A 115,343-nucleotide genomic window follows, 5' to 3' on the forward strand; every position below is an offset into this window, starting at 1 on the left:
GTTGGTCAGGTGCCACACGGAACTGGGATTTGAAGGACGAGGTCTGGCTTAATCCGGAACGGGTTCAGCCGGAAATACTAAAGCAAGCTGCTTGAAGTGACGCGACATCTTTATTGACAACTACCGAACGTGTTGCCAAGGTGGTCAACGACGCGGCTGCGGCCGCCACGGCGCAAACCACGCGTTACTTGTACCAGAATCGCCAGTTGCAGGCGGAGCTTGACGGCCAAGGGCGGGTCACGCGCCAGTATGTCTATCTGGCGCAACAGTCGATAGCGGTTATCGACACGCCTGACGGCAGCCTGCCCGATGCAGAAGAACGCTCGCCAATGGCCCAGGTTGCGGCGGATATCGGCACGGCGCTCAAGTCATGGTTCGGCAGCGACGCTGCCATCACCTATCTGCACAACAATCATCTGGGGGCGCCGGAGGTGGCAACGGACCAGTCCGGCAAGCCGGTCTGGCACGCCGGCTATAGTGCATTCGGCAAAATTGTCAACGTCAGCCAGGCGGGAAAGACAGCGCGCCGCTTTACGCTCAACCTGCGCTTGCCAGGGCAATACGAAGATCAAGAGAGCGGGCTGTATTACAACGATCACCGCTATTACGATGCGGACAACGGCCGCTACCTGACACCTGATCCGTTGGGGTTGAGGGCGGGGATCAATACTTATGCTTATGTCAGCAGCAATCCGCTCAGGTATGTCGATCCGACCGGATTGATTTTGTTTGCGTTTGATGGAACCGACAATTCCAATCCGCCGCCGATCAACTCGAACGGAAATCAGGATGATTTTTCTAATGTATATAAGTTCTATCAAGCTTACGACGATGGTCAAAAATGGTACATGAACGGAGTTGGCCGAGATGATCCGGATAGCGGCATCAAGGCTACATGGCTTGATGATAAAAATGCCAATACTGCACGATCACGCGTTGACTATATGTTGAAGAAAGCCGATGACTATTTGAATAACACGACATTTCAACCAAATGAGCTGGTCAGTATCGATATCGTCGGTTTTAGCCGAGGAGCGGCCATGGCGCGTGATTTTTCGAATAAATTGGCACAGCACATGCGGGATAAGCTCTACGCAAAATCCGGTGCATGCCTAGAAATTCGATTCATGGGGCTGTGGGACACGGTGGCACAGTTTGGCTTGAACGGTGCGGATAACGGAGCGTGGCAAATGGCCATTCCGTCCGAGGCAAAGAATGTGTTTCAGGCGGTGGCGCTGAATGAACAGCGCTATCTGTTCCCCGGTGAATCCATCGGAACGGGAACGCAAAGAGGGTTCATCGGCAGCCATGCCGACATCGGTGGCAGCTACGGTACTGGCGACTTGTCGGATGTGGCGTTGAACTGGATAGTCAATCAGGCAAAAAATAGCGGTGTCAAGATGTTCGATTGGAATGATCCGAGTGTCGCACATCCGGAATGGGGCATCGTGACCAATCCTGTACTGCACGACAAGAGCAGCGGCGGCAGTAGCGACCGCGATTTCTGTCTGCGCAAGAACAACGAAGCATGGGTCACGAATTGCCAAAAGCAACGTGACGCTACGCCGGGCGGGATGACCTGGAGTCAAACGCAAACGGGAAATTTTATTAATATGTACGCCCAATCCACAATGGATGCCGACGGCTCCTCAAAAATCGTCGGCGCCATCAACATGAAGGAGTATGCCGCATGGCTCAAGCAAAACTATGGACTCGACATTCAATAATCCGCGTCTTGATGATGGGACTGCTGGCAACATTTCTTGCCTCCTGCCGAGCCGATGACAAACCGATCGGGATGACGCTACTGTTTCAAAGCGCGGGTCGGCCGGTGGGAGTGCGGCGATTCGATCCGGACGGCTTGCAGGGGCCGACACCCGGGGGAGTGCGTGGGATGGCACCGCGTGGCGGAGCTGAGATGGCTTTCATGCCGGGCGATGGCAAGCACGGGGTGCCGAAATTTGTGGACGTAGTGTGGGCGGTGCCAACTCCCGAATCACAGCAAGCGGTTTCAAAAATAGAAAAGCCGACTGGTGGAGTATCGAAGGAGCAGTGGGACGGCTACATGGCAAAACTTAATGAGGCCTATCGTCTTACGCCGATATACTCGCGTCGCATCGACCTCACCTCCGTTGTCACACCGGAACTGATTACGCAGGTGCGCGCCGATCGCCAGAATACGCAATTGAAATTGATCATCACCTTCAACAACGAGGACGTGGACATCAAGGCAGTCGCTTACAAATGGCGTTGATTTGCAGCGCTTTAGGTTTGATTACCCGACCCAAAGCGAACGTTATGCCTACAACCAACGCGGACTGATGCTGAGCAAGACGGTGACGCTGAAACAGATCAACGGCAGTGCATCGTCCTCCGCCATCAGTGCCGTTACGCGCTATCGCTACGACGCACACGAACAATTGCAAAGTCAGCCTGTCGGACGGCAGTGCAATTCAGTATCAGCGTAATGGCCAGGATCAGATCGTTGCACTGACGCGCAGCCGGATTCAAACACCCTGGCTCCAATGGTTGTTGCCCGCCAAGGTGCTGCTGCAAAACATCGAACGCGACATCGTCGGGCTCAAGAGCTATGCCTGCGGCAATGGCATCGAGGCCCAATTCCAGCGCAGCAGGGAAGGCAGTACTGCACGACAAGAGCAACGGCAGTAGCGACCGCGAATATTAACCTGTATCCGAATACCGACCATGGATGCCGACGGCAGTTCCAAAATCATCGGAGAAGTCAACATGAAGGAGTATGCCGCATGGCTCAAGCAAAACTATGGACTCGACATTCAATAATCCGCGTCTTGATGATGGGACTGCTGGCAACATTTCTTGCCTCTTGCCGAGCCGACGACAAACCGATCGGGATGACGCTACTGTTTCAAAGCGCGGGCCGACCGGTGGGAGTGCGGCGATTCGATCCGGACGGAGTGCGCGGGCCGGTGCCCGGTAGTGTCGGCGGCATGTTTCCACGCGGAGGCGCTCAAATGTCCTTCATGCCGGGCGACAGCAAGCGCGGGATGCCGCAGTTTGTGGATGTGGCGTGGGTGGTGTCAACTCCTGAATATGAGCAGTGGATAAAAAATCGTGACTCGCTACCTAATTCAGTTAGATACTCGCCGCAAGGCATAGCTGAAAGCAAACTGGAAGGGGATAAGCAGCCGCAATACACCAAACGCATCGACCTGACGCCGATCATCACACCGGAGCTAATTGCCCAAGTACGCGCAAACGTGCAGACCACGCAATTGAAGCTGATAATCACCTTCAACAACGACGATGTGAATATCGAGGCACTGGCATACAAATGGCGTTGAATATCAGGCTACACGTTACATCCATAGCCGATTTCGCCCTTCCTTAAGTTGATGCCATGTTAGAAAAAAGCCACAGAACTAATTTAGTGCTTCATTCCCTATGGCACATTCCGACATTGGCGGCAGCTATCTTCATTCTTTTGAGGACACGTTTGCACATCGAGATTCGAACAATCATCCTTTTGCATTAGATATTGGTTTGGGGCACGGTGTATATGGTAGCAATCCCGATTACACCTATAACCATTGGTCTGCTCTCCCTTTTCCTGGCGCACTTGACTGGAACCACAACGAAGATCGTACATTGGAGATGGAAAAGGAAGTGTTCAATAAGCTGTTGACTATGACCGGTAGTACTGATGCAAAAAAATTCAGCGATATTGAAGATACTTTAAAAAATTTCAATAAGACTCCTGAAAACGAAGGTGACGGATATGATCGCGACAAGCCGACCGACAGCAAGAAGATTCAGTTGTTACAGGGAAAATTGAAGGAGTTGAAGATTGATGGTGTGAACTGGACTGATCAGTCAATGCCTCTAGAAGGTGTTTATGCTGTTAGCGACGGGGCTGACAATCGCACCAAATTTTTGTGCGATAAAGATGGCAATGCGTTGAATCAAAAACTGTACCCGGGAACGATTCTGCCGAAATGTGAAAAGACTGGAGGTAGCGGTGGGTAAAAATTATTTGTTATTTTTTTTCTGTTTCCTGGGATCCATATGCGGGAATGCAATTGCGCAAGAATGTCAGTCAATTCGTTTGTTCGAGAGCTATCATGTTCAAAGTGGCTCAATAAAAGCACCGGGAAAATATTGTTTAACTTCCGATATTGCGCAACCTAAACTGTTCGATATTCACTCTGGGAGATTTAAGGATTTCTCTGGTGAGTCACTGATTTCGATCGCTTGTAGCCATGATAAAAAATGTTCTTCGTTGAAAAATCAGGAGACGTATCAATTGGATCTGCAAGGTCGCTCTCTAAAAGCGGACGCGGAAAATATGGTGGGAATTCAAAATTGGTCTGGTGGATTGCGCGTTTCCATAAAAAATGGATACCTGAGTGTTCCTGGAAATCGCAGCCCGAATCAAGGAATTTCCTTGCGTGGAGAGGAGATGGCCACCGCAGCGAATAATCAAGATGGTGGCAGTCAAGACCTATCCAGGAAATGTTGGCCATCAGAATTGGCTTGCGAAAATATCCTTGCATCTCAAATGTCCGGAAATAAACGCCTGGCTTACAAGGTGAGCAACTATCTAATAGATAAGATGACGGTTCGTGCTGGCTGGCGCGGAATCACAATGGGTGGCGGCAATAACGTGTTGCGTGACAATACAATTGAGGTTGACGGTAATACCGCAATCTACATGTATGGACCTGGCAGTGTCATTGAGAACAACACCATCATAATTCACGGTAATGCCGATGCCACACCTTTTGATGCCGCAATCAAATTACGTGATGCACAAGGGGCGGTTGTACGGAACAACCGCATAGTCTATAAGGGCGGGTGGCTTGGCAGCCCCCGTGCAGCGATTAACCTGCTCGATTCCGCCGATGTTCTCATTGAAGGTAACACCGTCGAAAAATTCGACAAACTAATACAGGTGAACGGTGACAGCAGATATTCGGAAAGAGGAAATTCTCTGAATCGATAGTGGATAAATTTTCTTCAATTCTTTATTTCTTTTAAATTTATGACATATTTTAAATTGAAAATAAGGAAATTTCTTCAACGCAGCACGACCGTCAGTTAAACATCATTCAAAGCGCGCCGATACTGGATTGCTTCCGCCACATGGGCTGAGGCAACCTGATCGGCGCCGCCCAGATCTGCGATCGTGCGGGCAACCTTGAGTACGCGATGATAACCGCGCGCCGACCAGTTCAGGCGAGTCATTGCTCCTTGCAGCATCTTTTCTCCGGCACCGTCGGGTTTGCAGTATTGATCGATTTCCTTGGCCGACAAACCATTGTTCTGTTTGCCTTGGCGTGCCAGTTGCAGCATGCATACCTGCTCCACCCTGGCAGCTATAGCCGCCGACAGTTCGCCGTCGGCTGCTTTCAATAATTGATCCTGAGGTAGTGCAGCCACCTGAATTTGCATGTCGATCCGATCCAGCAATGGGCCGGAGATTTTGTTTTGGTAGCGGAAAATGCTGTCGGGTGTGCAGCGGCATTGTTTTACGGCATGTCCAAAATAGCCGCAGGGGCAGGGATTCATAGCCGTGATCAGCTGGAATTGCGCCGGGAAATCGGCTTGCCGGGCCGCCCGCGAAATCGTGATGTGGCCGGATTCCAGCGGTTCGCGCAATACTTCCAGCACGCGCCGGTCGAATTGCGGCAACTCGTCGAGAAACAATACGCCGCGATGCGCTAGTGAAATTTCACCAGGACGGGGCGGGCTGCCGCCGCCCACCAGTGCTACGGCCGATGCCGTGTGATGGGGGGAGCGATAAGGCCTTACTTTCCAGGCTGCGCTGGAAAAGCCGCTGGCAAGCGACTGCACTGCCGCCGATTCCAGCGCGTCACGATCGCTCATTGGCGCCAAAATTCCAGGGAAGCGCGCCGCCAGCATCGACTTTCCGGTGCCGGGCGGCCCCATCAGCAGTACGCTATGACCACCGGCTGCGGCAACCTCCAGTGCGCGCTTGGCTTGCAACTGGCCTTTTACATCGCTGAAATCCAGATAGTGAGGCAGTTTTCGCTGCGGCTCTGCAACATGGCGCGACAACCTTGTTTCTGCTTGTCGAGAACTGAAGTGGGCACACACTTGTAATAAGCTGTCCGCCGGTAAAATGCGGGCATCGGTAACCAGCGCCGCTTCATCGGCACTGGCGCGCGGCAGGATGAAGGCGCGGCTCTTGACGGCAAGCGGATTGGCGCTCTGGGCATTCATGGCAAACGTCATCGCCAGCGCGCCGCGTATCGGCCTCAGCTCGCCGGATAGCGACAGTTCGCCGGCAAATTCGTAGTCATCCAGTTCATCCGCCGGTATTTGTCCGGAGGCGGCCAGGATGCCGAGCGCGATCGGCAAATCGAAGCGGCCCGACTCTTTCGGCAAATCGGCTGGCGCCAGATTAACCGTGATACGACGCGAAGGAAATTCAAAACGGGAATTTTGCAGCGCCGCACGGACCCGGTCTTTGGATTCCTTGACCTCGGTTTCGGGCAGGCCGACGATAGTAAATGATGGGAGGCCATTGGCCAGGTGGACTTCTACTGTGACGGCGGGCGCTTGCATACCTGCCAGCGCCCGGCTTTTGAGGACTGCCAGCGTCACCGGCGCGGCATCATGGGCGCTTCAGTTGTGCTTCAAGCTCGGTCACGCGGGCTTCCAGTGCTTCAAGTTTTTCACGCGTGTTGGCCAATACCTGCGCTTGCACGTCAAATTCGTCGCGTGTGACCAGATCCAGCTTGGAGAAACCCTGGCCTAACATTGCCTTGACGTTTTTTTCGATATCTTTGGCAGGTGAGTTTTCGATGGCTTGATTGATTTTGGCTTGGAGGTCGTCAAAAAAGTTGGGTTTGTTCATGATCGGTCGCCCTTTGGCAGTAAATAAAAAAAATGATAACCGATACGCGCAAACCCGGCATTGAAATCGCGATTCGGCGCGGCAATTTAAGTCATTACTGCTTTGCAGGAATCATCCACTTGTCCAAGAAGATTCAAACCATTTTTAATCGAGTTGTTTGCGATATTGCACGAAACCTGAACGCACCGCGATACGGTCGTACAGTTGCATGGCGGTCTTGTTGGTCTCATGCGTCAGCCAGTGTACGCGGGTGCTGCCAGCGGCTTTGGCTTCCTTGTACACATGCTCGATCAGTTGCCGGCCGGCGCCGGTGCCGCGCTGTTGCGGCGAGACGTACAAGTCTTGCAGGTAGCAGGAGTTTTCCTCCGTCCAGCAAGAGCGGTGGAAAATCCAGTGGACCAGGCCGACTGCCTCGCCATCCACTATCGCCAGTGCGCCGAATAGCGGTTCCTTGGGATCCAGCAAGCGTTGCCAGGTTACCAGTCGCGTGGCCTGCGGAATGTCAACTTCATAAAAGTCCTGGTAACCCTGCCATTGCTGTTGCCAAATGGCAAAGTCTTGCTCGCTGAGGGGTTTGATATGCGTTTGATGGGTTTGTATACGTGATGTCGATTCTGAAGCCAAGATAACCTCCTGTGAAATGCGGTGACGATAGGGTGGGGACAGACGAAAGCAGCACTTAGCGTAGCGATCGTGCGCCAAAAGTTGGCATCATCAAAGATCCAATATTAATTATATTCATGGGTCCAGTGTGAAGCCTGTGCTGCCATCGCTGCCGGGTCGACGAAGCGTCGATCAGGCGCACGTTGTTGTCTTTGCAACAAATCTGGCGTTGGGCTGTAGTCGACTACAACTTGTCATGTAGTTCTTCCTGAGATTTTTTGCACCAAATTGAAGCCGATTTAAATATCCGCTTTATTGTGGTGCATTCTTTTGCCCGAATTTCCTATGGAAAACGTCTCTTCGTTATCGTTTAGATAGCAATCGGTGAAAGGCAGGGGATAAATGCCCCGGCAAGAGGCTGCAACGGGTTAAAAAAGGCGACCAGACCAGTTGGCATGGGTTCTGCTATGGAAAGTTTGAAGAGTACCGATTTAGCAGTTTTTCATTCAACATACCAACAGGGATAACCATGAAGAAGCTGATTTTAGCCGTAGCAATAGCCTCATGTTTTACAGCAAGCCTGGTCTATGCCGAAGATGCCAAGCCGGATAACGAACTCAGTTACAACATCGGCGCCGTCAACGACTATCGCTTCCGTGGTATTTCGCAAACGCGTTTCGACCCGGCTGTGCAAGGTGGTGCGGACTACACCAATAATCCGACCGGCCTGTATGCAGGAACCTGGTTGTCCAACATCAAATGGATCAAGGACGCGGTCGACAGCGCCCACACCGGCACCGGCGGCAAGGGGCCGGTGGAGTGGGATATCTACGGCGGCAAACGCGGCGACCTGCCTGGCGGTTTTACGTATGACGTGGGCGGCCTGTACTACTACTACCCGACCAACAACTACTCCCAGGTCGGCAGAAACGCCAATACCTTTGAACTTTATGGCCAGATCGGTTACGGCCCGGCTTATTTCAAATATTCGCATGCGATGACCAACCTGTTCGGCACTGTCAACAGCAAGAACAGCGCTTACTACGATGCCGGCGCCAATATTGATGTCGGCGCGGGTGTCACGCTGGGGCTGCACCTCGGCCATCAAACGGTGGAGCACAGCAGTTTTGCCAGCTACACCGACTGGAAAGTCGGCGCCACCAAGACCTTTGATCAGCTCGCCGGCATCACTTTGGGGCTGGCCTATGTCGGCACCGATGCCAAGGATGGTGCGTACGTTAGCCCGAGCGGCAAGAACCTGGGCCGCAACGGCGTAGTGTTTTCTGTAGCGAAGACCTTCTAATCGACACAAAACAGCAGTATCCACGGCGGCAAGCTTGGGTAATCCATGCAAGCCGCCTCACAAAATAAACGAGGCCGACATGAAACTGATTACAGCGATCATCAAACCATTTAAGCTCGACGAAGTGCGTGAAGCACTTTCGGCGATTGGCGTACAAGGCATAACCGTGACCGAGGTCAAGGGTTTCGGCCGCCAAAAAGGCCATACCGAGCTGTACCGCGGCGCCGAGTACGTGGTCGATTTTTTGCCGAAAACAAAAATCGAAGCAGCGGTGGATGACAGCATTCTGGAACAAGCCGTAGAGGCGATTGAAAATGCAGCCCGTACCGGCAAGATCGGCGACGGCAAGATCTTTGTGTTTGATCTACAGGAAGTTATTCGTATTCGTACCGGTGAAACCGGCAAAGATGCAATCTAAGGGGATAAAAAAAATGAACAGAATGCTTACTACGATTTTAGCGGCTTGTGCGCTGATCGCGGCAACTTCCATGTTGCCGGCATCGGCCGCCGATGAGGCGTCTGCAAGCGCCAGCGCCAGCGTAGCAACCTCGGCCAGCGCAGATGCTTCAGCTGCTGCGCCTGCAGCGGCAGCGGCGGCGCCGGCCACACCTGTTGTTGCTGCACCTGCAGCCGCCGCGGCTGCTGCCAGCGCTCCAGCCGCAGCGGTGCCTGCCGCGCCGGTACCGAACAAAGGCGACACCGCCTGGTTGCTGGTGTGTACCGCGTTTGTGATCTTGATGACTTTGCCTGGCCTGGGTTTGTTCTACGGCGGCCTGGTGCGCAGCAAAAACATGCTGTCGGTGCTGATGCAGTGTTTCACTGTGTTCTCGCTGATCATCGTGCTGTGGATACTGTACGGTTACAGCATCGCGTTCACGGAGGGTAATGCGTTCTTCGGTGGCTTCAGCCGTCTGTTCTTGCATGGCATGACACCGGATTCGGTCGCTGCCACTTTCAGCAAGGGCGTGGTAGTGCCTGAGTTAGCTTACGTGGTATTCCAAGGTGCATTTGCTGCGATTACCTGCGCCCTGATCATCGGTGCTTTCGCCGAGCGCGCCAAGTTCTCCGCGATCCTGGTATTCACCGTGTTGTGGTTCACTTTCGCCTATCTGCCAATGGCGCACATGGTCTGGTTCTGGCCTGGTCCGGACGGCTTTACCGATGCTGCCGCAGCTGAAAAAATGACTGCTGCCGGTGGCTGGCTGTTCCAAAAAGGCGCGCTGGATTTCGCCGGCGGCACCGTGGTGCATATCAACGCCGCTATCGCTGGGCTGGTTGGTTCGTATGTCATCGGCAAGCGCGTCGGCTTCGGCAAGGAAGCGTTCAAGCCGCATAGCCTGACGCTGACCATGGTCGGTGCATCGCTGCTGTGGTTCGGCTGGTTCGGCTTCAACGCCGGTTCCGCACTGGAAGCCAACGGCAGCGCCGCACTGGCCTTTATCAACACCTTGCTGGCGACAGCTGCTGCAGTGCTGAGCTGGAGTGCAGGTGAATGGATCGGCAAGGGTAAGCCATCGATGCTGGGTGGTGCTTCCGGCGCCGTTGCCGGCCTGGTCGCGATTACGCCTGCCGCCGGTTTTGTCGGCCCGATGGGCGCATTGATCATGGGCTTGCTGGCTGGCTTCGTCTGCCTCTGGGGTGTTACCGGCCTGAAGAAATTGCTGGGTGCGGACGATGCGCTGGACGTGTTCGGCGTGCATGGCGTCGGCGGTATCATGGGTGCATTGCTGACTGGCGTGTTTGCTGCGCCTAGCCTCGGCGGCACCGGCATCTATGACTACGTCGCCAACGCTGTTGCTCCTGACTACTCGATCCCTGGCCAACTGTGGATCCAGTTTGAAGGCGTGCTGACGACTCTGATCTGGTCCGGCGTGGTTTCGCTGATCGCATTCAAGCTGGTCGACATCGTCATGGGCTTGCGTGTAACGGAAGAAGAAGAGCGCGAAGGCCTGGACATCTCCAGCCATGGCGAATCTGCTTATCACGATTAAGTTTTAACGTAAGGCGCCGGATAGCTGCGGCAAGGCTATCCGGCGCGATGTTCCACGTAATCCCGGGTCGTTATCGATGGCCCGGGATTTTCGTTTTCTGCCATATCTGTTTCTGGAGATTTCAGTGTGGACCCAACCATTACTCCGCTCGACGGCAGGTAAATTGACCGATACCAGTGTCATGTACAAGCGGATTTGATTTTTGCGGATTATTGCGGATTATTGCTAATTATTACGTCAAATTCGATATCAATATGGCATTCTTGAAAAGGCGCGTGATAGCGCCTTTTTGTTTTTCCGGGGCTTTAAAAATTCCTAACTGACCCGATGTAAACTTGGCTCGTATACCAGGTCGTTAGACCATCATGTTAAGCGGCATCGCACCGGGTAACCGGCGAAACAATGCATTTCCCGTTAGAATCTGCGTCTCTTGCCTGTCGTGGAAGTCCTCAAAGAACATTTCCATAGCAGGCAGTTGCGCAAGTTGCAGACGCTACATAGTTCCCAAAAAGAAAGCTTTATATGGTTCCCCACCTTGTAACCGCCCTGAACGGCCCTTTGCTCGAACTGGAAAAGAAAATCCTCGCGGCCACGCCTGCTATCGAGCGCTGGTTCCGGATGGAATGGCAAGAGCATACGCCGCCGTTCTATTGCTCGGTCGATTTGCGCAATTCAGGTTTCAAGCTGGCGCCGGTTGATACCAACCTGTTTCCAGGCGGGTTTAGTAACCTGTCGCCGGAAATGTTGCCGCTGGCGATACAGGCGGCGATGGCAGCCATCGAAAAATATTGTCCGGATGCCAAAAATCTGTTGCTGTTGCCGGAACTGAACACGCGTAACACCTTCTATTTGCAAAATGTAGCCCGGCTAATGCAGATTTTCCGCCAGACCGGCTTGCATGTCCGGCTTGGTTCGCTCTCCGAAGATTTGAAGGAACCGCAAACCATCGAACTGCCCGACGGCAGCACGATCACGCTGGAACCGTTGGAGCGTTCCGCAAACGGGCGTCGCCTGGGGCTGAAGAATTTCGATCCCTGCACCATTTTGCTGAATAACGATTTGTCTTCCGGCACGCCATCGATCCTGGAAAATCTGAACGAGCAAAACCTGTTGCCGCCGCTGCACGCCGGCTGGACCGTGCGCCGCAAGAGCAACCATTTCGCTGCCTACGATGAAGTGGTGAAGAAATTTTCCAAGCTGGTCGATGTCGATCCGTGGATGTTGAATCCGTTTTTCGCCAAAGTCGACCAGGTCGATTTCGAAGCCGTCGACGGCGATGACAAGCTAGCCGCCAGCGTCAGTTCGCTGCTGGCAAAGATACGCAAGAAATACAAGGAATACGGCATCACGGAAAAGCCGTTCGTGATCGTCAAGGCCGATGCTGGCACCGACGGCATGGGCGTGATGAGCGTGACCGATGTCAGCCAGATCAAGGAACTGAGCCGCAAGCAGCGCGAGAAACTGTCGCTGGGCAAAGCCGGCGGCGAAATCCACGACCTGATCATCCAGGAAGGCGTGCATACTTTCGAGCATATCAACGATGCGGTGGCGGAGCCGGTGGTGTACATGATCGACCGCTACGTGGTCGGCGGTTTTTACCGCGTGCATGCCGAACGCGGCATCAATGAGAACCTGAACGCGCCAGGCGCTCATTTCGTGCCACTGGCTTTTGCCCAGCAGCATGCGTTGCCGGATATGCTGGCTAAACCTGGCACAACTGCACCGAACCGGTTTTACATGTACGGTGTCGTCGCGCGACTGGGTTTGCTGGCGGCTTCATTGGAAATGGAAAAGACCGATCCGAATCCGGAAGAATATTAATACTGTTGATTAGCACTCTGTCCTGACAACCATTGGGCCCAAAAAAATGAAAATCGCTTTCCTCGCCGATCCGCTCGACACCTTCAAGACGTATAAGGATTCAACTTACGCAATGATGGTCGAAGCCGTCAAACGCGGCCATACCATCTATGCGTTCGAGCAAAAAGACATGGCGCTGGAAAGCGGGATTGTCACCGCCAATGTGATTCGCGTCAGCCTGACGGGAGACGACAAGGATTGGTACCGCGCCAGCGCACCGGCATCCATGTTCTTGTCGGAGTTCGATGCGATCCTGCTGCGCAAAGACCCGCCTTTCGACATGGAATACATCTACACCACGTATCTGCTGGAACTGGCTGAAACGCAGGGTGCCCGGGTATTCAACAAGCCGCAGGCGATCCGCGACCACAATGAAAAGCTGGCAATTGCACAATTTTCGAAATACACCTCGCCCACTCTGGTGACACGTGATGCGGCGCGTTTGCGCGCCTTCCACGAAGAGCATCAGGACGTAATCCTGAAGCCGCTCGACGGCATGGGCGGCATCGGTATTTTCCGGGTCCGGCAAGACGGCCTGAATCTTGGATCCATCATTGAAACCCTGACCGACAACGGTCATCGCACCATCATGATCCAGCGTTTCATTCCTGAGATCGTCGCCGGCGACAAGCGGGTGCTGGTGATTGGCGGCAAAGTCGTGCCTTTTTCGCTGGCGCGGATTCCGCAAGGCAGCGAAGTGCGCGGCAACCTGGCAGCTGGCGGCATCGGTGTAGCGCAGCCGCTGACGGCACGCGATCGCGAAATCGGCGAAGCACTCGGGCCGGTGTTGCTACAGCGCGGCCTGTTGCTGGTAGGATTAGATGTAATTGGTGATTATCTGACTGAAGTGAATGTTACTAGCCCGACTTGCTTTCAGGAAATTAAACAGCAAACCGGTTTTGACGTTGCCGAGATGTTCATCAATGCGCTGGAAGCAGCGCTGCAGTAATCGATTTAGTTGTCCTGATCGTTAAGTAAAAGCCGCGAAACAGGATGGTTGTTGTTGTAAAACCGCTATAAACCCGGACAAATCCGCAAGCAGGATTTGAGATTGAAACTATGATTGGCATTCTTCTTTTAACCCACGCCCCACTGGGCCAGGCATTCATCGCAGCTGCCTCTCACGTGTTTCGCCAGACGCCGGAGCGACTCGAAGCGATCGACGTGATCGCCGACCAGAATCCGATTGAAGTGCAAAAACTGGCAAAACAAGCTGCGGCGAGGCTGGACGATGGTTCCGGGGTGTTGGTGATCACTGACGTCATGGGCGGCACGCCGTCCAATTGCACACTGCCGTTTTGCACCGGCAGCCAGACTCAGGTGATTGCCGGTATCAGTTTGCCGATGCTGCTGCGCGCCTTGACCTATCGTAACGATACCCTTGATGTGGTGACCGAAATGGCGTTGGCCGGCGGTCAGGGCGGGGCGGTGCGAGTCGATAATCGGGTGCGGGTGGCGCACTGATTCATTAGCGCCGGAGCCGAGTCTTTCAATAAATCAAATATTAAACAAAAGACAAATGATTCAACAAGAAATCGAAATCGTCAACAAACTCGGCTTGCACGCTCGCGCGTCAGCCAAATTTACGCAACTGGCTAGCAAATTCAAATGTGAAGTCTGGATGACCCGCAACAAGCGTCGCGTCAACGCCAAGTCGATCATGGGTGTGATGATGCTGGCAGCCGGCAAAGGCAGCACGATATTGCTGGAAGCCGACGGCGAGGATGAGAAAAACTGCTTTGATGCCTTATATCAGCTAATTCAAGATAAATTTGGCGAAGGTGAGTAAAACGGCCGACAGTGAAACGGCCTATAGTGAAACGGCCTGAAATCAAGCACCCTTCGACAGTTCTAAGCCCGGTTGCCTTGGAGATGGAGTATTGCCGCTAGCCTCCTTGTATGGCGTGGCGGCGTTTAGACTCTGTCTCGCAATTGATAAAATCTTATTCTTTTCAGCGGGCTGACCAGATGGCATCCTTTACCTTACATGGCATTCCGGTTTCGCGCGGCATCGCGATCGGCCGCGCCCATTTGCTGGCGCCGGCGGCAATGGACGTCAAACACTACCTGATTGGCGAAACCGAGGTCGAAGCGGAAGTCCAGCGTTTGCAAAACGCGGTGACCAGGGTGCGCACCGAACTGCAGACCATCCGCAGCGATTTACCCAAAGAATCCCCGCCCGAGCTAGGTGCCTTTGTCGATGTCCACCTGCTGATCCTGTCGGATCCGATGCTGGCCGAGATGTCGCTCGATATCATCCGTAACCGCCAATACAACGCCGAATGGGCGCTGGTGACCCAGATCGACGAGTTGTCGGCGCAGTTCGACGAAATCGAAGATACCTATCTGCGCGAACGCAAAATGGACGTGCTGCAAGTCGGCGAGCGTCTGCTGAAAGTGCTGACCGGTACTTCCACCCGATTACCGGAAGTGGATAGCAATGGCGCGTCCTACGGAAATATCGTGGTGGTCGCGTATGACATTTCACCGGCCGACATGTTGCAATTCCGTGACCGCGCCTTTGCCGGGTTCGTCACCGATCTTGGCGGCCAGAACTCACATACTGCAATTGTGGCGCGCAGCCTGGACATTCCAGCCGCGGTCGGCATGAATAACGCTTCCCGGCTGATCAAGCAGGATGACTGGATCATCATTGACGGCGATGCCGGTGTAGTAATTGTCGATCCAGCAATGGTGATACTTAAGCAATATCGGGAACGGCAAGCGCGTCTGCTGCGTGCACGCAGGAAGCTAGGCAAGATCAAGAAGACCCGTGCGGTTACCCTGGACGGTACCGAGATCACCTTGCTGGCCAACATCGAGCTGCCTAGCGACTGTGCGGCAGCGATGGAATCGGGTGCCAGCGGCGTCGGCCTGTTCCGCTCGGAATTCCTGTTCATGGGCCGGATCGGCCCGCAACATGAGCTACCGACCGAGGAGGAGCAGTTCGAATCGTACCGGCAGGCGGTGACGGCAATGAAGGGCCGGCCGGTGACTATCCGCACACTGGATGTCGGCGCCGACAAACCGATCAATACCGAGGAGCAAACCGCGTTGAACCCGGCGCTGGGTTTGCGCGCGATTCGTTATTGCCTGGCAGAGCCGCAACTGTTCCTGACGCAATTGCGGGCAATTTTGCGTGCCTCCGCCTTGGGCAAGGTGAAACTGCTGATTCCGATGCTGGCGCATGCCTTTGAAATCGATCAAACCCTGGCAATCATCGCGCAGGCCAAGCAACAATTGCGCGATGAAGGTATTGCTTTCGACGAAACCATCCAGATCGGCGCCATGATTGAAATCCCGGCGGCGGCCTTGGCTTTGCCGATGTTTATCAAACGCATGGATTTCCTGTCGATCGGGACCAACGACCTGATCCAGTACACGCTGGCGATCGACCGCGTCGACCACGAAGTGGCACATTTGTATAACCCGCTGCACCCGGCGGTCTTGTTTTTGTTGTCAACTGTGATTGCATTAGGCCGCAAAGCCGGGATCCCGGTGTCGGTATGCGGCGAAATGGCGGGCGATGTCAAATTTACGCGTTTGTTGCTGGGCATGGGTTTGCTGGAGTTTTCCATGCATCCGGCGCAGTTGCTGGCGGTGAAACAGGAAGTGCTGAACAGCGATCTGGACGACTTGATGCCGCAAACCAAAAAAATCCTGCGTAATACAGAGCCGAGCGCGATTGCAGCGGCTGTCAGCCAGATGCGCATGCCGGCCTGATATCGCGTAGGGTGGGCATGCATGCCCACCCTACAACACCCACCCTACAACCATCCACCCCACATTGACGCCAAGCCCCGACTTGGTTATTCTTGAGTTATCGCGCCGATTTGAATGGTTTCACACCTCAGCTTGCGGGCGCGCGGCATCACCCGATCCCCGGATCAGGCGATGCTAAATAAATACGGCTAAAGCGAGCTTGAAGTACAAGCCCAGAATTTAGCCCGATTAGCGAAAGCTCTCGGGCTTTTTTTATTGTTATCAGGATCAGGTCCCTACCATGTCCCTCGGAATAGTTTCCCCGCAATCCATGCATTTCGCGACGCCGCTACAGTTGCAAAGCGGCGCGCTGCTGGCGGATTACACGCTGGTGTACGAAACCTATGGCAGTCTTAACGCCGACAAATCGAATGCGGTGCTGGTCTGCCATGCCTTGAACGCTTCGCATCACGTCGCCGGCGTCTATCAGGACGACGAAAAAAATGTCGGCTGGTGGGACAATATGGTGGGGCCTGGCAAGGCGCTCGACACCAATAAATTCTTCGTCATCGGCGTCAACAACCTGGGTTCCTGTTTCGGTTCCACCGGCCCGATGCATATCAATACCGCCACCGGCAAGCCGTATGGCGCGGAATTCCCGGTAGTGACCGTGGAGGACTGGGTGCAAGCGCAGGCGCGCCTGGCCGATGCGCTGGGCATCACGCAATTTGCCGCCGTCATGGGCGGTTCGCTGGGCGGCATGCAGGCGCTGGCCTGGAGTCTGATGTATCCGACCCGTCTGCGCCACTGCGTGGTAATCGCCTCGACGCCTAAACTGTCGGCGCAAAATATCGCTTTCAACGACGTCGCGCGCCAGGCCATCCTGACTGATCCAGGCTTTCATGGCGGCGATTATTACGCCCATGGCGTGGTGCCCAAGAACGGCTTGCGCGTGGCGCGCATGGTGGGGCACATCACCTATCTGTCGGATGACGACATGGCGGAAAAATTCGGGCGCGACCTGCGTTCCGGCGTCTACCAGTTCGGCTTTGGCATCGATTTTGAAATTGAATCGTATCTACGCTATCAGGGCGATAAATTTTCTGAATATTTCGACGCCAATACCTATCTGCTGATCACCAAGGCCCTCGATTATTTCGACCCGGCCAAGGAGTTCGGCGGCGATCTGACGCTCGCCTTGAGCAAGACTCAGGCGCAATTCCTGCTCGTATCGTTCATGACCGACTGGCGCTTTTCGCCGGAACGCAGCCGCGAAATCGTGCAGGCGCTGGTCAACAATAAACGTCGCGTCAGTTATGCCGAGATCGACGCACCGCACGGCCACGACGCTTTTTTGCTGGATGACCCGCGTTACATGGCGGTGGTGGGCGAATACTACAACCGCATCTGGCAGGAGCTGGCGCAGCCGGCCGTATCGAATGCAGTCACTGAAGTGGCAGGAGCAGTAAATGAATTTTGATCAACTAAGCAGTTTGCGTCCGGATCTGGCCTTTATCGCACATTGGGTACGCGGCGAATCGCAAGTACTCGACCTGGGCTGCGGCGACGGCGTCATGCTCGATTATCTGCAATCCGACAAACAATGCGCCGGCTACGGCGTCGAAATCGATGACAGCAAGATCCCGGCGTGCGTGGCGCGCGGCGTTTCGGTGATCCAGCAGGATATGGAAGCCGGGCTGAACCTGTTTGCCGACGATGCCTTCGATACCGTGCTGTGCCTGTCGGCTTTGCAAATGATGAAAAATGTCGAAGGCGTATTGCGCGATATCGCCAGGGTCGGGCGCGAAGCGATCGTGTCCTTCCCTAATTTCGCCTACTGGCCGCACCGGGTAGCGTTAATGCGCGGCCGCATGCCGGTGTCCAAGAGTTTGCCGTACGAATGGTATGACACGCCTAACCTGCGTTGCGCCACCATCAAGGATTTTGAGGAACTGGCGAACGAAGTCGGTTTGGAAGTGCTCGAATGCGTAGCCCTGCATGATGGCCAGCCGATAACGCTGCTGCCGAACTGGCGTGGTAGTCTTGCGGTATTCCGCTTTCGCAAGAAATAAATATGGCCGCATAACTATTTTGGTAAAACGCTAGCCACGTCATCCCCGCGAACGCGGGGATCCATTTTACAGTCAACATGGATTCCCGCGTTCGCGGGAATGACGGGGTCGCCTAGACGGCGATTTTAGGCCCCAGTCTGCAACTGTAGGCCGGTCGCATACCCTAAACTCCCCGCCGCCGCGGGCGCATCCATGACATCAGATTCAAATTCCTGGCATCACTATCTCAACCGGCGCATGCTGATTTGCGCCTTCCTCGGCTTCAGTTCCGGCCTGCCGCTGTTTATCCTCCTCAGTTTGCTGCAAGCCTGGTTAAGTAAATCCGGCCTGGATGTGAAGGCGCTCGGCCTGTTCGCGCTGGTAATGTTTCCTTACACCTGGAAATTCGTGTGGTCGCCGCTGATGGACCGCTTCCATTTCGGCAAACTCGGGCGCCGGCGCAGCTGGATGATGCTGACCCAGGCCAGCTTGTTCGTCGCTATCGGCGGCATGGGCATGCTCGATCCGCACACGCAGATAGCGACGATTGCTTTCATGGCTTCTGTGGTGGCGTTCTTGTCGGCCAGCCAGGATATCGTGATCGATGCCTATCGGCGCGAGATCCTGCCGGATAGCGAACAAGGTCTTGGCGCGGCGATCAACGTCAATGCCTATAAAGTGGCGGGCATGGTGCCGGGCGCCTTGTCGCTGTTCCTGGCCGATCACATGAGCTGGCAGGCGGTATTCTGGATCACCGCAGGATTCATGCTGCCGGGCTTGATCTGCACCTTGATGATCAAGGAACCGAGCGTGTACGGCGCACCGCCAAAGAACCTGCGGGAAGCCGTCTTGTTACCGTTTCAAGAGTTTATTGCGCGCGATGGCTGGCGTAGCGCGCTGTGGATATTGGCCTTCATTTTTCTGTATAAGCTCGGCGACAGCATGGCAACCGCACTTGCTACCAGGTTTTATATCGATATCGGTTTCTCGCTGACGCAGATCGGCCTGATTTCCAAGACCACCAGCTTGTGGGCCAGCCTGGTCGGCGGCCTGGTTGGCGGCATCTGGATGGTGCAGATCGGGATTAATCGCGCCTTGTGGATTTTCGGCGTGGTGCAGGCGGTGACCATCCTCGGCTTTGCCTGGCTGGCGCAAGCCGGTCCCGACCCATTGGTGCTGGCTATCGTGATCGGCGGCGAAGCGTTTGGGGTCGGCCTCGGCACCGCGGCTTTCGTTGCCTATATCGCGCGCACCACCGATCCACGCTACACCGCAACCCAATACGCCTTGTTCACCAGCCTTGCTGCGGTGCCACGTACCTTTATCAATTCTTCGGTCGGTTACATTGTTGCGGAAACCGGCTGGTTCCATTTTTTCATTTTGTGTTTCGTACTGGCGTTGCCGGGGATGTTGATTTTATTCAAGGTCGCACCTTGGAATGAAAAGTAAAAGGTAAAAAGTAAGAAGCAAGGTGGTGTAAAACGGAAAAACCCTGTTGCAACTTAGAAAAAGGTTTAGAATCAAATCGTGTAATCCTCTTCTGGGCCACATCGAAAGTGTGGTCAGCCGGTCAAGGAACTGCAAGTATCTGAAGAGGTCAAACTCGGTAGAAGTAATCTTCAATTTGTTTTCGCAACATCGTTGATGCGGGGGTGATATGGATATCTACAGCAGCTTTGCGAGTCGGTTCGACAAAACCAGAGAAGAAGAGTTTTCCTTAGAAGAATATCTTGCGCTTTGTAAGACTGATCCCAGCTGTTACGCAACAGCCGGGGAACGCATGCTGATGGCGATAGGCGAGCCGCATCAGGTTGATACGCGCCACGATCCTTCCTTGTCACGCATCTTTGCCAACAAGGTGCTCAAGGTTTATCCGGCGTTCAAGGAATTCTACGGCGCCGAAGAAGTGATCGAACAAGTGGTCGCTTATTTCCGGCACGCGGCGCAAGGCCTGGAAGAACGTAAACAAATTCTGTATCTGCTTGGTCCGGTTGGCGGCGGTAAATCGTCGATCGCCGAACGTCTCAAACAGTTGATGGAACATGTGCCGTTTTATTCTCTCAAGGGATCGCCGGTCAACGAGTCGCCGCTGGGTCTGTTCGATTACGAAGAGGATGGCGCGATCCTGGAAGAACAATACGGCATCCCGCGCCGTTACCTGAGATCGATACTGAGTCCGTGGGCCGTCAAGCGCCTGCATGAATTCAACGGCGATATCCGCAAATTCCGCGTAGTCAAACGCTATCCGTCGATCTTGCGGCAGGTTGCCATTTCCAAAACCGAACCGGGCGACGAAAACAACCAGGACATTTCAAGCCTGGTCGGCAAGGTCGATATCCGCAAGCTGGAACAATATTCGCAGGACGATGCCGATGCTTACAGTTATTCAGGTGGCCTGTGCTTGTCCAATCAGGGTTTGCTGGAATTCGTCGAAATGTTCAAGGCGCCGATCAAGGTGCTGCATCCGCTGCTGACTGCAACGCAGGAAGGCAACTTCAAGGGCACGGAAGGTTTTGGCGCGATTCCGTTCGACGGCATTATCCTGGCGCACTCGAATGAATCGGAATGGAAGGCGTTCCGCAACAACAAGAACAATGAAGCTCTGCTGGATCGTATCTACATCGTCAAGGTGCCGTACTGCCTGCGGGTGTCGGAAGAAATCAAGATTTACGAAAAACTGATACGCACGTCTTCGCTGGGAAAAGCGATTTGCGCGCCGGGCACGTTGAAAATGATGGCGCAATTTTCTATCCTGACTCGCCTCGGCGAGCCGGAAAATTCCAGCATTTTCTCGAAAATGCAGGTGTATGACGGCGACAATCTGAAAGACAGCGACCCGAAAGCCAAGTCGTACCAGGAATATCGCGACTATGCCGGCGTGGATGAAGGCATGAACGGGGTCTCGACCCGCTTCGCTTTCAAGATACTGTCACGCGTATTCAACTTCGATTCGACTGAAGTCGCCGCCAATCCGGTGCATCTGATGTATGTGCTGGAGCAGCAGATCGAACGCGAGCAATTTCCGCAGGAGCTGGAACAAAAATACCTGTCCTACGTCAAGGATACGCTGGCAACGCGCTATGCTGAATTTATCGGCAAGGAAATCCAGACCGCTTATCTGGAGTCGTATTCCGAATACGGCCAGAACGTCTTCGATCGTTACGTCACCTATGCCGACTTCTGGATCCAGGATCAGGAATTCCGCGACCATGACACCGGTGAAAGTTTTGACCGCGCTGCGTTGAACGGCGAACTGGAAAAAATCGAAAAGCCGGCAGGGATCAGCAATCCCAAGGATTTTCGTAACGAAATCGTCAATTTCGTGTTGCGCGCACGGGTCTCGAACGCCGGCAAGAATCCGCTCTGGACCAGCTATGAAAAACTGCGCGTGGTGATCGAGAAAAAAATGTTCTCGAATACCGAGGATTTGTTGCCGGTTATTTCATTCAACGCCAAAGGTTCGAACGAAGAGTTGCGCAAGCATGAAGATTTCGTCAATCGCATGGTCAGCAAGGGTTACACGCCGAAACAGGTACGCTTGCTGTGCGAATGGTATCTGCGCGTGCGCAAATCGTCGTAAGGTGCGCATTCGGTACGCATTGGATAAAAGTACCAGCGACTCACCCTAGGAGAGCCGACCGTGTTGCATCAGATAATCGACCGTAGACTGTCTGGCAAGAACAAAAGCATTGCCAACCGAGAGCGCTTTTTACGGCGCTTCCGGGCGGCTATTCATCGCTCCGTGACCGAGGCCGTGCGCGATCGCGGCATCAAGGAAATCGAAAACGCCAAAAGCATCAGCATTCCGCGCAAAGGGATCAACGAGCCGATATTCGGTCACGGTCCGGGCGGCAAGCGCGAGATGGTCCATCCCGGCAATCAGGATTATCTGCAAGGCGACCGCATTGCGCGCCCGGATGGCGGCGCCGGCGGTGGCGGCAGTTCGGCCAGCAATCAGGGGGAAGGCGAAGATGAATTCGTGTTCCAGTTGTCGCGCGAGGAATTCATGCAGTATTTCTTCGAAGACCTGGAATTGCCGCGCCTGATCAAGACTAATCTGCTGGCGGTGCCGAGCTGGAAAAACATGCGCGCCGGTTATTCGACCGCCGGCACGCCTAATAATATCGATATCGTCCGTTCGCTGCGCAGTTCGCTGGGGCGCAGGATTGCGCTTGGTTCGCCGCTGGTGGTCAAGCTGCGCGAGCTGGAGCTGTTGATGGAAGTGCTCAAAGCGGATCCAGAGGACCGGCGCGATGAAATCAAACGCCTGGAAGACGATATTCATCATCTGAAAGGCCGCATCTGGCGCATCCCGTTCATCGATCCTTTCGACCTGCGCTATGTGAACCGGGTCAAGGTGCCGCAACCATCCAGCCAGGCAGTGATGTTTTGCGTGATGGACGTGTCGGGTTCGATGGACGAGCAACGGAAAGACTTGTCGAAGCGCTTCTTTATTCTGCTCTATCTGTTCCTGACCCGTAACTACGAACATATCGAAGTCGTCTTCATCCGTCATCACACGCGCGCCGACGAGGTCGATGAAGATACATTCTTTCATTCGCAGGAAAGCGGCGGCACGGTGGTGTCGAGCGCGCTGGAATTGATGAAGAAGATCATTGACGAGCGTTATCCGCCGGGGGACTGGAATATCTACGGCGCCCAGGCCTCAGATGGCGACAACTGGAACGACGATTCGCCGAAATGCCGGGAGCTGCTGGAGCTGGAGATACTGCCGCGCTCACGCTATTTCGCCTATATCCAGGTAACGGTGGAAGAGCAGAATTTGTGGACCGAGTACCAGCAGATCGCCGCGGTCAATCCACAGTTTGCGATGAAAAAAGTACAGTCCGCCAGCGAGATCTATCCGGTGTTCCGTGAGCTGTTTGAGAAACAGGTGCAGTCATGAACGACCGTCTGAAAAATCAAGTGTTGCCTTGCCCATCCGACTGGACTTTCGATCTGATCGAGTTGTACAACGAAGAGATTGCCCGCGTTGCCGCGAATTACAAGCTGGATATCTATCCGATCCAGCTGGAAATCATTACCGCTGAACAGATGATGGATGCCTACGCCTCGGCTGGCATGCCGGTTAATTACCGGCACTGGTCGTTCGGCAAGCATTTCCTGATGACGGAGCGCGACTACAAGCGCGGGCAGATGGGGCTGGCCTACGAAATCGTCATCAATTCGAATCCGTGTATCGCCTATCTGATGGAAGAAAACACCATGACGATGCAGGCGCTGGTGGTGGCGCATGCGGCATACGGGCACAATTCTTTTTTCAAGGGTAACTACCTGTTCCAGCTGTGGACCGATGCCCACGCGATCATCGATTACCTGGTCTATGCCAAGAGCTACATCGCTGAATGCGAAGAGCGCCACGGTTATTCCAAGGTCGAGGAATTGCTCGATTCCTGTCATGCGCTGATGCATTACGGCGTCGACCGTTATAAGCGGCCGCAGAAATTGTCGCTGGAAAAAGAACGGGCGCAGCGGCGCGAACGCGCGGATTACATGCAGTCGCAGGTCAATGAATTGTGGCGTACCTTACCTGAAAAAAAGGTGGGAGCAGCCGAGCAGATTGACGGACGTTTTCCGTCTGAGACGCAAGAAAACCTCTTGTACTTCGCCGAAAAAAATTCGCCGCTGCTGGAATCCTGGGAGCGCGAAGTGATTCGCATCGTGCGCAAGATCGCACAGTATTTTTATCCGCAGCGCCAGACTCAGGTCATGAATGAAGGCTGGGCCACGTTCTGGCATTACACCATTCTCAACACGCTGTACGACGAAGGCAAGCTGACCGACGGTTTCATGATGGAATTCCTGCACTCGCATAGCAACGTGGTGTATCAGCCACCGGTCACCAAATCGTATTACAGCGGCATGAATCCCTATGCACTCGGTTTTGGCATGATGACCGATATCCGCCGTATCTGCGAACACCCAACCGACGAGGATCGCGAATGGTTTCCCGAGCTGGCAGGAACGCCTTGGCTGGATACCTTGCATTACGCGATGCGCAATTTCAAGGATGAGAGTTTTGTCGCTCAATATCTGTCGCCGAAGCTGATACGCGACATGCGTCTGTTTGCCGTGCTGGACGATGAACGTCGCAGTGAGCTGGAGGTTTCTGCCATCCATAATGAGGCCGGCTATCAATACGTGCGGCAAGCCTTGTCGCGCCAATACGACATCAACCACCGGGAACCGAACATCCAGGTCTGGTCGGTTAACACGCGCGGCGACCGTAGTCTGACATTGCGCCATTTCCGTAGCGACGACCGGCCGTTGGCAGACGGCACCGATGAAATATTACGGCACATGGCGCGCCTGTGGCAGTTCGATGTGTATCTGGAGAGTGTCGACGACAGTGGTAATGTTTTGCAGCGCTATGAATGCGTCAGTGAAAACAAATACATGCTGCAGCCTTGATATCGGATTAGGCGTAGGGTGGGCATACGTGCCCACTCTACGTCCTAGGTGCTCGCTGCAGCCCGGCTATGCACCAATTGTCCGGCGGCATAGGTAGCAGCAATAGTCCGGTCATCCCCCAGCAACGCCAGCGCAAACAACAACTCTTCCAGGCTCTCTGTACGCTCACTGCGGCGCGCCAACAGTGGCGTAGCCTGCGGATCGAGTACAATGAAGTCGGCTTCGGCGCCGGCGACGAAATTGCCGATAGTTCCTTCCAGTTGCATGCTGCGCGCACCGCCCAGCGTAGCCAGGTAAAACATGCGTAGCGCCGGCAGATAGGTGGTTGCCATACGCGCCACCTTATAGGCTTCGTTCATGGTCTGCAGCATGGAGAAACTGGTGCCGCCGCCGACATCGGTAGCCAGCGACAGTGGCATTCCTGCTGCATCGGCGCCTTTGAAATCGAACAAGCCGCTGCCTAGAAACAGATTCGAAGTCGGGCAAATCGCGATGGCCGATTGTGTCTCCGCCATGCGTTGACGATCATGGTTGTCGAGCCAGACGCAATGGCCATACATGGAACGCGGCCGCAACATGCCGTATTTGTCGTACACATCCATGTAGCTGCGCGAATCGGGGAACAGAGATTTGACCCATGCAATCTCATCGATATTTTCCGCGGCGTGAGTTTGCAGGTACACATCCGGATAAGCCTGTGCCAGCTCGCCTGCCAGTTGCAGCTGAGCGTTGCTGGAGGTAGGCGCGAAACGGGGTGTGATTGCGTACAACTGACGGCCGCGCTTGTGCCATTTCTTCAGCAATTCTTCCGTGTCGCGGATGCCGCCTTCAGCGGTATCTTGCAAGAAATCCGGGCAGTTCCGGTCCATCAGAACCTTGCCGGTCACCATCCGCAGATTGCGCGCTTCGCTGGCATTGAAGAAGGCGTCGACTGAAGTCGGATTGACTGTGCAGTACACCATCGCAGTGGTGGTGCCGCAGCGAAGCAATTCGTCGATAAAGAATTTGGCGACATCGCTGGCGTGGGCCGGATCGTCAAACTTGCGCTCGGTCGGGAACGTATATTTTTCCAGCCAAGGCAGCAAGCCCGGCGCCGGCGAGGCGATCATGTCGGTTTGCGGATAGTGCAAATGGGTGTCGATAAAACCCGGCATGATGATCTTGCCGCGGTAATCCTGGATCTTCAGTTCGGTTTTCAGCTCGGCGCGCAATTGCGCCGACAACTGCTGATAGTCGCCAGCTGCCACCACCTTGCCGTCGGCAATCAGCAGCAGGCCATCTTCATGCCATTGATGAGCATCTGCATGATGGGCCGGATCGGCGGTGAAATGGAGAACACTAGCGCGGTATGCCTGCAATGCTGACTGATCGATATTGCTGAAGCTGATGGCTGCCATGAAACTATCCTTGAATGAAAACGTAAACAAATGCCAATATTGGAAATATCTCTAAACCATCGTCATCCTCGCGAACGCGGGGATCCAAATTACTGCATCACAGAGTGACTAATATGGATTCCCGTGTTCGCGGGAATGACGGGGTCGCCGAGACGTCGGAGAGTTATTAGATTTGCATATAAATAATTAAATTTCGCTGACAAGCTGCGGCCCCAATTGCGGCGCTGCTGTCAATTCTTGTTTGGCAATCTGCTCCCAGACCTGCAGCAATTGCGCGGTGACCGAGGCAGCGATGACTGCCGGCTCCTTGCCGACAATGCCGGGAATGCCGATAGGGCAGACCATGTCGGCCAGACGCTCAAGAGGAATACCGCGCTCATGCAAACGATGCTCGAACTGCATGCGCTTGCTCTTCGAGCCGATCAGGCCGAACCAGGCAACGCCATCGCGCTGCAGAATCTGTGCCGACAAGCGTTGGTCGAGCGCGTGATTGTGGGTCATGACCAGGAAGCTGGAGCCGGCCGGAGCGCTATCCACCAAGGCTTCCGGCGTATCGGTAGCTTCCACGCAGACGTTGGCCGGCAACTCATCCGGAAACATTTCTTCCCGCTCGTCGATCCAGACCACCCGGCATGGCAAATCGCCGAGCGCCTTGACGATTGCCGCGCCGACGTGGCCGGCGCCAAACAGAAATAATTGCGGCCGTGTCGCCAGGCAGGCATCGAGCAGCCAGCGCTTGCCATTATCGTCGCGCAAGACCAGGCAGGCGCCGAGGGCGTTGACTGACGGCGTCGATAAAGACGGCAGGGTCGGCAGCCGCCCCGGTCCATGCAGGCGTTCGCCTTCGCCATCGCATAGCGCCGGCGGTGTGGCATCATCCAAGGCGACCAGGCGCCAGCTGTCTTCGGCTTCGCGCAAGCGACGTTGCAGGAAACTGAAATAATCGGCTGCGGCGGGCGTTACGCGTTCAAACGCCAGATGCACGACGCCGCCGCAACACTGGCCCAGCGATGGCCCAAGTGAAAACCGTTGCAGGCGACGTTCACGGGTAAGCGACAAGCCCTCATCCAGCATTTCGCGGGCGATCCGGATTGCTTGCAATTCGAGATGGCCGCCACCGATGGTGTCGAACTGGCCGACTGCGGTCACCACCATTTTGGCGCCCGGCTCACGCGGACCGGAACCTTCGACCTGCGCCACGGTGACCAGGATCGCCGTGGTGGATTGCGAAGGTTGCGTGATCAGCGTGGTTAGCGCATCCAGCCAGTTGCTCATGATGAGTCTCCCGATGATGGGTAAAAGCGCTGAATCAGGCCGCACGCGCCATGGCGCGCACAGCATCGACCGCCTTGAGAATCGCTTCGCTGGTCGCCGGTGCATTCAGCGGCGGATTGAAGCGCTTACCGCCGACACTGGCGATCGCATCGCGGATCGCGAAAAATACCGAGAACGGCAGCAGCAAAGGCGGTTCGCCAACAGCTTTGGAGCGGTGGATGCTGTCTTCGACGTTGCGATTCTTGAACAGGTTGACGCGGAAATCCTGAGGGCAATCTGAAATACCAGGGATCTTGTAAGTCGACGGCGCGTGGGTCATCAGCTTGCCGTCCTTGTTCCACCACAGTTCTTCCGTGGTGAGCCAACCCATGCCTTGAATGAACGCACCTTCAACCTGGCCGATATCTATAGCCGGATTGAGCGACTGGCCGGCATCGTACAAAGCGTCGGCGCGCAGCAATTTCCATTCGCCGGTGAACGTATCGACTACCACTTCCGATACCGAGGCACCGTAGGCAAAGTAGGAGAAAGGCCGGCCGGTCATGGTTTTCGGATCCCAATGCAAACCCGGGGTGGCGTAAAAACCGTCAGACCATAATTGAACCCGCGACAGATACGCCTTTTGCGCCAGCTCGCCAAACGCCATGCTGTGCTCGCCGAGATGGATCGCGCCGGCAGCGAAAGTCACCGCCTTGGCGTCGCCGCCGTGCAATTTGGCGAAGAATTCTGCCAAACGTTGGCGAATGGTGTGCGCGGCGTCCTGTGCTGCCTTGCCGTTCAGGTCGGCCCCGGTGGATGCTGCGGTAGCCGAAGTGTTGGCGACCTTGCTGGTATCGGTCGCGCTGACGCGTACCAGTTCCAACGGAATCCCGAGCTCATGCGCCACTACCTGCGCCACCTTGGTGTTGATGCCCTGGCCCATTTCGGTGCCGCCGTGATTCACCAGTACCGAGCCGTCGGTGTAGACGTGCACCAGCGCGCCCGCCTGGTTGAAGTGGGTGACGTTGAAGGCGATGCCGAATTTGACCGGTGTCAGCGCCAGGCCCTTTTTCAGTACCGGACTGGTGGCGTTGAACGCTTCGACGGCAGCGCGGCGTTGCCGGTATTCGCTGCTGGCTTCCAATTCAGCCACCAGCTCATGAATCACGTTATCGACGATCTTCTGACCGTATTGCGTGACGTTGCGGCCCTCCTCATCGTTGCGGCCGTAGAAATTCAGCTTGCGGATATCCAGCGCATCGCGGCCCAGGTTGCGGGCGATTTCGTCGACGATGTATTCGATTGCAATCGCACCCTGCGGTCCGCCGAAACCACGGAAGGCTGTGTTCGATTGGGTATTGGTCTTGCCGCAACTTGCCTTGATGTCGACATCGGACAGGTAGTAGGTATTGTCGAAATGGCAGACTGCACGGGTTGCTACCGGCGCCGACAAGTCGGCCGAGAAACCGGCGCGGCTCACCATGTCGACTTTTGCGGCGACGATCCGGCCGGCATCGTCGTAACCGACTTCGTAATCGTAATAGAAACAATGGCGCTTGCCGGTGACCATCATGTCGTCGTCGCGGTCGGCGCGCAGCTTGACCGGGCGTTTCAGTTTGGCCGCGGCAATCGCCGCCACCGCCGCCCACAAGGCCGATTGCGATTCCTTGCCGCCGAAGCCGCCGCCCATGCGGCGGCATTCCACCACGATGTTATGCGAATGCACGTCCAGCGCATGCGCCACTACGTGCTGCATTTCGGTTGGATGCTGGGTCGAACACAGCACCAGCATGCCGTTCTGTTCTTTCGGGATGGCGTAGGAAATCTGGCCTTCCAGGTAAAACTGTTCCTGGCCGCCGACATACAACTGGCCGCTGGCACGATGCGGCGCGCTCTCGAAAGCTTTCTGCGCATCGCCGCGCGCCAGGTGCATCGGCGGCAATACATAGGATTTGGCCGCATGCGCTGCTTGTGGCGTCAGGATGGCTGGCAATTCTTCATAATCGATGACGACTTTGCGCACGGCACGGCGCGCATTGTCGTGCGTGTCAGCGACTACCGCGAAGATCGGCTGTCCCACGTATTCGACCAGGCCCTTGGCTAGAATCGGATCGTCGTGAAGGATGGGGCCGCAATCGTTGGCGCCGGGGATGTCGGCTTCAGTGAATACTGCCACCACACCAGGTGCGCTGCGCACGGCGTCGAGGTTGATCGAGCGAATCCGGGCGTGGGCTTTTTGCGACATGCCGAGCGCGGCGTGCAGCGTGCCTTGCGCTTCCGGAATGTCGTCGGTGTAGGTGGCTTCGCCCAACACGTGCAAGATCGCCGATTCGTGCGGATGCGATTGACCGACTTCCGCCCAGGCAATGCTGCTGTCTTGCGGCGCGGTTTTCATAAAAACTTCAGTTTGCTTGTTCATGGTCTCTACTCTTTGTCTTCGCTGGCTGTGAACTTACTGTCTACTCAAGCACACACAAAAGGATTCACCTGATCGGTGCGCAACGGCGCATCGACACGGGTTTCCAGCCAGAACCGGCGTAGCAGATTCTGCGACGTCTTCATCCGATATTCGGCGGAAGCGCGCATGTCCGATAGCGGTTTGTAATCGTCGGTCATCAGCGCTACCGCGGCTTCCATCACGCTTTCACTCCAGACCTGGCCGCGCAATGCAGCTTCAGTCAGTGCAGCGCGCTTCGGCGTTGCCGCCATGCCGCCGAAGGCGATGCGGATATCACTGATCTTGTCGCCGTCGAGGGTGACAGAAAACGCCGCACAGACGGCTGAAATGTCCTGGTCGAAACGCTTGGCCAGTTTGTAAGTACGGAAGCGTTGTCCCGCATGCGGCAATGGAATGCGTACGCCTTCGACAAATTCATCGGCTTGCATGTCTTTTTTCATGTAGTCCAGATACAACGCTTCCAGCGGCATCACACGCTGCCCGGCCGGACCGCGCAGTACGACTTGCGCACCGAGTGCAATCAGCCATGGCGGCGAGTCGCCGATAGGCGAGCCGTTGGCGACGTTGCCGCCCAAGGTGCCGGCATTGCGGATCGGCAGCGAGGCAAAGCGTTGCCACATTTCCGATAATTCAGGATAGATCTTGCAGATCTCGGCGTAGGCGTCGTTCAGCGTTACGCCGGCGCCTATTTCAAGTTGTCCGTCGCGTGTGACCATCGCGTTCAGTTCGGTCACCTGGCCGAGGTAGATGATGTCGCCCAGATCGCGCATCTGCTTGGTGACCCACAGGCCGACATCGGTCGAGCCGGCCAGGATGCGTGCGTTCGGTTTGGCGGCGCGTACTTCTACCAGTTGCGCCAGCGTGCGTGGTGCGTAGAAAGTCTGGCCATCGTGCTTGTAGACGAATATATCGTCACGTTGCAACGGTTGCAGCGCGTGTTGCAAGGCTTCACGGTCGAAGCCGACTGCCGGCAATTCGCCCATCCGGTGCGCGGCGTCGATGATCGGGCGGTAGCCGGTGCAGCGGCACAGGTTGCCGGATAGCGCGATGTCGATATCTTTGCGTTGTAACGGCTGGCAAGCGCCAGCGCTTGCCGTAGTTCCAGCCGACTTGCACGCAGGAGCCTGGCTGCCATCGTTTTTCAGATACAGGTCCCACAGCGACATCACAAAGCCCGGTGTGCAGAAACCGCATTGCGAGCCGTGGCATTCGACCATGGCTTGCTGGACTGGATGCAAGGCGCCGTTGTCTTGTTTCAGGTCTTCCACTGTATACAAGGCTTTGCCATCCAGCGTCGGCAGAAACTGGATACAGGAATTGACCGATTTGAGCGTGACGCCATCGGCAGTCTGTTCGCCGATGACGACGGTGCAGGCGCCGCAATCACCTTCGGCGCAGCCTTCCTTGCTGCCGGTGCAGTGCAGGTCTTCCCGCAAATGTTGCAAGATGGTGCGGGTAGGCGCGGCCTGATCTACAGTGTGGATTTCACCACGGTAGTAGAAACGGATGACATTCTCGGCCGTGGAATGAGGTGCGGGCGTAGACAAGACGATCTCCAATCGAGTGGCGACTGTTGCAAAAACTGAGTCTTCGGGGCCGTATCGCCGGTATTGCCTGTGGGCGCTACCGCTCGTTACATATGGCCAGACTGACTTTGCAACGGTCTATTAATTATGGCCCCAGATTAGCATTTGCGCCGAGGCTCCATATAGCGATACGGCTAATGTCAGGTATCTTTAAAATGGAATAGGGAACGCATAAGTAATTCCATTTAGCAAATATAGGTATTGCCAGAGCGATATTATTGATCAATCATCGATTGGTGATGTATTTGATAATTTTTGATGTATTTCTAATGCATTTCGGACGCAGAAAATCTTCGGCGACGGTAAATGCGGGGCTATCAATGCGGTGGCGGGAGCGGGTATCATCACGCCTGAATAATTGATATTTCCCACGGAGCATAATTGTGACCCCATCCCGCAGCACAGTACTTTGCCGGAACTCCGCACCAAGTGGCGCAGCGCGGCAGCCAGAAAACCAAAAACAACAATAATCAAGGAGACACCCACAATGCAGCTGCTCGAGAATTTTTTCAAGCTTAAAGAAAACGGCACGGACGTCCGCACCGAACTGATCGCCGGACTCACCACTTTCCTGACGATGGCTTACATCATCTTCGTCAACCCGGCCATCCTGGGCGATGCCGGCATGCCGAAGGGCGCCGTCTTCGTTGCTACCTGCTTGGCAGCCGCCATCGGTACCCTGATCATGGCCATGTACGCCAATTATCCGATTGCCCTGGCACCCGGCATGGGCCTCAACGCCTATTTTGCCTACGCGGTGGTGAAGGGCATGGGGGTTTCGTGGGAAGTGGCGCTGGGCGCCGTCTTCATTTCCGGTTGCCTGTTTATCATCGTCAGCCTGGTCGGCATCCGCGGCATGATCGTCAACGGCATTCCGCCTACGATACGGATTGCCATTACTTCAGGTATCGGCCTGTTCCTCGGTTTCATCGCGCTCAAGAGTTCGGGCCTGGTGGTCGCCAATCCGGCTACTTTCGTGCAAATCGGCGATCTCCACCAAATCCCGGTGATCCTGTCGATTATCGGCTTCCTGCTGATCGTGGTGCTGGATCACCTCAAGGTCAAAGGTGCGATCCTGATCGGCATCCTGACCGTTACCGTGCTCAGCTTTCTGGTCGGTGGCAATACCTTCACCGGCGTGGTGGCGATGCCGCCATCGATCGAGCCGACCCTGTTCAAGCTCGACATCATGGGCGCCTTGTCCATGGGTATCATGAACATCGTGCTGGTGTTTTTCCTGGTCGAAATGTTCGATGCGACCGGCACCATGATGGGCGTGGCGAACCGTGCCGGCTTGCTGGTCAATGGCAAGATGGCGCGTCTTAACAAGGCTTTGCTGGCGGACAGCACGGCAATTGTCGCCGGCACCCTGCTGGGCACATCCAGCACCACGGCCTATGTCGAAAGCGCCGCCGGGGTCCAGGCTGGCGGCCGTACCGGCTTGACTTCGCTGGCGGTTGGCATCCTGTTTCTGGCTTGCCTGTTCATCTCGCCGCTGGCCGGCGCCGTGCCTGCCTACGCTACTGCGCCGGCATTGTTCTATGTTGCCGGCCTGATGCTGCGCGAGCTGGTGCATCTGAACTGGGAAGACAGCACCGAAAGCGTGCCGGCAGTGATCACCGTGCTGATGATCCCGTTCACCTATTCGATTGCCAACGGGATTGCCTTCGGCTTCATCTCGTACGCAGCGTTGAAACTGTTCACCGGCCGCGCGAAGCAAGTGCCGGTGATGGTCTGGGTTATTGCTGCGATCTTCCTGTTCAAGTTCATCCACTTGGGTGGCGACTGACGACCGGATTGCTTATTGGCTGAAATAATGGCTGAAAAAAAGGGAGCGTTTTTGAAACGCTCCCTTTTTTATCAGGTTCAATTTACAAATTCGGCGCCAGCCAGCGCTCGACATCGTCCTTGCTGACACCACGCCGGGCCGCCATATCGCTGACCTGGTCGTCGCCAACCTTGCCGACCACGAAGTACTTCGATTCAGGATGGGCAAAATAAAAGCCGGATACCGCAGCGCCCGGGAACATGGCGAATGAATCGGTGAGCAGCATGCCGATTTCATCGCACTGCAAGAGCTTGAACATGTCAGCCTTGACCGTGTGTTCCGGACAGGCCGGATAACCTGGGGCAGGGCGGATGCCGCTGTAGCTTTCCTTGATCAAGGCTTCGTTGGACAGATTTTCGTCCGGTACATAGCCCCACAAGTCCTTACGCACCCGCTCGTGCAGGTATTCAGCGAAGGCTTCCGCCAAGCGATCCGCCAGCGACTTCAGCATGATCGACGAATAATCGTCATGCGCATCTTCGAAGCGCTTTTCGTATTTCTCGATGCCGAGGCCACTGGTGACGGCGAACAAGCCGATATAGTCGGCAATCCCGGAAGATTTCGGTGCAATGAAATCGGACAGGCATTGATTGGGACGCGCAACGCCGTCGATCACCGGCTTCACGGTTTGCTGACGCATGCCGTAGTAGGTAAACGCGACTTTGCTACGGGTTTCATCGGTGTAGATTTCGATGTCGTCATCATTCACCGTATTGGCCGGCATCAGCGCGATGACGCCATTGGCAGTCAGCCAGCGGCCGTCGATCAGTTTCTTCAGCAGCGCCTGGCCTTCTTCGAATACCTTGCTGGCGGCTTCACCCACCACTTCATCTTTGAGAATGGCGGGATACGGACCGGCCAGATCCCAGGTCTGGAAGAACGGACCCCAGTCGATGTAGCGCGCCAGTGTGCCCAGGTCGACGTTCTTGAACACGCGGCGACCGATGAATTTGGGTTTGACCGGCGCAAACTGCAGCCGCGTGCGATTCTCGCGGGCGGCCGCCAACGTCAACAGCGGTACCGTTTTCTTTTTAGCGTGCTGTTCGCGAATCCGTTCGTAATCGAGTGCGATGTCGTTGATGTACTGATCGCGTTGTTCCGGCGTCAGCAATGACTGCGCTACCGATACCGAGCGTGAAGCGTCTGGTACGTAGACCACCGGGCCTTCGTAATTCGGCGCAATTTTGACTGCGGTGTGGGCGCGGCTGGTAGTGGCGCCACCAATCAGCAAAGGCATCTTGACGCTGCGGAAATACGGATCGCGCTGCATTTCCTTGGCGACGTGCGCCATTTCTTCCAGCGACGGTGTAATCAAGCCGCTCAGGCCGATGATGTCGGCATTCTCCGCTTTCGCCATCGCCAGGATTTCCGAGCACGGCACCATCACGCCCATGTTGACCACTTCGAAATTATTGCACTGCAAGACCACCGATACGATGTTCTTGCCGATGTCATGCACGTCGCCCTTGACCGTGGCGATCACGATCTTGCCCTTGGGTTTGGCGGCAATGCCGGTCAGCTCTTCGTGCAGGCGCTTTTCTTCTTCGATGTAGGGAATCAGGTGGGCCACCGCCTGCTTCATCACGCGCGCCGATTTGACCACCTGCGGCAAGAACATCTTGCCCTGGCCGAACAGGTCGCCGACGATGTTCATGCCATCCATCAGCGGGCCTTCGATCACATGGATCGGACGGCCGCCGTTGCCTAGCAATTCCTGGCGGGCTTCCTCAGTATCTTCCACTATCCATTGCGTGATACCTTGCACCAGCGCGTGTGCCAGCCGTTGCTGCACGGTGCCGCTACGCCATTCCAGCGTTGCTTCTTCTTTCTTGTCGCCAGCCTTCAAGGTCGAGGCGATTTCGATCATGCGTTCGGTGGCATCTTCGCGGCGGTTCAGCACCACGTCCTCGACTCGCTCGCGCAGTTCGGCAGACAGATTGTCGTACACGCCCATCATGCCGGCGTTGACGATGCCCATTGTCATGCCGGCTTTGATCGCGTGATACAGGAACACGGTATGGATTGCCTCACGCGCCGGATCATTGCCGCGGAAGCTGAAACTGACGTTGGAGACGCCGCCGCTGATCTTGGCGTAAGGCAGGTTCTCGCGAATCCAGCGGGTGGCATTGATGAAATCGACTGCGTAATTGTTGTGCTCTTCGATACCAGTCGCAATCGCGAAAATGTTCGGATCGAAAATGATGTCTTCCGGCGGGAAGCCGATCTGATCGACCAGCAACCGGTAGGCGCGCTCGCAAATTTCGATCTTGCGTTCGTAGGTATCGGCCTGGCCTTTTTCATCGAAGGCCATGACGATCACGGCCGCGCCGTAGCGGCGGCATAATTTGGCCTGGCGCAGGAATTCCGGTTCGCCTTCTTTCATCGAAATCGAGTTGACGACGGCTTTGCCTTGCACGCACTTCAAGCCCGCTTCGATCACCGACCATTTGGACGAGTCGATCATGATCGGCACCCGCGCGATATCGGGTTCGGAAGCGATCAGGTTGAGGAAGCGCTGCATCGCCGCCACCGAATCCAGCATCGCTTCATCCATGTTGATATCGATGACTTGCGCGCCGTTTTCAACCTGCTGGCGCGCTACCGCCAACGCTTCGTCGTATTGCTCGTTGAGGATCAGCCGCGCGAAAGCCTTGGAGCCGGTGACGTTGGTACGCTCGCCGACGTTGACGAACAGCGAGTCGTCATCGATGGTGAACGGCTCCAACCCCGACAGCCGCATCTCGTGCGTGGTCTCGGGAACGGTGCGTGGCGCAATGTTGGCGACGGTGTCGGCAATCGCCTTGATATGCGGCGGCGTGGTGCCGCAGCAACCGCCGGCGATGTTGACGAAACCACTCTCGGCGAAATCCTTGAGCAGCGACGATGTGACGTCCGGGGTTTCATCGAAACCGGTGTCGCTCATTGGATTGGGCAGCCCGGCGTTAGGATAAATACAGACGAAGGTATCGGCGATTTTCGACAATTCTTCGGCGTAGGGCCGCATCAATGCCGCACCCAATGCGCAGTTGAGGCCAACCGTCAGCGGTTTGGCGTGGCGGATCGAGTTCCAGAATGCCGGTACGGTTTGTCCCGACAGGATACGTCCCGAGGCGTCGGTCACGGTGCCGGAAATCATGATCGGCAGGCGCGCTTTTCCGTTACCCTTGGACTCTTCAAAGAAGGTATCGATGGCGAACAGCGCCGCCTTGCAATTCAAGGTATCGAAAATGGTTTCGACCAGCAGCACGTCGGCGCCGCCTTCTACCAGGCCGCGGGTCTGTTCCAGATACGACGCGACCAGCTGGTCGAAGGTGACATTGCGTGCCGCCGGATCATTCACATCCGGTGAGATCGACGCCGTTTTAGGTGTCGGTCCGAGTGCGCCGGCGACGAAGCGTGGCTTGTCCGGTGTTGAATATTTGTCGCAGGCGGCACGCGCCAGCCGCGCCGAGGCGACGTTCATTTCATAGGCCAGATGCGCCATATGGTAATCGTCCTGGGCCACAGTGGTGGCGCCGAAGGTATTGCTTTCGATCAGATCGGCGCCGGCCGCCAGATATTCTTCGTGGATGGCACTGATGATATGCGGCTGGGTCAGCGACAGCAGCTCGTTATTACCTTTGACGAACAACTCCCGGCCGGGGCCGGTGAAGTCGATGAAACGACCGTTGGGTCCGCCGCGATAATCTTCTTCCGTCAGCTTGTATTGCTGGATCATGGTGCCCATCGCGCCATCCAGGATCAGGATGCGTTGCGCCAGCAGCTGGCGCAGGCGGGCTTCGGTTGTCAAAGCAGTAGTCGAAGCGGCGGTCGAGGTTGGTGCGGATGCGGAAGGCGTCATTAGCGTACTCTGGTCAGTAAGAACGCAAAAAACCCGGTCGCCGATAGCGCCGGGTTGTTTGCAAAGGCAATGCCAGAAATTATACGTTAAATCAATGGCTTGCGTATGCCCCTAAGCTGATTACGCAGCTTCCTGGCGGGCTACCCGCGTAGCGCCCTGATGTGGTTCATTCAGCTTCAGGGTCAGGCATTTTGCTGCGCCGCCAGCCTTGAGGAATTCGGTCAGTGCTGTCTGATGTACAACAAATCCGTGCGTCTGCAACTGCGCGACCAGGGCATCGGATGCCTGGTTCAGGAAGATATGACGACCGGAGTTGACGGTATTGCAAGCAAAATGCAGGGCATCTTCGCTGCTGACGATGATCCGTTTGTCAGCCGGAACACGGGCCGTGATCTCGGCCTGCGAAGCCGCATCGAACGCTTCCGGGAAATACATCACGTAGCCGCCGGCCAGAGGGCAGAAGCAGGTATCCAGATGATAGAAGCGCGCATCGACCAGTTTCAGCGGCTGCACTTCGATGTCCAGCAATTCCGACAGGCGCGTGGCGCAGGCGATATCCGAACGATGGCCGTGGCCGAACCACAGCAGGTTTTCGCTGCGATCCATCAAGGCATCGCCGGCGCCTTCGAAAGGCAATTCCGGCGGCAAGGTCAGCACCTCGAAACCATGGGCGGTAAACGCGGCGTCGAAATAGACTTCCTCGGCCTGCCTTTCGACATGGCGGAAACGCGAGAGCACCACCTTGTTACCCAACACCACGCCGGCATTGGCAGTAAACACCAGATCAGGGACGCCCGGCATGGCCGGCATCATCTTGATGTTTGCTACTTGTCCGATCGCCTCCACCAGCGCCAGCCACTGTTGCATGGCGACGTTACGGTTGCCATGCGCAATATTGCCTGCCATCCACGGATTAATGACGTAAGAAACTTCAAAATGGTCTGGAGCGCACATCAGGAATGTGTCCTCCGCGGTATGGTCCAGCAGGTGGTTGGTCATGCGTAGCTCCTTTCGGTCAGGTGGGCGGGTGGTGAAGATAACGATGAAAATGTATGCCTGATAGCTTCCAGTGCGGCGTCGATATCATTGGCAGTAATGATCAGAGGCGGCGCAAAGCGCACTACCGTGTCATGTGTATCTTTCGACAAAATTCCTTGCAGCATCAGGCGCTCGCAAAATTCGCGTGCAGAAATAAAGCTCGGATCGAGGTCCATGCCGATCAGCAAGCCTTTGCCGCGAATCTGACGGATTGCCGGGTGTTGTATTGCGCGCAAACCCGTCAGTAAGCGCTCACCCATGCGTTGCGCGTTATCTGCCAGCTTTTCGTCACGCAACAGGCGCAATGCAGCGTGGCCGACTGCGGCCGACAACGGGTTGCCGCCGAAGGTGCTGCCGTGATCGCCAGGCGTAAATACCGCCATCAGATCTTCCCGGGCCAAAAACGCCGATACCGGCAGCAAGCCGCCGCCGAGTGCTTTGCCCAGAATCAAACCGTCCGGCTTGATGCCGTCGTGATCGCTGGCCAGCAAGCGGCCGGTGCGGCCGAGGCCGGTTTGCACTTCGTCGCAAATCAGCAACACGTTATGGCGGTCGCAGATTTCGCGGCACTTTGCCAGATAGCCTTCGGGCGGCACGATGATGCCGGCTTCGCCCTGGATCGGTTCCACCAGGAAAGCTGTGGTGCGCGGGGTAATGGCCGCTTCCAGTGCGGCGGCGTCGCCAAACGGTACACTGACGAAGCCGCCGGAAAACGGTCCGAAGCCGTCGCGATACTGCGCTTCCGACGAGAAGCCGACGATGGTGGTGGTGCGGCCGGCGAAATTACCGCGGCAAACGATGATTTCGGCGGTCTGGTCGGCAATGCCTTTTACTTTGTGGCCCCATTTGCGGGCCGCCTTGATGGCCGTTTCCACCGCTTCCGCGCCGCTGTTCATCGGCAGCGCCTTCGGCATACCGGTCATTTCGCAGAGCAGTTGCAGGAAAGGTCCCAGCTGGTCGCTATAAAACGCCCTGGAAACGACTGCCAACTGGCCGGCCTGCTTGCTCAGTGCCGCCACAAGAGCAGGGTGGCCATGGCCGAAACTGACCGCGGAATAGGCCGACATCATATCCATGTAACGTTTGCCGTCCTGATCCCACAACCAGATTCCTTTGCCGCTGCTGAGCACTACTGGCAGTGGTGAATAGTTGTGCGCGCAATAGCGGTCTTCGAGAGTTATTGCATGGTTCTTCATGGTTTGCTCCAGGTGAGGCCACTTCTAAGAACCTGGCCGAGGCTACGATCGATGTGCCGATGGCATTTTGTCCGTTGCCGGAAGCTGGCTGAGACGCTTAGAGGTGGCTGCAAATTTCTGTAGTTATAGGTTTAACGCAAGGTTTAATGCGATGTTGCTGCATCTGGCTACATGATAATCACAAGCACTGGAAATATTTGTGCATAATTGATCATCAATTAGATGTAATCTGCACGAATCGTGCATAGAAGGGGAATGCGATGGAAAAATTGGATCGTTACGACCGTATTTTGCTGCGGACCTTGCAAGCTAACGGGCGTGCTTCGAATGTGGAGCTGTCCGAGCAAGTCAATTTGTCGCCGCCGCAGTGCTATCGGCGGGTGCAGCGGCTGGAGAAAGACGGCATCATCCGCGGCTATGCGGCGCAAGTGGAACCGGCTGCCATTGGGCTTGGCGTGGTTGCCTTCGTTAACCTGAACATTGCGCGTGAGCAGTTCAAACAGGTGCGCAAGCTGGAAAAAGCGATCCGCCTGTTTCCGGAAATCCTGGAGTGCTATACGATTTCCGGGGATTTCGATTATTTGCTGAAGGTGGCGGCTAGCGACCTGAAGTCGCTATCGGCGTTCCTGACCGATCGTTTGATGCAGGTGCCGGGAGTGGCCGGTGTGCGGTCGATGGTGTGCCTGGAAGAGATCAAGCCATCCAGCCCGTTGCCATTGGCGGACTAATCGCCTAAACCGTTATTTGTGCTAATCCAGCACAAATAATGTGCCGCCAGCCTGCTGTTCTCCACTTGGCTGCGGGCTTAACCTGTGTACTCCACCAGATCACAACAAGGAGCCTCACATGACCACCTCGGCTAGCAAACTGAACGGCAATCCAACCATTCGCACCATCGTCGGCGCTACCGCCAGCACCAGTCTCGATCCAAAGTCGACTGCCTTGTTGGTGATTGATATCCAAAACGAATATTTTGACGGCCAATTGCCGATTCCCGATGGCATGCTAGTGCTGCGTAACGCCAATCGCCTGATTTCGCTGGCCGATCGGCAAGGCATGCCGGTGTTTCATATTCAGCAATGGAGTCCGGCTGCGCGGCCGCTGTTCACGCAAGACACCGTGATGGCTGAAATCCATCCGGAAGTGCAGCGCGCTCCGCACCATTCGACCATCCGCAAGCTTTTCGCGAGCTCTTTTGCCGGCACCGATTTGCAACAGCAATTGCTGGCCAAAGACATCAAGACACTGATCATCAGCGGTTTGATGACCAACAATTGCGTCGCGGCTTCGGCCTTCGACGGTGCCGCCAACGGCTATAAAGTCGTCGTCGCCAGCGATGCCAGCGCCACCCGCGATATTGAAACCTGGGATGGCAGCGTGATCAATCACAAAGATCTGCATCGGGCGGTATTGACTGGATTATCCGATGCAGTCGCAGAAATCCGTACTACCAGCGCGATTCTCGAACTGGTGAATTGAGGTTTGTGTTCCTGATTAATCAACTTAACATGGAGTTCGCATCATGCCTATCCTTACCGTACTGCTGTCCACCACACCCGACACTACCGTTTCCGCCAAGGTCGCCAGCACTTTGTCGCGCCTGACCGCGGCGATCCTGCACAAGAAACCGGAACTGACGTCGATTGCGATTTCGCATGTCGATCCGGCGCACTGGTTTGTCGGCGGCCCGTCCCTGTCGGAGCAGAAAAAAACCAGTTTCTTCCTCGATATCCGGATCACCGATGAGACCAATACCGCTGACGAAAAGGCGGCTTATATCGATGCCGTGTACAAGGAAATCGGCGCATTGCTGGGTGATTTGCATCATGAAAGTTATGTCCATGTCCACGATGTGCGTGGCGCAGCTTATGGTTACGGCGGACTGACGCAAACGCATCGGGCGGTGGCGGCGCGCCTGCAAGCCACGCGTTAATCTGCGGCGGGGATTAGGCTGGCCCGAGGTTCTTCGATCACCAGGTCGGATTGCGGATAGGCGATGCAGGGCAGTATGTAGCCGTCCTTCTTTTCATCGCTGCTCAGGCCTGGCCACTCAATCTGATAGCGTATTTGCCCACTCAGCAGACGGCACATGCAGGTGCGGCATGTGCCGTTTCTGCACGAATTCGGCAAATTGACGGCTGCGTGCCGCGCAGCCTCAAGCAAAGGGACGGCGCCGGACGTAACAAACGTCGATCCCTTTGGTTCAATGCGAACGGTGAATTCGTCCGGCACAAGTGACATTCTGTAACCCTCTAAATTGCGGCTGATAAATCATCGTATGATGGCTGCGATCTTGTAAAATCCTCGACCTGAGCGCGGCAGCAACTGCCAGCGTGAAGCAGGCCGCGTGTGCCATTCTCCACCATAAAAAAATTTGCCTATGAATCTTCATCTTTCGCTTGTACCGGTGGTTTCCCTGCTTGCCGGCGTTTTGATCCTGGTCATGCCCAAACTCTTGAACTATATCGTCGCTTTCTATCTGATCGCGATCGGTTTGATTGGTTTGTTCGGCGGCGGCCATTTCCACCTGCACTTATAAAGCGAGTGCGAGTCGTCAATCCCAGCGCGGCGTGCTGTACCAGGCAGTCGCAAAGTCGACAAACGCCCTGACTTTCGGCGACAGGTGCCGGTTTTGCGGATAAATCGCATATAGATCACGCGGTTTCATCGTGTAACCGGGCAAGATTTGCAGCAGATCGCCGCGCCGCAAATCCTCATGCACGATGAAAGAGCTGGTAGCGGCGATGCCCAGGCCAGCCAATGCCGCCGAGCGTAAAGCGATGCCGGTGTTGGCTTGCAGATTGCCGCGCACGTTCACCGTGTGCTCGCTGCCATCGGCGGCGTAGAACTGGAATTCATTGGATTTTTGCGCCAGCGTATAAGTCAGGCAATTGTGCTGCGTCAGATCGCTCGGCTGCTGCGGTGCGTCGTGCCGTTGCAGATATGCCGGTGATGCCGCCAACAGTATCTCGCAGCGCGCCAGTCGTTTGGCAACCAGGGTCGAGTCGGGCAGAGCGCGGGTCAGGCGTAGTGCGACGTCGAAGCCTTCCTCGATCACATCGACCAGGCGGTCGTTGCAGACCAGGTCCACACTGAGTTGCGGATTGGCCAGGATGAATTGCGGCAGCCATTGCGCCAGCTCCAGCGTGCCGAACGCCATCGGCGCGTTAATCCGCAACATGCCGGAAGGGCGCGCCTGATGCGCCGACACGGCCTGGGCGGCGTCATCTATCTGATCGATTATCTGACGGCTGCGTTCGTAATATTCCTGGCCCGCTTCGGTCAGCGCAAAGCGGCGTGTGGTGCGATTCAGCAGTTGCGCACCCAGTTCCAGTTCCAGCTGGCGCACCTGGCGCGAGACGATGGTGTGCGACTGGTTGAGTTCTGCGGCGGCAGCGGTGAAGCTGCCGGTCTCGACTACGCGCCGGAATGCGCGCATCGCTGCCAGTTGATCCATGCCGCTCCACCCTGAATAAAACCACAACGCTATCAGAATCGCGGTATTTAATCCAATTTGAGCGCGCCGCTGACAATGGCCTTGTTAGCTTCGCGCAGTTTTAACACTACCGGCCGCTGGCGCAGGATCTCGCACTCCGAATAAGCCGCATCCAGACCCAGTGCGGTCAAGGACACGGCTCCTTCTTTCAAGCCGAAATCAAAACGTGGCTCGGTCGAGCCCGCAGTTGAACTGTTGACCAACAAACCTACTGCCATCACGATTGCCGTATCGGCATGCACTTCAACATTGTCGAGCACGCGTCCCGCAGCTTGTATGCATTGGTTGACACCGCTGCCGATCGCCTTGGCGCGCGACAGCGGCGTCAATGCCTTGAATACGCCGGAATTGCTGCCGGCGGCTGCGGCCCAGATGACGTCGACGCCATCGCCGAGCATGGTTTTGGTCAGCATCTCTGCACGCGACGGATCGTTGTAAGGTTGGGCACCTTCCACCCACATCGCTTCATGGATCGAGATACCGGGTTTGGCCGCGCGTGCGCCGGCCACGAAAGCCTCGCTGTTTTTCAGGCGCAAAGGGGTGTTAACGGCGCCGATCATGCCGATCTTGCCGGCGCTCGAAGCTAGTGCAGCCTGCATGCCGGCCAGATAACTGGCTTCGTTTTCGCGGAAAGTGATGCAAGTGATGTTGGGAGCGGCGTTGGGGATGCAGTGTTCCAGAATCAAAAAGCGGGTTTGCGGCGCCTGGCGCGCTGTGTTCTCCAGGATTTCCTTGAATTCAATACCTATCAGCACCACAATCTTGGCGCCTTGCTTGACCGCATTGTCCAGTTGCTGCTGGCGGCCGGCGCGGGTCGCCACGCTTTCCAGGGTGCTGGCTTGCATCCGGTATATTTTGGCAGCGTTATTGACGCCGCTAGTGCCTTGTTGCAGCAGTACATCGTCGTTGTTCGGCACCGGCCGCACGTAGATGATCTTGGGCAGGTCGGCGGCGCTGGTGATAGCGCTCACGCTTGCCAGCAGCAGCGCCAATGGCAGCAGCAAGAGCCACCAGCGCATGGGCGGCTTGTGATGTTTATGACATTCCAGTTTGCTAATAACGGGAGGTGCGTCCTCACAGGACGTATGGGGGGCCAGCGACATTGTCTCTTCCTCTTTATAAGGCGCCGAATCTGATGCCGGCACGCATTTGTTCTCACATATTGCTGGCAAAGCGGCTCCGGGCCATTTGAGCGGCGCTATACAAGGTATAGCGCCGAGGTGATATGCGGCGGCTTAACCGTTATATTTAACTTTTGATTAGCGCTGCTGCGTGATACCGTTATCAAGTTGCAATTTAAGCTGCAATTTGCATGCAGTTTTTATCTATTTCACTTGGTTCAGGAATATGTGTCAGTTACTTGGAATGAACTGCAATGTGCCGACCGACATTGTGTTCAGTTTTACCGGTTTTGCCACGCGCGGCGGCCAGACCGGTCATCATAGCGACGGTTGGGGTATCGCCTTCTTCGAAGGTAGCGGGGTGCGGCATTTTGTCGATTACCAGGCGGCGATTGCATCGCCGGTGGCGGAGCTGATCCGGCGCTGCCCGATCAAATCGAAAAACGTCATCGCGCATATCCGCAAAGCCACGCAAGGGCAGGTGGCGTTGCAGAATTGCCATCCGTTTGTGCGCGAATTATGGGGCCGCTACTGGGTGTTCGCCCACAACGGCGATCTCAAGGAATTTGCACCGCTCCTGAACGGGCCGTACCGGCCGGTAGGCAATACCGACAGCGAACTGGCGTTTTGCTATTTGTTGCAGCAGCTACGGCAGCGCTTCGGCGACACGCCACCGCCGCGGGCCGAGCTGACGCTTGCCTTGCGCGAACTGACACAGCAGATTGCCGCCCACGGTACCTTCAACATGATGTTGTCGGATGGCTCGGCCCTGTACACGCATTGCTCTACCAATCTGTATTACATCGTGCGCCAGTTTCCGTTTGCCGAGGCCCATCTGTCGGATGAAGATGTCAGCGTCGATTTCTCGCAGGTGACGACACCGCAGGACCGGGTGGCGGTAATTGTCACCGAACCGCTGACCACCAATGAGGTGTGGACCAGGTTTAACGAGGGCGAGCTGATCGTCTTTGTCGACGGCCAGCCGGTGTCGCTGTAGTACTTGCCCTTAGGCTCAGCTGTAGTCGATCGTCAGCGGTGCGTGGTCCGAGAAGCGCTCGTCCTTGTAAATTGCCACAGAATGCGCATTGGCCGCGATGCCAGGGGTCGTGATGTGATAATCGATGCGCCAACCGACGTTCTTGGCCCAGGCCTGGCCACGATTGCTCCACCAGGTGTATTGCTCATCGCGCTGGTCGACCACGCGGAAGGCGTCGACCAGGCCGACTTGTTCAAACAGATGGGTGAGCCAGGCGCGTTCTTCCGGCAGGAAGCCTGAATTCTTCTTGTTGCCCTTCCAGTTTTTCAGGTCGCGTTCCTGATGCGCGATATTCCAGTCACCGCAAATGACAACTTCGCGGCCGCTTTCCTTGAGTTGTTGCAGGTGCGGCAGGAATGCTTCCATGAAGCGGAATTTGGCAATTTGCCGTTCTTCGCTGGAAGATCCGGACGGGCAGTACAGCGAAATCACGGTCAGATCGCCAAAATCGCATTCGACATAACGCCCTTCGGCGTCGAATTCAGGATTGCCGAAACCGATCCTTACCGCGTTCGGCTTGCGCTTGCTGTAAAGACCGACGCCGGAATAGCCCTTTTTCTCAGCGTAATGGAAGTGTCCGACGTAACCCTCCGGCGCCAGGAATTCCGGCGTCATGTCGGTGGCTTGCGCCTTCAGCTCCTGGACGCAGACGAAATCGGCAGATTGTTTGGCCATCCATTCAAAGAAGCCTTTTCTGGCAGCTGAGCGGATACCGTTGAGATTGGCGGAAATGATTCTTGGCATGTTTGATCGATAAAAAAGGTATAAGGGGATGCCCAGTCAAGCGCTAAGGATAACCGAAGGGCGGTAGTCGTGTGCGACGGGCATCGACGGTGGCCGTCAAGGTGGCCGTTAACAATCCGGTCGCGGCCAGGCATGGTGTTTGCAGTTACTGCTGTGGAAGGGATGAACTCCATTTAAAATGGCGGTCTGGTGTCGCTATTGCACAGCAAAAAGCGACAAAATTTGTCAGCCTCAACCGTCTGGAGTGCATTTTGAACAATTTACGTCAACAATTTATTGAATTTGCGGTGAAGGCCGGAGTGCTGAAATTCGGCGAATTCGTAACCAAGGCCGGGCGTACCTCGCCGTATTTTTTCAATGCGGGCATGTTTAACGAGGGTGCCGCGCTGGGCCAGCTGGCGCAATTTTATGCACGCACCTTGATCGACTCGGGTTTGCAATTTGACATGTTGTTCGGGCCAGCCTACAAAGGCATCACGCTGGCATCGGCGACGGCGGTGGCGTTGGCGGCGCAAGGGCGCAATGTGCAATTTGCCTACAACCGCAAGGAAGCCAAGGATCACGGCGAGGGCGGCAACATCGTCGGCGGCCCGTTGAAGGGGCGGGTACTGATCATTGACGACGTGATTTCAGCCGGAACCTCGGTGCGCGAGTCGGTCGAGATGATACGCGCCGCCGGCGCCACGCCTTGTGCGGTGGTGATTGCGCTGGACCGGATGGAGCGGTCCGGCAAGGATGATGCACTGTCGGCTAATTCGGCAGTGGAAGAAGTGACGCAAGCGTACGGCATGCCGGTGATTTCGATCGGTAATCTGAACGACTTGCTGGAATATATTTCCGGCGCTGGCGCAGATGCCGAACTGAACCGTTATCAAGCCGCAGTGGCGGCTTACCGGGAGCGCTATGGCGTAGCGTGATTGCACCAGGAGCCTGATGGCTCCGACACGCGGCATAGCCAAATGATAGCCAGATCGCCAGAATGCTGGATGGCAACAAGCAAAGTGTCGACACGTGGATGACCGAATGAATCATATTGCTCTTACTCTGAAACGGGGTTTGTTTTTCAGCGCGGCAGGCTTGCTGCCGCTGTTCGCGTACGGCCAGATTTATACCTGCAAGGATGCTGCCGGGCATACGGTCACCGCCGACCATCCGATGCCGGAATGTGCTGATCGCAAAATCGTGGAGTTGAGCAAGGCGGGAGTGATAAAACGGGAAATCCCGGCACCGCTGACCGCCGAGCAAAAGCATCAGCAGCAAGCGTTGGAAGAAAAGCGCCGGGCCGAGACGGCAGCGGAAGAACAGCAGCGTCAGCAAGATCGCGCGTTGCTGTCTCGTTATCGTAGCGAAGCCGATATCGAGTCTTCGCGCCGTTATTATCTGTCGCTGTCGCAGGATTTGATCAAGCGCGACCAGGTCGGCATCGACGATGCGAAGTATCAATTAAAAGCCGCCTACACGGAGGCCGAGTTTTACAAGCACAGGAAAACTTTGCCGGCTTCGCTGCGCAACAAGATAGATGAAGCCAATCGCGACATGGCCTACAACCAGAAAAACATGGTGGACCATCAAGCCGAGCTGGGACGCATCAACGGCAAGTTCGACGAGACGGTGAAGCACTATCGGGAATTGGTGAGCGCCATGCCTGAGACCCAGGCAGCGCGTTAAGAATTTGTCAGGTGGTGGCAATGACAATTACAGTACGGCCGGCGTAAGCGCCGGCCGCATGCATTTTAAACAGTCAGTTTCTGCTTCAGCAGTTCAGTTAATTGCGCCGGATTGGCTTTGCCCTTGGTGGCTTTCATGGCTTGCCCGATCAGGGAATTAAAGGCCTTCTCCTTGCCGGCGCGGAATTCATCGACCGACTTGGCGTTTGCCGCCAGTACTTCATCGATGATCTTTTCCAGTGCGCCGCTATCGGAAATCTGCTTCAAGCCCTTGCTTTCGATAATCTCGTCGGCCAGGTTTTCCTGCGCGGATCCGGCTTCCCACATGGCGCCGAAGACTTCCTTGGCGATCTTGTTGGAAATTGTGCCATCCTCAATTCGTTGCAGTAATACCGCTAATTGTTTCGGGCTGACTGGCGCCTCGGAAATGTCGACATTTTCGCGATTCAACGCGGAAGACATATCGCCCATCAGCCAGTTAACCGCAGGTTTGGCTTGCGCGCCACTGGTGGTGACAGCTTCAAAATAGCCCGCCATCGCCTTCGATTGCGTCATCGCTGCAGCGTCATATGCCGACAAACTGAAATCGTGCACGAAACGTTCGCGCATCGCCTCTGGCAATTCCGGCATGGTGGCCCTGACGCGTTCAACCCATTCTGCGCTGATCGCTAGCGGCGGCAGGTCAGGATCGGGGAAGTAGCGATAATCTTGCGAATCTTCCTTGCTGCGCATCGAGCGGGTTTCTTTCTTGTCCGGGTCGTACAGGCGGGTTTCCTGCACGACAGTGCCGCCGTCTTCGATCAATTCAACCTGGCGGCGTATTTCATAGTTAATCGCCTCTTCCATGAAATTGAATGAATTGAGGTTCTTGATTTCGGTGCGGGTGCCGTAAGCGGCTTGCCCGACCGGCCGCACCGAAACGTTGGCGTCGCAACGGAAAGAGCCTTCTTGCATGTTGCCGTCGCAAATTCCCAGCCACATCACGAGAGAGTGCAAGGCTTTGGCGTAGGCGACGGCTTCGGCCGCGCTGCGCATATCCGGTTCGGTGACGATTTCCAACAGTGGCGTGCCGGCGCGGTTGAGATCGATGCCGGTCATGCCTTGATAATCTTCGTGCAGCGATTTGCCGGCGTCTTCTTCCAGATGGGCGCGCGTCAGTTGCACAGTCCTGAGTTCGCTCTTGCCGTCTTTTTCCAGGAAGAAGGAGACCTTGCCACCTTGTACCACCGGGATTTCAAACTGGCTGATCTGATAGCCTTTCGGCAGGTCGGGATAGAAATAATTCTTGCGCGCAAAAATCGACTGCGGCGCAATCGTTGCATTCACCGCCAGGCCGAACTGGATTGCGCGCTCGACTGCGCCACGGTTCAGCACCGGCAGCACGCCCGGCAGCGCCAGGTCGACCGGGCTGGCCTGGGTGTTGGGGGCCGCGCCAAACTGGGTCGACGAGCCGCTGAAAATTTTTGAGTTGGTCGAGAGTTGCGTATGCGTTTCCAGACCGATCACGACTTCCCACTGCATAATAATTTCCTTATTTCTGATTTGTTGGGGACAGAGTAATTCGGCGCACGGCGGCGCCTCTTAAACTCTTTCCCTCAATTAGCCTGGATAACTGCAGTCGCCGGTTTTCAAATCCACCGACAGCTCAGTAAAGTTTACTCTTGATCCGCATAGCGCGGGACAGCTGGGTATCACATGTAACTTGTCCCCATCGCGCCGCAAACGGATGCTGCAATTCATCCCGTGATTGAAAGAGTCGTAGCCGCGTTGATGACGTGCCGCGACTGGATCTTTCAAGGTGATACGCCAGTTGTCTGTCCGTCCGTCTTCCTGAAGTTCGGCTTGCAGTCCGTCGCCGGTATCGATGCTGCATTCGAAACCGTGGGTTGGCCGGTACTGCGCCGATTCCCAGCGCAGCGCCTCGATCTTGTCGCCATCCAGCTTGAATTCGCCGGTATCGCCATAAATTACTTTCTCACCGTCTTCGTCGCGCGTCAGCGAGCAGCCGAATTTGGTCTGCAATTGCTGTGCCTGGACTGCCGGCGCCATCAATGCAGCGCTCAAGGCCAGTAAGACCGGCAGCGTCAACTTGGAGCAACGAGCAGAGAAAAGGCGCAAGATCGATGGCATGGCGGTCACTTTTTAATCAGGGCTACGCAAATGCCAGTCAGTCACGCGCTGATACTGATGCGCGACGTTGAGTAGCTTGGCTTCGTCGTAATAATTACCGATGATTTGCAGTCCGACCGGACGCTTTGCGTTCTTCTCGCCCTGGCCGAAACCGCAAGGTATCGACATGCCCGGCAAGCCAGCCAGGCTGGTCGACAGCGTGTAGATATCCGCCAGGTAGTTGGCGACCGGATCATCCGCCTTGGCGCCAAGATCCCACGCCACGGTCGGCGATACCGGCCCCATGATGACGTCGCATTGGCGGTTCGGACCGGTCAGCGCATTCTGGAAATCCTGGGCAATCAGGCGCCGGATTTTTTGCGCCTGCAAATAGTAGGCATCGTAATAACCGTGCGACAACACATACGCGCCGACCAGAATCCGGCGCTTCACTTCTTCGCCGAATCCTTCCGCGCGCGACTTCTTGTACATGTCGGCCAGGTCTTTGTAATCGGCGGCGCGATGGCCGTAACGGACACCGTCGAAACGGCTCAGGTTGGACGATGCTTCGGCGGGCGCAATCACGTAATAGACCGGAATTGACAGCTCGGTTTTCGGCAGCGAAATATCGACCAGCGTAGCGCCCAGTTTTTCATATTCCTGCAGCGCTGCGCGCACGGCTTGTTCGACATCGGCTGACAGGCCACTACTGAAATATTCGCGCGGAATGCCGATGCGCAGACCCTTCAGGTCCTGGTTCAGGCTAGCGCTGAAATCTTCTTTCTTGCGTTCCAGGCTGGTCGAATCGCGCGGGTCGAAACCGGTCATGGCGTTCAACAGCAGCGCGCAATCTTCTGCGGTTTGCGCGATCGGGCCGGCCTGGTCCAGCGAGGAAGCGAAGGCGATCATGCCGTAGCGCGAAACGCTGCCGTAAGTCGGTTTGATGCCGGTGACGCCGCACAAGGAAGCCGGTTGACGGATGGAGCCGCCGGTGTCGGTGGCGGTGGCGGCTGGCGTCAGGCGTGCGGCTACAGCGGCAGCTGAACCGCCAGACGAACCGCCCGGAATTGCGGTTTTATCCCAAGGATTCTTGACCGGACCGAAATGCGAATTTTCATTCGACGAACCCATCGCGAATTCATCGCAATTCAATTTACCCAAGGTCACCATGCCGGCGTTATTGAAATGCTCCACCACGGTGGCGTCGAACGGGCTGGTGTAGTTTTCCAGCATTTTCGAACCGGCGGTAGCGCGCCATCCGCGCGTCACGAAAATATCCTTGTGGGCGATCGGCACGCCGGTCAGCGGTGTGCTGTCGTTTTGCGCCAGGCGCTGGTCGGCGGCGCGCGCCTGTTGCAGCGTCAATTCCTGGTCGACATGCAAAAATGCATTCAGATCGCTGTGTCCGATGCGCGCCAGATACAGTTGCGCCAGTTCCTCGGCCGAAATCTTCTTTTCGTGCAATAGCACCGACAGTTGCTTGAGAGTTTTGGTATGCATGAGAATTTCTTAAAATCTGCTGACTTGATTTGTTTGTTGGAGCAAATTGTCTTGGCAACGCGTGGGCAAAAACCTTGCCCACCCTATCTGTTGAAGACAGAATAATTTATTCGATTACCTTTGGTACCAGATACAAACCGTCTTCGGTAGCCGGTGCTACTTTTTGATAATCTTCGCGATGATTCGATTCGGTTACCACATCGTCGCGCAAGCGCAGCGACAAATCCTGCTGTAGCGCTGCAATCGGGTGGCTCAGCGGCTCGATGCCGGTGGTATCCACCGCCCGCATTTGCTCGACCAGCGAGAAAATACCGTTCAGTTTATCGAGCGTGGAAGCGGCCTGGTCTTCGGTGAGTTCGAGGCGTGCTAAATTGGCAATGCGCTTAACGTCGGAAAGGGCTAATGACATGATTTTCGATGGCGCACAAGGGCGCTGCTGCTGTTGTGGTTAAAAAAGAAACACTTTGCTTGCCGATGACTTCTCGGATTTTTGTAAAAAGCAAGCATTTTGAGCGCTATACGCCCTAATTTGAGTCAAATTATAAGGTAGAATGTTGCGTCCATGCGGCAGGTAATAGATCTTTACCATGCGCCGGATACTAGACACCCCCCTAAAAAACGTTTGAGCGCACCATTGTTGCGCATTGGAACAATTCATGTTTGGATTTTTACGCAGTTACTTTTCGAATGACCTGGCCATTGACCTGGGTACCGCGAATACGCTGATTTATGTACGCGATCAAGGTATCGTCCTGGATGAGCCCTCGGTTGTTGCGATTCGTCAGCAAGGCGGCCCTAACGGCAAGAAGACGATTCAAGCCGTCGGTAAGGAAGCAAAACAGATGCTGGGTAAAGTCCCTGGCAATATCGAAGCGATCCGGCCGATGAAAGACGGTGTGATTGCCGACTTTACCGTCACCGAGCAGATGCTCAAGCAATTCATCCGCATGGTGCACGACACCAAGCTGTTCAAGCCTTCGCCGCGCATCATCATCTGCGTGCCTTGCGGTTCGACCCAGGTTGAGCGCCGCGCGATTCGCGAATCCGCGCTGGGTGCAGGCGCATCCCAGGTGTTCCTGATCGAAGAACCGATGGCGGCAGCAATCGGCGCCGGTTTGCCGGTGTCGGACGCGACCGGCTCGATGGTGGTGGATATCGGCGGCGGCACTACCGAAGTCGGCATCATCTCGCTGGGCGGCATGGTCTACAAAGGTTCGGTCCGCGTCGGCGGCGATAAATTCGATGAAGCCATCGTCAATTACATCCGCCGCAACTACGGCATGCTGATCGGCGAACAGACCGCTGAAGCCATCAAGAAGGAAATCGGTTCCGCCTTCCCTGGTTCGGAAGTGCGCGAAATGGAAGTCAAGGGACGCAATCTGTCGGAAGGCATTCCGCGCTCGTTCACCATCTCCAGCAACGAAATCCTGGAAGCCCTGACCGACCCGCTCAACAACATCGTTTCCGCCGTCAAGAACGCGCTGGAACAGACGCCGCCGGAACTGGGCGCCGACATCGCCGAGAAGGGCATGATGCTGACCGGCGGCGCCTTGCTGCGCGACCTGGATCGTCTGCTGATGGAAGAAACCGGTTTGCCGGTGATCGTCGCCGAAGACCCGCTGACTTGCGTGGTGCGCGGCTCCGGCATGGCGCTGGAACGGATGGACAAGCTGGGTTCGATCTTTTCTTACGAGTAATCCAGGCTGATGCGACGCTTGCCCAACCTCTTCAGTTTGATCTTGAGGTCGGGTAGCGGCAACCGGGTCGGTGCATAAATGCATACGACCCTTTGTCATATCTACGGTATGAACACGAACAAGAATGTGTTTGCACCGCCAGCCACTGACCAATCCGAATCTGTCGATTATTGATGGAATACAGTCCACCACCCCTCTTCAAGCAAGGTGCTTCAGCCCGCGCCAAGGCGGTGATATGCACGCTGTTGGCGTTGGCGCTGCTGATTGCCGATTCACGCATACATGCTTTGCTGTTGCTGCGCCAGACCGTCGGCACCGCGCTCTATCCATTGCAGATGGTGGCTTTGATGCCGCGTAACGCCGCCAATAGCGTGATCGATTATTTTTCTTCGCTGTCGACAGTGGAAAAAGAAAATCAGATGTTGCGCAGTCAGCAAGGCGAGCGCGCCCAGCAATTGCAACAGGCACAACAGCTGGCCGCGGAAAATGCGCAGCTGCGCAATTTGCTGGGAGCCGAGCAGCGTGTGCCGGTGAAGTCCGTGATGAGCGAAATCCTGTACGACGCACGCGATCAGTTCGCTCGCAAAGTGATCATGAACCGCGGTGCGCGGCATGGTGTCGCTACTGGCCAGCCGGTGATCGACGATGCCGGTATCGTTGGGCAGGTGACGCGCGTCTTCCCGTTTACCTCCGAGGTGACGTTGCTGACCGACAAGGATCAGGCGATTCCGGTGCAGGTGCTGCGCAACGGCTTGCGTAGCGTAGCCTACGGCCGCGGCCAGTCCGGCTATCTGGATTTGCGCTTCATGTCCTCCAATGCCGATATCAAGAAGGGCGATGTGCTGGTGACCTCCGGTATCGACGGCGTTTATCCGGCCGGCTTGTCGGTAGCCAAGGTAGTGCAGGTCGAATCCAAATCAGCCGATGCATTTGCCCATATCGTTTGTGAGCCGATCGCCGGCATCGACAGACACACCCAGTTGCTGATCCTGCTGGTCGACCCGAGCCCGGTCGCGCGGCCGGACGACGAAGCGGTGGTCCCGAACAGTAAAGCCGACATACTCAGCAAACGCCGGCTGACCGAAAGCACGCGCGACAAAACCAGAGAGGCTGCGAAAGAAGCAGTGAAAGACAATAACCCCGACGGCGCCCGTAGGAATCCGCAGGGAGCCGGTGTCCGATGATGCGTCCTCACTACATCCTGTTGCCCGCCAATCCATTGTTCATTGCGATGACATTGCTGCTGGCGTTCCTGCTCAACTTGCTGCCGTGGGGGCAGTGGCCGGGCGTACCGGATTTCGTCGCGCTGGTGCTGGTGTTCTGGAGCATTCATCAACCGCGCAAGATCGGCATCGGCATTGCCTTTTGCATGGGCTTGCTGATGGACGTGCACGAAGCCACTTTGCTCGGCCAGAATGCGCTGGCTTATACGCTGTTATCGTATTTTGCGATCATGATCCATCGCCGTGTGCTGTGGTTCTCGGTGGGCGTCCAGGCTTTGCACGTGCTGCCCTTGATGTTGTTGACGCAGTTGATACAGCTGATCATCCGCATGTCGGTCAGCGGCAAGTTTCCCGGCTGGCTGTATTTTTCCGAGAGCTTTGTCTGCGTAGCATTATGGCCGATAGTGGTATGGCTGTTGCTGGCGCCGCAACGCCGTGCGGTCGACCGCGATGACAATCGCCCGATTTGAACTTCATCGCCTGCGGCAGATGTTGCCAATGTTGCCAATAGCGGCCCCGACGCCAGCTTTAGCCTTAGTTTATCCATGACCGAATTTAAAAACACCGAGCGCGAACTACGAAATTTCCGGTTGCGGATCTCGGCGGCCGTGATTTTTGTGCTGATCTGTTTCGGCTTGCTGGGCGCGCGCTTTGTCTGGTTGCAAGTGGTGCGCCACGATGCCTACGCCGCGCAAGCCGAAGACAACCGGATTTCGCTGGTGCCGGTAGTGCCGAACCGCGGCCTGATCATGGACCGCAACGGTGTCATCCTGGCGCGCAATTATTCTGCCTACACACTGGAAATCACTCGTTCCAAAATCAAGGGCGATCTCGAAAGCGTGATTGACGATCTGGCGCAGATAGTCAGCATCACGCCGAAAGACCGGCGTCGCTTCAAGAAGTTGCTGGAAGATTCCAAGAGTTTTGCCAGCCTGCCGATCCGCACCCGTCTGAGCGACGAAGAAGTGGCGCGCTTCACCGCGCAGCGTTATCGCTTTCCGGGAATCGATGTGCAGGCGCGCTTGTTCCGTCAATATCCGCTGGGTGACGTGGCGGCGCATGTGATCGGTTATATCGGCCGCATCAACCAGAAGGATGCCGACCGGATCGACGACAGCGACGATGCCGCCAACTATAAAGGCACCAGCTATATCGGCAAAGATGGCCTGGAAAAGAGTTACGAGCAGCAGTTGCACGGCACTACAGGCTACGAAGAAATCGAAATTGCCGCCAGCGGGCGCGCAGTGCGCAGCATGTCGCATGTTTCTGCGATACCTGGCAATAACCTGATCCTGTCGATCGATATCGAACTGCAGAAGGTGGCAGAGGAAGCGTTCGGCGATCGCCGCGGCGCGTTGGTGGCGATCGAGCCGGCCACCGGCGACGTGCTGGCGTATGTCTCGCAGCCGTCGTTCGACCCCAATCTGTTTGTCGAAGGCATCGATCAGCAAAGCTGGGACGAGTTGAATAATTCGCCCGATCACCCCTTGATCAATCGCCCGATGAGCGGCACTTATGCGCCCGGTTCGACCTATAAGCCATTCATGGCGCTGGCAGCGCTGGAACTGGGCAAACGCACCACTTCTTTCGCCATCAACGATATCGGCTATTTCATGCTGGGCGGGCACCAGTTCCGCGACGACAAGGTAGGCGGCCACGGACGGGTAGACATGTACAAGTCGATCGTCGAATCGTGCGACACCTATTACTACATGCTGGCCAACGACCTGGGTCCAGACACCATCCACGATTTCATGAAGCCGTTCGGTTTCGGCCAGTTGACCGGCATCGATCTGGAGCACGAGCAGCGCGGAATATTGCCGTCGACTGACTGGAAGCGTAAATACTACAAACGGGTGGCAGCGCAGAAGTGGGTTGGAGGCGATACGATTTCACTTGGGATCGGCCAGGGCTTCAATGCCTTTACGCCGCTGCAGATGGCACATGCGGTAGCAACCTTGGTCAACGACGGGGTGGTGATGAAACCGCATCTGGTAAAGATCATCGAAGACGGCACAACGCGCACCCGTACGGAAACCGTACCGAAGGAAAGTTACCGGATTCCGCTGAAGCAGGAAAATATCGATTTCATCAAGAAGGCGATGGTAGGCGTAACACATGAAGGTACCGGTAGAGCTATATTTGCCGGCGCCGGTTATGAATCGGGCGGCAAGACCGGAACAGCCCAGGTCTTAGGCATCAAACAAGGCGAGAAATACGACAAGCGGCACAATAACACACGCCTGGCCGACAATGCCTGGTATACCGCGTTCGCACCTGTCGACAAGCCGCGCATCGCGATTGCCGTAATTGTCGAAAATGGCGGCTTCGGCGCTGCTGCTGCGGCGCCGATCGCGCGCAAGGCACTGGATTTCTACCTGCTGGGCAAACGTCCTGGGGACAGCGGCAAGGCAGCGTCGCCAGCACCTGCGGCAGCGCCGGTGTCGACGGAAGACGAGACCGCGCCGATACCGCGGGAAAATCAGACCAAGGCTGGCGAGAGCACTGAAGACGCCTATAAACCGGGCGAAGAAACCCCGGGTAATCGCGAGTAACCGGAACCATGAACCTGACCGATAAACATACCGTCTGGCAAAACATCAAATCGCATATCGCGGTGTTTGACGGCGCCCTGTCGCTGATTATGTTTTTGATATTGTCAGTCGGCCTTGTCACCTTGTATTCGGCCGGGATCGATTTTCCAGGAAGGGTTGAAGACCAGCTGCGCAATATCCTGGTGGCGTTCGTCATCATGTGGATTGCCGCCAATATTCCGCCGCAGACCCTGATGCGGTTTGCAATACCGGCCTACGCGCTGGGCGTGTCGCTGCTGATTGCGGTGGCGGTATTCGGGATAGTAAAAAAGGGTTCGCGCCGCTGGATCAATATCGGCATGGTGATCCAGCCTTCGGAAATCATGAAAATCGCGATGCCATTGATGCTGGCCTGGTATTTCCAGAAGCGCGAAGGCATGATTACCTGGCGCGACTATCTGGTGGCGGCATTGCTGCTGGCATTGCCGGTTGGCTTGATCATCCGGCAACCGGATCTGGGTACCGGCACCCTGGTGTTGGCGGCAGGATTTTATGTGATCTTCCTGGCCGGCTTGTCGTGGCGTATCCTGATCGGCCTGGCAGTCGCGGCCGGCGCCAGTTTGCCGGTGCTATGGTCGGTGCTGCACGACTATCAGCGGCAACGCGTGATGATGCTGATCGATCCCACTTCAGATCCGCTCGGCAAAGGCTTCCATATCATCCAGTCAACCATCGCGGTCGGCTCCGGCGGGATTTTTGGCAAGGGCTGGCTGAAAGGCACACAAGCGCATCTGGAATTCATCCCCGAACGCACCACCGATTTTATTTTTGCGGTATTTTCCGAAGAGTTCGGCATGATCGGCAACGGCGTCCTGTTGTTCCTGTACATGTTACTGATCGGCCGCGGCATGATGATCGCGGTCAACGCACCCACCATGTTTACGCGCTTGCTGGCCGGCTCCATCACATTGATCTTCTTTACTTATGCATTTGTTAACATGGGTATGGTCAGTGGCATTTTGCCGGTAGTTGGCGTACCTTTGCCATTCATGAGTTATGGCGGCACCGCGCTGGTTACCCTGGGGCTGGGCGCCGGCATATTGATGAGCATCCAGCGCCATCGCAAATTGATACAAACTTGATCATGGTTGAACTTGTACGGTAAAAGCAGGGTCCATCCACACAATTATTTGTGTCCAAAACGCCGTCAGGAGAATGCATGGTAGGCAAACAAAGCGGCAAACTCCGCTGCTACAACGTTGTTACATATTCCAGTGCCTTGCTGCTGTCGCTGATTCTGGCCGGCTGCGGCAGTTCGCCACCAACATCTTCCACACCGTCCGCGCCGGTCAAATCAGGTTCCGCAGGCAATATCGCCGGCCGTAACGTGCCCACGCTGCCACCGGCAGGTTCCGGGCGCGGCGGCTACTACAAGGATGACGGTCCGGGCGACGCCACGCCGGAAGGGCTGCTGGACACCCCGGATGCGATTCCTGTAGTTGAACCCTACTCGCGCACAGGCAACAAGCCGTATGTCGTGTTTGGCAAGACTTACACCCCGATGACAGACGACCAGCCGTTCAAGCAACGCGGCATCGGCAGCTGGTACGGCAAGAAATTCCATAAGCAAAAGACATCTTCCGGCGAACTGTACGATATGTACAAGATGACCGCCGCCCATCCAACCTTGCCGATCCCGTCCTATGCCCGGGTGACCAATCTGAAAACCGGCGCGCAGGTGATCGTGCGGGTTAATGACCGGGGGCCGTTCCACTCAAGCCGCATCATCGACCTGTCCTACACCGCAGCACTGAAGCTGGGTTATCTGGGTAGCGGCAGCAGTCAGCTGGAGGTGGAGCGTTTGCTGCCGGCAGATATTGCCGCTCTTAATAAACAGCGCGGCAACGCGCCGGCATCGCAGACAGCGACGTCGCCGGTACCGGCGAAGACCGAGCCGCCCAAGGACAACACGGCCGCCGCCACAGTGACTACCGAAGCGGTCGATATGCCGGTGTTGACTGCGCAACCGTTGCTGGTAAATCCAGAGCTGCAAACACAAACGCAAGTACAAGGACAGCCGCAAGCGCCAAGCGCAAGTGCGGCCACCGGCGCCGGCAACTCGCTGGCCGCCGGGTTTTACCTGCAGTTCGGGGCATATTCGCAGCAAGCCAATGCCGACGGCGCCCGCGCTCGCCTGATGCAAGAGTTGTCGGGGCTGGTCACTTCACTTGATAGCATCGCGGTGAATGGCTTGTATCGTTTGTATGCCGGTCCGTATACTAGCCGGGTCGACGCCGACAGCGTCTTGCAACACATCCGGCAGCGCTCCGGCGCTACGCCGATTATCGTCCAGCGTTAGACTACACAGGCGCGCGCAGGCGTCATCAATCCAACCACATGCCAGTGATGGCGGTGCGTTTCCAATACAGCCGATCCGGCGATTTCATGTCATTTCCTGTCGTTGCTCAACGGCGCGTTCCTTTGCAGATCCAGCAATAGCTTGTAAAAGACGGGTTTAAACACGCTTGCTGAAGCTGTCCGCCTTGGTTTGTTGTAACCGAATGGTCACAGAAACTTCATACGCCTGACATATTTGACCGCAATACTTCGGCCATTCAAAAGCGCAATGGCGGTAAATATCATGGTTGAAATCAAAGGTTTGTCAAAAACGTTCCGCGGCGGTTTCCGCGCCCTGGATAATGTCAGTCTGCGTTTCGCCCAAGGCGAGATGGTAGCGTTGATCGGTGCATCCGGTTCTGGAAAATCGACTCTTTTACGACATATTTCCGGATTGATGGCTGCAGATAACAGTGGCGGCACAATCTCTATCGATGGCCATGCAGTGCAGGAAGATGGCATTGTCGATCGCAATATCCGTGCGGTGCGCGCCAACGTCGGTTTCGTTTTTCAGCAATTCAACCTGGTTGGCCGTTTGCCGGTTCTGACCAATGTATTGACTGGCGGCCTGTCACGCATGCCGCTCTGGCGCAGCTGCTTCAAAATGTTTACCGCTGAAGAGAAAGCGCTGGGCCTGGAAGCGTTGGCGCGGGTTGGCATTTCCGAGCACGCCTATAAACGCGCTTCCGCACTCTCCGGCGGCCAGCAGCAACGGGCCGCGATCGCCCGCACCATCGTGCAGAAGGCGCGTGTGGTACTGGCCGACGAGCCGATCGCATCGCTGGATCCGGAATCGGCACGGCGCGTGATGCAAACGCTGGCCGATGTCAATCAGCGTGATGGCAGCACGGTCATCGTGTCGCTGCATCAGGTCGATGTGGCCTTGCGCTTCTGCCCGCGCACTGTGGCCTTGCACAAGGGCCGTGTGGTGTACGACGGCCCATCCAGCGCCTTGACGGAACCGATGCTGCGCGAGTTGTATGGCAGCGAAGCGGAAGACATCCTGGGCGGCTCCAATAGCCTGACCCGGCCGACAGTAGCAGTGCCAACACCGTTCGATAGCGTACCGGCGCTGGCAGTCGCGGCCTGAACGCACATCCCGTAATTGAACTTCATCCCTATTGTCACACCTATCAGTCATCCCTATCAGTCATCCCCATTACTCAGGAGTTTCAAATCATGTTTGCAAAATTATTTTCCGGCGCTGCAATGACAGTAGCAATGCTGGCAGCGACAACTTCCGTGGCTCACGCCGACGACGTCAAAGAGCTGAACTTCGGCATCATTTCGACCGAATCGTCGAAGAACCTGAAGCAAGACTGGCAACCGGTGCTGGATGAGTTAAGCAAGCGCACGGGTATCAAGGTGAATGGCTTCTTCGCCTCCGACTATGCAGGCATTATCGAAGGCATGCGCTTCGGTAAAGTACAGATGGGCTGGTTCGGCAACAAGTCGGCGATGGAAGCGGTTGACCGCGCCAGCGGCGAAGTGTTTGCACACGTGCTCAATCCTGATGGCAGCGCTGGTTACTATAGCCTGGTGGGCGTGCAAAAAGACAGCCCGAACAAGAGTATCGAAGACATCTTGAAAAATGCCAAGAGCTTAACCTTCGGTATTGGCGATCCAAATTCGACTTCAGGTTTCCTGGTTCCTAGCTATTACATTTTCGCCAAGAACAACGTTGATTCGAAGACAGCGTTTAAAGTGATCCGCACTTCCAATCACGAAGCCAATATCCTGGCAGTCGCCAACAAGCAGATCGATGCAGCCGTGTTCGCCTCGGACACCATGGACCGGATCGAAGAGCGTCAGCCGGCAGTCGCGAAGGAAGTCCGGGTAGTCTGGAAATCGCCGTTGATCGCCGCGGATCCGCTGGTATGGCGTAAAGACCTGCCGGCAGATGTCAAAGCCAAGGTCAAGAATTTCTTCGTCAACTACGGCAAGACCGGCCCTAACGCAGCACAGGAAAAGGCGCAACTGGCCAAGCTGAATTACAGCGGTTTTGAAGCGTCCAGCGATGCTCAGCTGAACCCTATCCGTCAACTGGAATTGTTCAAGCAAAAAGGCAAGCTGGAAGCGGATGCCAACCTGAGCACCGAAGACAAGAAAGCCAAGCTGGACGATATCAACCGTAAATTGTCCGACCTGGCCAAATCCTAAGCAATGACAAGTCCTGTATCTCTGAAAATGCAAAACACGCTCCCTTTGCCGCCCAAGCAATCGATTGGCCGGACCTTGTTCTGGGGCGTGTTGCTGGCGGTCCTGATTGCATCGTGGAAGGGCGCCGACATGCGTCCTCTCGAGTTGTTGCGCGACGGCGGCAACATGGGCACTTACGCCGCCAGTTTCTTCCCGCCTGATTTCCACGATTGGCGCACCTACCTGCAAGAATTGCTGGTAACCATACAGATCGCGGTCTGGGGTACGGCGCTGGCGGTGGTGTGCGCGGTGCCATGCGGCTTGCTGGCATCCTCCAATATCGCTCCAGCCTGGGTCAACCAGCCGGTGCGCCGTTTGATGGATGCGGCACGCGCGATCAATGAAATGGTGTTTGCGATGCTGTTCGTGGTGGCGGTTGGCCTGGGCCCGTTTGCCGGCGTGCTGGCGCTGTTTGTGGCGACTACCGGCACTTTGTCCAAGCTGTTTTCAGAAGCGGTCGAAGCCATCGATCCGCAGCCGGTCGAAGGGATACGTGCTACCGGCGCCAATGCACTGGAAGAAATTGTCTACGGCGTGCTGCCGCAGGTGATGCCTTTGTGGATTTCTTACGTGCTATATCGTTTCGAAGCCAATGTCCGTTCGGCGACGGTGGTCGGCATGGTCGGCGCCGGTGGCATCGGCGTGATTCTGTGGGAAGTGATCCGCAGCTTCGAATATGCCCAGACTTGTGCGGTGCTGTTCATGATCGTGGTTGCAGTCAGTGTGATTGATCTGATGTCGTCACGCTTGCGTAAGCTCTTCATCTGAGTAAATACTTCCAAGCAATCCGTTTCTGCTCACATAGCAATAATTGGCGCGCCGTCTGCGATTTATCGCAAGCCGGTTGCGCCATTTTTCTATGGACGGAATTTTCGGTATAGTCTTTATCCTCTCGAATCAATCCGACATGGAGTAAAGACCAATGACTGCCACCGCTTCCGATCATTCTTTGCCACGCGCTACTGTTACGGTGCGCCAGGCTACCCCTGACGACGCCGAGATCCTGATCGCGCTGCTGGCCGAGATGGACGACGAGCCGACGCGCGCCACGCTGGACGCCGCCGGCGCCCGCCAGATCATGGCCAGGATGGCAGCCTATCCGTATTTCCGAGCGTTCCTGGTTTATGCCGACGACGTTGCGGTGGGCACTTTCAGCCTTCTGGCTTTCTGCAGCCTGACCCATGAAGGTACACAGCAGGCAGTGATGGATGCCGTCGTCATCAGCCGCGCATGCCGTGGCCAAGGCATCGGCAGCGCGATGCTGGATCATGCCGTGCGGATTGCCGGCGAGGCTGGATGCTACAAGATTGCGCTGTCGTCCAATCTGAAGCGCATGGATGCGCATCGTTTCTATGAAAATTTCGGCTTTACGCAACACGGGATCAGTCTCGCCGTTCCGGTTCCCAGGTCAGCATAAGGTCAAGTCGAATAATTCCTCCTGCGTCTCGGCGACCCCGTCTAGGCGACCCCGTCATTCCCGCGAACGCGGGAATCCATTTTAATCAGTAACTTGGATTCTCCACCTTGGTGCCCCACCTTGGTGTCCGCGTTCGCGGAGATGACGGAGTTTCTGGCGTTCGCCATAAAGCAGGTTGGAGCATAATATGCATCTAGCCACAGGAGACATGATTTTGCCAAACTCAGAAAATCTGCAAGCGACCGACGATTTCATCATTGCAACTGCCGCCGATGGCACGCAGGTGGGAGTGACGCTGCATGGCGGCCATGTCTGTTCCTGGCGCACGCCGGATGGCGTCGAGCGTTTGTTCATGAGTCCGTTGAATTCATGGCTTAGCGACAGCGCCATCCGCGGCGGCATCCCGGTGATTTTTCCGCAATTCGCCAGCGAAGGACCGTTGCCCAAGCATGGTTTTGCACGCACCAGCGCCTGGACCTTGCTTGAGGCTTCGCGCCAGATAGACGGCAGCGGATTGATTCGCCTCGGCCTGGCCGATTCAGAGAAAACCAGGCTGGTATTTCCACATGCGTTTGCGCTCGAATTGCGCGTGCTATTTTCCGGCGAGATGTTGAATACCGAGCTGACGGTGACGAACAATGGCGATCTGCCTTTCGCATTCACCTGTGCCTTGCACACCTATTTGAATGCAGATATTGCCGATGCCGCTGTGTACGGACTCAACGGCTATCGTTATCGCGACTCTGTCGACAACCGACGGATCAAGATTGCGGATGAAGAAGTCCTGCATATCACCAGGGAGGTTGACCGGGCTTATTTTGCGGTCGATAAACCGATCACCCTAAGCGGCCGCAAGCAAAGCACGATTGCAACCCAGACCGGGTTTGCCGATGCTGTAGTGTGGAATCCTTGGGAAAACGGCTGCGAGCAAATTCCCGACCTGAGGCTGGACTCTTATCGTCACTTCGTGTGTGTCGAGGCTGCCACGGTCGAGCATCCGATTACGTTGGCGCCGCATGCGGTCTGGCGCGGCGCTCAAAATCTGGAATGCGTGTTGATCGCTTAGTCGAACTTCCCGCCTTGCATCGGGAAAGCCTTCAGAAACTCAGCCACCGGCAGGCGCTTGCCACCCGGTTTCTGCAATTCTGTAATACGCAATGCATCACTACCGCAAGCCACGATCACGCCATCTTGCGGATCGGCGCTGATGATTGTTCCTGGCGCGTGCTTGCCATCCGAGGCAACGACTTTTGCCTGCCACAATTTCAAGGTGACTCCGGCGAACGCGGCGGAGGCGGCGGGGAACGGATTGAACGCGCGTATCTTGCGCTCCAACACATCGGCTGGCAGTGTGAAATCGAGGGCGGCTTCTTCCTTGCTGATCTTGGCGGCATAGGTCACGCCTTGCTCCGGCTGCGGCGTCGCCGGCAGGGCGTTCTGCTCCAGACGGCGTAGGGCTTCGACGATCATGTCGCCACCGAGTTTTGCCATCTTGTCATGCAAGGTGCCGGTGGTGTCGTCGGCGCTGATCGCCATTTTTTCGATCAACAGCATGGCGCCGGTATCCAGCCCCTGATCCATTTGCATGATGGTGATGCCGGTTTCGCTGTCGCCGGTTTCAATCGCCCTGTGGATGGGGGCGGCGCCACGCCAGCGCGGCAGCAGCGAACCGTGGATGTTCAGGCAGCCGAGTGGTGGAATGTTCAAGACGCTAAGCGGCAGGATCAAGCCGTAAGCGGCGACCACCATGATGTCATGTGGCGTTGCCCGCAAAAGTTCATGCGCCTCTTTGGCTATCTCCGGATACTTGCCATCCAGCCGCAGCGAGACCGGTTGCGCTACCGGTATCTGATGTTCCAATGCAAATTGTTTGACCGGCGATGCATGCAGTTGCATGCCGCGGCCGGCCGGGCGATCGGGCTGGGTCAGCACCAGCGGAATCTGATGACCGGCGTCGTGCAGGGCTTTGAGCGCCACGGCGGCGAATTCGGGGGTACCGGCGAAGATGATTTTCATGGGGCGATAGTACAGCAGCAGGAGGCCAAAAACGATTGCGGGACAAGGTGCAAGAGTCGCCAGGCGTTTCTCACACTTTGTCCCGCAACATGGGGGAGATGCTTATCTGGTAGCGTATTGCTTGTCGCGCTTCTGCTCGCGTTCTTCCTTGAGCATCTTGGCCTTGATCCGGTTGCGCTTCAAAGGCGACAGGTATTCAACGAATACCTTGCCCATCAAATGATCCATCTCATGCTGGATACACACTGCCAGCAAGCCATCGGCGTCGACTTCGAACGGTTTGCCGTCGGCATCCAGGGCGCGCACCTTGACCCGCGCCGGGCGTTCGACGCCATCGTAGACGCCAGGCACCGACAGGCAGCCTTCGTCGTAAATCTGCTTTTCTTCACTGGCCCAGAGAATCTGCGGATTAATGAAAACGCGCAGGTCGTTGCCGGTATCGGACGTGTCGATGACCATCAGCTGTTCATGGACGTCGACTTGCGAGGCAGCCAGGCCGACACCCGGCGCTTCGTACATGGTCTCGGCCATGTCGGCGATCAATTTTTTGAGCCGAGTGTCAAAAACTGTCACTGGTTTGGCAATTTTGTGCAAACGAGCGTCAGGGTAACGCAGGATATTTAATAAAGACATACAAGGTTACGTAACAATTTAGGCGATTTGGAAGGGGTTTTCTCTTGCTAGTTCAATCGATTATGGGCAAAATTTGATTCACTATGGCAAGTTTTTTGCTTTGCCTCGATCAGCCGTGGCGATGAACAAGGAATCTGCTGGACTTAGGATGATCGGCTACAAAAATACCTGAGCGGTCCATATTTCACCGTGCTCTTGGTCAATAGCTAACTATTGACACTGCGAACCCGGCAAAATCTGTCCTCGCGCAGCTATTTTTTCGCTTCGATCCCCTAAATCCAGCAGACTCCTGGGGTGTAAGCGCCAATTTAACGCAGTATCCACCGGAAACAATATGAAAAAGTTTAGCACAGCTGCACTCCTTCTTGCTTTAAGCACCGGATTTGGCTTCTCAGGCATGGTTCACGCCCAGGCTGCCAAGACCACGCGTTGTGAATTTTTAGCCAACGCTCCGGATCAGCATGTGGTGGTGCGCGGCGATACGCTGTGGGGAATTTCCGGAAAATTCTTGCAACACCCGTGGTGCTGGCCGCAAGTGTGGGGCTTGAACCAGGACCAGATTCGCAATCCGCATTGGATTTATCCAGGCCAGATCGTTTATTTCGACCGCGCCAATGGCCGCCTGCGCCTTGGCAATACAACCAGCGGCGAACCCGGTGTCGTGAAATTGTCGCCGCAAACGCGCGTGCAAGGTATCGGACGCAATGCGATCACAGCCATTTCGACCGACGCCATCGGCCCTTTCCTGTCGCAACCGCTGATCATCGAAGGCGACGATTTGCAGAATGCGCCGCATATCGTGGCAGTCCAGGATGGCCATCTGAATCTGGGTAAGAATGATAAAGCCTATGTGCGTGGCGACCTGACCGACGCTACTGCGTTCCAGGTTTTCCGTCCCGGCAATCCACTCAGGGATCCGGATACCGGCAAGGTCATCGCCAATGAAGCGCTGTACCTCGGTACCCTGAAACTGGACCGCAGAGGCAAAACTCCCGACGAAGCTGCGACATTCAGCGTGGTCGACACCAAGGAAGAAATGCAGGTCGGCGATCGCATCATTCCACGGCCGGTTGAACCGATCCTGAATTATGTGCCGCATGCACCGGCCAGCGATGTCCAGGCTCGCGTGGTTTCGGTCTATGGCGGCGTGGCAACTGCTGCGCAGAACCAGATCCTGACCATCAACCGCGGCAAAGCTGACAATATCGATGTCGGCACGGTGTTGCAGCTGTACCGTTTCGGTAAAACCGTTAAGGATTCTGCCGATCATAACAACAAGGTCAAGCTGCCGGACGAACAATACGGTACCCTGTTCATTTTCCGCGTGTTCAACCATATTTCGTATGGCTTGATCATGGAAGTCCAGAACCCGGTCGATATCGGTGACATCGCCAGATCGCCAGAGTAAAGTAAAGGCCTTTGCCGCTGTTGACAACGATAAATAACGATAATCTTCATGACGATGGCGGCGGCACAAACCGCCATCCGCCTGCCGTAACCAAGACAACCGACGCAGACGAACTGACAGCCTGGTTGCGTCTCGAGCAGACTGCCGGGGTCGGCGCGGAAACCGCGCGCCGGCTGCTGGTTGCCTTCGGTCTGCCGGAAAATATCTTTTCCTCGTCCTTCTCGGCCTTGCACAAAGTCGTGCCGGAACGGATTGCCTACGCCTTGCTGGCGGCGCCGTCGGATGCTGTCCGGGCACTGACGGCACGCACGCTGGAATGGCTGCAGCAACCCGGCAATCAGTTATTCACCTTGGCCGACAGCGTCTATCCGCAAGCCTTGCTGGATATCTCCGACCCGCCGCTCATGTTGTATGTGAAGGGGCGTGCCGAATTGCTCACGCGGCGGGCCATGGCAGTGGTCGGCAGCCGCAACGCTACGGCGCAGGGCATTGCCAATGCCGATCGTTTCGCCGAAATCCTCAGTCAGCGTGGCCTGACCATCATCTCCGGCATGGCTTTGGGAGTGGACGCCGCTGCGCATCAAGGCGCTTTGCGCGGTGCCGCTGGCAGTCCCGACGGCGGCAGCACGGTGGCGGTAATCGGCACCGGCGCCGATATTGTTTACCCGGCGCGCAATCGCGGGCTGGCGCATCAGATTGCCGAGGCCGGTTGCATCGTCAGCGAGTACCCGCTGGGAATGCCCGGCATAGCGGCCAATTTCCCGCGTCGCAACCGCATCATTTCGGGTCTGGCGCGCGGCGTGCTGGTGGTGGAGGCCGCAGCACAGTCCGGCTCGCTGATCACTGCCAGGATGGCGGCGGAGCAGGGACGCGACGTGTTCGCGATTCCCGGATCGATTCACTCGCCTTTGTCCAAAGGCTGCCACCAGCTGATCAAGCAGGGGGCCAAGCTGGTGGAGTCGGCGCAGGATATCCTGGAAGAGCTGGGCCCCTTGCACGGGGCGGCGGCCGTGCAGGCCAGCATTCCTGCGACACAGGTTGCCGCAGCTGTGGGCAGCGCCAATCAGGGGTTGCAGGGGTTACTTGCTGTACTCGGGTATGATCCGGTCAGTTTCGACGTTCTGGCCGAGCGCAGCGGCAACGATGCGGCCAGCCTGAACGGCCAACTGCTTGAGCTGGAACTGGCGGGACTGATTGAGGTTTTGCCGGGCGGAATTTATCGCCGTATCGGCTGATATGGACCATTTTTGTCTTGATGGCAATTTGTCATTTCGGGCAGCGTTGCATAAATCCTGCGATACTTGTATACGTATACCGTGCAGTCAGAAGCGCCAGAAGCAGTCAGTTTCCAGTTGTTTTCACGGTTACGTTGTACTTTACCTGTCTTACCTTGTCATATTCTTACCTTAGCGATACAGTAGAACCATGTTTGAAGTCCTTGTTTATCTGTATGAAACTTATTATCGGCCCGACGCCTGCCCTGAACCGGAGGCTTTGGTCAAGAAGCTGTCAGCCATCGGCTTTGAAGAAGACGAAATCGCCAAGGCGCTCGGCTGGCTGACCGATCTGGCGGAAACCAACCACGAGTTCGCCGATAAATACCCGCAGCAAACCGCTTTTTCTTTTGGCATCCGCTTTTATGCTCAGCAGGAAATCGACGTGCTGGGCATTCCCGCGATTGGTTTCATCCAGTTCCTGGAGTCGGCCAAGATGCTCAACCCGGTGCAACGCGAGATTGTCATTGAACGCGCGTTGTCCGTCAGCGAGACGCCGGTCCCGCTCGATAAACTCAAGGTGATCGTGTTGATGGTGCTATGGAGCCAGGGCAAGGAGCCGGACGGCTTGATGTTCGACGAACTGTTTATCGACGAAGACGACGATCCTGAGCCACGCCAGCTGCACTAAACGCCGCTTATACCTGCCGCAGGATGGCCAGACCGCAGACCGGGGTCACGGCGCTTGCGATTTTTCCAACAACCCGCTTATCATTGGCCGCATTAATGCGGCGCAGGCTGTGAAATTTGTTGCGAGTTACTGCAATGAGTTTGCTGCGGGGTTTGCTGCTTGGTTTACTGATATATTACGGGTGATTTCCCGTTAGCAACTAAATTCACAGGCTGCCACTTACGTGCAAAAGCAAAACATGCGCTCTTTATCCTGCTTCTTATCCTGATTATGATGCGCGTAACTTTCGAGACAACACTATGAGCAAGACCCTCATCATTGCTGAGAAACCATCTGTCGCGAACGACATCGCGAAGACGCTCGGCGGCTTCACCAAGCACGATGAGTACTTCGAATCCGACGAATACGTCCTGTCCTCGGCGGTCGGCCATCTGCTGGAAATTGCCGTTCCTGAAGAGTACGACGTCAAGCGCGGCAAATGGACTTTCACCCATCTGCCGATGATTCCGCCGCACTTCGCGCTGAACCCGATCGCCAAGACCGAGTCGCGCCTCAAGGTGCTCAACAAGCTGATCAAGCGCAAGGATGTCACTGCACTGATCAATGCCTGTGACGCCGGGCGTGAAGGCGAGCTGATTTTCCGCCTGATCGCGCAATATACGAAAGCCAGGCAGCCGGTCAAGCGGCTCTGGTTGCAATCGATGACGCCGGGCGCGATACGCGACGGTTTCACCCACTTGCGTGAAGACAAGGACATGCTGCCGCTGGCCGACGCCGCCCGCTGCCGCAGCGAAGCAGACTGGCTGATCGGCATCAACGGCACGCGTGCAATGACCGCTTTCAATTCGAAAGAAGGCGGTTTCTATTTGACCACCGTCGGCCGGGTGCAGACACCGACCTTGTCGATCGTGGTCGAGCGCGAAGAGAAGATCAAGAAATTCGTGCCGCGCGATTTCTGGGAAGTGCGCGCCGATTTCGTCTGCGCAGCCGGTATCTACGAAGGCCGCTGGCTCGATACCGCGCACAAGAAGGATGAAACCGATCCGGAAAAACGTGCCGAGCGCTTGTGGAGCAAAGCTGCCGCCGAATCCATCGTTGCCGCTTGCCGCGGCAAGCTGGGCAATGTGCGCGAAGAGTCGAAGCCGACCACCTCGATGGCGCCGGCGCTGTTCGACCTGACCAGCCTGCAGCGCGAAGCCAACTCGCGCTTTGGCTTCTCCGCCAAGAACACGCTTGGCCTGGCGCAAGCACTGTACGAAAAGCACAAGGTGCTGACCTATCCGCGTACCGACTCGCGCCACCTGCCGGAAGATTACCTGAGCACCGTCAAGCAAACGCTGGAAACGGTCTCGGAGAACAATAACTATCAGCAGTTCGCTGCGCAGATCCTGAACAAGGGCTGGGTCAAGCCGAACAAGCGGATCTTCGACAACACCAAGATCAGCGATCACTTTGCGATCATTCCCACCACTCAGGCGCCGAAGAATCTGTCGGAGCCGGAACAGAAGCTGTACGACCTGGTTACCCGCCGTTTCATGGCGGTATTTTTTCCGGCCGCCGAGTTCCAGGTCACCACCCGCTACACCGAAGTGTCCGGCCATCAGTTCAAGACTGAAGGCAAGGTCATGACGAATCCGGGCTGGCTGGCGATCTACGGCAAGGAAGCCGCGGATGAGAAAGATCCGGAAAACAGCGGCACGCTGGTTGCCGTGGCCAAGGATGAAAAGGTCAAGACCGACAAGATTACCGCCAACGGTCTGGTCACCAAGCCGCCCGCGCGCTACACCGAAGCGACGTTGCTGTCGGCGATGGAAGGTGCGGGAAAACTGCTGGACGATGGCGATCTGCGTGAAGCCATGGCCGGCAAGGGCCTCGGCACGCCAGCCACGCGCGCTGCCATCATCGAAGGTTTGCTGAACGAAAAATACCTGCTGCGCGAAGGCCGGGAAATGATGCCGACCGCCAAGGCATTCCAGTTGATGACTTTGTTGCACGGCCTCGGCGTGGACGAGCTGACCGAGCCAGAGCTGACCGGCGAATGGGAACACAAGCTGTCACAGATCGAGCGCGGCACCATCAGTCGTGAAGAGTTCATGCGTGAAATCGCGCAGCTGACCCAGATCATTGTCAAGCGCGCCAAGGAATACGATAACGACACTATCCCTGGCGATTACGCTACCTTGCTGGCGCCATGTCCGAATTGCGGCAGCGTGGTCAAGGAAAACTATCGTCGCTTCGCTTGTACCAAATGCGAATTCTCGATGAGCAAGACACCGGGCAGCCGTCAGTTTGAAATTCCTGAAGTCGAGGAATTGCTGACCAACCGCACCATCGGTCCGCTGCAAGGCTTCCGCTCGAAGATGGGCCGGCCGTTTGCCGCGATCCTGAAAATCAGCCGTGACGAAGAGATCAAGAACTTCAAGCTGGAATTCGATTTCGGCCAGAACGACGGCGAAGGCGAAGATGGCGAGGGCGTCGATTTCACCGGCCAGACCGCGCTTGGCCCATGTCCGAAATGCGCCAGTGGCGTCTATGAAATGGGCTTGGCTTACGTCTGCGAAAAATCCGTAGCCAAACCGAAAGCTTGCGATTTCCGCAGCGGCCGCATCATTCTCCAGCAAGAGATCTTGCCGGAGCAAATGGTCAAGTTGCTCAACGATGGCAAGACCGATTTGTTGCCCGGCTTTATTTCGCAACGTACGCGCCGGCCGTTCAAAGCTTTCCTGGTCAAGGGCAAGGATGGCAAGGTCAGCTTCGAGTTTGAAGAGCGCAAAGCCAAGGCGCCAGCCAAGGGCAAGGCAAAAGCGGCTGTAGTCGAAGGGGAAGATGGCGAAGCAGCGGTGGTAGCGAAAAAACCGGCAGCCAAGAAGCCGGCGGCCAAGAAACCGGCAGCTAAAAAGGCGGCGCCAAAGAAAGTGGTCGCCAAGCGCAAAGCCGCATAAAGCTTGATCTACGTAGGGTGGGCACGCATGCCCACGCGTGACCGCGATAACCGGAGTACGGACCTAAGTGGCGCGGAAGCAGGGATGTAGGTAGATGGTGTGAGTTCCGCGTGGGCATGCGTGCCCACCCTACATCATCTTTCGGCTACACTTGCTTGTCGCTTTCGCTCACCGGATATTGCCATGCCTTTGGATCATCCTGCCGTTGCCCGCGCCGTGGTGCGCCAACTTGAAGCTTCGCGTATCCGCGAGGTCGCCAACGTCGGGATGGGCCGCGACGATGTATTGCCGTTCTGGTTCGGTGAGCCGGATCAGGTGACCCCGAGTTTCATTCGCGACGCGGCCAAGGCCGGGCTCGATGACGGTGACACGTTCTACACCCACAACTATGGCATCCCGCCTTTGCGCGCTGCTATTGCCAGTTATTTATCTGCTCTGCATCAACCGGTAGACGCCAGCAGGATAGCGGTTACTTCCTCCGGCGTATCGGCGTTGATGGTGTTGTCGCAGCTGATTATCAACCCCGGAGACCGGGTGGTGGCGGTAACGCCGCTGTGGCCGAACGTTGCCGAAATCCCGAAGATCCTCGGCGCCGAAGTCGTGCGGGTGGCCCTGCAGTTCGGCCAGACCTGGGAACTCGATCTGCAGCAATTGCTGGACGCCTTGACGCCGGACACCCGCGCAGTCTTGCTGAATTCGCCGAATAATCCGACCGGCTGGGTCATGCCGCGCGAGCAGCAGGAAATCGTCCTGGCGCACTGCCGCCGGCACGGCATCTGGATTGTTGCCGACGATGTCTATGAGCGGCTGGTGTATACCGAGCAGGCCGATGCGCCGCAGTGTGCGCCATCCTTCCTGGACATCGCCGCTGCCGACGACCGGCTGATTTCATCCAACAGTTTTTCCAAGTCCTGGCTGATGACCGGCTGGCGGCTTGGCTGGCTGGTGGCGCCGCCGACGCTGATGACGGATATCGGCAAGCTGATCGAGTACAACACTTCTTGCGCGCCGGGGTTCATACAACGCGCCGGCGTCGTCGCCATCGAGCGGGGCGATGAAATCATCGGCAGCACGGTGGCCCGTTATCGTGCAGCGCGCGACTTCCTGTATCAGCGCTTGAACGCCTTGCCGGGGATTACTGCGCCACGGCCCAAGGGCGCGATGTACCTGTTCTTCCGCGTCGACGGCGTCGACGATAGCCTGGAGTTGTGCAAGCAACTGGTGCGCGATGCCGGACTGGGCCTGGCGCCGGGCAATGCCTTCGGTCCTGAAGGCGAGGGCTATGTGCGCTGGTGTTTTGCCAGTTCCCTGGAACGTCTGGAAGATGGCGTGCAGCGCCTGGAACGCTATCTGTCGGCCTGATTACACCCGGCTTAAAGATCAAAAATTTATCCAAATGAGCCTCCCGGACAGTTTTATTATCGTTTTATTAAGCAATGCGGCGACCTTGAATTTTCCCCGGATCTGGTGCTATCATCAAAAAAACGCGCAAACGTTTGCGCGTTCCAAATGATGGCATGCCGATCCGAACGGATATGCCGTCCGACAACGCGTTTAATAACCGCAGTTAATAAACGCAGTTAATAAACGCAGTTAATAAAAACTCTCTGGAGACTGTCGATGAATACCCGTATCCGCCTCAAGCTGATTGCTGCCACCGTTCTCGTCTGTGCATTGCCTTCTCTGCCTGCCATGGCGCAGACCGCAGCCAAACCTAAAGTGGCACTGGTGATGAAATCGCTGGCCAATGAATTTTTCCTGACCATGGAAAACGGCGCCAAAGAACATCAAAAAGCCCACGCCGCGCAATATGACCTGATTGCCAACGGCATCAAGGACGAACAAGACACCTCGAACCAGATCAAGATCGTCGAGCAGATGATCGTTTCCAAGGTCAACGGCCTGGTGATCGCTCCCGCCGATTCGAAAGCACTGGTGCCTGTCATCAAGAAAGCTATCGACGCCGGCATCATCGTTGTGAACATCGACAACAAGCTGGATGACGCCGCGCTGAAGGAAAAAGGCATCACGGTGCCGTTCGTCGGTCCGGATAACCGCAAGGGCGCCAAGCTGGTCGGCGACTACCTGGCCAAGCAGATCAAGCGCGGCGACAAGGTCGGCATCATCGAAGGCGTGTCCACGACCATCAATGCACAGCAACGCACGCTGGGCTTCCAGGACGCCATGAGCGCAGTTGGCGCGAATGTGGTTGGCGTGCAATCCGGCCAATGGGAAATGGCGCCGGGGAACCAGATTGCGGCCGCCATGCTGAATGCGCATCCGGATATCAAGGCATTGCTGGCTGGTAACGACAACATGGCCCTGGGCGCGGTTGCTGCGGTCAAGGCTGCCGGCAAGACCGGCAAAGTGCTGGTGGTTGGCTACGACAACATCAACGCCATCAAGCCGATGCTGAAAGATGGCCGCGTGCTGGCGACAGCCGATCAGTTTGCTTCGCAACAAGCGGTGTTCGGCATCGAGACGGTATTGAAGGCGATTACCGACAAGAAAGCCCAGAACACGCTCGGCGGCACTGTTGAAACCAAGGTCGCGCTGGTGACGAAAGACAGCAAGTAATTAACGTAACTGCGCAACGTAATTGCGGGACAGGGTCAAGGAGCCGCCAAGCCAAGCGTGTGGCGGATCACCCTGTCCCCAATCAGCTTAAGTAAAGCTGTCATGGTGGAGGACAGAATGTCCAACGAATTCATTGCGGCGCACCAGTCTGAGGTGCGTGCCGCTGCATCTGCAGTTCCCTTATTAAGCTTGACCGGAATTGGCAAGACCTACGTCGAACCGGTATTGAGCGATGTCTCAATCAGCATCAGCCCGGGTCAGATACTGGCCCTGACCGGTGAAAACGGCGCAGGCAAAAGCACGCTGTCGAAAATCGTCTGCGGCCTGGTAGATGCAACCACGGGCAGCATGCTGCTTGACGGCCAGAATTATCAACCGGATTCGCGTAAAGAAGCCGAGCATCTCGGCATCCGCATGGTGATGCAGGAACTGAACCTGATTCCAACCCTGAGCATTGCCGAAAACCTGTACTTCAACCAGCTGCCGCATCGCTTCGGCTGGATCGACAAGACCGCGCTGGCGCAGGCTACGCGAGTCCAGATGGCGGCGGTAGGCATGGCCGATATCGATCCCTGGACGCCTGTCGGCGAGCTGGGCGTGGGTCATCAGCAAATGGTGGAGATTGCGCGCAACCTGATCGGTAGCTGCCGCTTGCTGGTACTCGACGAACCTACCGCCATGCTGACCAACCGCGAGGTCGAATTACTGTTCACGCAGATTGCGCGACTGCAGTCGGAAGGCGTCGCCATCATCTATATCTCGCATCGGCTGGAAGAGTTGAAGCGGGTTGCCGACCGCATCGCCGTATTGCGCGATGGCCAGCTGGTATGCGACGACGCTATCGGCGGCTACAGCACAGACGCGCTGGTGCAACTGATGGTCGGCCGCACTGCGGAAGCCGAGCTGGATCTTGGCCATCGCACTATCGGTGCACCCTTGTTGCGCGTGCGCGATATCGGCCGCGGCGCGGTGGTAGCACCTACCTCATTCGATTTGCGTGCCGGTGAAATTCTCGGTGTTGCCGGCTTGATCGGCTCTGGCCGTACCGAATTGCTGCGCCTGGTTTTCGGTGCGGATCGCGCCGATCAGGGTGAAGTATTCATCGGCGATCAAACGCAAGCGGCGAAAATTTCATCACCGAAAGAAGCCATCGCAGCCGGCATCGCCATGATCACCGAAGACCGCAAGAGCCAGGGCTTGCTGCTGTCGCAATCGATCGGACTCAACACCACGTTGGCCAAGTTGTCTTCCGTCAGCAAGCTCGGAGTGCTGGATCAACAGGCGGAAGCCGAGGTCGCCGACGATTACATCAAGCGCTTGCGGATCCGCTCGCGCAACGGCCTGCAGGCGGCGGGAGAACTTTCCGGCGGTAACCAGCAGAAGGTGGTTATCGCGCGCTGGCTATATCGCGATTGCCCGATCATGCTGTTCGACGAGCCGACCCGAGGCATCGACATCGGCGCCAAGTTCGATATCTACAAATTGCTGGCCGAATTGTCGCGGCAAGGCAAGGGGCTGTTGATCGTTTCCAGCGACCTGCGCGAACTGATGCTGATTTGCGATCGCATCGCAGTGATGAGCGCCGGCAAGCTGGTCGACACCTTCGAGCGTGGCGAATGGAGCCAGGAGAAGATTCTGGCGGCGGCGTTCAGCGGCTATGTGAATGGCAATGGAAACGGCAGCGGCAGCACTCCTGCAGATTCGACAACCGCGCAAACCGCCTGAAGCGCACAGCAATAGCGCGCCGCAATCAACATAATAGAAAATCATGACAACTCTCTCTTTTACCCGAAGCATGTCCGGCCTGAAGAATTACCTGGGCCTGATCGGCGCGCTGCTTGCGATGTGCGTGCTGTTCTCTTTCTTAAGTGAAAATTTCCTGACCGCTGCCACGTTTACTACTTTGTCGAACGACATTCCGACGCTGGTGGTGATGGCGGTCGGCATGACCTTTGTATTGATCATCGGCGGTATCGATCTTTCGGTTGGTTCAGTGATGGCGCTGGCGGCTTCGGTGCTGTCGATGGCAATGGTGCGCTGGGGCTGGCCTTTGTTTGCAGCCGCTGTGCTGGGCGTGTTCGTGGCCAGCCTTTGCGGCATGGTGACCGGTTTGATTTCGGTCGGCTGGCGGATTCCTTCGTTCATCGTCTCGCTGGGTGTGCTGGAAATGGCGCGCGGCCTGGCTTATCAGGTCACCAATTCGCGCACTGAATATATCGGTAGCGCAGTGGACGGTATCAGCTCGCCGATCTTGTTCGGCATGTCGCCGGCCTTCCTGTCGGCCATCGTGATCGTCATCGTTGGTCATCTGGTATTGACCAAGACCGTACTGGGACGCCACTGGATCGGCATCGGCACCAATGAGGAAGCGGTGCGTTTGTCTGGGATCAATCCACGTCCTAGCAAGGTGCTGGTGTTCGCACTGATGGGTTTGCTGGCTGGCGTTGGCGCGCTGTTCCAGGTGTCGCGGCTGGAAGCGGCCGATCCGAATGGCGGCGTCGGCATGGAGCTGCAAGTGATCGCGGCGGTGGTGATCGGCGGCACCAGCCTGATGGGCGGGCGTGGCTCGGTGATCAGCACTTTCATCGGGGTCTTGATTATCTCTGTGCTGGAAGCGGGGCTGGCGCAAGTCGGCGTCAGCGAGCCGATGAAACGCATCATCACCGGACTGGTAATTGTTGCAGCGGTGGTACTGGATACTTATCGCCGCCGCGGTGAGCGTTCTACGCACTAATCCAACCATAAGTTATGTAAGCTACGGCTCCGCAATCAGCTATTGAGTAAATAATATGGCAACCATCAAGGATGTGGCGCGCACGGCCGGAGTCTCATACACCACGGTTTCGCACGTCCTGAACCAGACCCGCCCGGTCAGCGACGATGCCCGCGCGCGGGTGCTGGCGGCGGTGGAGTCGCTGGCCTACGTGCCGAGCGCGCTGGCGCGGTCTTTGAAAAGCAAGGCCACCGGCAGCATCGGCCTGATTATCCCGAACAACACCAATCCGTATTTTTCCGAAGTGGCGCGCGGTATCGAAGACAGTTGTTATGCCGCCGGCTACAGCGTCATCTTGTGCAATTCCGATGACGATCCAGCCAAGCAGCGCGACTATCTGAACGTGCTGCTGACCAAGCGTTGCGATGGCCTGATCGTGGCTACGCTGGCGCAAACCGATGGCGAACTGCTGCGCAAGATGAAGGTGCCGACCGTGCTGCTGGATCGTGCGCCGAAAGACATGGCGATCGATCTGGTGGCGGTCGACAATGCGGCCGGTGGTGCGTTGGCGGCTGCGCATCTGCTGAGTTTGGGGCGCCGCCGCATCGCTTGTATCGGCGGCCCGCAAGACATCGCTATTTCCCGTGAGCGGATTGGCGGCTTGCGCCAGACTATGCTGGCTGCAGGAGTCGAACTTTCGGAGTCATTACTGGCCTACGCCGATTTCACCAGCGCCGGCGGTTATCTGGCGGCACGCAGCCTGCTGGCATTGCCGCAAGCACCGGATGCGATTTTCTGCTGTAACGATCTGATGGCGATCGGTGCTTTGCGTGCTGCGGCGGAGCGCGGCATCGCGGTGCCTGACGCGCTGGCGGTGGTGGGTTTCGATGATATCGACCTGGCGCAGTTTGTCCATCCGACCTTGACCAGTGTGGCGCAGAATACACGCAGGCTGGGACAAATTACCGCCGAATGCCTGCTGCAGCGGATTGCAACGCCAGACCGTCCCTTGCAACGGATTTCGATCGCTCCAGAACTGCACATCCGCGACTCGACTGTAAAGTCGTGACAGCTTGAATTTTAGTCACCTTTATTTTTAAGAATACACATGATCGTCATCATCGGCAGTATCAACATGGACCTGGTGCTACGCGTGCCGCGCATGCCGCATCCCGGTGAAACCTTGTCCGGCGGCCGCTTCCAGACCATTTCCGGCGGCAAGGGCGCGAATCAGGCAGTCGCTTGCGCGCGCCTCAGCGCCGATAGCGTGAAGGTGGCGATGATCGCCTGTCTGGGCGACGATGCATTCGGCGTAGAACTGCGCGCCGCATTGCGCAACGACGGCATCGACGACAGCCATGTCAGCACAATAGCAGGCGAAGCTTCAGGCGTGGCCTCGATCCTGGTCGATGCCAGTGGTCAGAACAGTATCGTGCTGGCCGCCGGCGCCAATGACGCGCTGAGCCCGGCTCATATCGACGCCGCACGCAATTTGATCGAACAGTCGCGTATCGTCGTGTTGCAGCTGGAAACGCCGCTTGCCACGGTGCGTCATGCAATCAAGCTGGCGCATGAACTCGGCAAGATCGTGGTATTGAATCCGGCGCCGGCGCCGACGCTGGCGTTGCCAGCCGATTTGCTGGCGCAAGTGGAATACTTGATTCCGAACGAAATCGAGGCTGCCATGCTGGCCGGCTTGAGCGCCGCCAGCCTGGATAACGATGCTGCAATCGAAGCGGCGGTCGCAAAATTGCGCACTAATGGCAGCGCCAACGTGCTGGTCACGCTGGGTGAGAAGGGCGTCTATGCGGCGTTATCGTCCGGCTCCATCCATTTTGCCGCGCAGCCGACCAAGGCGCTCGATACTACCGCCGCCGGTGATACCTTCATTGGCGGTTTTGTCGCCGCGCTGGCCGAAGGCCGCAGCGAAGCTGACGCCATCGCCTTCGGCCAACGCGCGGCAGCCTTGAGTGTGGCGCGCATCGGTGCGCAAACCTCGATTCCTTATCGTCACGAACTGGAAGCTTGAGATGAAAAAAAGCCCGCTATTGAATATCGCTCTGTCGCAACTGATTGCATCGCTCGGCCACGGCGAAAGTATCGTGATAGGCGATGCCGGTTTGCCGGTGCCGCCCGGCGTGCCGCTGATCGATCTGGCGTTGACGCGCGGGGTGCCCGGCTTCATCGTGACCTTGCAAACGGTATTGACTGAAATGCAGGTTGAACATCATGTGCTGGCCGACGAGTTGCCGCTGCACAGCCCGCAACTGGCGCAACAGATCGACGCACTTGGTCTCGCCGACAAACGCACGTTGTCGCATGCCGATTTCAAGCGTATGACGCAGAGCGCCAAAGCCGTTATCCGCACCGGCGAGTTCACGCCTTACGCCAACATCATCCTGGTGGCTGGCGTGGTCTTTTGAGGAGATGATGGTCGTATGGCAGGTAAAATACAGGTACACTCTAAAAAAATGCCGTCATCTCCCGCGAACGCGAGGATCCAAATTACGATATTAAATGGCAAATAATATGGATTCCCGCGTGCGCGGGAATGACGGGGTCGCCTAGACGGGGTCGCCTAGACGGGGTCGGCTAGACGGAAAAGAGTTTATTTGATATCGCCAAAGCCCATGAATATCTCAATGCCCGAACTGGAACAAGCGATTAATTACTGGCGCCTGCAACGGCCTGCGGTAGGGGAAGAATGCGCATTGTCACCCGAGGTCAATGCGCTGGCCGACGTATATGCGTTGATGATCATCAATCACAGCAGCAGCGTCGCGCTGGCCTCCATGGGCAGCGTTGCGCAGCAACTGATCGGCGCGTGGCGCCAAACCATGCTGGATGTCAGCACCAGCAACGTTACCAACCAATCAATGGGCTAGATGCCGTGCCTGGCGCTTAGGTGCAACCAGACCTTCAGGTTTGACCGCGAGCTGCGGTAACTCCGTTTGCTTGGGCGCTTTGCCTGCATAGTCGGTGCTGAGCACGGCGTTGACCGCACTCTCGCTCATTCCCTGCAAGCGCAGCCACTGGCCGACCAGGCCCGCCAGCCGATCCAGAGCGATCCGATGGGTGGCATCGGTCTTGCCGTATAGCCAGTCGGAAAACGCCATGAAATTATCGAACGGCGTCTCGCCCAGCAAGATCGGCAGCGTGTGGGCGAAGCGGCCTGAATTGGCCACCAGGTCCCAGTAACGCGAGAACCGTTGCAGGCGTTGCATGGTCGGGAAATCGATCTTGCTGGTCGCCAGGATGGTATAGGGCGGATGCGGATCGAAGATCAGGCCGTAGGGTTCGGTATGGCGAATGATCGGCGTACCGCGCAGGCGCTTGAGGATGCCGAACTGGATTTCATGCGGCTGCAGTTCCACCAGGCGATCGAAGCCACGGGCGAAACTGGCGACATCTTCACCCGGCAGGCCGGCGATCAGGTCGACATGCAGATGCGCCTGCGATTGCTGAATCAGCCAGCGAATGTTCTCTGCGGCTTTTTCATTGTTTTGCTTGCGGCTGACCAGCGCCTGCACTTCCGGATTGAAACTCTGGATACCGATTTCGAATTGCAGCGCGCCGGGCGGGAATTGCGCGATCGATTCCTTCAAGGCATCCGGCAAATGATCCGGCACCAGCTCGAAGTGGGCAAACACCGGATCGTCGGGATTGGCGGCCAGTTTGTCGAGAAAGAATTGCAGAATCTTGAGGCTGGTCTTGACGTTCAGGTTGAATGTGCGGTCGACGAATTTGAACAGCCGCGCGCCGCGCGCATACAGCGATTCCATCTCAGCCAGGAAATTATCGAGGGCGAAAGGCCATGCAGTCTTGTCCAGCGCCGACAAACAGAATTCGCATTTGAACGGACAGCCGCGCGAGGCTTCCACATACAAGGTGCGATGGGCGATGTCATGGTCGCTGTACAAGCTATATGGCAAGACGATATCAGCCATCGGCGGCTGTACGCCGACATGGATTTTCATCAGCGGCTTCGGGCCATGCAGGATCTGCCGGCATAACTGCGGCAAGGTAACGTCGCCCCAGCCGGTCACCAGGTAATCGGCGAGCTGGACGATTTGTTGTTCTGCAGATTCGTAGGATACTTCCGGTCCGCCCAGGACGATCACCATGTCCGGCGCCACCCGTTTCAGCATCGCCACCACCTTGGTGGTTTCCTCGATATTCCAGATATACACGCCGAAGCCGACAATGGTAGTGCCGGTGCTGGCCTTGTGCGCCAGCAGTTTTTCGACGATATCGGTGGTTTTGGCGCCGATGACAAATTCATGTAGCTGCGTGGCGTCACGCAGATCGCCCATGTTCGCTTGCAAATAGCGCAGCCCGAGAGAAGCGTGGGAGTAACGCGCGTTGAGCGTGGACAGCAAGATGGTCATAATTGGCTAGCGGAAAGATTGGCGGCGGAAACTGCAGAATGCGCCATTTTACGCCCCAATCTCTGCAGGCCGGCCAATCAGCAATTTCGCTTTGCAGCGAAATTGGAAATCTGATTGCTCAGCCGATAAGGAAATTAAAAACGGGCACGCAGCTCCAGGAACAGATCTCGTTGGCTCAATTTGCCGTTCAGCTGTTCATCGCGGGCAAATGCTACATTTTGGAAGTTGTTGTAGCCGGTCTTGATATTGCCCAGGTTGACATAGCGATAGCCGACGCCGAGCGTGACAGTTTTATTCACATGATAATCGGCACCCAAACCAAGGCCGTAGGCAAAGTTGGTTTGTGATTTCCGGTCGAACGGGCGTCCCGGATTACCTTGGAAACCATCGGCCTTGATCATTGCCAGACCAGCGCCAACCGTGCCGTACAGCGATACCTGGTTGTTCAGAGGGAAATCCTTGTAGCCGTTGATCATCAAACGTTGCGACGAGGTTTCCATGTGCTGGACGTTTGCGCTGAAAGGCGACCAGAAGCTGTTGAATTGTGATTTTTGCGGAGTCGTGTATTCCGCTTCGACGCGCCAGTTGTCTGGCAACGCATAACCCAGAGCGATAGAACCGCCACCGCTGCGATCGGTGCCTGGTCCGGAGAGCATTTGTTGTGCACGGACGCTATACGGCTGTAGATTCGTAAGGGACTGCTGCGCACTGAGAGCCTTGACGGATACGTAGGCATTGTCAAGACTGTTCGCGTGTACGGTGGAGGCGAAGAGGCCGGTTACGGTCAAGGCAAGTAGAATTCGGCGATGCATTATTTTCCTTAAAGATGTGATTATTAAAAAGACAATATTAAGTTTTAAATAATACATTGCTTATGATTGTTTTGACAAGTGCGGGGAATTTCGCGGGTGTTTTTAAGACGTTTCCTATTCGCGCCGGATTAATGCTTTAGTTACCAACAATACCGGGATCAGTCCCACCGCAACAATGGTCAGTGCCGGCAGTGCCGCTTCACCAAGCCGCTCGTCGCGCGCCAGATTGTGGGCGATCACCGCCAAGGTGTCGGTGTTGAACGGCCTTAACAACAGGGTGGCAGGCAACTCCTTGACGACATCCACGAACACCATCAGGAACGCGGTCGCCATCGAGCGCCACAACAGCGGTGCATGCAGGATGCGGGCGATGCGCCAGCCGCTGCTGCCGAGGGTGCGCGCCGCTTCATCCAGAGTAGCCGGGATGCGGGCGTAGCCAGCCTCGATCGATTGCACCGCAACCGCGCTAAAGCGCACCAGGTAGGCGTACAAGATACCGAGCGAAGTGGCCGTCACCAGAATCCCGACCTGGTTTTGTGGCGCAATCGCTTGCAGCCACGCCAACGGCAGCAGGATGCCCACCGCGATCACGGAGCCGGGCACGGCATAGCCCATAGCCGCCATGCGTGTCACCAGGCGCAGTATCCAAAGTTTGACTGGTGGCAGATGACGCGTTCGTTGCACATAGCTGAGCGCCAGCGCAACCGCTACCGCCAGTATTGCGGCGATGGCGCCGAAGCGGAAACTGTTCCAGGCCCAGCCAGCATAACGCAGCAGATCGACGCCCTGATTCAGGTAAGGATCGTCGCTTTGATGCAGGAATTCGCTCCACATCAAACGCAGCAGGATCAGTACCGGCAAGATGAAGCCGAGTACGATCGGCAAGCCGCAGATCAGCCATGCCAGCAGGCGCTGGCCGCCGCGCAAGGCAGTGAGCCGGGTTTCCTGCGCATCGCTGCGTTGTCCGCGCACGCTGGAAAAGCGCAGGCGCTGCTGGCCCTTGCGTTCGACCCACAGCAACAGTGCGACGATAGCCAGCAATACAGATGCCAGTTGCGCCGCCGCCATGTGACTGTCCATGACCAGCCACGCCTTGTAGATGCCAGTGGTGAAAGTGCTCAAGCCAAAGTAGGCGCCAACGCCATAATCGGCCAGCGTTTCCATCAACGCCAGCGCAGCGCCGGCCATCAGTGCCGGCCGCGCCAGCGGCAACGCCACGCGACGGATGCGTGCAGCTAAAGGCGTGCCGAGCAGGCGCGCGGCTTCCATCAGATGCACTCCGCGTTCGTTCAAGGCATTGCGCGCCAGCAGGTAGGTGTAGGGATAAAGCGTAAAAATGAACAGGAAGATAGCGCCGGGCAGGCTGCGTATTTCCGGCAGCCGCAAGCCCGGGATGAGTTGGCGCAAACTACTTTGCAGCAAGCCGCTGTATTGCAGGAAATCGGTATAGGCGTAGGCCGAGACATAGGCCGGCATCGCCATTGGCAGCAATAGCGCCCACTGGAAAAAACGACGGCCGCGGAATTCGAACAGGCTGACCGTGACCGCGGTGGCGGCGCCGACCACCACGACGCCGATAGTAACCGCCAGCGCCAGCCAGGCGGATGTGCCCAGGTAAGCCGGCAACACCGTCTGCATCTGTTGCGAGAGCAGATCAAGCGCCGCGGCATCCAGTTGCAGCCAGGCGACAACGATACCGAGTATGGGAACAGCGATCAACAGTGCGATTAGGGCTATCAGTGGCATGTGTACGGAAGAAGGGAAATGCTGGATTTAAATGAGAGTGCTGTAAACTAGTTAGAGAACTTCGACTTGAACGGCAGGCAAGCGTTCATCCCGAGCCAGCCGAATTGTAACCAGCACCTTGCACTCTATCCCCATGTTCCTTACTCTCGATCAAATCAATGTCAGTTATCCAGGCGCGCCGGCGCCGGCGGTGCGGGCCGTATCGCTGCAGCTTGCGGCCGGCCAGCTCGGCGTGCTGATCGGCCCCTCGGGCAGCGGCAAGACCACCTTGCTGCGTTCGATTGCGGGCCTGGAACAACCGCAGAGCGGCACGATCGCCCTGGACCAGGTCGTGCTGGATGGACCGCAAACCAGGGTCGATGCCGAACAGCGCCGCATCGGCATGGTGTTCCAGGATTTTGCCTTGTTCCCGCACCTGAACATTGCGGGCAACGTCGGCTTCGGTTTGCATAACATGCCGCGCCAGCAACGCGTGCGGCGGGTTGAAGAAATGCTGGCCCTGGTCGGCCTGGAAGGTGCGCAGGAAAAATATCCGCATCAATTGTCGGGCGGCCAGCAACAACGGGTGGCCTTGGCGCGGGCTCTGGCGCCGGAGCCGCGTTTGCTGCTGCTCGATGAGCCTTTTTCCAGCCTGGACATCGAGTTGCGCGAGCGTCTGGCGCAAGACGTGCGGCAGATTCTGAAGCAGGCCGGCATTACGGCGCTGATGGTGACCCACGATCAGCTGGAAGCCTTCGCCATCGGCGATGTGGTCGGTGTAATGCAGCACGGCCATCTGCAGCAATGGGCGACGCCTTACGATTTGTATCACCGTCCGGCGACACGCTTTGTCGCCGATTTCATCGGCCACGGGGTGTTGGTGCCGGGCCGCCTGGTCGACAGCGGCGGCCGGCTGGCGGTATCGACGATATTGGGCGATCTGCAGGATATCAGCGCGACGGTGTTGCAGGCGCTCCAGGTTCATGGGCGCGATCCGTTTGACGTATTGCTGCGTGCGGATGATATCGTGCATGACGATGCTTCCCCGTTCAAGGCGCGGATCAAGCGCAAGTCTTTCCGCGGCGCGGAATTCTTATACACGCTGCAACTGGCGAGCGGCCAGGAGTTTCTGGCATTAGTGCCGTCCCATCACGATCATGCGATCGACGAGTGGATCGGCATCAAACTGGATGTAAGTCACGTAGTGACCTTTCCCTTATCAATTGCATGACTTTTTGAATAGATAATCATCATGGCGCAATATATTGTGGTCGGTTTGGAGTTTAGCGTGGTACTGCTGGTAGGCCTGGCGATCTACATGATCAGGAAAAAATAGACCGTTCGCGGATAGGAAAAAAGGCCGACGCAGCGCGCGTCAACCTTATTGATGTTCCAGTCTTTGTATCTCCTTAGTGCCTTATTTGTAGCCGGCGCGGTCCAGCAATTGCTGCACCTTCTGCTGGTTGCGGCCAACTGCCGAGACGTCGATCACTTCTGCCTTATAAGGGCCGAGCGCATCCAATGCCGGATTGCCGCTCTTGACACCTTTGACTGCCGGCGATTCATTATTGCCTTCGGCGAAATAGCGCTGGGCATCGTCGCTGGACAGGTACTCCAGGAACTTGACCGCCGCTTCACGATGCGGCGCATGCTTGGCGACGCCGGCGCCGGCGATATTCACGTGGGTGCCGGTGGTTTTCTGGTTAGGCCAGATCACGCCGACCTTCTTCATCACTTCGATATCGTCCGGTTTGCTCGATTTCATCAGTCGCGCAACGTAGTAGGAATTCGAAATCGCCACGCCGCATTCGCCGGAGGCGACCGCCTTGATCTGATCGGTATCGCCACCGACCGGAGAGCGCGCCTGGTTGGCAACATAGCCTTTCAGAAGCGCTTCGGTCTTGGCTTCGCCGTGATGCTCCAGCAAGGAACCGAACAGCGACACATTGTAAGGATGCGAACCGGAACGGGTGCACAGCTTGCCTTTGTTCTTCGGATCGGCCAACGCTTCGTAGGTTTCGACATCTTGCGGCTGGATATTTTGCTTGTTGTAGACGATCACGCGAGCGCGGGTCGAAAAGCCAAACCATTGCGATCCCTTGCCGTCATCCTTGCCGCGCAGGTTGACCGGAATGCGTTCTTCGAGGATTGCCGATTTCACCGGCTGGAACAAGCCGTCGTTTTCTGCCCGCCACAAACGCGCCGCATCCACCAGCAAAATCACGTCTGCCGGGCTGGCAGCGCCTTCGCTTTTCAGACGGGCGATGGTGCCGGCGTCGTCACCGTCGACACGGTTGATCTTGATGCCGGTGGTTTTGGTGAAGTTGCCATACAGCGCTTCGTCGGTTTGATAATGGCGTGCGGAATACAGGTTCAGCACTTGATCCTGCGCGACGGCAGTGGCTGAACTGGCGGCCAGAATGGCGCTGGCGATGATAGAGCGCAAAAGCATGGAAAACTCCTCTTTTGATGATGGAAATGGTGGTTTATTGCCAGTAACAAATTGTTACATTTAAGGCGGGCTTACTATAACACAAATGAGAATCGTTACTGTTTATGGAGGCTTGATGACTGCCCGGTGACCACTCGATGACGGCTTGATGACATATGCGCAGCCGACGTTGCCGCTTGGCGCGATCGGTTAATATGGTTGCTCTTCCCAATACAAGATGGGTATCAAATGAGCAATAAGACCACTTCCAAAGTAAACATCCGCACCAAAACCAAAGCCGAGTCCGTCACTCCGCGGGTGGCGCTGGTGTTGCAGGGCGGGGGCGCGCTGGGGGCGTATCAAGCCGGGGTTTATCATGCGATGCACGAGAACGGCCTGACACCGGACTGGGTGGTGGGCACTTCGATCGGCGCCATCAACGCCGCCATCATCGCCGGTAATGAACGCGATCTGCGCTTGTCGCGGCTCAAGGAGTTCTGGGAGCTGGTCGGCCATGGCGACCTGATGGATATGAGTAAAGTCAGCGATAGCGCACGCCATTTCAACACCTGGTGGACTACGAACGACGTCACCACCCGTGGCGTGCCGGGATTTTTCTCCCCGCGCTCGCCGAATCCCTTCATGCTGGGCTGGCCGGTGCCGCCAGAGAAAGCCAGTTTTTACGATACCACCCCGCTGGCTGAAACGCTGGGACGCCTGGTCGATTTCAAATATCTGAATGCTCCCGGCGGCATGCGCCTGACAGTCAGCGCGATGAAGGTGGCTTGCGGTAGCCTGGTCAATTTCGATTCCCTGGAGCGGCCGATCGGGGTTGAGCACATCATGGCCAGCGGCGCCTTGCCGCCCGGTTTTGCGCCGGTACGGATAGACGGCGATCTGTATTGGGACGGCGGTCTGTATTCGAATACGCCGCTGGAGGTGGTGCTGGACGATGAATCCAAGACCGATGCCGATGGCAACACACTGTGTGTCATGGTGGATTTGTGGCGTGCAAACGGTCCTGAACCGGAGACCCTGGACCAGATCACCAATCGTCAGAAAGACGTGACCTTTGCTTCACGTTCAGAGCGTCATATCGAAAATTATTTGCGCATGTATCAACTGCGGCGAGCCGCGAAAGCGCTGTATGACAAGCTGCCGCCGGCGTTGCGCAGCAAGGCCGACCTCAAAGAGTTCGCGGGCTTGAACGACAACAGCACGATTCACATCGTGCGCCTGCGTTACAGCGGCCACGACTGGAACATGCCATCCAAGGACATCAATTTTTCGCGCGGCTCGATCGAATGGCGTTGGGAACAAGGCTACGAAGATGCCATGCAGGCTGGCGAGCGGATCCGGGCCAACGGCGAGACCTTTGGCAATTCCGACGCCGGCCTGGTGGTGCATGAACTGGTCATGCCACCGGTGAGCTGATGCCGATGGCGCCGCTGTCCATTCCTGCCGCTGTGTTGCGTCTGCCCATGCTGCTGGTGCTGCCGGTATTTCTGCTGCTGACCGGCCCGGTGCAGCATGCGCATGCACAATCCGGCGTTTCCGGGCTTGATGCCGGACAATGCGCGATCGTAAAGCAGCACGTGCTGCAGTCCGGCGCGCCGGTCGATTGTCCGCAGCTGCAAATAGTGCGTTTCTCGTATGTCGACTTTGAGCAGGTACCTCACGACAACGGCGAGATCATGGTGATGGCCGCAGTTGCGCCGCAGGTGAAAGCGCTGTTCGACGAACTTTTCAAGCGTCGTTTCCCGCTTGCGCAGGCCCGCCTGATGGAGCATTATCAAGGCAACGACGACGCATCGATGGCGGAAAATAATACCTCGGCCTTTAACGATCGGCCGATTACCGGCGGCGGCGCAGTGTCCCTGCATGCCTACGGTTTGGCGATCGATATTAATCCTTTGCAAAATCCGTTTGTGCTGCGCGATCCTCAAGGTCGGCTGAATTACAGCCCGCCTGCGGGTCAGGCATATGGCAAACGGGTCGCAAGCCGGCCTGGAAGCAGTGAACAAATTGTGGAACTATTCGCGCAGCATGGCTTTCTGATTTGGGGGGGCGATTGGAAAAAACCTGTCGATTACCAGCATTTCCAGGTCGGCCGCAAGCTGGCCGAACGGATGGCGAAACTGCCGGTACCGCAGGCGCGCCAGCTGTTTGAAAGTACGCTTGTTGCCTACCGCGCTTGCCGTACAGGTCATGGCGGCAAGCCGAAAGCCAGGAAGGTTTGTGCAGCAGCAGATAGTTAGAATATTGTCAGATTTGGCGGGAGGCAGAGGTACATTTTGCTTGTAGAATGTGCAATATTGCCATGTTGATAGCAATAGATGATTTGTTCACACAGGAGAAGGCCATGTTTTCGTTTCATGAAAAGTTTGCCGAAGCAACCAAAGCACATTTTGAAGCCCAGTTGGCATTGCTCAATACCCTGACCGCAAAAACTTTCGAGGGTGTTGAAAAAGTCATCGAACTCAATCTCAATGCCGCCAAGTCTTCAATGGGAGAATCAGGTGAGGCTACCAAGCAATTGCTGAGCGCCAAAGACCCGCAGGAATTCCTTAACATCTCGGCCGCGCAAGCCAAGCCGCAGGCCGAAAAGGCAGCAGCCTACGGCCGTCACCTGGCCGGTATCGCATCCGGCACCCAGGCTGAATACACCCGTGCGGCAGAAGCACAAGTCGCAGAAACCAGCCGCCGGATCAATGCCTTGATAGAAGAAGTCAGCAAGAACGCGCCAGCCGGTTCGGAAAACGCGATCTCGATCTTGAAATCGGTGATCAGCAATGCCAACGCAGGTTATGAACAGCTGACCAAGAACGCCAAGCAAGCCGTGGCGACCTTGGAAGCCAATCTGAACAACGCGAGTGAGCAAGTGGCCAAAGCTACCGCGCCCAAGAATAAAAAGTAGGGCAGGGAAACAATAAAGCAAAGGCCGCAAATGCGGCCTTTATTCATATTGGCAGAGCCCGGTCCCAAGCTGGCATTTCGCCGAATTGCTGCGCCAGGAAATCGACAAAGGTGCGCACCTTGGCCGACAAGTGCTGACGGCTCGGATACACCGCATGAATCGCCAGCGCATCGCCATGATAGTCAGTCAGGATCGGCACCAGGCGGCCGTCGCGGATCGCATCGCCGATGATGAAGGTCGGTTGCCGTATGACGCCCATGCCGGCAACCGCCGCCGCCAGCAGCAGATCGCCGTTATTGCAATGCAAGCCGCCGCTGATGCGTACCATGTGGATCTTGCCGTCGCGTTGCAGGCGCCATTCATTGTCCGGTAGCGTGTAAGCATAGGTCAGGCAAGTATGCCGGGCCAGGTCGTCGGGATGCTGCGGTATGCCGTGCTGCGCAAGATAGGCTGGTGCGGCGCAGGTCAGCACACGTGCGGGAGCCAGTTTGCGCATCACCAGGCTGGAATTTTGCAATCTGCCAATGCGTATCGCCAGATCGAAACCTTCCTCGACCAGATCGACAATCCGGTCCGATAAAGTCACATCCAGTTCGACATTGGGGTAGCGTTGCGCATACAGCGGCAGCAGCACACCCAGATGATTGACGGAAAAAGACACCGGTGCATTGATGCGCAACACGCCGCTCGGATTGGCGGCATGCATGCCGGCCGCCAGCGTGGCTTGTTCGAGATCGGCCAGCACCTGCTTGCAGCGCTCCAGATAAGCGCTGCCGGTATCGGTCAGGCTGATGCGGCGCGTGCTGCGATTCAACAGGCGCGCGCCCAAGTATTCCTCAAGGTCGGCGATATGCCGCGTCACCGACGGATTCGACAGGTTCAGGATGCGTGCCGCGCCCGACAGGCTGCCGGTTTCGGTCACTTTGACAAACACCTTCATGGCTTCGAACAGATTCATCGCAGCGCCTTATTATTCTGGATTCCGGAAATGGTATTTCAATAAAACTCTATTTTTCTTTCCATTGCAAGAATATATAGTCAAACAGGATCTACAAATTCTCCTGGTTTTTAACCATTTCTTGCGAAAGTACTATCATGAATACCACCAATCCAGGCAACCCAAGCATTTACGCCGCCACTTTGCTTAGACTTACCTTAGGCATCGCACTTTTGGCGCATGCTTACCTCAAGGTTTTCGTTTTCACTTTACCGGGCGCTGCCGGTTTCTTTGCCAGCCAGGGATTTCCGGCCTGGTCGGTCTATCCTGTGGTGGCGGTTGAAGTGCTGACCGGGATTGCCATGGTGCTTGGCCTGCAGGCGCGGATTGCCGCAGTAATTTCGTTGCCGGTACTATTAGGTGCATTATCGGTACATGCCGGCAACGGCTGGGTTTTCACCAGCCCTGACGGCGGCTGGGAATATCCGGCATTCATGGTGGTCACCGCCATTTCAGTTGCCTTGCTGGGTAATGGCGCGTTTGCGCTGGGCTCGGCCAAGGCCGACAAGTAATCTGAGAAGTAACCTGAGAAACACGCTTATAAACACGCTTATAAACAAGCTTATAAACAAGCTTATAAACAAGCTTATTGAAAGAGATCAAGATGAGCTCCAATGCCACCCGCATGCCGGCGATTTTTTTCGGTCACGGCAGCCCGATGAATGCACTTGAAGACAATCGCTACACTGACGCATGGGCCCAGTTGGGCGCCAGCGCAGCGCGGTTGCAGCCGAAAGCGATCCTGTCGGTGTCCGCACATTGGTACACGCGCGGCACCGGCGTCACCGCGATGGCGCAGCCGAAGACCATCCACGATTTCGGCGGCTTTTCGCAAGCGCTGTTTGATGTCCGTTATCCGGCGCCGGGCGATCCGCAGCTGGCAGCGCAAGTGCGCGATCTGCTGGCGCCGATAGCGGTTACCATGGATCAATCGTGGGGACTCGATCACGGCACCTGGTCGGTGCTGGTCAAAGCCTTTCCCAACGCTGATGTACCGGTGATACAACTAAGCATCGATGCGACTCAGCCGGCGCAGTTCCACTTTGACCTGGGGCGCAAACTTGCCGTATTGCGCGAACAGGGTGTGCTGATCATCGGCAGCGGCGACGTGGTGCATAACCTGCGCTTGATGAGCCGCAGCCAAGACGCGCCGGTGCATGGCTGGGCCCAACGGTTCAATGACCATATCCGCGAGAGCCTGGTGAGCGGCGATATGCAATCGGTGATCGACTATGCCGACCAGGGGCAGGATGCGCAATTGTCAGTGCCGACGCCAGAGCACTATCTGCCTTTGTTGTACGTCGCCGGCGCCAAGCAGGATGACGAAACGATTTCGATTGCGGTGGATGGCATCGATATCGGTTCTATCAGTATGTTGACCGCTGTGGTCGGCGCTGTCTGAAGCTAGCTGAGATCAGGCGCAAACAGGATTATTCCTTGCCCTTCACCGGTTTGGGGTAATCCTTCATCACATCGATCGGCTGCGCATATGCCGAGTCCCAGGTCTGCCGGTGCAACTCCGCGATCCGTTGCGCCATCTTCTCATTGCGCAGCACGATTTCCAGGTTGCGCGAATTGTCCAGATAGCCGCCACTCCAGTTACTAGTCCCGATCCATGCCAGTTGGCCATCGATAGCCATGGTCTTGCTGTGGATTACGCGGGCGAAAGGAATGAAGCCGGTACTGGCTTGCGGCAGTGTGACGATCCGGATTTCCATCCCAGGGAGCAGCGCCAGGCTTTTCAAATAAGCGATCGCCGGTTTTTCGGCATTCCAGTTCGACACCATCAGCTTGACCTTGACGCCGCGCGCGAGTGCCGCGCGAATCGCATTATCAATTACCGCGTAATAAGGACGTGTGCGCTTCGAACCGTAGCTTAACGGTGCGTAGTCGAGCAACTGGATCAGGACTTCGGATTTGGCCGCCGCCAGCAGTTTCGGTAATTCCGTTTCCGAATCGCCGACGCCGGGCGGGTTAAAAGCGTTCGGGCTGGCCACCAGGAATGTCGCTTGCCGGTCATTGGCTGCCACCGCGCCTTGATTGAGTTTTGGTACTTCCTTGCCCCGCGTAATCAGTTCCTGCGCACGCCAGTCGTGCTCGAAAATATTTTGCAACTGGCTGACAACCACTGCGTCAGTGATGCGCAAGCCGGTCTCATGAATGTGGACAAACGAGCGCCAGTCGAAATTCTGGCTGCCGACGTAGGCGGAGCTGCCATCGACCACCATATATTTCGCGTGGATGATGCCGTTGCCGGTCAGCTTGGAATAATCGAGATAACGGAATTCCAGATTGGGAATCTGTTTGAGCCGCTCGATGGTGGGCATATCGGAAGCGAATTTTCCTTTTTCTTCCATCAGGAAACGGATCTTGACGCCGCGCGCGCCGGCTGCGGCAAGCCGTGCAATCACCTGCTCGAATGCGGCGCCGGGCTGGCTCGCCACATAAAACTGGCCCAGCACGATCTGCTGTCTGGCGGCGTCGAACATCTCGCTCCAGACTTGCAGCGGTTCCCGCAAATCTGGCGTTGCCAACGTGGTTTCCACCGGGGCAGTGTGCACCAATTCATAACCGGGGATGCCGAATTCGGCATGGGCGCTGGCGGTGCAACCGAGCAGGATTGCTACCGATGCGATCAGCGAATTGTTCAATTTATGCATTTCAATCCTGGTCAGGCGAGATGTAATTTGCCGGATTCTGCCGGTGTCGGTTTCATGTCGCGTTCAATCACGCGGCCAACGCAGGCACGCAGCATCAATACTTTTAAATGATCGTTGATGCGTTCGATCCGTTCCTGGAACATATTAAAGAAAAACATGCCGACCACCGCGATGCCGATACCCAGCGCTGTCGCGTACAAAGCGGTGCCGATGCCCTGCGACACTTGGCCCGGATCGGATACACCGGATACCGCGAGTGCTTTGAAAGTATCGATGATACCTAGAATCGTGCCGAGCAGGCCGAGCAGGGGAGCTGCGGTGACGATGGTATCCAGGATCCACAACCGGTGCTGCACTTCGCCGCGGTTGGCGATGTACACCGATTCGCTGAAATCTTCCAGGTCCTTGTCACTGGTCAGCTGATGTTTTTCCGCCAGGATGTCGGACACCAGCGTCAGCGGCAAGCTGGCACGGGATGTCAGGGCGGCTGGTAGTTCTTGCACGTGCTGCACGGCGTGCGTCATGGCTCTTTCCAGGCCGATTGCCTGGCGCAGCGTGTAGTTGAAAAACAGTCCGCGTTCGACAATCACGAATATCGCCAGGGCGGCACAGGCGTACATCAGATAGAAAGCGAGCTCGTGGAATAATTGCATGTTCATGGTGACCTCTCTGCGCACGAATGCACGTTTGTTGCAGCGGCGGATCCGACTCAGGATCCGCCGCCAGGGATTGCAGTTCAAGAATTACTATTACCCGATTAAAAATCCGCAACCAGCGTCACGCTGAAGCTGCGTGGTGCGCTGACATAGAAAGTCGGCGGAACTGCCGGCGCGCTGCTGTTAATCGCGACAGCATTACTGGTGAACTGGCTACCGCTGCCGGCATTCAGATTCAGGTACTGCTTGTTAAAGATATTGTTGACGTTGAAGCGCACCGTCGGTTTCTTCAACCAGGTAGTGGACGGGAAGGTATAACCGGCGCCGGCATTGAACACCGTGTAGCCGCCCAGGCTGTCGTCGTTGACCAAAGTGGTGTAACGCTTGCCGGTGTATTTGCCTTGGCCGAATACATACCAGCTATCTTGTGCGTACTGCAGACTCAAGCCGCTCAACCAGTTCGGCGTATCCGGAAACTCTTTGCCGCCGGTTGGCAGATTGAAGTTGGCTGCCCAAGGCATATCCTTATCCATCTTGCTCTTGATATAGGATAGCGAGCCGTACAGGCTCAGGTTCTTGGTGAGCGAGTAGCCGGATTCCAATTCAAGGCCTTTGGAGGTCGAGTCGCCGACGTTGTAGTCGGTACGGTTACCGGTATCGGGATTGAACGAGCTGGCAATGCGATTTTTATAATCGACATAAAATGCCGATCCTGAAAACGTCCATTTGTCAGCCGCGTAACGGTAGCCGAGATCGTAATTCCAGGAAGTTTCCTTGTCCACCGGCACATTGCGCACTTTGCCGCCGGTATACACGCCGTTGACGAAATTGCCGCCCGAGATCAGATTGAAAAAGGAAAAATTGCCCGGCGCCTTGAAGTTTTTCGCAGCGTTGAAGAATACCGATTGCGCCTGATCGAGCTGATAACGGATACCGAGGCTAGGCAACAGGTCGGAATACGATTTCTGCACAGTATAAAAGCCAGGTGAGCTCTGGCTTGGATTGTTGGTGACGTTACGGTCTATGCTCGAATAACGTGCGCCGAGCTGCAGGTTCAGCTTGTCTTGCATCAGGCTGATGTTGTCTTGCACGAAAGCCGATTTGCCGGTACTGATGGTGAGCGTATCACGGTATTGAGCGAAAGAACCGTCTTGGTTCTTGAGCCAGACATCGGGATTGTTTAGCCAGACATCGGCGGCATTGCCGTTGTTGTCGATAGGTGAATAAGGACCGGTTTGCTGATGACGTGCGCGCTCGTACCAATAGCCGACCATCAGTTTGTGGTTGTCGATCTGCTGGTTGTACTTGACCGTAACGCCTGGACGATAGGTACGGGTGCGGCTGCCTTCATAGGCCAACACGGTATCTTTGGTATCGCCGTCGCGATTGACGTCGCGTACGCCGCCACCCAGCAACGTGCCGGAGTTACCTTCGCTGACTGTCTGCAACTGATTACCGCCAGTACCGAAGCCGTACCACATGTATGGATTGACATCCACGCTGGATTGTGGCGCCAGCTGGAAGTGTGCGTTCATGGTGGCAAGCCAGTTCTTGAACGGATTCAGGTTGTAGCCGTAGTACAGATCTTTGTTACCGGTATTGATGCCGGCGTTGGGTCCGTAGGTCGAGTCGTTTTGCGCGCCAGGGCCGCCCGGCTGATGTACCGGCGCCACGGTACCGAAATCCAGGTTGCGTCCGTATTGGGCGATCTGCGCTTTGGTCAGCGAACGATAATTATTATTCAGCGTCGAGTTGTACATGAAGCCGGTATCGACAAAACTGCCACCGCCCAGATCCAGCTTGCTGTTGAAGTCGACGTGTTCCTTGTCGGCGCGGCCGGTGCCCTTGAATTTGTCGGCCTGAGCCTTGGAGTAAGAGACGAAGAACTTGAAGCGATCATTGAACAGCTTGCCGGAATCGAGGCGCACGTAACCTTTCCACAGATCGTTCGAACCGAAAGTATATTGGGTGCGGAAACGCCGTTGGTCTTCCGGCGTACACATGGTCATGCCGATATTGCCGCCGGTGGCGCCAACGTGCGGTGCTTCGGTATCGGTGGAACCTTGCGTGACGAAGATGTCGCACAGGTTTTCGACATCGGTGTATTCCTGCGGATAGACGGCAAAACTACCGGAATCGTTGACTGGCGCGCCGTTGACAGTGAACCCGAGCTGGTCGCTGTTGAAGCCGCGCACCCGGACGTTGCCGCCGAACAGGCCGGTGCCGTCGTTATCGTAGCTGTTCACGCCCGGCAGCAGGTTGATCATCTGGAACGGATTGCTGGTGGTGCTTTGCTTGTCCATGTAATCGCGATTGACGGAGCTGCGCGCTTTCACCGATTCTTCCTGCTGGATCAGGCCGGTGTTCTGGCCGCCGTTGGCATCGCCTTGCACTGTGACCTTGCCGACTTCAGATGTATCGGCAGCGTGGACCAGCGGGCTGGCGGCGATGAATAACCCGGAGATCAGCAGTGACAGCCGGGTGACTTTGAATTGCATGGCAATACTCCCTGTACGTTTTTATGAAATGTAAAAACTAAGTAAACTAAGTATTCAGGCAGCCGAATATTCAAACCGCTGCCAGCTGTTGCTGCTGTGGCTGCTGTGGCTGCTGTGGCTCTATCCCGCGCCCGGGATGAATTCCAGTTCGGCGCTGAATCGATGTGTCGCTTCCCCAAGCCAGCTGGATTCGGGAAACGCAGAAAAAGTGGCTCGGTTGATGGTCTTGCGGGCAGCTTCATCGAGCAGCATGGAGTTCGATGAAGCTTCGATACCTTGTTCCGCCAGGGTGCCGTCGCGATTCAGCACGAACCAGACCTTGACCTTGCCTTGCGGCCGCTGCAGGCTGGCCTCGCGGCCTGTCGGATAGCGCTTGATACTGTTCAGATGCACCCGGACCTTGGAGACATAGCCGGCCTCCACACTGGCGCTGTTCGGTTTGGTTGCGGGCGGCGCCGGTTCTGGCGCCGGCGGCGCAATTGGGGCAGGTGCCGCGACGGCTTTTGGCGATGCCGGCGGGGCCGCCACTTCTGCGCTTGGGCTGTTGGTAGTCGGTGTGGCGCTAACTGTCTGCTGCTGTTGCTGCGGCTGCCGGATCGGCTCCCGAATCGGCTCCCGAATCGGCTCCCGAATCGGCTGCATCAGCGGTACCGGCAGCGGCTTCACCACTTGCGGGGGCGTCGGGGTCGGCGGCGCGGGTGCGGGCGGCGCCGGAGGCTCCGGTTCCATCAACGCGATCTGCACCAGCGAATCGTCGGAGTGCGCTTCAATCTTTGCCGCTTTCTGGATGCCGGCAAAGATCAGGACGGCGAGTATGAGTATCGATGGCAGCGTTGCCAACGCATCGCGAAATCGGTAGAAGAACGGCATGGTCGTCATTGCTTGCATCACGGCTTGCGGGTGGCAATGGAGATCGATTCGAAACCGTTCTGTTTCAGCGTGTCCATCACTTCCACCAGCCGCTGCACTTCGACTCCGCGATCGCTGTTGACGATAACGTTGAGTTTTTCACCGTTTTTCTTTGCCTGATTCAAGCGCGCCGGCAGCTCGGCGATTTTGGTGTCGACACCGTCAACCTGCAATGCGTCATTGAGACCGATCGTGACGACCGCCTTGTTTTGCGGTTTCAGATCCTGTGAACTGCTGGCCGTCGGCAAATGCGTTTTCATGCCGAGCGCAGGAATGACGTTGAGGCTGATCAGCACAAAAAACACCAGTAGAAACATCATCACGTCGATCATAGGAATGATTTCGACACGCGCTTTCCGCTTTTTTGGTTCGTCCCAACTACGCATTGCACTACCCCGATGAAAGATGCGCGGTGATAGCGTGAATTCGCTAACCGCTATAATTTCTATAACCGTCGGCAGAATAGCGAGAAATTATTTCGGCAGTATTACAATCGATAACGATTTGGTGGTGGCGCCACGTAAAGTTAAGCGAACGATCGGCGAGAGCTTTGGAGATGGGTGCGCTGTGGGTGCTGTGTGTGCCGTGCCTACTTGCTCAGTGGCGCGGCAACGGAACGAAAGACAGCAGGAGCTTGATCGCATAGACCACGATCAGAGAGCCGGTCAGGTCGCCGATAGACATCACGATCAGGCCCGACCAGAAATGATAGGAGACGCCGCGCAATACAAACCACATCAGCTGTAGCAGTGGATTGGCGAGACCATACAGCAGGATGCAGGCCAGCAGACGAGTCGTGGTCAGATTGATCAGCGATCGCTGCAGTCGCATCTCCTGCAATGTGAATCTATAGGCAAGATAAGGCGCCAGCGCCGAGATGACGCTGTAACCGACGGTGGTGACCGGATCGCCGGGAAAGAGAGAGTAGAGGCTGGAAGTCAGTACCGAGCCGATCAAGATGCCGAGCACGCCTGCCTCGGCAAATAGCAAAGTACAGATAAGCCGTATCCCCGCCGGCAGATAGATCCAGGCAATTCCCTGGGTAAACTCGATATGCTTGAATAGCCAGTCGTTGGTCGAGTACACCAGCATATAGACGATCACCGTGGCGGTGACTATCAGCAGGTTGAGACGAAGTTTCTCGACAGGGGACGGAGTAGTGGTCATGACGCGCGTATATTACCGAAGTATTTGCGCAGGTGCTGGAAGATACTTGCGATTGCTGCGAAATGACGGGTATGATCGATATAGAATTAACAGCGATTGAACAATAATTTAACAGCGTTAGCAGAGCATTTCTGATATTTCTGGCAACGACTTACAATAGTGCTATGGAAAAAAATAATCGACCTGCAGATATCTATGTGCGTTTTTTGCAACTGGCGAATGCGCTGCGCGGCTTGCCGTCGCTGCCATCGCTAGACCCGTTGGAAGATCGCATTTTGGCTTTTGTTGCGCGCGCAGGACAAGCCAAGGAGCGCTTGTCGGTACGTGACATGATGGCGCAAAGCGAACTCGGTTCGCCGGCCATGCTGCACGCGCGCCTGAAGTCGATGCGGGAAAAAGGCTGGATCATATTGACGGATACCGACGATACGCGCCGCAAGCAGGTGGAGTTGAGCCAGGCGGCCTGGCTGCATTTCGATAAGTTGTCGAAGTGCTTGCTGCAGGCAACGCGTGATGCCTGCAAATAGCCGTTCCGGCTGCAGACCGAAGCGCAGAAGCCTGTCATGAAAAATACGCATTCTGCGTATTTTTTTTTTGCTCATCCGATGTAACGACCAAGTCATATTTTCTTCTTATAATTTCTGGCTATTCAACATCATGACATTTGACCTCGGTGAGCCATATGGACGCGACAAAACAACTGCAGCGCAGCACACTTTCATTGGTCGCAGCAATGGGCATAGGGCTGGCAGTTGCCGGTTGCGGCGGTAGCGACAGCAACAGCGTTGACGCCGGCGTCAAGGCGGCCTGGGTTACTGTCGGCAGTAACAGCCAGGCTATCGTCAGGGTCATCACTACCGACGCCAATTGTCCCGAAATCCGTGACGGCGCCGACTACGTTGCAATGACTTTACGCGCCGCGCCGGCCACGGCAGCACTTCGCCCAACCGCCAGCGCGGCTGCCGACTCCAAGCCTTCAGCCTTTCCCGTCACCGCTTGTGAATACAGTGTGCCCGCTGACAGCAGCGGTATCACAGTAGGTTCTCGTTCTTTGCCGTTGCCCAAGAAGGAGCCGCAACGCGTAGTGGTGCTGGCCGATACCGGTTGCCGCATGAAAAAAGCTGATAATGCCTGGCAAGCCTGCGCCGATGGCGATGCCTGGCCATTCCCCGAGATCGCCAACGCTGCGGCCGCCATGCAACCGGATTTGGTATTGCACATAGGCGATTACCATTATCGCGAAAACGCCTGCCCTGCAGATATCGCCGGCTGTAAAGACAGCCCATGGGGTTACGGCTGGGATGCGTGGCAAGCCGATTTGTTCAAGCCCGCAGCGCCGCTGATGGCTGCCGCGCCGTGGATTATGGTGCGCGGCAATCACGAGGAATGCGCTCGCGCCGGCCAGGGCTGGTTCCGTTTCCTGGATACGCAACCGTTCGAAGCCAAGCGTTCTTGCGACGATCCGGCCAACGACGGCTTGGGAAATTTTTCCGATCCGTACGCGGTGGCGCTCGGCGCCGATACGCAAGTGATTGTGTTCGATTCGTCGAAAGCGGGCCGGGCAGCGTTGCCGACCAACGATCCGCAATTCATCAAGTACCAGGCGCAATTCCAGGCAGTCAACCGCCTGGCGGCGAAGGCGGGCGTCAACAGCATTTTTACCAATCACCATCCGATTCTGGGTTTTGCTCCATTGGCAGGCGCTGCGCCGGCCCCGGGTAACGCTGCTCTGTTATCGGTGATGCAAAGCGTCAATCCGACCGCCTTCTATCCGGCCGGGGTGAAGACCGCAATTCATGGGCACGTCCATGATTTCCAGGCCATCAATTTCTCATCCAGCCATCCCGCCACTTTCGTCTCCGGCAACGGCGGCGATAATCTGGATGTGAATTTTGCCGATCCGTTTCCCGCGAATATCAGTCCCGCTCCTGGCGTCATCATCGACAAGATTGCGCATACGAGCAGCTTCGGTTTCATGGTGATGGATCGCCAGAGCAATGGCACGTGGGCGTACAAAGCCTATACGCGTAAAGGGAAGCTGCTGACCACGTGCCAGCAAATCGGCAACAATATCCGTTGCGACAAGACCGGTTATCTGGCGCCAAACTGATGCGTCGCCTGTGGCCGGCACTGTTGTTAGCCAACTTGCTGCTAGCCTGCCTGGCGCCGTTCAAGCTGCATGCCGCGCCGGTGAGCACACCGCTCTATCCGGAAATGCCGGCGCCGGCAGCAGCGCCCGCTGATCCTCCCGGACTGGTGGCGCTCGGCCGGCAATTGTTTTTCGATACCCGGCTGTCGGAACCGCGCGGTACCAGTTGCGCCAGTTGCCACGCTCCGGAAAAGGCCTTTTCCGGCAATCACGGATCGCGCATCGGTGTCGCGCTCGGTAGTCGTCCGGCCAGCCTGGGTACGCGCAACACGCCCTCGGTTTTGTATCTGCGCTATACGCCGCCGCGTTTTTTCTATCAGGATGACGATGCACTGGCGCCGATTCCATTCGGCGGCTTCTTTTGGGATGGCCGGGCCAATACCTTGGCAGAGCAGGTTCAGGGGCCTTTGTTTAATCCTCTGGAAATGAATAACCGCGACGCCAGCCAGTTGGCGCGCAAGCTGCAGCAAGCGTATGCGCTCGACATGCGAACCCAGTTCGGCGCCGCCATCTTTCAGCGGCCGGCACAGGCGACCAAGGCCGCCAGCCGTGCGCTGGAAGCCTTTTTACGCAGTGACGAAATGACCCCTTTCAGCTCCAGATACGATGACTATATCCGCGGACGGGTTAAGTTGAGTACGGCAGAAATGCGCGGCTTGCGTTTGTTTAAAGACCCGGACAAGGGTAACTGTGCGTCCTGTCATAAATTCAATGACAGCTCTGGTAATCCGGCACGTTCGATGTTCACCGATTTTGGCTACGATGCGGTAGCGGTGCCGCGTAACCGCAGGATTGCAGAAAACCGTAATCCTGAATTCTACGATGTCGGCTTATGCAAAACCGCAGCCCAATTGCAATGGCCCGACAGCAGCCAATGGTGCGGCTATTTCAAAACCCCCAGCTTGCGCAATGTCGCCGTGCGCGAAAGTTACATGCATAACGGTACATTTGCCGAGCTGCGCGACGCCGTCGCGTTTTACGCAACACGCGCAACCAGACCGGGTGACTGGTATAAAAGCGGCGTTAAATTCGACGACGTACCGCCCGCCTATCGGGGAAACGTCAACATCAATTCGGTGCCATACAACCGGCGTGAAGGCAGCAAGCCTGCACTGAGCGACAGCGATGTGGACGATCTGGTGGCTTTCCTGAAAACGCTGACTGACGCCGCGTATGTCAAGCAGCAGGCTGAATCTGTAGACAAATAAAGACTCTTGCGCCGAAATTGGCTAAACCCTTCACGTTGCTAGCGCGAGATAGAAATTCAGCCAAGACTTACTGCATGCGTGCAAATTGGCCGCGAAAGTTAGGTCATGCTGGACTTTTTCGCGAGGTGGACGATATGCATGGAAGTACTATGAAAGATGCTATTATTGGTGCTGTTAATAATGCTTTTAAAAGTATTTCTATGGCAAACATGATTCTCGCCGAAACGACCGCAAGCGTTTCTGAGTTAAAAAAAGATCCTATGGGAACCGTTTCTGCCGGCGAAGGATTTCCTGTGGCGATATTAAATCGGAACCAGCCGGTTTTTTATTGTGTTCCAGCAAAAGCCTATGAAGTGCTGATGAACAAGCTGGAAGACATGGAGTTGAATGCAGTTGCAGACGCCCGGAAAGGTCAGGCTGTGGTCAAGGTCAAGCTGGATGCGCTTTGAACTAGCCTTCCTTGAGGAAGCATTGAGGGAATGGCGCAAGCTGGATCAAGACATGCGGGAGCAGTTCAAAAAGAAACTGGCAGAACGATTGCTTAGCCCACACGTTCCCTCGGCGCAGCTGTCCGGCTCCAGAAATCGATATAAAATCAAATTGCGCCAGGCGGGCTACCGGCTAGTTTACGAGGTGCGCGACAAAGAGTTGATCGTGCTGGTCGTGGCCGTGGGTAAGCGCGAGCGCAACGCCGTCTACAAGACCACAGAAAAACGTTAAGCCTATAGTCCCCCCATTGAGCAGGTTTACTGCTTGTTCAGCATGCTCAACGCCACAGCTTCAGCAACCCGGATCCCGTCAATCGCCGCCGACATGATGCCGCCGGCATACCCGGCGCCTTCCCCCGCAGGAAACAAACCAGTCGTATTCAAGCTTTGCAAACTGTCGTCGTGGCGCTTGATGCGCACCGGCGATGAGGTGCGGGTTTCGACGCCGGTCAGCACCGCGTCGTTCATGGCGAAACCGCGGATCTGCTTGTCGAACACCGGCAACGCTTCACGGATGGCGGCAATCGCGTAGTCGGGCAGGGCGGTGCTCAGATCGCCCAGATGGACGCCGGGTTTGTACGAAGGAATCACTGAACCGAGCGTGGTCGATGGCCGGCCGGCGATAAAGTCGCCTACCAGCTGGCCGGGGGCATCATAGGTGCCGCCGCCCAGTTCGAATGCGCGCGATTCCCATTGGCGCTGGAAGGCGATCCCTGCCAGCGGGTGGCCGGGATAATCGTCTGGTGTGATACCGACCACGATGCCGCTGTTGGCATTGCGTTCGTTACGCGAATATTGGCTCATGCCGTTGGTTACCACGCGACCCGGCTCCGAGGTGGCTGCCACTACGGTACCGCCCGGGCACATGCAGAAGCTGTAGACCGCTCGACCATTTGTGCTGTGATGGACCAGCTTGTAATCGGCGGCGCCCAGTATCGGATTGCCTGCGCTTGGGCCGAAGCGGCAGCGGTCGATCAACGATTGCGGATGTTCAATGCGGAAGCCGAGGGAGAACGGTTTGGCTTCGATATACACGCCGCGGTCGTAGAGCATCTGGAAGGTATCGCGGGCACTGTGGCCGATCGCCAACACGACATGGTCGGTAACGATCGTTTCGCCGCTGGCGAGCACCAGCGCACGCACCTGGCCACGTTCGTTTTCCCATTTGATGTCGATGTCCTCGACTTTTTGCTGGAAGCGGAACTCGCCGCCCAGCGCTTCGATGCTGGCGCGCATTTGCTCCACCATCTTGACCAGCCGGAAAGTGCCGATATGGGGCTTGCTGACGTACATGATCTCGTCCGGCGCATCGGCCTTGACGAATTCGGTCAGCACCTTGCGGCCGTAGTGCTTCGGGTCCTTGATCTGGGTCCACAGCTTGCCGTCGGAAAACGTCCCGGCGCCGCCCTCGCCGAACTGGACGTTGGACTCCGGCTGCAGCTCGCGTTTGCGCCACAGTCCCCAGGTATCCTTGGTGCGTTCACGCACTGCCTTGCCGCGTTCCAGGATGATCGGATTGAATCCCATCTGCGCCAGGATCAAGCCGGCAAACAGGCCGCATGGCCCGGTGCCGATGACCACCGGCCGCGATTTCAGCTGGCCGGGCGCTTGCGCTACAAAATGGTAGTTGGTGTCAGGCGTCGGCATTACGCTGCGATCGCCCTTCATGCGCTTGAGGACAGCGCTTTCGTCCTTGAGATCGATATCCACGCTGTAAGTCAGGATCACCGCAGTTTTTTTGCGGGCATCGTAACTGCGGCGGAAAATTGTGTAACCGAGCATTTCTTCGACGGCGATTCCCAGCCGCGCCAGAATCGCGGCTTGCAACGCGTCTTCAGGATGGTCGAGGGGAAGCTGTATTTCGTTCAATCGCAACATGGGTATTCCGGGAAATCAGGTGGGGACAGTGTGTGGTCGCATTGCGGCTGCACTATCCCGCAATTATTTTTATAAAACGACAATGCCGCGTGGCAGGCCGCCATTTTACCTTAGGGACGGCGCAATGGCAGCCCGGCAAGCCGTTCAGGCCCTTCAGTCCGTTGTGTATTCTGTATCTTTTAGAAACACAAAATTACAGGTATCTGCATATTTATCACCTATATTTTAATCGTCGTCCGGCTTTCTAAATGAATAAAGGAGGTATCCGATGAAGATCAAATCGATTTTATGCATCAGTGCCCTGGCGCTAGGCGCCGGCTTGATGACGCCGCTGACCCAGGTCCAGGCGGCAACCTATGTCGGGGTCCGGATTGGGCAGCCGCCACCGCCACGTTATGAAGTGGTGCCGCGACCACGCTACGGTTATGTCTGGGCGCCGGGATACTGGCGCTGGAACGGCTATCGCCACGTGTGGGTAAGCGGTGCCTGGATGAGAGCGCGGCCGGGTTACCGTTATGTGCCGCCACGCTGGGAACAAGGTCCGCGCGGCGACTGGCGGATGCGGCCCTACCGCTGGGATCGTTAAATAGTTGCTGAGGCGCCTATGGGGCACCCTTTTTATTGGTGCGGAAGTTTGCTGAGGCGTTGTTTTTTTAATAAAAACCGTGCCGGATCGAGCGCTGCGGCCAGATCAGCCTCGATCGGCAATGGTTCTCCATTGAGTTGCGACACCAGCAATTCCGCCGCCAGCGGCGCCCATATCAAGCCGCGCGATGCGTAGCCAAGCAGGCTGTACAAGCCAGGAAAACGCGCCAGGTCTTTCAATTTCGGTTCGCGCACGGCACATGCGCCGGTTTTATCCGGCAACGCGCCGATCAATGGCAGGCGATCGCGGGCGACACAGCGAAAGCCGACGCGTCCGGCCAGCGGCAATGCACCCGCCTGCCAGCCCGGCAAGATGTTGGCCAGGCGCGCCAGATTGTCGTCCTGGCTATCCTGGCGCAGCGTCTCCTGCATATCCTCGTCGTACGAAGCACCGGCGCTGCACATCCCCTCATAAGCCGGCGTCAGGTAGGCTTCGCCGCATAGCACCGGCGCGATGGCTGGCACTTGCCCGGCTTCGATGTAGGTGATCTGGCCGCGGATCGCGCTCAAGGGCAGCTCTTCTGCCTGAGTGAAGTGCCGGGCGTCGCAGGCATTTGCCAGAATCACCACTGGTGCGCTGGCTATCTCCGTTCCGTGTTGATCGCGTATGAGCCAGCCATCCTGCTCTCGTTCGAGTAGCGCCGCACGCTGTCCAAAATGGGTTTGCAGGCGATTGCCACAGCCATCCAGCATCGCCTGGCAAAGACTGCGTGGCTGCACCCAGCCGCCAGCGGGGAAGTACCAGCCGCCGGCGCTGACCGGGTGGCCGGCGAGGCGGCTTGCGGCGGCCTGATCCAGCCATTGCGCATAGTCGGCCGGGTAGCGCCAAAATTCCGCCAGTTGCTGCTGGCCATCGGCATGTCCGGCATCGCGGGCGATTTGCAGGACACCACAGGCAGCGCCGGTAAAGGCTGTGCCGATGCCGCCCAGCCGGCGCCAGACCTGCAGGGCAAACAGATAGGCGCTGCGGCTGAGGCGTGAAGCTGGGTTGTCGTCGCGCGACAGCAGCGGCATGAAAATGCCGGCGCTATTGCCGGAGGCTTGTTGTGCCGGCGCTGTATGGCTTTCGATCAGATCGACGCTCCAGCCGCGCTGCACCAGGCGCTGGCAAGCGGCGCTGCCAGCCAGGCCGGCGCCGATGACTATCGCGCGGCGGTCGCCATGAACAATGGCCGCTGTCGACCAAGCGGTAAAATGTGGTGCAAGGCGTGGTACAAAGCGTGGCGCAAAACAGGCACGTGAAATGTTCAATTCAGTGTCTGAATCAGACCCGTTATCGGCGTCATTTTCAAATACAAATCCGGCTTGCTGCAACTGCTTGCGCGCCGCCGTTTCCAATCCGCGGATATCCAGGCTGGCATGCTGTACAGCTAATTTTCCGAGGGTGCTTAGTGCAGCTACAGGCCATGTTTGCCAGTTGCGCCCGAGCATTCGGAATGCATCTACCTTGGCGACTATCTGACGCAGACAGGCCGCGCCATCGCCAATCATCAACGTCATGACCAGTTGTTCATGTTGCAGGAAAATCCGATGAAATCCCGGCACCGCGGGTGGCCATGCAGCGCACAGTTCGGCGTACAGGGTTTGCCACTCCAGAAATTTCTCCGCGGCTTTTTCCAGATCGTGAAGTGTAGCGAGTTGTGGCAGCAGCGCCAGATAGTGCAATTGCCGGGAACGATGCGGATCGTCGCGCCATGCTTGCCATGTCGCGAAAAAATGTTCGCCGCTGCCGAAGTCGCTATCGAGCAGCACGAAGCTGTCGCGCTCGCGCCAATGGGGCGCAAGGTCGGTATCGGTTGGCAAGGTAACTGGATTCGGGATCAAGATGGACTTAATAAATTCGGGTTACCGTATAGCCGCGCTGTCGCAGTATCGCCAGCACGCTGTTTTTGCCCACCAGGTGCAGCATGCCGATGCCGACGAAAGGATGCGGCGTCGTGCTCGCCAGTTTGGCGATGCCGTCTGCCAGGCCAGGATTACGCTCATCGAGCAAGGCGCGCTGCACGAATTTGCCAGTGAAAGTATCGTCGCTGGTCAGTTCCGCCAGCATGGCGGTCAAGCCCTCGACATCGCCATCGCGCCACAGCGTGATCAATTGCAGTGAACGTTGCGCTTTTTCGGGATCTTGTATTTCGTCGATGCTGTCTTGCAGGAACTGCAGCTGTTCGGTTGAAGTCAGTTTGCCTAGCAAGGACAATTGCCGTTCGGCGGTTTCCAGTTCAACCAGAGGTTTGCCGTGGCTTTTCGCAAAAGCCGCCAATGTGCTGTCGACGCCGTACTGCGGCAGGTAGCCCTGATAGGTGTATTCGCTGATGCCCAGTACGGTCGCCAGCAGCCATGGTTTCATGTTTGCCACGGCAGCAGGCGTCAGGCCGTATTTTTCCAGCAGTGGATTGAGTTGCTGCTGCAAAGGTTGCGGCAGTTCCTGCGTCAGCGATTTACCATCGGCATAGGTACCGTACCTGGTCATCAGGGCGGCTAATCCCTGCGTATTGCCCGGATCGATTTCCAATGCAACGGATGTAGAATGTTGCAACGCTAGCAAGACTTTGTCATCGAAGGGGTAAAAGTCGGCGCGGCCGACATGGATGGTGCCGAATACGTAGGCGCTTTGACCGGCGCGCTGTATCTTGAACATGGCGCCGCCCTGGCGCGCGGGCACAGCTCCGGCTTGCGCTGCAGCAGGCTCGACGGCGCCGGCCTGGCTGGCCAGGGCAAGCAGGCTCAGCGGCAACCAGCACAATGTCACTATAATCTGACGAAGCACACTTTCTCCTTGGTAATCCTTAATATAGCGAATGCAATTCTCGGCACAATGGTAACGAATACTACAGCGCTCTGGCTGTTCGATCTGGACAATACCCTGCACAACGCATCGCACGCAATTTTCCCGGCGATTCACGACAATATGAACGCCTTCATGGCGCGCACCCTGGGCAGCGGCGGCGTCGATGCCGATGCCGCCACGGTCAATGCCGCCCGCGAGGCTTATTGGCGGCGCTACGGCGCGACCTTGCTGGGCCTGGTCAAGCATCATCAGGTGCGGCCCGAGGATTTCCTGCGCGAAGCGCACCGGTTTGACGATCTGCAGAGCATGATCCGGGCCGAGCGCGGTCTGATCAATTTGCTCAAGCGTCTACCGGGGCGGAAGATCCTGCTGACCAATGCACCGTTGCGTTACTCGGGCGACGTCATGCGCCACCTGCGCCTGCAGCGCCATTTCGGTAAACATATTTCAATCGAATCCATGCATGTCCACCGGCAGCTGCGGCCGAAACCGTCTCGCCACCTGTTGCGCCAGCTGCTGGCAAGGGAAAAAATCCCGGCGCGGCGCTGCATTTTAGTGGAAGACACGATTGCTACGCTCAAGGCGGCCAAATGGGTCGGTATGCGCACGGCTTGGGTCACGCAATACCTGGCTGACCAGTCAAATGTGATAAAGCGCCCCAAATACGTCGATGTCAAAGTAAAATCGGTGCGACAGCTAGCACGGAATCTGCACCGCTTGCGTTGAGGCGATTTGCTCACGAAGGGCAGAAAGCGGCGGGGAAGCCGCGCTGTAGTAACTGAATCACGCAACTGAAACAACTGAAGCCGCTTGAGCAGGGAGCAAGCGCAGTTTTTTTCCATCATTACTAAAATAAAAATCATGGCAACTACAAAACCCGGCGAGCGCAAACTCCAGATTCTGCAAACCTTGGCCACCATGCTGGAACAGCCCAAGGGCGAAAAGATCACCACCGCCGCGCTGGCGGCCAAGATCGAGGTATCGGAGGCGGCGCTGTATCGGCACTTCGCCAGCAAGGCGCAGATGTTCGAAGGCCTGATCGATTTTATCGAGAGCAGCGTCTTCGGCCTGGTCAACCAGATTACAGAACAACAGGAAAAAGGCTTGCATCAGGCACAGGCGATTGCACTGATGCTGCTCAATTTTGCCGAACGCAATCCAGGCATGACCCGGGTCATGATCGGCGATGCGCTGATCAATGAGGATGAGCGCTTGCAATTGCGCATGAATCAATTCGTCGACCGCATCGAACTGGCGTTGAAGCAGGCGCTGCGGATCGCCGCGTCGCAAGGGGAAGCGAATGAAGCGGAAACAGCGTTACGCGCCAACATACTGACCAGCTTCGTGCTGGGACGCTGGCAGCGCTTTGCCAAAAGCCGCTTCCAGCACAAGCCGGGCGAGGACGCCGCGCAACAAATTGCGTTGATGCTGGTTTGACTAACTGGCCAGCTAACTAATCGACTAACACCAAATCGATAGCTATCACTATCGATATCTTTAAAAAAATGGAGCAGATTCAATGAAAAAAACATGGTTGAGGACCACCCTTTCCGCAGTAATGACTGTCGCGCTGGTGGCCGCCTATGGCAGCGCCATCGCCCAGATCAAGGTCGGCGTGAGCGTTTCCGCTACCGGGCCCGCAGCCTCGCTGGGCATCCCGGAAAAAAATACCTTTGCTCTGCTGCCGAAAGAAATCGCTGGCCAGAAAGTGCAATACTTCGTGCTCGACGATGCCACCGACAGCACCACCGCCGTCAAGAATGCACGCAAGCTGATCAGTGAAGAAAAGGTCGACCTGTTGATCGGTTCGACCGCGGTCCCAGGTTCGCTGGCGATGAGCGATGTCGCCGCAGAGTCAGGCACGCCGATGATTTCGATGGCAGCTTCGGCTTCGCTGATCGAGCCGGTAGACGCCAAGCGCCGCTGGATTTTCAAGACGCCGCAAAACGATTCGCACATGGCGACCGCGATCATCGCCCATATGGCCGACGCCGGTATCAAGAGCGTGGCTTTTATCGGTTTCTCGGATGCCTATGGCGAAGGCTGGTATCGCGAATTTTCCAAGCTGGCCGAGCTGCGCAAGATCAAGATTGTCGCCAACGAACGCTTCGCTCGTAACGACACTTCGGTCACCGGGCAAGTGCTGAAGATGGTCAGCGCCAATCCTGACGCGATTCTGATCGCTGGCGCCGGAACCCCGGCAGCCCTGCCGCAAAAGACATTGAAAGAGCGCGGTTACAAAGGCAAGATTTATCAGACTCACGGTGTCGCCAACAACGACTTCCTGCGCGTCTGCGGCAAGGATTGCGAAGGCACCTTCCTGCCGGCCGGACCGTTGCTGGTAGCCGAGCAACTGCCGGACAGCAATCCTGTCAAGAAATCGGCCATGGCTTATCGCAGCGCCTACGAAAAGGCCTACGGCGTCGGTAGCATTTCAACCTTCGGCGGACACGCCTGGGATGCGGGCATGTTGCTCGGTGCCGCCGCACCGTCAGCGCTGAAAAAAGGACATCCGGGAACCTCGGAATTCCGCGCCGCGCTGCGCGACGCTATCGAAGCCATCAAGAATCTGCCGGTATCGCAAGGCATCGTGAACATGAGCCCGACCGATCACGTCGGTTTCGATCAGCGTTCGCGCGTGATGGTAGAGATCGTTAACGGCAAGTGGAAACTGATAGGCGCTGCGCAGTAGACGCAACACAGTAGAATCTATGGATCTTTCAATTGCCGCCATCCTGGCTCAGGATGGCATCACCAGCGGTGCCGTGTATGCACTGCTGGCACTGGCCCTGGTGCTGGTATTTTCGGTAACCCGTGTCATCTTTATCCCCCAGGGTGAATTCGTTGCCTTCGGCGCCTTGACACTGGCGGCGATCCAGGCCGATAAATTCCCGTTATCGGCAACGCTGCTGGTGACGCTTGGCATACTCAGTTTTGTCCAGGAAGCTGCGACCGTAGCGTTCGGCCACAACGGCGAAAGCCGCAAAATCCGGCGGATCGGCGTGGCGCTGCTGAAGTTCGTGCTGTTGCCTGTGGCGATCTATGCCGTCACTCGCTGGTACGGCCATGCCACCCTGGCGATGCCATTGCAAGTCCTGCTGACTCTGCTGATCGTGGTGCCGATGGGGCCGATGATTTATCGGTTGGCATTCCAGCCGCTGGCGGAAGCCAGCACACTGGTCTTGCTGATTGTATCGGTAGCGGTGCATTACGCTTTGATCGGCATCGGCCTGCTGATGTTTGGCGCCGAAGGTTCGCGCACCACGCCGTTTTCCGATGCGCGTTTCGAGATCGGCGGCTTGACCATTTCCGGCCAGAGCTGCGTGATCATCGTCGTCTCGCTGCTATTGATTGTTGCACTCTACCTCTACTTCGAGCGCACCTTGTCCGGCAAGGCTTTGCGCGCCACTGCCGTCAATCGGCTCGGTGCGCGCCTGGTCGGCATCGGTACCACGCAAGCAGGGCGCCTGGCATTCACGCTGGCCGCTGCATTGGGGGCATTGTGCGGCATCCTGATCGCGCCGTTGACCACCGTGTATTACGACAGCGGCTTCCTGATCGGCTTGAAAGGTTTTGTCGGCGCCATCATCGGTGGTCTCGGCAGCTATCCGATTGCCGCTGCCGGTGCTTTGCTGGTGGGTTTGCTGGAATCGTACTCCTCATTCTGGGCCAGCGCCTTCAAGGAAGTGATCGTGTTTACGCTGATCATCCCGGTGCTGTTATGGCGTTCGCTGACCAGCAAGCACATGGATGAGGAGGATCAGTGATGCCAAAATTCTCTTCTTTCTCCCTTCATAATTTGCCGTTGATTGGTTTCGTGGCGATTCTCGCCTTGCTGCCGATCTTGCCGACACCGGAATTCTGGATCACGCTGGCTAACTACATCGGGTTGTACGCGATTGTGGCGTTGGGGCTGGTACTGCTGACCGGAGTGGGTGGGCTGACTTCTTTCGGCCAGGCGGCTTTTGTCGGCCTGGGCGCCTATTCCACGGCATATCTGAGCACCCAGTTCGGACTGTCGCCCTGGCTAGGCTTGCTGGCCGGCTTGTGCGTGACGACGCTGGCGGCGCTGGCGATCGGTGCGATTACGATGCGCTTGTCCGGCCACTATCTGCCGCTCGGCACAATCGCCTGGGCGCTGTCGCTGTATTTCTTGTTCGGCAACCTGGAGTTCCTTGGCAAATACGATGGCTTGAACGGCATCCCTGCGCTTAACCTGTTTGGCATCGATCTCGATAGCGGCCGCAAGATGTTTTATCTGATTTGGGCGATCTTGCTGGTGGCGCTGATCGGGTTGCAGAATTTGTTGAACTCGCGTTCGGGCCGCGCTATCCGCGCACTCAACGGCGGCGCCGTGATGGCCGAAGCAATGGGCGTCAACACGACCTGGATAAAAGTGCTGATCTTTGTGCTGGCGGCATTGCTGGCCAGCGTCTCCGGCTGGTTGTATGCGCATCTGCAACGGTCGGTAAGTCCGACGCCGTTCGGCCTCAACGCCGGTATCGAATACTTGTTCATGGCGGTGGTGGGCGGCGCCGGTTATGTGTGGGGCGCGATTCTCGGGTCGGCATTGCTGACCCTGCTGAAGGATCAGTTGCAATCTCTGCTGCCGAAGCTGCTGGGCGCCAACGGTAATTTCGAAACCATTGTCTTCGGTATCCTGATGCTGTTGTTGCTACAGCGCGCACGCGACGGTTTGTGGCCGTATCTGCGCAGATGGATGCCAGGCAAGCCGACAGCGCTGGCACCGCAAACGGCTGCAGCATTGCCTATCCGAGCAAGGCATGCGGATGCCGACGTGGTGCTGGAAATCGAAAGCGCGCGTAAGGAATTCGGCGGCCTGGTGGCGGTCAACGACATGAGCTTTAGCGTCAGGGCGGGAGAAATCGTCGGCTTGATCGGTCCCAATGGCGCCGGAAAATCGACCATGTTCAATCTGGTGACGGGCGTCCTGCCGTTGACCAGCGGCTCGATCAAATTCCGTGCGCAGAGTGAATTGCAGCGCATCTCCGGATTGCCGTCACGCCAGATCGTCGCGCGCGGCATCGCCCGCACCTTCCAGCATGTGCGGCTGATGAGCAGTATGACGGTGCTTGAAAACGTCGCCATCGGCGCGCATCTGCGGGATCATCGCAACGATGTGATCGGCATTGCGCGCAGCCTGTTGCGGCTCAATCGCAGTGAAGAACAGACTTTGCTGTTTGAAGCGAAAAAACAATTGGAGCGCGTCGGACTCGGGCATTTGCTGTATGAAGAGGCCGGCAGCCTGGCGCTCGGCCAGCAGCGGATTCTGGAAATCGCCCGCGCACTGTGCTGTGATCCGACCCTGCTGTTACTGGATGAGCCGGCGGCGGGTTTGCGTTATCAAGAGAAGCTGGCGCTGGCCGAATTGCTGCGCAAGCTGAAGGCGGAAGGGATGAGCATTTTGCTGGTAGAGCACGATATGGATTTTGTCATGAACCTGACGGACCATCTGGTGGTGATGGAATTCGGCAGCAAGATCGCACAAGGCTTGCCGGCCGAAATACAACAAGACCCGGCGGTGCTGGAAGCCTATCTGGGAGGCATCGATGAATAATTCTGCTGCCATTCCAGCGCCGGTGCTCGATGTGGTTGACTTGCATGTTGCTTACGGCAAGGTCGAGGCTTTGCATGGCGCTAACTTGCGGGTTGGCGCCGGTCAGATAGTGACCGTGATCGGCCCCAACGGCGCCGGCAAATCGACGATGCTGAATGCGATCGCCGGCACGATGAACAACAACGCGAACAACGGCAGCGTGCGCGGCAAGGTCAGCTTGCTGGATCAGGATCTCGACGGCGTAGCGATCGAAACACGGGTTGCGCGCGGCATGTGCCTGGTGCCGGAAACGCGTGAACTGTTTGCCAGCATGACGGTACAAGACAATTTACTGCTGGGCAGCTACCGCCGTTACAAAGCCGGCGACCGCGCTTATGCCGATCAGATGGCGGTGGTGTACGACTTGTTCCCGCGCTTGCAGGAACGGCGCAAGCAGCAGGCCGGCAGCCTGTCCGGCGGCGAACGGCAAATGCTGGCGCTTGGAAGGGCGTTGATGGCCAAGCCGCAATTGCTGATGCTGGACGAGCCTAGCCTCGGCCTGGCGCCGCTGATCGTGAAAGAGATATTCCACATCATCGTGCGCTTGAAACAGACCGGCGTAGCCATCTTGCTGGTTGAGCAAAACGCGCGCGCCGCTTTGCAGGCTGCCGACTATGCCTATGTGCTGGAAACCGGCGATATGGTGCTGCAGGGGCCGGCTGCAGAGTTGGCACACGATCCTAAAGTGATCGATACCTATCTCGGACTGGCGAAGAAAGCCGGTTGAGGCTGCACTGCCGGGATTTGGGCGGCTTCTGCAGCGCCGTCGCTTCTGTGATAAATTCTCTGCTCGCTCAGTAAATCAAGTAGTAAATTGAGTGATACGTTCTCAGGGCGGGGTGCGATTCCCCACCGGCGGTAATTGCGTGCAATGCGCATAGCCCGCGAGCGCTTGTTGCGGTATCCGCGGCAAGGTCAGCAGACCCGGTGTGATCCCGGGGCCGACGGTATAGTCCGGATAAAGAGAGAACAGGTTGCGCAGTAGTTGTCAGGAATTGATCAGTGTCTTCTGCTGAGGCAGCGGCAGCGCCGTTGCTATCGGCCGGCGATGCCGATGGATTCCGTATAAATTCTCGCTTCCTTTCGATCCGACACGCCCTGTTTTATTTTCTAAACAGGAGTCTTCAAATGCAACAGCAGCACAATCAAGCAGTCGATATCAAAACAAAAACGCCTGGCGCCGCAGCCGGTGAGCGCATCGCTTTCATCCAGGCCGGCTGGCATCGCGACATCGTGGATCAGTGCCGGATCGGCTTCATTGCCGAAATCGCCAAAGCCGGCTATGCCGAGCAAGACATCGATTTCTTCGAAGTCGCCGGCGCCTTCGAGATTCCCCTGCATGCCAAATTGCTGGCCAACAGCGGCCGATACGCTGCTGTCGTGGCTACCGGGCTGGTGGTGGACGGCGGTATCTATCGCCATGAATTCGTGGCGCAGGCGGTGATTAACGCTTTGATGCTGGTACAACTGGAAACCTCCGTGCCGGTGTTGTCAGCGGTATTGACCCCGCATCATTTCCACGCCGGTGAAGAACATCAGAAATACTTCTTCGAGCATTTCCTGGTGAAGGGTGCCGAGGCTGCCCGCGCTTGTGCGGACGTCATCCAGAAATTACGGGTTTTGAAAGCTGTGCCGCCTGCTGTGCGTGCTTTGCATAGCGCCTGACGGTAGTTGGGTATTTGGTCCCCGCCAGTGCGGGGATCTATTTAAGCGCAGTCGTGCTTCCCGCATACCGGGCAAGCGGCATCGCGGGCGACGCCGATACGGGTCCATTCCATGCTGCGTGCATCCAGCATCAGCAGGAATCCGGACAATGAAGTACCAATGCCGGCAATCAGCTTGAGCGCTTCCGCTGCCTGCATGCTGCCGATGATACCGACCAGCGGCGCGAACACACCCATGGTGGAGCAGGCAATTTCTTCGAACTCGCGGTCTGGCGGAAACAGGCAGGCATAGCAGGGCGAGCTGGCGTCGCGGGAATCGAATACGCTGATCTGGCCGTCGAACCGGATCGCCGCACCGGAGACCAATGGCACCTGATGCGCGACACAGGCCCGGTTGATTGCCTGCCGCGTTGCGAAGTTGTCGCTGCAGTCGATGACCACATCGGCGTCGCTGATCAACTGAGCGAGGCGCGCTGCGTCAGCACGCTCGGCTAATGCGATGACCTGGATATCCGGATTGATTTGCGTCATCGCGGTTTTGCCGGAGGCGACCTTGGCCTGGCCGACGCGCTCGCTGGTATGCAGGATTTGCCGTTGCAGATTGGTGAGGTCGACGCTGTCGTTATCCACCAGCGTGATGCGGCCGACGCCGGCCGACGCCAGATACATCGCCACCGGCGAGCCGAGGCCGCCGGCGCCGATGATCAGCGCATGCGCCGCCAGAAATTTTTCCTGGCCGTCTATGTCGATATCATCAAGCAGGATGTGGCGCGAATAGCGGAGTAATTGCTGGTCGTTCATAGGACGCTGTCAAATAGATAAAACTATATTCCGAAAATTTCACCGCGACGTCAAGCAAGCGCCCGGGGCCATAACGCGGGGACAAAAAAAGGCCGCATCGCTGCGGCCTTAGTGTAGCGTGAAAAACGATTATTTTTTCTCGTTCTTCATCAGGTCCTTCTTGATGACGCCGTCCTCGGCTGGCACTGGCTTGTCATCTTTGGTTGCTTTGT

The 115,343-nt window shown here is 56.6% G+C and carries 106 protein-coding genes and 1 riboswitch (1 of these 107 running past the window's edge); of the genes, 70 read left to right on the top strand and 36 right to left on the bottom strand.

From position 1 onward, the window contains the following. The first annotated feature begins 113 nt into the window (after window positions 1–113). The 6 genes from KHU29_RS22335 (at window position 114) to KHU29_RS22420 (ending at window position 4,981) form a co-directional block, all read left to right on the top strand. On the top strand, window positions 114–1,727 hold the full coding sequence (locus KHU29_RS22335; RefSeq protein WP_281416094.1) for an RHS repeat-associated core domain-containing protein: 1,614 nt from the start codon (window positions 114–116) through the stop codon (window positions 1,725–1,727). Next, window positions 1,691–2,254 (top strand): hypothetical protein, encoded by a 564-nt coding sequence (locus KHU29_RS08485; RefSeq protein WP_211452378.1) that lies wholly within the window; start codon window positions 1,691–1,693, stop codon window positions 2,252–2,254. The genes KHU29_RS22335 and KHU29_RS08485 overlap by 37 nt, the downstream gene beginning before the upstream one ends. 107 nt (window positions 2,255–2,361) lie before the next feature. After that, a complete protein-coding gene (locus tag KHU29_RS08490; protein ID WP_211452379.1) occupies window positions 2,362–2,670 on the top strand; it encodes a hypothetical protein in 309 nt (102 codons plus the stop codon). A gap of 95 nt (window positions 2,671–2,765) precedes the next feature. Continuing rightward, window positions 2,766–3,323, top strand: coding sequence for a hypothetical protein (locus KHU29_RS08495; protein ID WP_211452380.1), 558 nt, complete (start codon window positions 2,766–2,768; stop codon window positions 3,321–3,323). 100 nt (window positions 3,324–3,423) lie between these two features. Continuing rightward, complete coding sequence (locus KHU29_RS08500; protein WP_211452381.1) at window positions 3,424–4,005, top strand: hypothetical protein; 582 nt, start codon at window positions 3,424–3,426, stop codon at window positions 4,003–4,005. Continuing rightward, the gene (locus tag KHU29_RS22420) at window positions 3,998–4,981 is read left to right on the top strand and encodes a right-handed parallel beta-helix repeat-containing protein (RefSeq protein WP_211452382.1); all 984 of its coding nucleotides are present in this window, start codon (window positions 3,998–4,000) and stop codon (window positions 4,979–4,981) included. The genes KHU29_RS08500 and KHU29_RS22420 overlap by 8 nt, the downstream gene beginning before the upstream one ends. Window positions 4,982–5,076: 95 nt before the next feature. Here the strand turns inward: KHU29_RS22420 and KHU29_RS08510 are convergent, their stop codons facing one another. The 3 genes from KHU29_RS08510 to KHU29_RS08520 all read right to left on the bottom strand — a co-directional run bounded on the left by KHU29_RS08510 (window position 5,077) and on the right by KHU29_RS08520 (window position 7,483). Continuing rightward, window positions 5,077–6,606: a YifB family Mg chelatase-like AAA ATPase gene (locus KHU29_RS08510; protein WP_211452383.1), complete on the bottom strand. Its 1,530-nt coding sequence runs from the start codon at window positions 6,604–6,606 to the stop codon at window positions 5,077–5,079. 10 nt (window positions 6,607–6,616) lie between these two features. Beyond that, window positions 6,617–6,859: an accessory factor UbiK family protein gene (locus tag KHU29_RS08515; RefSeq protein ID WP_211452384.1), complete on the bottom strand. Its 243-nt coding sequence runs from the start codon at window positions 6,857–6,859 to the stop codon at window positions 6,617–6,619. Window positions 6,860–7,003: 144 nt separating this feature from the next. Then, window positions 7,004–7,483, bottom strand: coding sequence for a GNAT family N-acetyltransferase (locus tag KHU29_RS08520; protein ID WP_246541711.1), 480 nt, complete (start codon window positions 7,481–7,483; stop codon window positions 7,004–7,006). 508 nt (window positions 7,484–7,991) lie between these two features. Between KHU29_RS08520 and KHU29_RS08525 the strand changes: the two genes are divergently transcribed. The 14 genes from KHU29_RS08525 (at window position 7,992) to KHU29_RS08590 (ending at window position 24,801) form a co-directional block, all read left to right on the top strand. Then, entirely contained in the window at window positions 7,992–8,765 is a 774-nt protein-coding gene (locus tag KHU29_RS08525; protein ID WP_211452385.1) for a TorF family putative porin, read from the top strand. Window positions 8,766–8,844: 79 nt separating this feature from the next. After that, window positions 8,845–9,183, top strand: a complete 339-nt coding sequence (locus KHU29_RS08530) for a P-II family nitrogen regulator (protein ID WP_014008135.1) — start codon at window positions 8,845–8,847, stop codon at window positions 9,181–9,183. Between the two features lie 13 nt (window positions 9,184–9,196). Further along, window positions 9,197–10,756: an ammonium transporter gene (locus KHU29_RS08535; protein ID WP_425514456.1), complete on the top strand. Its 1,560-nt coding sequence runs from the start codon at window positions 9,197–9,199 to the stop codon at window positions 10,754–10,756. Between the two features lie 522 nt (window positions 10,757–11,278). Beyond that, window positions 11,279–12,577, top strand: coding sequence for a glutamate--cysteine ligase (gene gshA, locus KHU29_RS08540; protein ID WP_211452386.1), 1,299 nt, complete (start codon window positions 11,279–11,281; stop codon window positions 12,575–12,577). A 46-nt stretch (window positions 12,578–12,623) separates the two neighbouring features. Further along, window positions 12,624–13,565: a glutathione synthase gene (gene gshB / locus KHU29_RS08545; protein ID WP_211452387.1), complete on the top strand. Its 942-nt coding sequence runs from the start codon at window positions 12,624–12,626 to the stop codon at window positions 13,563–13,565. 110 nt (window positions 13,566–13,675) lie between these two features. After that, window positions 13,676–14,080, top strand: a complete 405-nt coding sequence (locus KHU29_RS08550) for a PTS sugar transporter subunit IIA (RefSeq protein WP_211452388.1) — start codon at window positions 13,676–13,678, stop codon at window positions 14,078–14,080. Window positions 14,081–14,135: 55 nt separating this feature from the next. Further along, window positions 14,136–14,405 (top strand): HPr family phosphocarrier protein, encoded by a 270-nt coding sequence (locus tag KHU29_RS08555; RefSeq protein WP_211452389.1) that lies wholly within the window; start codon window positions 14,136–14,138, stop codon window positions 14,403–14,405. Window positions 14,406–14,584: 179 nt separating this feature from the next. Next, the gene (gene ptsP / locus KHU29_RS08560) at window positions 14,585–16,339 is read left to right on the top strand and encodes a phosphoenolpyruvate--protein phosphotransferase (RefSeq protein WP_211452390.1); all 1,755 of its coding nucleotides are present in this window, start codon (window positions 14,585–14,587) and stop codon (window positions 16,337–16,339) included. 280 nt (window positions 16,340–16,619) lie between these two features. Further along, complete coding sequence (metX, locus tag KHU29_RS08565; protein ID WP_211452391.1) at window positions 16,620–17,798, top strand: homoserine O-succinyltransferase MetX; 1,179 nt, start codon at window positions 16,620–16,622, stop codon at window positions 17,796–17,798. Continuing rightward, window positions 17,788–18,390: a methionine biosynthesis protein MetW gene (gene metW / locus KHU29_RS08570; RefSeq protein ID WP_211452392.1), complete on the top strand. Its 603-nt coding sequence runs from the start codon at window positions 17,788–17,790 to the stop codon at window positions 18,388–18,390. The genes metX and metW overlap by 11 nt, the downstream gene beginning before the upstream one ends. 192 nt (window positions 18,391–18,582) lie before the next feature. Beyond that, window positions 18,583–19,818, top strand: coding sequence for an AmpG family muropeptide MFS transporter (locus KHU29_RS08575; protein ID WP_211452393.1), 1,236 nt, complete (start codon window positions 18,583–18,585; stop codon window positions 19,816–19,818). Between the two features lie 208 nt (window positions 19,819–20,026). After that, on the top strand, window positions 20,027–21,949 hold the full coding sequence (locus KHU29_RS08580; RefSeq protein WP_211452394.1) for a PrkA family serine protein kinase: 1,923 nt from the start codon (window positions 20,027–20,029) through the stop codon (window positions 21,947–21,949). A 60-nt stretch (window positions 21,950–22,009) separates the two neighbouring features. Then, a complete protein-coding gene (locus tag KHU29_RS08585) occupies window positions 22,010–23,275 on the top strand; it encodes a YeaH/YhbH family protein (protein WP_211452395.1) in 1,266 nt (421 codons plus the stop codon). Next, entirely contained in the window at window positions 23,272–24,801 is a 1,530-nt protein-coding gene (locus KHU29_RS08590) for a SpoVR family protein (RefSeq protein ID WP_211452396.1), read from the top strand. Before KHU29_RS08585 ends, KHU29_RS08590 begins: the two co-directional genes overlap by 4 nt. Before the next feature lie 44 nt (window positions 24,802–24,845). On the opposite strand, the gene guaD is transcribed toward KHU29_RS08590, so the two are convergent. The 4 genes from guaD to xdhA form a co-directional block, all read right to left on the bottom strand. Further along, entirely contained in the window at window positions 24,846–26,198 is a 1,353-nt protein-coding gene (gene guaD, locus KHU29_RS08595) for a guanine deaminase (protein WP_211452397.1), read from the bottom strand. 186 nt (window positions 26,199–26,384) lie between these two features. After that, a complete protein-coding gene (xdhC, locus tag KHU29_RS08600) occupies window positions 26,385–27,473 on the bottom strand; it encodes a xanthine dehydrogenase accessory protein XdhC (RefSeq protein ID WP_211452398.1) in 1,089 nt (362 codons plus the stop codon). Between the two features lie 34 nt (window positions 27,474–27,507). Then, window positions 27,508–29,871: a xanthine dehydrogenase molybdopterin binding subunit gene (xdhB, locus tag KHU29_RS08605; protein ID WP_211452399.1), complete on the bottom strand. Its 2,364-nt coding sequence runs from the start codon at window positions 29,869–29,871 to the stop codon at window positions 27,508–27,510. A gap of 44 nt (window positions 29,872–29,915) precedes the next feature. After that, window positions 29,916–31,457, bottom strand: a complete 1,542-nt coding sequence (gene xdhA / locus KHU29_RS08610) for a xanthine dehydrogenase small subunit (protein ID WP_246541712.1) — start codon at window positions 31,455–31,457, stop codon at window positions 29,916–29,918. A gap of 526 nt (window positions 31,458–31,983) precedes the next feature. Between xdhA and KHU29_RS08615 the strand changes: the two genes are divergently transcribed. Beyond that, a complete protein-coding gene (locus tag KHU29_RS08615; RefSeq protein ID WP_211452401.1) occupies window positions 31,984–33,285 on the top strand; it encodes an NCS2 family permease in 1,302 nt (433 codons plus the stop codon). Between the two features lie 82 nt (window positions 33,286–33,367). Here the strand turns inward: KHU29_RS08615 and metH are convergent, their stop codons facing one another. From metH to rocD, 3 genes are all read right to left on the bottom strand, one after another. Next, window positions 33,368–37,165, bottom strand: a complete 3,798-nt coding sequence (gene metH, locus KHU29_RS08620) for a methionine synthase (RefSeq protein WP_211452402.1) — start codon at window positions 37,163–37,165, stop codon at window positions 33,368–33,370. A 120-nt stretch (window positions 37,166–37,285) separates the two neighbouring features. Beyond that, on the bottom strand, window positions 37,286–38,164 hold the full coding sequence (locus tag KHU29_RS08625; protein WP_211452403.1) for a dimethylarginine dimethylaminohydrolase family protein: 879 nt from the start codon (window positions 38,162–38,164) through the stop codon (window positions 37,286–37,288). Continuing rightward, window positions 38,161–39,399 carry an ornithine--oxo-acid transaminase gene (gene rocD / locus KHU29_RS08630; protein ID WP_211452404.1) on the bottom strand — a complete coding sequence of 413 codons (1,239 nt, stop codon included), beginning with the start codon at window positions 39,397–39,399 and terminating at the stop codon, window positions 38,161–38,163. Before rocD ends, KHU29_RS08625 begins: the two co-directional genes overlap by 4 nt. Before the next feature lie 260 nt (window positions 39,400–39,659). On the opposite strand from rocD, the gene KHU29_RS08635 reads away from it, so the two are divergent. The 3 genes from KHU29_RS08635 (at window position 39,660) to KHU29_RS08645 (ending at window position 41,332) form a co-directional block, all read left to right on the top strand. After that, window positions 39,660–40,127: an Lrp/AsnC family transcriptional regulator gene (locus tag KHU29_RS08635; protein WP_014008110.1), complete on the top strand. Its 468-nt coding sequence runs from the start codon at window positions 39,660–39,662 to the stop codon at window positions 40,125–40,127. Window positions 40,128–40,245: 118 nt separating this feature from the next. Continuing rightward, window positions 40,246–40,878 carry a cysteine hydrolase family protein gene (locus KHU29_RS08640; RefSeq protein ID WP_211452405.1) on the top strand — a complete coding sequence of 211 codons (633 nt, stop codon included), beginning with the start codon at window positions 40,246–40,248 and terminating at the stop codon, window positions 40,876–40,878. Between the two features lie 43 nt (window positions 40,879–40,921). Then, a complete protein-coding gene (locus tag KHU29_RS08645; protein ID WP_211452406.1) occupies window positions 40,922–41,332 on the top strand; it encodes a tautomerase family protein in 411 nt (136 codons plus the stop codon). On the opposite strand, the gene KHU29_RS08650 is transcribed toward KHU29_RS08645, so the two are convergent. After that, a complete protein-coding gene (locus KHU29_RS08650; protein ID WP_211452407.1) occupies window positions 41,329–41,640 on the bottom strand; it encodes a 2Fe-2S iron-sulfur cluster-binding protein in 312 nt (103 codons plus the stop codon). The genes KHU29_RS08645 and KHU29_RS08650 overlap by 4 nt on opposite strands. A gap of 139 nt (window positions 41,641–41,779) precedes the next feature. Between KHU29_RS08650 and KHU29_RS08655 the strand changes: the two genes are divergently transcribed. Further along, entirely contained in the window at window positions 41,780–41,938 is a 159-nt protein-coding gene (locus KHU29_RS08655) for a DUF3096 domain-containing protein (protein WP_092395435.1), read from the top strand. A 15-nt stretch (window positions 41,939–41,953) separates the two neighbouring features. Here the strand turns inward: KHU29_RS08655 and KHU29_RS08660 are convergent, their stop codons facing one another. Both KHU29_RS08660 and KHU29_RS08665 read right to left on the bottom strand, forming a co-directional pair. Further along, window positions 41,954–42,856 carry a LysR family transcriptional regulator gene (locus KHU29_RS08660; protein WP_211452408.1) on the bottom strand — a complete coding sequence of 301 codons (903 nt, stop codon included), beginning with the start codon at window positions 42,854–42,856 and terminating at the stop codon, window positions 41,954–41,956. A 47-nt stretch (window positions 42,857–42,903) separates the two neighbouring features. Beyond that, window positions 42,904–43,914, bottom strand: coding sequence for a BMP family ABC transporter substrate-binding protein (locus KHU29_RS08665; RefSeq protein ID WP_211452409.1), 1,011 nt, complete (start codon window positions 43,912–43,914; stop codon window positions 42,904–42,906). Between the two features lie 328 nt (window positions 43,915–44,242). Between KHU29_RS08665 and KHU29_RS08670 the strand changes: the two genes are divergently transcribed. Further along, window positions 44,243–45,013: a class II glutamine amidotransferase gene (locus tag KHU29_RS08670; protein ID WP_211452410.1), complete on the top strand. Its 771-nt coding sequence runs from the start codon at window positions 44,243–44,245 to the stop codon at window positions 45,011–45,013. A gap of 15 nt (window positions 45,014–45,028) precedes the next feature. Here KHU29_RS08670 and KHU29_RS08675 read toward each other — a convergent pair whose 3' ends face one another. Further along, on the bottom strand, window positions 45,029–45,796 hold the full coding sequence (locus KHU29_RS08675) for an exodeoxyribonuclease III (protein ID WP_211452411.1): 768 nt from the start codon (window positions 45,794–45,796) through the stop codon (window positions 45,029–45,031). Between the two features lie 251 nt (window positions 45,797–46,047). On the opposite strand from KHU29_RS08675, the gene pyrE reads away from it, so the two are divergent. Beyond that, window positions 46,048–46,713 carry an orotate phosphoribosyltransferase gene (gene pyrE, locus KHU29_RS08680; protein WP_061945005.1) on the top strand — a complete coding sequence of 222 codons (666 nt, stop codon included), beginning with the start codon at window positions 46,048–46,050 and terminating at the stop codon, window positions 46,711–46,713. Between the two features lie 106 nt (window positions 46,714–46,819). After that, on the top strand, window positions 46,820–47,464 hold the full coding sequence (locus KHU29_RS08685) for a DUF4124 domain-containing protein (RefSeq protein WP_211452412.1): 645 nt from the start codon (window positions 46,820–46,822) through the stop codon (window positions 47,462–47,464). A gap of 65 nt (window positions 47,465–47,529) precedes the next feature. Here the strand turns inward: KHU29_RS08685 and gatB are convergent, their stop codons facing one another. The 4 genes from gatB to gatC form a co-directional block, all read right to left on the bottom strand. Continuing rightward, on the bottom strand, window positions 47,530–48,984 hold the full coding sequence (gene gatB / locus KHU29_RS08690; RefSeq protein ID WP_211452413.1) for an Asp-tRNA(Asn)/Glu-tRNA(Gln) amidotransferase subunit GatB: 1,455 nt from the start codon (window positions 48,982–48,984) through the stop codon (window positions 47,530–47,532). A 78-nt stretch (window positions 48,985–49,062) separates the two neighbouring features. Further along, window positions 49,063–49,593: a hypothetical protein gene (locus KHU29_RS08695; RefSeq protein ID WP_211452414.1), complete on the bottom strand. Its 531-nt coding sequence runs from the start codon at window positions 49,591–49,593 to the stop codon at window positions 49,063–49,065. A gap of 12 nt (window positions 49,594–49,605) precedes the next feature. After that, a complete protein-coding gene (gene gatA / locus KHU29_RS08700; protein WP_211452415.1) occupies window positions 49,606–51,072 on the bottom strand; it encodes an Asp-tRNA(Asn)/Glu-tRNA(Gln) amidotransferase subunit GatA in 1,467 nt (488 codons plus the stop codon). A gap of 106 nt (window positions 51,073–51,178) precedes the next feature. After that, window positions 51,179–51,481 carry an Asp-tRNA(Asn)/Glu-tRNA(Gln) amidotransferase subunit GatC gene (gatC, locus tag KHU29_RS08705; RefSeq protein ID WP_061541870.1) on the bottom strand — a complete coding sequence of 101 codons (303 nt, stop codon included), beginning with the start codon at window positions 51,479–51,481 and terminating at the stop codon, window positions 51,179–51,181. A 247-nt stretch (window positions 51,482–51,728) separates the two neighbouring features. On the opposite strand from gatC, the gene KHU29_RS08710 reads away from it, so the two are divergent. The 11 genes from KHU29_RS08710 (at window position 51,729) to KHU29_RS08760 (ending at window position 63,605) form a co-directional block, all read left to right on the top strand. Continuing rightward, window positions 51,729–52,769, top strand: coding sequence for a rod shape-determining protein (locus KHU29_RS08710; protein ID WP_211452416.1), 1,041 nt, complete (start codon window positions 51,729–51,731; stop codon window positions 52,767–52,769). 173 nt (window positions 52,770–52,942) lie between these two features. Next, window positions 52,943–53,953 (top strand): rod shape-determining protein MreC, encoded by a 1,011-nt coding sequence (mreC, locus tag KHU29_RS08715; RefSeq protein WP_211452417.1) that lies wholly within the window; start codon window positions 52,943–52,945, stop codon window positions 53,951–53,953. Next, window positions 53,950–54,462 carry a rod shape-determining protein MreD gene (gene mreD / locus KHU29_RS08720; RefSeq protein ID WP_211452418.1) on the top strand — a complete coding sequence of 171 codons (513 nt, stop codon included), beginning with the start codon at window positions 53,950–53,952 and terminating at the stop codon, window positions 54,460–54,462. Before mreC ends, mreD begins: the two co-directional genes overlap by 4 nt. 75 nt (window positions 54,463–54,537) lie before the next feature. Further along, window positions 54,538–56,547: a penicillin-binding protein 2 gene (mrdA, locus tag KHU29_RS08725; protein WP_211452419.1), complete on the top strand. Its 2,010-nt coding sequence runs from the start codon at window positions 54,538–54,540 to the stop codon at window positions 56,545–56,547. Window positions 56,548–56,555: 8 nt separating this feature from the next. Next, entirely contained in the window at window positions 56,556–57,668 is a 1,113-nt protein-coding gene (gene rodA / locus KHU29_RS08730; RefSeq protein WP_211452420.1) for a rod shape-determining protein RodA, read from the top strand. 77 nt (window positions 57,669–57,745) lie between these two features. Further along, window positions 57,746–58,885 (top strand): septal ring lytic transglycosylase RlpA family protein, encoded by a 1,140-nt coding sequence (locus KHU29_RS08735; protein WP_211452421.1) that lies wholly within the window; start codon window positions 57,746–57,748, stop codon window positions 58,883–58,885. 282 nt (window positions 58,886–59,167) lie between these two features. Further along, window positions 59,168–60,013 carry a phosphonate ABC transporter ATP-binding protein gene (gene phnC, locus KHU29_RS08740; RefSeq protein ID WP_246541713.1) on the top strand — a complete coding sequence of 282 codons (846 nt, stop codon included), beginning with the start codon at window positions 59,168–59,170 and terminating at the stop codon, window positions 60,011–60,013. An 89-nt stretch (window positions 60,014–60,102) separates the two neighbouring features. Next, window positions 60,103–61,083, top strand: coding sequence for a phosphonate ABC transporter substrate-binding protein (gene phnD, locus KHU29_RS08745; protein ID WP_211452423.1), 981 nt, complete (start codon window positions 60,103–60,105; stop codon window positions 61,081–61,083). A gap of 27 nt (window positions 61,084–61,110) precedes the next feature. Then, window positions 61,111–61,890, top strand: a complete 780-nt coding sequence (gene phnE, locus KHU29_RS08750; protein WP_425514457.1) for a phosphonate ABC transporter, permease protein PhnE — start codon at window positions 61,111–61,113, stop codon at window positions 61,888–61,890. 154 nt (window positions 61,891–62,044) lie between these two features. Then, window positions 62,045–62,539: a GNAT family N-acetyltransferase gene (locus KHU29_RS08755; RefSeq protein ID WP_211452425.1), complete on the top strand. Its 495-nt coding sequence runs from the start codon at window positions 62,045–62,047 to the stop codon at window positions 62,537–62,539. 214 nt (window positions 62,540–62,753) lie between these two features. After that, a complete protein-coding gene (locus KHU29_RS08760) occupies window positions 62,754–63,605 on the top strand; it encodes a D-hexose-6-phosphate mutarotase (protein ID WP_211452426.1) in 852 nt (283 codons plus the stop codon). Here KHU29_RS08760 and fmt read toward each other — a convergent pair. Both fmt and def read right to left on the bottom strand, forming a co-directional pair. Continuing rightward, window positions 63,602–64,555 carry a methionyl-tRNA formyltransferase gene (gene fmt, locus KHU29_RS08765; protein ID WP_211452427.1) on the bottom strand — a complete coding sequence of 318 codons (954 nt, stop codon included), beginning with the start codon at window positions 64,553–64,555 and terminating at the stop codon, window positions 63,602–63,604. The genes KHU29_RS08760 and fmt overlap by 4 nt on opposite strands. A 102-nt stretch (window positions 64,556–64,657) precedes the next feature. Next, window positions 64,658–65,188 (bottom strand): peptide deformylase, encoded by a 531-nt coding sequence (gene def, locus KHU29_RS08770; protein WP_211452428.1) that lies wholly within the window; start codon window positions 65,186–65,188, stop codon window positions 64,658–64,660. A gap of 334 nt (window positions 65,189–65,522) precedes the next feature. On the opposite strand from def, the gene KHU29_RS08775 reads away from it, so the two are divergent. The 12 genes from KHU29_RS08775 to KHU29_RS08830 all read left to right on the top strand — a co-directional run bounded on the left by KHU29_RS08775 (window position 65,523) and on the right by KHU29_RS08830 (window position 79,618). Then, a complete protein-coding gene (locus tag KHU29_RS08775; RefSeq protein WP_211452429.1) occupies window positions 65,523–66,596 on the top strand; it encodes a LysM peptidoglycan-binding domain-containing protein in 1,074 nt (357 codons plus the stop codon). Window positions 66,597–66,709: 113 nt separating this feature from the next. Continuing rightward, the gene (dprA, locus tag KHU29_RS08780; protein ID WP_246541758.1) at window positions 66,710–67,831 is read left to right on the top strand and encodes a DNA-processing protein DprA; all 1,122 of its coding nucleotides are present in this window, start codon (window positions 66,710–66,712) and stop codon (window positions 67,829–67,831) included. Between the two features lie 190 nt (window positions 67,832–68,021). Further along, on the top strand, window positions 68,022–68,501 hold the full coding sequence (locus KHU29_RS08785; protein WP_211452430.1) for a Smg family protein: 480 nt from the start codon (window positions 68,022–68,024) through the stop codon (window positions 68,499–68,501). 299 nt (window positions 68,502–68,800) lie between these two features. Next, window positions 68,801–71,443, top strand: a complete 2,643-nt coding sequence (locus KHU29_RS08790) for a DNA topoisomerase III (protein WP_211452431.1) — start codon at window positions 68,801–68,803, stop codon at window positions 71,441–71,443. 183 nt (window positions 71,444–71,626) lie between these two features. Then, window positions 71,627–72,805, top strand: coding sequence for a pyridoxal phosphate-dependent aminotransferase (locus KHU29_RS08795; RefSeq protein ID WP_211452432.1), 1,179 nt, complete (start codon window positions 71,627–71,629; stop codon window positions 72,803–72,805). Between the two features lie 258 nt (window positions 72,806–73,063). Next, window positions 73,064–74,020 carry a sugar ABC transporter substrate-binding protein gene (locus KHU29_RS08800; RefSeq protein ID WP_211452433.1) on the top strand — a complete coding sequence of 319 codons (957 nt, stop codon included), beginning with the start codon at window positions 73,064–73,066 and terminating at the stop codon, window positions 74,018–74,020. A 117-nt stretch (window positions 74,021–74,137) separates the two neighbouring features. Next, a complete protein-coding gene (locus tag KHU29_RS08805) occupies window positions 74,138–75,745 on the top strand; it encodes a sugar ABC transporter ATP-binding protein (protein WP_211452434.1) in 1,608 nt (535 codons plus the stop codon). Window positions 75,746–75,788: 43 nt separating this feature from the next. Next, window positions 75,789–76,754 carry an ABC transporter permease gene (locus KHU29_RS08810; RefSeq protein ID WP_211452435.1) on the top strand — a complete coding sequence of 322 codons (966 nt, stop codon included), beginning with the start codon at window positions 75,789–75,791 and terminating at the stop codon, window positions 76,752–76,754. A 55-nt stretch (window positions 76,755–76,809) separates the two neighbouring features. Further along, complete coding sequence (locus KHU29_RS08815; RefSeq protein ID WP_211452436.1) at window positions 76,810–77,802, top strand: LacI family DNA-binding transcriptional regulator; 993 nt, start codon at window positions 76,810–76,812, stop codon at window positions 77,800–77,802. Between the two features lie 39 nt (window positions 77,803–77,841). Further along, the gene (rbsK, locus tag KHU29_RS08820) at window positions 77,842–78,762 is read left to right on the top strand and encodes a ribokinase (protein WP_211452437.1); all 921 of its coding nucleotides are present in this window, start codon (window positions 77,842–77,844) and stop codon (window positions 78,760–78,762) included. A 1-nt stretch (window position 78,763) separates the two neighbouring features. Further along, window positions 78,764–79,156, top strand: a complete 393-nt coding sequence (gene rbsD, locus KHU29_RS08825; protein ID WP_211452438.1) for a D-ribose pyranase — start codon at window positions 78,764–78,766, stop codon at window positions 79,154–79,156. Window positions 79,157–79,363: 207 nt separating this feature from the next. Continuing rightward, on the top strand, window positions 79,364–79,618 hold the full coding sequence (locus tag KHU29_RS08830) for a DUF3717 domain-containing protein (RefSeq protein ID WP_211452439.1): 255 nt from the start codon (window positions 79,364–79,366) through the stop codon (window positions 79,616–79,618). On the opposite strand, the gene KHU29_RS08835 is transcribed toward KHU29_RS08830, so the two are convergent. From KHU29_RS08835 to KHU29_RS08845, 3 genes are all read right to left on the bottom strand, one after another. Continuing rightward, a complete protein-coding gene (locus KHU29_RS08835) occupies window positions 79,607–81,121 on the bottom strand; it encodes a B12-binding domain-containing radical SAM protein (RefSeq protein WP_211452440.1) in 1,515 nt (504 codons plus the stop codon). The two genes, KHU29_RS08830 and KHU29_RS08835, sit on opposite strands and share 12 nt — an antisense overlap. 134 nt (window positions 81,122–81,255) lie before the next feature. Beyond that, window positions 81,256–81,933: an outer membrane protein gene (locus KHU29_RS08840; protein ID WP_211452441.1), complete on the bottom strand. Its 678-nt coding sequence runs from the start codon at window positions 81,931–81,933 to the stop codon at window positions 81,256–81,258. A 114-nt stretch (window positions 81,934–82,047) separates the two neighbouring features. Beyond that, window positions 82,048–83,679, bottom strand: a complete 1,632-nt coding sequence (locus KHU29_RS08845) for an ABC transporter permease (protein ID WP_211452442.1) — start codon at window positions 83,677–83,679, stop codon at window positions 82,048–82,050. A gap of 133 nt (window positions 83,680–83,812) precedes the next feature. On the opposite strand from KHU29_RS08845, the gene KHU29_RS08850 reads away from it, so the two are divergent. Next, window positions 83,813–84,889, top strand: a complete 1,077-nt coding sequence (locus KHU29_RS08850; RefSeq protein ID WP_211452443.1) for an ABC transporter ATP-binding protein — start codon at window positions 83,813–83,815, stop codon at window positions 84,887–84,889. Between the two features lie 186 nt (window positions 84,890–85,075). Here KHU29_RS08850 and KHU29_RS08855 read toward each other — a convergent pair whose 3' ends face one another. Continuing rightward, complete coding sequence (locus KHU29_RS08855) at window positions 85,076–86,110, bottom strand: Fe(3+) ABC transporter substrate-binding protein (RefSeq protein ID WP_211452444.1); 1,035 nt, start codon at window positions 86,108–86,110, stop codon at window positions 85,076–85,078. A 228-nt stretch (window positions 86,111–86,338) separates the two neighbouring features. Between KHU29_RS08855 and KHU29_RS08860 the strand changes: the two genes are divergently transcribed. The 3 genes from KHU29_RS08860 (at window position 86,339) to phaP (ending at window position 89,006) form a co-directional block, all read left to right on the top strand. Then, complete coding sequence (locus tag KHU29_RS08860; RefSeq protein WP_211452445.1) at window positions 86,339–87,523, top strand: patatin-like phospholipase family protein; 1,185 nt, start codon at window positions 86,339–86,341, stop codon at window positions 87,521–87,523. A 5-nt stretch (window positions 87,524–87,528) separates the two neighbouring features. Further along, window positions 87,529–88,347: a M15 family metallopeptidase gene (locus KHU29_RS08865; protein ID WP_246541725.1), complete on the top strand. Its 819-nt coding sequence runs from the start codon at window positions 87,529–87,531 to the stop codon at window positions 88,345–88,347. 104 nt (window positions 88,348–88,451) lie between these two features. Beyond that, on the top strand, window positions 88,452–89,006 hold the full coding sequence (phaP, locus tag KHU29_RS08870; RefSeq protein WP_211452446.1) for a TIGR01841 family phasin: 555 nt from the start codon (window positions 88,452–88,454) through the stop codon (window positions 89,004–89,006). Between the two features lie 43 nt (window positions 89,007–89,049). Here phaP and KHU29_RS08875 read toward each other — a convergent pair whose 3' ends face one another. Continuing rightward, complete coding sequence (locus KHU29_RS08875) at window positions 89,050–89,964, bottom strand: LysR family transcriptional regulator (RefSeq protein WP_211452447.1); 915 nt, start codon at window positions 89,962–89,964, stop codon at window positions 89,050–89,052. Between the two features lie 137 nt (window positions 89,965–90,101). Between KHU29_RS08875 and KHU29_RS08880 the strand changes: the two genes are divergently transcribed. Beyond that, window positions 90,102–90,515 (top strand): DoxX family protein, encoded by a 414-nt coding sequence (locus KHU29_RS08880; RefSeq protein WP_211452448.1) that lies wholly within the window; start codon window positions 90,102–90,104, stop codon window positions 90,513–90,515. Between the two features lie 92 nt (window positions 90,516–90,607). Beyond that, the gene (gene ygiD / locus KHU29_RS08885) at window positions 90,608–91,405 is read left to right on the top strand and encodes a 4,5-DOPA-extradiol-dioxygenase (RefSeq protein WP_211452449.1); all 798 of its coding nucleotides are present in this window, start codon (window positions 90,608–90,610) and stop codon (window positions 91,403–91,405) included. Between the two features lie 28 nt (window positions 91,406–91,433). On the opposite strand, the gene KHU29_RS08890 is transcribed toward ygiD, so the two are convergent. The 6 genes from KHU29_RS08890 to KHU29_RS08915 all read right to left on the bottom strand — a co-directional run bounded on the left by KHU29_RS08890 (window position 91,434) and on the right by KHU29_RS08915 (window position 97,893). Further along, entirely contained in the window at window positions 91,434–92,663 is a 1,230-nt protein-coding gene (locus KHU29_RS08890) for a phospholipase D-like domain-containing protein (RefSeq protein WP_211452450.1), read from the bottom strand. 11 nt (window positions 92,664–92,674) lie between these two features. Beyond that, on the bottom strand, window positions 92,675–93,322 hold the full coding sequence (locus tag KHU29_RS08895) for a MotA/TolQ/ExbB proton channel family protein (protein WP_211452451.1): 648 nt from the start codon (window positions 93,320–93,322) through the stop codon (window positions 92,675–92,677). A gap of 98 nt (window positions 93,323–93,420) precedes the next feature. Continuing rightward, entirely contained in the window at window positions 93,421–95,817 is a 2,397-nt protein-coding gene (locus KHU29_RS08900; protein WP_211452452.1) for a TonB-dependent receptor, read from the bottom strand. 120 nt (window positions 95,818–95,937) lie between these two features. After that, entirely contained in the window at window positions 95,938–96,705 is a 768-nt protein-coding gene (locus tag KHU29_RS08905) for a TonB family protein (protein WP_343216041.1), read from the bottom strand. Next, on the bottom strand, window positions 96,705–97,112 hold the full coding sequence (locus KHU29_RS08910; RefSeq protein WP_211452453.1) for an ExbD/TolR family protein: 408 nt from the start codon (window positions 97,110–97,112) through the stop codon (window positions 96,705–96,707). Before KHU29_RS08910 ends, KHU29_RS08905 begins: the two co-directional genes overlap by 1 nt. 211 nt (window positions 97,113–97,323) lie before the next feature. Then, window positions 97,324–97,893: an MASE1 domain-containing protein gene (locus tag KHU29_RS08915; RefSeq protein WP_211452454.1), complete on the bottom strand. Its 570-nt coding sequence runs from the start codon at window positions 97,891–97,893 to the stop codon at window positions 97,324–97,326. 164 nt (window positions 97,894–98,057) lie between these two features. On the opposite strand from KHU29_RS08915, the gene KHU29_RS08920 reads away from it, so the two are divergent. From KHU29_RS08920 to KHU29_RS08940, 5 genes are all read left to right on the top strand, one after another. Then, window positions 98,058–98,420 carry a winged helix-turn-helix domain-containing protein gene (locus KHU29_RS08920; protein WP_211452455.1) on the top strand — a complete coding sequence of 121 codons (363 nt, stop codon included), beginning with the start codon at window positions 98,058–98,060 and terminating at the stop codon, window positions 98,418–98,420. 155 nt (window positions 98,421–98,575) lie between these two features. After that, window positions 98,576–100,003, top strand: coding sequence for a metallophosphoesterase (locus KHU29_RS08925; protein ID WP_211452456.1), 1,428 nt, complete (start codon window positions 98,576–98,578; stop codon window positions 100,001–100,003). Next, on the top strand, window positions 100,003–101,250 hold the full coding sequence (locus KHU29_RS08930) for a cytochrome-c peroxidase (protein WP_211452457.1): 1,248 nt from the start codon (window positions 100,003–100,005) through the stop codon (window positions 101,248–101,250). Before KHU29_RS08925 ends, KHU29_RS08930 begins: the two co-directional genes overlap by 1 nt. 149 nt (window positions 101,251–101,399) lie before the next feature. Then, complete coding sequence (locus KHU29_RS08935; RefSeq protein WP_425514458.1) at window positions 101,400–101,699, top strand: type II toxin-antitoxin system Phd/YefM family antitoxin; 300 nt, start codon at window positions 101,400–101,402, stop codon at window positions 101,697–101,699. Continuing rightward, window positions 101,689–101,970, top strand: a complete 282-nt coding sequence (locus KHU29_RS08940) for a type II toxin-antitoxin system RelE family toxin (RefSeq protein WP_211452458.1) — start codon at window positions 101,689–101,691, stop codon at window positions 101,968–101,970. Before KHU29_RS08935 ends, KHU29_RS08940 begins: the two co-directional genes overlap by 11 nt. A 26-nt stretch (window positions 101,971–101,996) precedes the next feature. Here KHU29_RS08940 and KHU29_RS08945 read toward each other — a convergent pair whose 3' ends face one another. After that, entirely contained in the window at window positions 101,997–103,616 is a 1,620-nt protein-coding gene (locus tag KHU29_RS08945; RefSeq protein WP_211452459.1) for an NAD(P)/FAD-dependent oxidoreductase, read from the bottom strand. A gap of 268 nt (window positions 103,617–103,884) precedes the next feature. On the opposite strand from KHU29_RS08945, the gene KHU29_RS08950 reads away from it, so the two are divergent. Continuing rightward, a complete protein-coding gene (locus tag KHU29_RS08950; RefSeq protein WP_211452460.1) occupies window positions 103,885–104,202 on the top strand; it encodes a YXWGXW repeat-containing protein in 318 nt (105 codons plus the stop codon). A 32-nt stretch (window positions 104,203–104,234) separates the two neighbouring features. Here KHU29_RS08950 and mnmC1 read toward each other — a convergent pair whose 3' ends face one another. Next, window positions 104,235–106,085, bottom strand: coding sequence for an FAD-dependent 5-carboxymethylaminomethyl-2-thiouridine(34) oxidoreductase MnmC1 (gene mnmC1 / locus KHU29_RS08955; protein ID WP_246541728.1), 1,851 nt, complete (start codon window positions 106,083–106,085; stop codon window positions 104,235–104,237). Window positions 106,086–106,092: 7 nt separating this feature from the next. Then, window positions 106,093–107,028 carry a TraB/GumN family protein gene (locus tag KHU29_RS08960; RefSeq protein ID WP_211452461.1) on the bottom strand — a complete coding sequence of 312 codons (936 nt, stop codon included), beginning with the start codon at window positions 107,026–107,028 and terminating at the stop codon, window positions 106,093–106,095. Between the two features lie 48 nt (window positions 107,029–107,076). Here KHU29_RS08960 and KHU29_RS08965 point away from each other — a divergent pair, with 48 nt between their 5' ends. The 7 genes from KHU29_RS08965 to KHU29_RS08995 all read left to right on the top strand — a co-directional run bounded on the left by KHU29_RS08965 (window position 107,077) and on the right by KHU29_RS08995 (window position 114,331). Then, on the top strand, window positions 107,077–107,775 hold the full coding sequence (locus KHU29_RS08965) for an HAD-IA family hydrolase (RefSeq protein WP_211452462.1): 699 nt from the start codon (window positions 107,077–107,079) through the stop codon (window positions 107,773–107,775). A 135-nt stretch (window positions 107,776–107,910) separates the two neighbouring features. Continuing rightward, complete coding sequence (slmA, locus tag KHU29_RS08970) at window positions 107,911–108,486, top strand: nucleoid occlusion factor SlmA (protein ID WP_211452463.1); 576 nt, start codon at window positions 107,911–107,913, stop codon at window positions 108,484–108,486. Window positions 108,487–108,607: 121 nt separating this feature from the next. After that, window positions 108,608–109,741: an ABC transporter substrate-binding protein gene (locus KHU29_RS08975; protein ID WP_425514459.1), complete on the top strand. Its 1,134-nt coding sequence runs from the start codon at window positions 108,608–108,610 to the stop codon at window positions 109,739–109,741. Between the two features lie 19 nt (window positions 109,742–109,760). Further along, window positions 109,761–110,816: a branched-chain amino acid ABC transporter permease gene (locus KHU29_RS08980; protein ID WP_211452465.1), complete on the top strand. Its 1,056-nt coding sequence runs from the start codon at window positions 109,761–109,763 to the stop codon at window positions 110,814–110,816. Further along, complete coding sequence (locus tag KHU29_RS08985; protein ID WP_211452466.1) at window positions 110,816–112,627, top strand: branched-chain amino acid ABC transporter ATP-binding protein/permease; 1,812 nt, start codon at window positions 110,816–110,818, stop codon at window positions 112,625–112,627. The genes KHU29_RS08980 and KHU29_RS08985 overlap by 1 nt, the downstream gene beginning before the upstream one ends. Next, complete coding sequence (locus KHU29_RS08990) at window positions 112,620–113,393, top strand: ABC transporter ATP-binding protein (RefSeq protein ID WP_211452467.1); 774 nt, start codon at window positions 112,620–112,622, stop codon at window positions 113,391–113,393. The genes KHU29_RS08985 and KHU29_RS08990 overlap by 8 nt, the downstream gene beginning before the upstream one ends. 94 nt (window positions 113,394–113,487) lie before the next feature. Beyond that, window positions 113,488–113,641: riboswitch (FMN riboswitch) on the top strand. A gap of 153 nt (window positions 113,642–113,794) precedes the next feature. Beyond that, the gene (locus KHU29_RS08995) at window positions 113,795–114,331 is read left to right on the top strand and encodes a 6,7-dimethyl-8-ribityllumazine synthase (RefSeq protein WP_211452468.1); all 537 of its coding nucleotides are present in this window, start codon (window positions 113,795–113,797) and stop codon (window positions 114,329–114,331) included. Between the two features lie 41 nt (window positions 114,332–114,372). Here KHU29_RS08995 and KHU29_RS09000 read toward each other — a convergent pair whose 3' ends face one another. Together KHU29_RS09000 and KHU29_RS09005 are read right to left on the bottom strand one after the other, a co-directional pair. Beyond that, window positions 114,373–115,131, bottom strand: a complete 759-nt coding sequence (locus KHU29_RS09000) for a HesA/MoeB/ThiF family protein (protein ID WP_211452469.1) — start codon at window positions 115,129–115,131, stop codon at window positions 114,373–114,375. Window positions 115,132–115,260: 129 nt separating this feature from the next. Then, a protein-coding gene (locus tag KHU29_RS09005) for a S41 family peptidase (RefSeq protein ID WP_211452470.1) crosses the window boundary here: on the bottom strand, window positions 115,261–115,343 show its end. It continues 1,429 nt past the right edge of the window; 83 of the gene's 1,512 nt are visible here — the last part of the coding sequence; its start codon lies beyond the right edge, outside the window — the gene reads right to left on this strand; it ends in the stop codon at window positions 115,261–115,263.

The organism is Collimonas antrihumi (assembly GCF_018304965.1).
In the GTDB taxonomy this organism is placed as follows: Bacteria; Pseudomonadota; Gammaproteobacteria; order Burkholderiales; family Burkholderiaceae_D; genus Collimonas; species Collimonas antrihumi.

Excerpts from the sequence above, each read along its gene's own strand:
- KHU29_RS08485 (WP_211452378.1), top strand. The coding sequence starts at position 1,691 with ATGGCTCAAGCAAAACTATGGACTCGACATTCAATAATCCGCGTCTTG.
- KHU29_RS08495 (WP_211452380.1), top strand. The coding sequence starts at position 2,766 with ATGGCTCAAGCAAAACTATGGACTCGACATTCAATAATCCGCGTCTTG.
- KHU29_RS08500 (WP_211452381.1), top strand. The coding sequence starts at position 3,424 with ATGGCACATTCCGACATTGGCGGCAGCTATCTTCATTCTTTTGAGGAC.
- KHU29_RS08515 (WP_211452384.1), bottom strand. The coding sequence starts at position 6,859 with ATGAACAAACCCAACTTTTTTGACGACCTCCAAGCCAAAATCAATCAA.
- KHU29_RS08525 (WP_211452385.1), top strand. The coding sequence starts at position 7,992 with ATGAAGAAGCTGATTTTAGCCGTAGCAATAGCCTCATGTTTTACAGCA.
- KHU29_RS08530 (WP_014008135.1), top strand. The coding sequence starts at position 8,845 with ATGAAACTGATTACAGCGATCATCAAACCATTTAAGCTCGACGAAGTG.
- KHU29_RS08535 (WP_425514456.1), top strand. The coding sequence starts at position 9,197 with ATGAACAGAATGCTTACTACGATTTTAGCGGCTTGTGCGCTGATCGCG.
- gshA (WP_211452386.1), top strand. The coding sequence starts at position 11,279 with ATGGTTCCCCACCTTGTAACCGCCCTGAACGGCCCTTTGCTCGAACTG.
- gshB (WP_211452387.1), top strand. The coding sequence starts at position 12,624 with ATGAAAATCGCTTTCCTCGCCGATCCGCTCGACACCTTCAAGACGTAT.
- KHU29_RS08550 (WP_211452388.1), top strand. The coding sequence starts at position 13,676 with ATGATTGGCATTCTTCTTTTAACCCACGCCCCACTGGGCCAGGCATTC.
- KHU29_RS08555 (WP_211452389.1), top strand. The coding sequence starts at position 14,136 with ATGATTCAACAAGAAATCGAAATCGTCAACAAACTCGGCTTGCACGCT.
- ptsP (WP_211452390.1), top strand. The coding sequence starts at position 14,585 with ATGGCATCCTTTACCTTACATGGCATTCCGGTTTCGCGCGGCATCGCG.
- metX (WP_211452391.1), top strand. The coding sequence starts at position 16,620 with ATGTCCCTCGGAATAGTTTCCCCGCAATCCATGCATTTCGCGACGCCG.
- metW (WP_211452392.1), top strand. The coding sequence starts at position 17,788 with ATGAATTTTGATCAACTAAGCAGTTTGCGTCCGGATCTGGCCTTTATC.
- KHU29_RS08575 (WP_211452393.1), top strand. The coding sequence starts at position 18,583 with ATGACATCAGATTCAAATTCCTGGCATCACTATCTCAACCGGCGCATG.
- KHU29_RS08580 (WP_211452394.1), top strand. The coding sequence starts at position 20,027 with ATGGATATCTACAGCAGCTTTGCGAGTCGGTTCGACAAAACCAGAGAA.
- KHU29_RS08590 (WP_211452396.1), top strand. The coding sequence starts at position 23,272 with ATGAACGACCGTCTGAAAAATCAAGTGTTGCCTTGCCCATCCGACTGG.
- guaD (WP_211452397.1), bottom strand. The coding sequence starts at position 26,198 with ATGGCAGCCATCAGCTTCAGCAATATCGATCAGTCAGCATTGCAGGCA.
- xdhC (WP_211452398.1), bottom strand. The coding sequence starts at position 27,473 with ATGAGCAACTGGCTGGATGCGCTAACCACGCTGATCACGCAACCTTCG.
- xdhB (WP_211452399.1), bottom strand. The coding sequence starts at position 29,871 with ATGAACAAGCAAACTGAAGTTTTTATGAAAACCGCGCCGCAAGACAGC.
- KHU29_RS08615 (WP_211452401.1), top strand. The coding sequence starts at position 31,984 with ATGCAGCTGCTCGAGAATTTTTTCAAGCTTAAAGAAAACGGCACGGAC.
- metH (WP_211452402.1), bottom strand. The coding sequence starts at position 37,165 with ATGACGCCTTCCGCATCCGCACCAACCTCGACCGCCGCTTCGACTACT.
- KHU29_RS08625 (WP_211452403.1), bottom strand. The coding sequence starts at position 38,164 with ATGACCAACCACCTGCTGGACCATACCGCGGAGGACACATTCCTGATG.
- rocD (WP_211452404.1), bottom strand. The coding sequence starts at position 39,399 with ATGAAGAACCATGCAATAACTCTCGAAGACCGCTATTGCGCGCACAAC.
- KHU29_RS08635 (WP_014008110.1), top strand. The coding sequence starts at position 39,660 with ATGGAAAAATTGGATCGTTACGACCGTATTTTGCTGCGGACCTTGCAA.
- KHU29_RS08640 (WP_211452405.1), top strand. The coding sequence starts at position 40,246 with ATGACCACCTCGGCTAGCAAACTGAACGGCAATCCAACCATTCGCACC.
- KHU29_RS08645 (WP_211452406.1), top strand. The coding sequence starts at position 40,922 with ATGCCTATCCTTACCGTACTGCTGTCCACCACACCCGACACTACCGTT.
- KHU29_RS08650 (WP_211452407.1), bottom strand. The coding sequence starts at position 41,640 with ATGTCACTTGTGCCGGACGAATTCACCGTTCGCATTGAACCAAAGGGA.
- KHU29_RS08655 (WP_092395435.1), top strand. The coding sequence starts at position 41,780 with ATGAATCTTCATCTTTCGCTTGTACCGGTGGTTTCCCTGCTTGCCGGC.
- KHU29_RS08660 (WP_211452408.1), bottom strand. The coding sequence starts at position 42,856 with ATGGATCAACTGGCAGCGATGCGCGCATTCCGGCGCGTAGTCGAGACC.
- KHU29_RS08665 (WP_211452409.1), bottom strand. The coding sequence starts at position 43,914 with ATGCGCTGGTGGCTCTTGCTGCTGCCATTGGCGCTGCTGCTGGCAAGC.
- KHU29_RS08670 (WP_211452410.1), top strand. The coding sequence starts at position 44,243 with ATGTGTCAGTTACTTGGAATGAACTGCAATGTGCCGACCGACATTGTG.
- KHU29_RS08675 (WP_211452411.1), bottom strand. The coding sequence starts at position 45,796 with ATGCCAAGAATCATTTCCGCCAATCTCAACGGTATCCGCTCAGCTGCC.
- KHU29_RS08685 (WP_211452412.1), top strand. The coding sequence starts at position 46,820 with ATGAATCATATTGCTCTTACTCTGAAACGGGGTTTGTTTTTCAGCGCG.
- gatB (WP_211452413.1), bottom strand. The coding sequence starts at position 48,984 with ATGCAGTGGGAAGTCGTGATCGGTCTGGAAACGCATACGCAACTCTCG.
- KHU29_RS08695 (WP_211452414.1), bottom strand. The coding sequence starts at position 49,593 with ATGCCATCGATCTTGCGCCTTTTCTCTGCTCGTTGCTCCAAGTTGACG.
- gatA (WP_211452415.1), bottom strand. The coding sequence starts at position 51,072 with ATGCATACCAAAACTCTCAAGCAACTGTCGGTGCTATTGCACGAAAAG.
- gatC (WP_061541870.1), bottom strand. The coding sequence starts at position 51,481 with ATGTCATTAGCCCTTTCCGACGTTAAGCGCATTGCCAATTTAGCACGC.
- KHU29_RS08710 (WP_211452416.1), top strand. The coding sequence starts at position 51,729 with ATGTTTGGATTTTTACGCAGTTACTTTTCGAATGACCTGGCCATTGAC.
- mreC (WP_211452417.1), top strand. The coding sequence starts at position 52,943 with ATGGAATACAGTCCACCACCCCTCTTCAAGCAAGGTGCTTCAGCCCGC.
- mreD (WP_211452418.1), top strand. The coding sequence starts at position 53,950 with ATGATGCGTCCTCACTACATCCTGTTGCCCGCCAATCCATTGTTCATT.
- mrdA (WP_211452419.1), top strand. The coding sequence starts at position 54,538 with ATGACCGAATTTAAAAACACCGAGCGCGAACTACGAAATTTCCGGTTG.
- rodA (WP_211452420.1), top strand. The coding sequence starts at position 56,556 with ATGAACCTGACCGATAAACATACCGTCTGGCAAAACATCAAATCGCAT.
- KHU29_RS08735 (WP_211452421.1), top strand. The coding sequence starts at position 57,746 with ATGGTAGGCAAACAAAGCGGCAAACTCCGCTGCTACAACGTTGTTACA.
- phnC (WP_246541713.1), top strand. The coding sequence starts at position 59,168 with ATGGTTGAAATCAAAGGTTTGTCAAAAACGTTCCGCGGCGGTTTCCGC.
- phnD (WP_211452423.1), top strand. The coding sequence starts at position 60,103 with ATGTTTGCAAAATTATTTTCCGGCGCTGCAATGACAGTAGCAATGCTG.
- phnE (WP_425514457.1), top strand. The coding sequence starts at position 61,111 with ATGCAAAACACGCTCCCTTTGCCGCCCAAGCAATCGATTGGCCGGACC.
- KHU29_RS08755 (WP_211452425.1), top strand. The coding sequence starts at position 62,045 with ATGACTGCCACCGCTTCCGATCATTCTTTGCCACGCGCTACTGTTACG.
- fmt (WP_211452427.1), bottom strand. The coding sequence starts at position 64,555 with ATGAAAATCATCTTCGCCGGTACCCCCGAATTCGCCGCCGTGGCGCTC.
- def (WP_211452428.1), bottom strand. The coding sequence starts at position 65,188 with ATGTCTTTATTAAATATCCTGCGTTACCCTGACGCTCGTTTGCACAAA.
- KHU29_RS08775 (WP_211452429.1), top strand. The coding sequence starts at position 65,523 with ATGAAAAAGTTTAGCACAGCTGCACTCCTTCTTGCTTTAAGCACCGGA.
- KHU29_RS08785 (WP_211452430.1), top strand. The coding sequence starts at position 68,022 with ATGTTTGAAGTCCTTGTTTATCTGTATGAAACTTATTATCGGCCCGAC.
- KHU29_RS08790 (WP_211452431.1), top strand. The coding sequence starts at position 68,801 with ATGAGCAAGACCCTCATCATTGCTGAGAAACCATCTGTCGCGAACGAC.
- KHU29_RS08795 (WP_211452432.1), top strand. The coding sequence starts at position 71,627 with ATGCCTTTGGATCATCCTGCCGTTGCCCGCGCCGTGGTGCGCCAACTT.
- KHU29_RS08800 (WP_211452433.1), top strand. The coding sequence starts at position 73,064 with ATGAATACCCGTATCCGCCTCAAGCTGATTGCTGCCACCGTTCTCGTC.
- KHU29_RS08805 (WP_211452434.1), top strand. The coding sequence starts at position 74,138 with ATGTCCAACGAATTCATTGCGGCGCACCAGTCTGAGGTGCGTGCCGCT.
- KHU29_RS08810 (WP_211452435.1), top strand. The coding sequence starts at position 75,789 with ATGACAACTCTCTCTTTTACCCGAAGCATGTCCGGCCTGAAGAATTAC.
- KHU29_RS08815 (WP_211452436.1), top strand. The coding sequence starts at position 76,810 with ATGGCAACCATCAAGGATGTGGCGCGCACGGCCGGAGTCTCATACACC.
- rbsK (WP_211452437.1), top strand. The coding sequence starts at position 77,842 with ATGATCGTCATCATCGGCAGTATCAACATGGACCTGGTGCTACGCGTG.
- rbsD (WP_211452438.1), top strand. The coding sequence starts at position 78,764 with ATGAAAAAAAGCCCGCTATTGAATATCGCTCTGTCGCAACTGATTGCA.
- KHU29_RS08830 (WP_211452439.1), top strand. The coding sequence starts at position 79,364 with ATGAATATCTCAATGCCCGAACTGGAACAAGCGATTAATTACTGGCGC.
- KHU29_RS08835 (WP_211452440.1), bottom strand. The coding sequence starts at position 81,121 with ATGACCATCTTGCTGTCCACGCTCAACGCGCGTTACTCCCACGCTTCT.
- KHU29_RS08840 (WP_211452441.1), bottom strand. The coding sequence starts at position 81,933 with ATGCATCGCCGAATTCTACTTGCCTTGACCGTAACCGGCCTCTTCGCC.
- KHU29_RS08845 (WP_211452442.1), bottom strand. The coding sequence starts at position 83,679 with ATGCCACTGATAGCCCTAATCGCACTGTTGATCGCTGTTCCCATACTC.
- KHU29_RS08850 (WP_211452443.1), top strand. The coding sequence starts at position 83,813 with ATGTTCCTTACTCTCGATCAAATCAATGTCAGTTATCCAGGCGCGCCG.
- KHU29_RS08855 (WP_211452444.1), bottom strand. The coding sequence starts at position 86,110 with ATGCTTTTGCGCTCTATCATCGCCAGCGCCATTCTGGCCGCCAGTTCA.
- KHU29_RS08860 (WP_211452445.1), top strand. The coding sequence starts at position 86,339 with ATGAGCAATAAGACCACTTCCAAAGTAAACATCCGCACCAAAACCAAA.
- KHU29_RS08865 (WP_246541725.1), top strand. The coding sequence starts at position 87,529 with ATGGCGCCGCTGTCCATTCCTGCCGCTGTGTTGCGTCTGCCCATGCTG.
- phaP (WP_211452446.1), top strand. The coding sequence starts at position 88,452 with ATGTTTTCGTTTCATGAAAAGTTTGCCGAAGCAACCAAAGCACATTTT.
- KHU29_RS08875 (WP_211452447.1), bottom strand. The coding sequence starts at position 89,964 with ATGAATCTGTTCGAAGCCATGAAGGTGTTTGTCAAAGTGACCGAAACC.
- KHU29_RS08880 (WP_211452448.1), top strand. The coding sequence starts at position 90,102 with ATGAATACCACCAATCCAGGCAACCCAAGCATTTACGCCGCCACTTTG.
- ygiD (WP_211452449.1), top strand. The coding sequence starts at position 90,608 with ATGAGCTCCAATGCCACCCGCATGCCGGCGATTTTTTTCGGTCACGGC.
- KHU29_RS08890 (WP_211452450.1), bottom strand. The coding sequence starts at position 92,663 with ATGCATAAATTGAACAATTCGCTGATCGCATCGGTAGCAATCCTGCTC.
- KHU29_RS08895 (WP_211452451.1), bottom strand. The coding sequence starts at position 93,322 with ATGAACATGCAATTATTCCACGAGCTCGCTTTCTATCTGATGTACGCC.
- KHU29_RS08900 (WP_211452452.1), bottom strand. The coding sequence starts at position 95,817 with ATGCAATTCAAAGTCACCCGGCTGTCACTGCTGATCTCCGGGTTATTC.
- KHU29_RS08905 (WP_343216041.1), bottom strand. The coding sequence starts at position 96,705 with ATGCAAGCAATGACGACCATGCCGTTCTTCTACCGATTTCGCGATGCG.
- KHU29_RS08910 (WP_211452453.1), bottom strand. The coding sequence starts at position 97,112 with ATGCGTAGTTGGGACGAACCAAAAAAGCGGAAAGCGCGTGTCGAAATC.
- KHU29_RS08915 (WP_211452454.1), bottom strand. The coding sequence starts at position 97,893 with ATGACCACTACTCCGTCCCCTGTCGAGAAACTTCGTCTCAACCTGCTG.
- KHU29_RS08920 (WP_211452455.1), top strand. The coding sequence starts at position 98,058 with ATGGAAAAAAATAATCGACCTGCAGATATCTATGTGCGTTTTTTGCAA.
- KHU29_RS08925 (WP_211452456.1), top strand. The coding sequence starts at position 98,576 with ATGGACGCGACAAAACAACTGCAGCGCAGCACACTTTCATTGGTCGCA.
- KHU29_RS08930 (WP_211452457.1), top strand. The coding sequence starts at position 100,003 with ATGCGTCGCCTGTGGCCGGCACTGTTGTTAGCCAACTTGCTGCTAGCC.
- KHU29_RS08935 (WP_425514458.1), top strand. The coding sequence starts at position 101,400 with ATGAAAGATGCTATTATTGGTGCTGTTAATAATGCTTTTAAAAGTATT.
- KHU29_RS08940 (WP_211452458.1), top strand. The coding sequence starts at position 101,689 with ATGCGCTTTGAACTAGCCTTCCTTGAGGAAGCATTGAGGGAATGGCGC.
- KHU29_RS08945 (WP_211452459.1), bottom strand. The coding sequence starts at position 103,616 with ATGTTGCGATTGAACGAAATACAGCTTCCCCTCGACCATCCTGAAGAC.
- KHU29_RS08950 (WP_211452460.1), top strand. The coding sequence starts at position 103,885 with ATGAAGATCAAATCGATTTTATGCATCAGTGCCCTGGCGCTAGGCGCC.
- KHU29_RS08965 (WP_211452462.1), top strand. The coding sequence starts at position 107,077 with ATGGTAACGAATACTACAGCGCTCTGGCTGTTCGATCTGGACAATACC.
- slmA (WP_211452463.1), top strand. The coding sequence starts at position 107,911 with ATGGCAACTACAAAACCCGGCGAGCGCAAACTCCAGATTCTGCAAACC.
- KHU29_RS08975 (WP_425514459.1), top strand. The coding sequence starts at position 108,608 with ATGACTGTCGCGCTGGTGGCCGCCTATGGCAGCGCCATCGCCCAGATC.
- KHU29_RS08980 (WP_211452465.1), top strand. The coding sequence starts at position 109,761 with ATGGATCTTTCAATTGCCGCCATCCTGGCTCAGGATGGCATCACCAGC.
- KHU29_RS08985 (WP_211452466.1), top strand. The coding sequence starts at position 110,816 with ATGCCAAAATTCTCTTCTTTCTCCCTTCATAATTTGCCGTTGATTGGT.
- KHU29_RS08990 (WP_211452467.1), top strand. The coding sequence starts at position 112,620 with ATGAATAATTCTGCTGCCATTCCAGCGCCGGTGCTCGATGTGGTTGAC.
- KHU29_RS08995 (WP_211452468.1), top strand. The coding sequence starts at position 113,795 with ATGCAACAGCAGCACAATCAAGCAGTCGATATCAAAACAAAAACGCCT.
- KHU29_RS09000 (WP_211452469.1), bottom strand. The coding sequence starts at position 115,131 with ATGAACGACCAGCAATTACTCCGCTATTCGCGCCACATCCTGCTTGAT.